This is a genomic window from Duncaniella muris, assembly GCF_003024805.1.
In the GTDB taxonomy this organism is placed as follows: Bacteria; Bacteroidota; Bacteroidia; order Bacteroidales; family Muribaculaceae; genus Duncaniella; species Duncaniella muris.
This window is the reverse complement of record NZ_PUEC01000014.1, coordinates 1-91,682: the sequence shown is the minus strand read 5'-3', so window position 1 is coordinate 91,682 and position 91,682 is coordinate 1. Positions and strand designations below refer to the sequence as shown.

Sequence of the window (91,682 nt, the reverse complement as noted above, 5' to 3'; positions counted from 1 at the left end):
TGTCAGATACATAATTCTTTGGTTTTGTTTCTGGTTATTCATTTATTTAAACAATCACCAAAGCATAAATGCCTGAAATATTGACTGATGCTTATTTATTATTCACATTTGTTTTTAAACAAGCTCTAAATAGAATATTCCATTTGTGAAAAATTTTAAGTTCCCTGAGCCTTGGTGTCTCTTTTGCTAAATTGTTGAAGCTCGTCAGTCGCATAGCTCGCTATGCTTCTTCCTCCCCTGCAACAATTTATCTAAAAGATACACCACTCAGATTTTAACTCTTGTTATGAAACACCCTCTTAATATCCATTGCAAGTTCTATTTGAGCACAAAGATACACAAGATTCAGTGATTTTTTCGAAAAATATCATTCCGCGTATGCAAGATTCAGCAGAAAGCGGATTTATAGATATAGACAATACCAACAAACCAATCAATATAAATTATGAAGAAAGCAAAACATCTGCTGCCCCTCGCCCTGCTTCTGGCCTCAGCGCCTATGATGCAGTCGTGTCTTGATGATGATGACAACAACAGCTACGTTATCTGCCCGTCGAGCCCCAAAGCCCTCGTGACAGTCTGCCCGACTGTAAACGGAGGATTTACAATGGTGCTTGACGACAAGACCACCCTCGTTCCATCGAACATGGATAAGTCGCCTTTCGGCAATAAGGAAGTCCGCGCACTTGTCTGCTACACCCCCGACAAATCATTTCATGGCGGAACCGGCGTCACAGTCAACCGCATCGACAGCATCCGTACCAAGCTGCCCGCCATAGACCTCGGCGACAAGAACGATGAGACTTATGGGAATGACCCTATCGAGATAGTTAAGGACTGGGTGACTGTGGCTGAAGACGGCTATCTGACCCTGCGTGTCCGCACAATCTGGGGCCCCGGACACACTCCACACCATCTCAACCTGCTCACCGGTTCAAATCCCGACGATCCGTTTGAAGTCGAGCTCCGGCATGATGCCAAAGGCGACACCAAAGGCTATTTCGGCGATGCTCTTATCGCGTTCAACCTCAACAGCCTGTCGGCCACAAGCGATAAGCCTGTCAAGATCAAACTCCGCTGGAATTCGTTTTCAGGAATGAAGACCGCCGAATTCGATCTCGCCCTACGCCCGAAAATATTCGATGACGATCTGTCAGACCTTGTTTCCGCCTCTGTTCTCAGATAAGAGAACCGAAAGCAAGAATCTGCCCATTCCTCACGTTATATTTTTACACAGAGCTAATTCGGCAGTCAATTAGCGCACATTTTTTCATATAGCGGTTTTGAACACAGCTGACAACGAACACGACCTGTTGCAGCTCATCGGCAACAACGAGCCTGCGGCTTTGAGACTGATGTATTCAAGATATATCAGACATCTCACAGCCGTATGCTCCCGCTATATCCGGAATGATGAGGACGCGAAAGATGTGTTGCAGGAAAGTTTTCTTAAAATATTCGGGTCGATTGACAGATTTGTCTACAAAGGTGAAGGCTCGCTGAAAGCGTGGGTGACAAAGATTCTTGTCAATGAGGCGCTGAAATTCATCAGCCGGTCCGGGCGCCTTGATTTCAGCCCCATTTCAGAGGAGAATACCGACATCGGTGATGATCAGCCGGAAACCGCCGACATCCCTGCGGCAATAATCCATGACTTCATACGCCAGCTGCCCGACGGCTACCGGATAGTGTTCAACCTCTATGCCATCGAGGGGAAAAGCCATCGGGAAATCGCTTCGATGCTTGGCATCAGGGAAAGCACTTCGGCCTCGCAACTCCACAGAGCCAAAGCACTGCTCGCATCAAAAATCAGAGAATACATCAACAGACGGTCTTCATGAACAACGACAACTGGTTAGACGACATACGCAACAAGATGACGGATTTCGAACTGGACGAGCCGTCAGGACTCTGGGAACGGATCGAAACGCATCTTTCCGACCGCCAGCAGATCACCCCGATAAACCGCAGCGGTCGCCGACGCGCCATAGTGCTGCCTTGGCTTGCAGCTGCCTCCCTGCTCACTGCCGTAATGCTCTCAGGCCTGTATTTCTTTAAGCCGGAAAGCAAGGTGGACATGAGCGCGGTCCGACTCGCAAAAGATGTTTCCGACAACACCCTCATCAGTCCCGTCAATTCAGAGCAGAATCTTGCACAGACCTTGCCCCAAAGCATCGGCAACCGAATCAGCCGGGCCAATGCCCTGACAGCAGCCGTCTGTCAAGCATCACAGTCTTCATCCGCCGCACAGCTGACTGATGACGAACCGGCCAATCAGAATCCGGCCGGGAAAGACAATGAAAACGCTGAGAATTCAGAGACATCGCCGTCAGCAGACAATGCATGCAACCGGATAAATACGGAATATGCGGAATCAACAGTCTCTGCCTCAGACAGCCATAATGTTCGGGAAAGGGTCTCCGTAGGCATATTCACCTCAGGCTCGATCGGTAACGGAATGTCAGGACCGTCAAACAACAGCGGCAATAAATCACTTAGCGGTCTTATGTCAGACCCTACCAAGAATCCTGATGACGGGCCCGTAGTGCAATCACAAGCACCCGAATCCGGCAGTTCGAATACACGCAATTCCAAAATGCAGCACCACCAGCCGATCCGTGTCGGGCTGACCGTAGCCTACCCTATTTCTCCACGCCTGAGTCTGGAAAGCGGCCTGACATACTCAAGGCTCCGCTCTGATGTGGACGCTACAGAGGCAAACATCAGTTTCTCCGGCGAACAGACTCTTCACTACATTGGCATTCCGTTGAATCTGAAATGCCGCCTCGCATCAGTGAATCGGCTTGAATTCTACGCCTCGGCTGGCATACTTGCCGAAAAATGCGTTGTCGGCAAACTCTCCGGCCATAAATTTATCAACGACCAGGCTGGAGCTGAAGAAAACACCGATATCCACGAAAAAAGGCTGCAATGGTCACTCAACGCGGCAGCCGGAGCACAGCTGTCAATAACTCCTGATCTCGGCATCTTCATAGAGCCCGGCATAAGCTATTATCCCGACAACGGCTCCGACATCTCTTCGATCTACAAAGACCGTCCTTTGAATTTCAATCTGAATCTCGGTCTAAGACTCACCCTTGGAAAATAGCAGCCTCTCCCGAAAGCAAATCCTCAAGAAGCCTACATACACCATCCCCTTTGCACCACATAGAGGGCAATCCGCTACCTCCGGCATCCTTCATGGAATCAACCTCAACAATCATTCAGCCCAATAAGGCGAGGCTTCCGCATACGTGGAGACTTCGCTTCTCTCAGTATGAAGTCAAGATTCACATAAAACACATTTAGCAAAACATAGCTAATAGCGCATATTATAGATTGTTAGCCAACAGTAATCAAGATATAAGCCTTGATTTTTATTCGGTAGTATAAAAATCTCAGGATTTTTATCTACATTTGTATCTATAATAGGTTCAAAATCTGACAATGACCTAAAGAAACAAAGACATATGGCGAGAGCCGAGAACTTTTAAGTTCTCCTATGTAGTCGTTACAAGGCTTTGGTCAGCCGTCAGATACTACATAGGAGGACTTGCTTTTGGTATGAAATATATTTCGTACATGTATAATCAACTGATTGATTCGGACAATTTCCATTGCCCGGCTCCTTTGTTTATATACTTAATATGATTGAATTAAGCTTATTCCCCGAACTCGATTCCGAGTTGCAAGATAAAAAGTCTTCTACCTTTGAGGACAATATGAAATTACCTATTCATCGGTGGTATAGATACACCGCAGGCTTTTCAGCTACTTGGGTCGCTAAAATCATCGAAGAAGAGATTCTAAATGGTAGGACGCGTATTATCGACCCTTTTGTCGGCTCTGGGACGGTTGCCTTAGAAAGTACAATGCATGAAGTGGAAGCTTTTGGGTTAGAATCAAATCCTTATGTGTTTAAGATTGCGTCTGCCAAACTTCTTTGGAACCATATAAGTATAACTAAAATTCAGCAAGCAAGCAGACAACTGATTCAACGAGCTAAAGAGATTGATACCTCCGTTGAGAATTATCCTCTAATTATTCGGAAATGTTTCCCTGATGAAACTCTTCTTAGACTTGATGCACTAAAAAATGCTTGCTTAGAGATCGAAGAAGGAGATATCAAAAACTTCTTTTGGTTTGTTATCACCTCTATTCTGCGTAGCACTTCGCCTGTTGGCACTGCTCAGTGGCAATATATTCAACCAAACAAATCTAAAGCAAATGTTTTAGATCCCTTTGCTGCATTTGAAAAAAAAATTATAGAAATTTGTAGCGACATTCGTAAATGTAGTTTGCGGTCATCAAACCATAAAGCTTTAATTCTCCAACAAGATGCTCGTGGCGAAGTAGATATACCTGATAATTGGGGTGATTTAGTTATTACGTCTCCCCCATATGCCAACAATTATGATTACGCAGATGCCATGAGATTGGAAATGTCATTTTGGGGTGATATTGAAAACTACAAAGGACTCAAGAACGTAAGTCGCCATTTGGTAAGAGCGTGTACCCAGCACGTTTCGCGTCTTAAAAATGATGTTTTTGACATGATGGAATCTTCTTTACTGGAGCCTATTAAGGAGGAACTCAGGATTAAATTCGACCTATTGGATAACGAACGAAAAAATCATGGAGGGAAAAAGAATTATCATCTAATGATAGTTGCGTATTTCTACGACTTGGCACAAGTTTTTAATACACTTAGCAAGAAAACTTCTGAAAAATGCAAAATGTGCTTCGTTGTTGGAGATTCTGCACCTTATGGCATATATATACCTGTTGATGAATGGTTGGGCAAATTAGCTCTCAATTCTGGATTCAAAAGTTTTTCTTTCGAAAAGCTCAGAGATAGAAATATAAAATGGAAAAATAGAAAACATAGAGTTCCTCTGAAAGAAGGAAGACTTTGGATTAACAAATAATATTATGGCTAAATCAACTTCTCATATTCTTGGAGAATTAATTGGAAACTTTTTTGAAGATGTCATGAAAGCTCCGATAAGGGAACTTTGTAATAAATACAATGTTTACTTTGACACCATCGGATCACGTCCTGCAAGAAGTACAAAGAAAATATCTTGGACAGATATTAATGGCAGTAAGCACGACTTGGATTACGTTATCGAGAGAGATGGAACACCTGATAAAATAGGTGTACCTATTGCTTTTATAGAACTTGCATGGAGGCGATATACCAAACATTCAAAGAATAAGGCGCAAGAAATATCAGGTGCTATCATGCCTATCGCTGAGAAGTATAAAGAATATGCTCCTTTTAAGGGCGTGATATTGAGCGGTATTTTTACAGATCCTTCATTGAAACAATTAGAGAATCAAGGATTTAATATTTTGTACATCCCTTTTGAAAAGATTGTAAATGTTTTTCAGAAGTACGGTGTGGATATTTACTTTGACGAAAATACATCAGAACAAGAACTCTCTGTCATCGTAGACCGCTTCAAAAACTGTACAGTTTTAGATAAAATCGCGCAAGAATTGATCGATTCTAATAAGAAAGAAATCTGTTCTTTTGTTGGTGCATTAGAGTTGTCTATCAAGAAGCAAATCGATTACATCTTCGTTCTGCCACTTCATGGAAAGGAGATGCGTTTCAATTCTTTAAATTCTGCAATTAGTTACATTACAGAATACTCGAATATTCCGAAAGATGCTACGATAGACCGTTACGTTGTTGGCATATTCTTCAACGATGGTTCACAAATCAACTGTGTTTTCAAAGATAAGTTAATGGCAATAGATTTTCTTAAAAGAAACTCACAGTATGCAAATTGAGGATTGAAATCTGAGTATTAGACAATTATGGCATTACACCACCACCCAGCTTTCGTAAACAGAGCCCCTAATATCTCCGCCATTCTGCTTCAATTGCATTAAGCATTATGGATGAGTACAACGAATTAATCACTTCGTTCTGTTCAATTTAACATATGACCCAAAATTTCAGCTTGGGCACACTTCAACTCCCTTTCAAAACCATAACCTCTCCGAGGCTTCGCTGTCTGGCTCCAGCCTGAGCGATCTCGAAATCCTTTCTCTATTGAGAATCCAGTGTTATCATCTATAAGCAGAAGAGGCTGTCGTTCTCGACAGCCTCTCTGTAAAAAATGTGATAAATTCTTGGTTTTGTCTACTAAAAAACTATTTTGCAACCGTAAATTTTCGTGCTTCGGTATTGATTTTATATCTTTGAGGCTTCAAGCTTTAGTGAGAGAATGAAGCTCTGTTTGTTTCACGATACAAAGTTAAGATAGCCATATTACAATCCTGTTACAATCACAACACAATTTTGTTACATCATCTAATTTAACCTTTATTTTATAAATTTAATTCGGATTTTCACATACTCGCAATAAGATCTCGTCACCATCTGTCACGATTAGAACAGCCTGCAATGCAACAAGTGAGAGCATCAAACCAAAGTCACGCTCAAAATGTTTGGGTAGATGAGAGAAATTTGGTAATTTCGCAGTCTGATTGTGACGGCTTTTGCTGTCTGAAAAGACAGTCCGGATTTCCGTCAAGAAAACCATCTGACAATTTTTACTGAGATGAGCAAAAAACTACTTGAAGTCCGCAATCTCCACGCCAAGGTGGAGGACAAAGAGATATTACGTTGTCTTAACCTTACGGTAAACGAAGGTGAAGTACATGCCATAATGGGGCCTAACGGTTCCGGCAAAAGCACCATGTCAGGTGTGCTGGCAGGTAACCCTGCTTATACTGTCACCGAAGGCGAGGCTTATCTGCATGGAGTCAATCTGCTGGAGCTTTCGCCCGAAGACCGCAGCCATGAAGGCTTGTTTCTGTCTTTCCAGTATCCGGTAGAAATCCCCGGAGTCTCAATGGTCAACTTCATGCGCGCGGCAGTCAATGCCAAACGCAAATATCTCAATGACGCTCCCCTCTCGGCCAGTGACTTCCTGAAGATGATGCGCCAGAAACGCGCCATAGTTGAGCTTGACAACAAACTGGCTTCACGCTCTGTCAACGAAGGCTTCTCAGGCGGCGAGAAAAAGCGCAACGAGATCTTCCAGATGGCCGTGCTCGAACCGCGTCTGGCAATCCTTGACGAAACAGACTCAGGCCTTGACATCGACGCCCTGCGCATCGTGGCCGGAGGCGTGAACAAACTCAAGACCGACAAGAACGCGACCATCGTAATCACCCACTACCAGCGTCTGCTCGACTATATCAAGCCTGATTTCGTACACATTCTTTATAAAGGGCGCATCGTCAAGACCGGCGGTCCTGAACTGGCTCTCGAACTTGAAGAAAAGGGCTACGACTGGATTAAAGAGGAGAACGACATATGAGCAATTCCCTCACCCAATACATCAGTCTGTTTGAAGAAAACAGAGATCTGATCTGCGGAAACTCGGCGCTGGCGCTTAACGCTCCGCGCAGCGAGGCTCTTGCCATCGTAAAATCATCACGCCTGCCCGACAAGAGCACCGAAGGATTTGAAAAGACTTCGATCGAAGAGATGTTTGCTCCTGACTATGGTGTGAATATCTCGCGTGTTAACATTCCGGTTGATGTGGCTGCAAGTTTTCGCTGCGATGTCCCCTCGCTTTCCACTCTGCTGGCTTTCGTCATCAACGATTCGTTTCATCCTACATCGAAGCTCGAATCGAAACTACCGGAGGGAGTAATCTTCGGATCTCTCAAACGCATCGCTGAGGAAAAACCATCACTGATAGAGAAATATTACAACACTGTGGCTCCGGCAGAGAATCCGTCTGTTGCGCTCAACACCCTCCTCGCCCAGGACGGAGTGATGATCTACGTGCCCAAAGGGGTGCGCGTCGAACGGCCTCTGCAGCTGGTCAACGTGTTCTCTTCGCCGGTTCCCCTCGCCGCATTCCGCCGCATACTCATAGTATTGGAAGAAGGTGCCGAACTGCAGCTGCTTGTCTGCGACCACACCCAGAACCGCGACAAATCATATCTTGCAGCCCAGGTTTCGGAAGTGATTCTCGGCGAAGGTTCGCGTCTTGAAGTTTGTTCCATCGAGGAATCGTCAGAAAAGACATCACGCTACTCCCGCCTCTTCGTACGTCAGGAAAGCGGATCGCATTTCTCGTTCAACTCCACTACCCTCACCTGCGGCACCACCAGAAACGACTTTTCGGTCTCGCTGCTCGGCGAACACTGCGAGACTATGCTGGCCGGCATGGTGATCGGCTCAGGAAAGATGCACGTCGACAACGATTCCGACATCCGCCACATGGCCCCGCGCTGCCACAGCAACCAGCTGTTCAAATATGTCCTCGACGAAGAATCAAAAGGCGCATTCGAAGGCAGCATTTTCGTTGCCCCAGGAGCCCGATTCACCGAAGCTTATCAGAGCAACCGCAACATTCTGGCATCGACCACAGCCAAAATGCACTGCAAACCGCAGCTTGAGATCTACAATGATGATGTGAAGTGCTCTCACGGCGCTACTACAGGCCAGCTCGACACTGATGCGCTTTTCTACATGCGCTCACGCGGCATTCCCGAAAGCGAAGCCCGGACCATGCTCATGCAGGCATTCATGGTCGACGTAATCGACTCGGTCCATATCAGCGGACTGCGCGAACGTCTGCTCCATCTCGTAGACCGCCGTTTTTCCGGAACACTCGGCGACTGCGCCGGCTGCCGGTCGAAAGAATGCTGATCAGCAGCCGCTGACAACTCCGGTTCAATCACTTCATCTGCAATCCACCCCACACTCCAACCATAACTGCAACCTCTATGCTTGACATTGAAAAGATACGTGCCGACTATCCGATTCTCGACCGCAAGATCTACGGCCGTCCGCTTGTCTATTTAGACAATACCGCCACTTCACAGACTCCTGACGAAGTGGTGAAGTCTGTTCTGTCAGGCTATACGCAGACCAAGGCCAACGTTCACCGCGGAGTGCACACTCTCTCGATGGAAGCCACCGAGCTTCAGGAGGCAGCCCGCCGCAAAGTCATGGAGTTTATCAACGCACCTTCTGCCGAAGAGATCATCTTCACCCGCGGAACCACTGAAGCCATCAACCTCGTGGCGGCTTCTTACGGAGGCGCCTTTTTCAAAGACGGCGATGAGATAATACTCTCCGTGATGGAACACCACTCCAACATTGTGCCCTGGCAGTTGCTACAAAGAAGAACAGATCTGAAAATCCGTGTCATCCCCGCCAAGGCTGACGGATCGCTTGACATGGATATCTATCGGTCGCTCTTCAACGAGCGCACCCGTTTCGTCAGTGTCTGCCATGCGTCAAACGTGCTCGGCACTGTCAACCCGATAAAAGAAATTGTGGCCGAGGCCCACAACCACGGAGTTCCGGTGCTGATTGACGGCGCTCAGGCGGCACCCCACATGAAAATTGACGTTCAGGATCTTGATGCCGACTTCTACGCATTCTCGGCCCACAAGATGTATGGCCCGGCCGGAGTCGGAGTGCTTTTCGGCAGACGCGAGCTGCTTGAAAAAATGCCACCCTATCAGGGCGGCGGCGAGATGATCGAGAGCGTAAGCTTCGAAAAGACCACTTTTGCAGAACTGCCCTACAAGTTTGAAGCCGGGACTCCTGACTTCATCGGCATTGCCGCGCTTCACAAGGCTATCGACTACATGGAAAGCATAGGTATCGAAGCTATTGCCGCGCATGAGCACGAACTGCTCGAATATACCACCCTCCGCATGACGGAAGAGATCCCCGGCATACGGATCTTCGGCACCGCCCCCGGCAAGTGTGCTATCATTTCTTTTCTCGTAGGCAACGAGCACCACTACGACATGGGGATGCTTCTTGACAAACTCGGCATAGCAGTGCGCACCGGCCATCACTGCGCCCAGCCGCTGATGACGGCTCTCGGCATCGAAGGCACCGTACGTGCATCGTTTGCCGTCTACAATACAATAGAGGAGTGTGACCGCTTCCTTGCGGCCCTCAGCCGTGTCAGCGAAATGCTGCGGTAAAGAGCGAACCGAAAGAAAAAACTATAAGGCAAAAAGCACTCTGGCAAACAACCATGTCAGCCTATGGAAAAGGCGGTTGTGCCAATAGATCAATCTCAGCCGCCATGCTGACGGGTTTCCGTCAAGCACCTGCGCCTTTAGCATCTCAGCCAGGTCAGGCCTGCCTTCACAGAAATATTGCGCCGCAAGGATCATACGCCTGCAGTCGAGCCATTTAATCAGATCAGGCCGGCCGGAAGTAATGAAATACCGTTCCATGCAGTCAAGCGTTTTTTCCCATTGCCCGGCTTTTGAGCTGAAAGAAACTCCGGTGATCGAATCGGCTTGCTGATGGACTATTACCGAGGGTTTTCCCGGCAAATGAAAGATACGATCTGAGGCAAGCAGCAGGCGCGCGCCGAGTTCAAAATCATTCCACACGAAAAGATCTTCATTCCACCCGCCCACACGTCGGACAAGCGATGTGCGGACCACAACGCGCTGTGTCGACATACAGCCTCTGAAAAGATGATTGAAAACAGGGCTGCGGGATGTAAAATAAGCCTCATGCCTCTGTCCGGCGATATTGACAAGCGAAGCTGTACGCCCGAAGATATCAATGTCTGGATGCCGGGAGATCGCTTTGCTAAAATCAGCCACATGTGATGGTGACATTTCATCATCAGAGTCGAAAAACATCACGAATTCCGTCTCTACGTCCTCCAGCCCGCGGTTACGCGCCGCGCAGGCTCCACGCCGGGACTCCTCGCATATCACACACTCAAAGCCATGCTCCCGGCGACTCCATTCACGGACAATCTCAAGAGAATCGTCAGTCGAGCCATTGTCAACCACAATGACTCTTTCTGGCTTCACATTCTGGGCATCAATCGAGTGCAAGGTCCGCTTTATGGTATGGGCGCGGTTATAGATCGGAATGACTATTGTTATATGTGACATGACACACAGTCCTCTTTGGATATAAAAGTTTTCAGGAATCAAGAAACTGGCAATTTTCGCAATAACCGGGCGCTTTCCCTCTCGCCACTGCCGGCGGAAACAGCCATTCCATCTTATATACGGATGATCCGAAGGATAGGGACAGAACCGGAATCCGGGCTGATCCTCATAAGGCAAAAAGATTCATTTCACAAATTTACACAATTTCAACAATATTATCCGATGCTATTTCACGAATTTGCACTAAATTTGTCAGCACTGACACCAAGAGGCTGTTTAAAAACAACCTCTAATGATAATCCACACATACAAGAAAACAACATCCATATGGAAACAGGCGATAAAATTCCCGAAGTACTCGGTCTTGACCAGGCCGGCAATGAAGTCAGTAGCTCGGATTTCGAAGGAAAAGCTCTGATCATTTATTTTTACCCGAAAGACAATACCCCCGGCTGCACGGCTGAAGCATGTTCACTCAGAGATTTCAACAGCGAACTGGAGGCCAAAGGCTACACCACCATCGGCATCAGCAAGGATTCCGTAGCAAGCCACGCCAAGTTTGCCGACAAGTATTCACTGCCATTCATACTGCTTTCTGATCCGACCACTGAGGTAAACCAGTCATTCGGCGTATGGCAGAAAAAGAAAATGGCCGGACGCGAGTATATGGGCACCGTCCGCACAACTTTCGTGACCGACACAGACCACCGCATCACCCACATCATCACCAAGGTCGACACCAAAAAAGCCGGCGAACAGCTGTTGGAGCTCCTGGCAGATGCCGGACAGTGAGGCTATAACGACAGATGAAGTATCGGATAGGGCCTTCCGGCCTCATCGGTATCATCCCTGCTCTTGATTTTGAATCCGTTTGCTCTGTAGAAAGCGAGAGCAGACGGATTACACCGAGTCTGAAATTATTCAGGATTTCTTACAAATGGACGAAGAAGAATTCTATACTGTGGTTCAAATATGCGATGCCCTGAAGAAGACCGATGTAGATATTTCAGAATAAACAAATTTTGACAGCATAAAATCAAAAAAATGCCGGCCTGAACTGAATCAGACCGGCATTGATTTTATTTGCTTGCTGTCAAGCTACACCATTAAGCCTGGGGCATTTTGGTGCGCTTGCCGTAGCCATACTGAGCAGCGTCGCCGAGTTCTTCCTGAATACGGAGGAGCTGGTTGTACTTGGCCATACGGTCAGAACGGCTTGCAGAACCGGTCTTGATCTGTCCGGCGTTGGTAGCAACTGCGATGTCAGCGATAGTGGCATCTTCAGTTTCACCTGAACGGTGAGAGATAACTGCGGTGTAGCCGTTGCGCTGTGCGAGTTCTACGGCGCGGAGGGTTTCGGTGAGTGAACCGATCTGGTTAACCTTCACGAGGATAGAGTTAGCGCAGCCGAGTTCGATACCCTTTTCGAGATACTTGACGTTGGTAACGAAGAGGTCGTCGCCTACGAGCTGGCAACGGTCGCCGATAAGATCGGTGAGGATCTTCCAGCCTTCCCAGTCACCTTCTGCCATACCGTCTTCGATTGAGTCGATAGGATATTTCTCAACGAGGCCCTTGAGGTATTCAGCCTGCTGTGCTGAAGTATATTTGGGAGCGTCGGCACCCTGCTTCCAGGTGTAGTCGTAAATGCCGTCCTTGTAGAATTCAGAAGAAGCAACGTCGAGACCGATGGTCACGTCCTTGCCGGGAACATAGCCGGCAGCTTCGATAGCCTTGATGATAACGTTGAGAGCGTCTTCAGTTCCGTCGAGTGCGGGAGCGAAACCACCTTCGTCACCTACTGCGGTAGAGAGACCGCGGTCATGGAGAACTTTCTTGAGGCTATGGAACACTTCAGTGCCCATGCGGATACCTTCCTTGAAGCAGCATGCGCCGATGGGGCGGATCATGAATTCCTGGAAGCAGATGGGAGCGTCAGAGTGAGCGCCACCGTTGATGATGTTCATCATGGGAACGGGGAGCACGTAGCTGTTGCAGCCACCGATATATTTGTAGAGGGGAAGGTCGAGATAATCGGCAGCAGCCTTAGCAACTGCGAGAGACACGCCGAGGATAGCGTTTGCGCCGAGGTTTGACTTGGTGTCAGTGCCGTCGAGAGCGATCATAGCCTCGTCGATCTTGATCTGGTCAAGAGCGCTCATGCCGCGGAGTGCGTCAGCGATAGGACCGTTCACGTTGGCCACAGCCTTCTGAACGCCTTTGCCGAGGTAGCGGTTCTTGTCACCGTCACGGAGCTCAAGAGCTTCGTTTACGCCGGTAGATGCACCGGAGGGAACAGAAGCGCGGCCACGTGCGCCTGATTCGAGGATTACGTCTACTTCAACGGTAGGATTGCCACGTGAGTCAAGGACTTCACGACCGATAATTTTTTCAATTTTCATAGTCTATATAATAATTATAGTTGAGTTTTTTTACCTTATGCCTTTGGATGCGAACTGATGATAGTCTCCTGTAAAAATGCGCAGCAAATTTACAAAATATCAATGCGCTTTGCAATAAGTCAATGATTAAATTTTACTTTATTATCTTACTATTTATTCATTAAAACGCGCATCTGATCAGTATTCGTCCCAGCTCTTGATCTCGATTTCGTCGAGCGGATGGGTGGTGAACGCATCGATATAAGCCGAGGCAAGACGGGCGTTGGTCATCAGCGGAATGTTAAGGTCAATGGCCGCACGGCGGATCTTGTAGCCGTTGGTAAGCTCTGTGGTCGAGAAATTCTTCGGAATATTCACCACCATGTCAACCTTGTGGTCATGGAGCAGTTCGATGGCCTGGGGCTGCATATCGGGCTGTGACGGCCAGTAGACACGGATAGCGGGTATGCCGTTGTCATTAAGATAGGCATGGGTGCCTCCGGTGGCATAAATTGTATAGCCGCGGTTGGCAAGCTCATGGGCTGCGTCGAGAAGATCGGCCTTCTGCTTGGCTGTACCGGTAGACATGAGGACGGCCTTGGCTGGAATACGGTTGCCCACTGAGACCATAGCCTTGATCAGGGCTTCAGCAGAGTCGGTGCCGATACAGCCTACCTCGCCGGTAGAGGCCATGTCGACGCCAAGCACAGGGTCGGCTCCCTGCAGACGCGAGAAGCTGAACTGTGAGGCCTTGATACCCACATAGTCAAGATCAAATGCGTTTTTAGAGGGTTTCTCCACGGGCAGGCCGAGCATCACGCGGGTGGCAAGGTCAATGAAGTTGATCTTCAGAACCTTTGAAACGAACGGGAAGCTTCGCGAAGCACGGAGGTTACATTCGATTACCTTAATATCATTGTTCTTTGCAAGGAACTGAATGTTGAACGGGCCTGAGATCTCAAGAGCTTTGGCTATCTGGCGCGAGATCTTGCGGATGCGGCGCATGGTCTCTACATAGAGTTTCTGCGGCGGGAACTGGATTGTTGCGTCGCCGGAATGCACGCCGGCATATTCGATGTGTTCGGAGATCGCATAGGCCACGATCTCGCCGTTCTGGGCCACGGCGTCCATCTCGATCTCTTTGGCTGATGAGATGAACTGCGAGACCACAACGGGATGCTGCTTTGAGACGTTGGCTGCCAGGCGCAGGAAGCGTGTGAGCTGTTCCTGATTGTGACAGACGTTCATCGCCGCACCTGAAAGCACGTAGCTCGGACGGACGAGCACCGGGAAGCCTACTTCATCAATGAATTCGTTGATGTCATCCATGCTTGTAAGCTCGCGCCAGCGTGGCTGGTCGATTCCGAGGCGGTCAAGCATGGCCGAGAACTTGTTGCGGTCTTCGGCATTGTCGATGCTGCGGGCTGTGGTGCCGAGTATGTTGATGTTCTGTGCGTCAAGACGAGTTGCGAGGTTGTTGGGGATCTGGCCGCCTACGGAAAGAATTGTGCCGTGGGGCTGTTCAAGATCCAGAATGTCCATCACACGCTCGAAAGTCAGTTCGTCGAAATAGAGACGGTCGCAGATGTCATAGTCAGTGGAGACTGTCTCAGGATTGTAGTTGATCATCACCGAGCGCCAGCCTTCTTTCTTGACAGTCAGAAGGGCGTTGACAGAGCACCAGTCAAATTCCACTGACGAACCGATGCGGTAGGCTCCGGAACCGAGCACTACTATCGAGCGGTGGTCGTGGAGATACTGGACGTCGTTTTCACGGCCGTTGTAGGTCAGATAGAGATAGTTGGTCTGAGCGGGATATTCAGCGGCAAGGGTGTCGATCTGCTTGACAACCGGGAGAATTCCGAGTTGCTTACGGCGGTCGCGCACCTGAAGGAGCGCTTTCTCAGGCTCTGTGAGGTTTTCCTGATAGATCTCACGTGCGATCTGGAAGTCACTGAAGCCCTGTTCCTTGGCCTGACGCAGCAGTGCTTCGGGTATTGCTTCGAGGTCATTGAACTCACGCAGTTCGCTTGCTGTGTTGATGATGTTCTGAAGTTTATAAAGGAACCACTTGTCGATTTTGGTCAGTTCGTGAATGCGGTCCACGGTGTAGCCTTTAAACAGAGCCTGGGCTATGGCGAAGATGCGCTTGTCAGTCGGTTCCTTGAGGGCATGTTCGAGTTCCGGAAGATCACGCTGGTTGTTGCCGACAAAGCCGTGCATACCCTGCCCGATCATTCGAAGGCCTTTCTGAATGACTTCCTCGAAGGTGCGGCCGATGGCCATAACCTCGCCTACTGACTTCATCGAAGAGCCGATCTCGCGGCGGACACCGTGGAACTTGCCGAGGTCCCAGCGGGGGATCTTGCAGACAATATAGTCAAGAGCCGGTTCGAAAAATGCGGAGGTCTCCTTGGTGACAGAGTTCTTAAGGTCAAAGAGTCCGTAACCGAGACCGAGTTTTGCGGCGACAAATGCCAGCGGATAGCCGGTGGCTTTCGATGCGAGAGCCGACGAACGGCTCAGACGCGCGTTGACTTCAATGACACGGTAGTCCATTGAGGTCGGGTCAAACGCATACTGAACGTTACATTCGCCGACGATGCCTATATGGCGTATGATCTTGATGGCAAGCTTTCGCAGCCAGTGATAGTCTTCGTTTGAAAGTGTCTGCGAGGGTGCCACAACGATCGACTCTCCGGTGTGGATGCCCAGCGGGTCGAAGTTTTCCATGTTGCAGACAGTGATGCAGTTGTCAAAACGGTCGCGCACCACTTCATATTCCACTTCCTTCCAGCCTTTGAGCGACTTTTCCACAAGGACCTGCGGAGAGAATGCGAGGGCTTTCTCAACGAGAGCCACGAGTTCTTCCTCATTGTCACAGAAACCGCTGCCGAGGCCGCCGAGGGCATAGGCCGCACGGACAATCACAGGATAGCCGAGGGCCTCGGCAGCCACACGGGCATCGTGGATCGAGTTGACGGCCTCGCTCTTGATGGTCTTGACCTCAATCTCGTCAAGTTTCTTGACGAATAGCTCGCGGTCTTCCGTATCCATGATGGCCTGCACAGGGGTGCCGAGCACTTCCACACCATATTTTTCCAGAATGCCTGAGCGGTAAAGCTCCACACCGCAGTTGAGAGCGGTCTGACCGCCGAATGCGAGCAGAATGCCGTCAGGTTTTTCCTTACGGATCACCTTCTCTACAAAATAAGGGGTGACCGGAAGGAAGTAGATCTTGTCGGCAAAGCCGTCGGAAGTCTGGACGGTGGCGATATTCGGATTGATGAGGACAGTGGTGATCCCCTCTTCCTTCATGGCCTTGAGAGCCTGTGAACCCGAATAGTCAAATTCGCCGGCCTCGCCGATTTTCAACGCGCCGCTACCAAGCAGCAATACTTTCTTGATGTTTTCGTTACGCATGATGAAAAATAAATGAGGGGATGCTTAGAGCAGGTTGATGAATTCGTCAAACAGAAACTCTGTGTCTTTCGGTCCTGAACTTGCTTCCGGGTGGAACTGAGCCGAGAAGAATGGCTTGGTCTTGTGGCGGATGCCTTCATTGGTGCCATCGTTCATGTTGATGAAGAGCGGTTCCCAGTCGGCGGGCAGAGTTTCGTTGTCGACAGCGAAACCGTGGTTCTGAGATGTGATGAAACATTGGTTCGAGCCGACGCGGCGCACCGGCTGGTTGTGACTGCGGTGGCCGTATTTCAGTTTATATATTTTAGCGCCTGCGGCTTTTGAGAGCAGCTGGTTACCCATGCAGATGCCGCAGATCGGCTTGCCGATTTCCATAGCCTTGCGGATGAGGCCTACGGTTTCCTCTGCCATATCCGGATTGCCGGGACCGTTGGAGATGAAAAGGCCGTCATAAGGAATGGTTGTAAAATCGTAATTCCAGGGCACTCTGACCACTTTCACTCCTCGGCGTGTCAGACAGCGGATGATGTTGTGCTTGACACCGCAGTCAACCAGAACCACGGTCTTTTCACCAGCGCCGTGATATTCCACCTCACGGCAGCTGACCTTACCTACAAGATTTTCACGGTTAGGGTCATAAAAATCGACATCGTCACATCCGTCAATCACAATCTTGCCGAGCATTGAGCCGTGTTCACGGAGATGCTTGGTCAGCTGACGGGTGTCGATGCCGTATATACCGGGAATTTTTTCCTCCTTGAGCCATTGAGCCAACGAACGGTCGGCCTGCCAGTGGGAATGATCATAGGAATAATCCTGGGCCACAATGGCGCGGCAATGGATATGATCACTTTCGTAATATTCACTGACGTCGTCTCTCTCCCGACGCGGGGGAACGCCGTAGTTACCGAGAATCGGATAAGTGGTCACGAGGATCTGTCCTTCGTAGGAGGGGTCGGTCAGACTCTCCGGATAACCGGTCATAGCGGTGTTAAACACAACTTCACCGGAGGTCGAAGCCTCATAGCCGAAGGATTTCCCCTCAAAGGTTGTGCCGTCTTCAAGAATCAGGACGGCGCGCTTAAACTGTCGCATGGGGTGGATGAATTATGTAGTTACTTCGGGGTGCACTGTAACCCGTCTGCAAAGTTACGATTTTTTTAGCACATTATCAGTGGGAGCTGAAGATTTATTGCAAATTTCAGCTCTTTTTACAAACTCTTTTCACTGTCAGGATGGTGATTTCTCACCGGACGCGGTCGGCTTTGCGGACTCCCTGTATTTTCAACACTCTCTTGCAGAGTTCCTCGACAGCCAGCGTGTCACTGACGAGAACTCCGAGATCGCAGTTGAACACTTCTTTTTCCGCTTCGATGTTGAGACGCCTGATGTCGATATTGAGCGCGGTAGAGATCATGCCGGTCAGTTCCTGCAGAATTCCGTGGCGGTCAATGCCTTCTATCCTTATGTTTGCGAGGAAGTGTCCGGCCACTTTGTCCCAGCGGGTGGCTACGATACGCGGCCCGAAACTTGCTTTCAGCACCTGGGCGCGCGGGCAGGTCAGTGCGTGGACCTCGACTTCGCCGTCATCGTTGATAAAGCCCATCACCTCATCACCGGGTATCGGGCGACAGCAGTCGGCAAAGGAGAAGTTACGTTCTTTTTCATTGAATTTAAGCACATAGGTCTCCTTTGTGTTGATTTTGGCTTTTCCCGATTCTTTTTCTGGAACATCTGCAGCCGCAAGCAGCTTGCGCGCGCGGTCGGCTTTCTTGTCACCGCCGAAACCGAGCCTGAACAGACGGCTCACAAGCGATCTGGCACCACGCGAGGTGTTGACGTTCAGATAGTCGTCAATCGAAATCTCTCCGTTTCCGAGTTTTAGGAATAGTTCCTCGCGCGACTGCACATGATAGGTTCCAAGAATCTTGGTCATGACACTGTTGTTCAGAATGATGTCATTCTGGACAAGGAAGTCGTCAAATATCTCCTTGCCTTTTTCTATATATGGCTGCTGGACTTTCCTCAGCTCCTTGCGCAGACGAGTCTTGGCCTTCGCCGACATCAGAAAGTTCATCCACTCCTCTTTGGGCTTCTGTGACTGCGAGGTAAGCACCTCGACTTGGTCGCCGGAGTTGAGTTTCTGGGAAAGAGGCACAAGTTTGTGATTGACTTTTCCTGCTATGCAGTGCATTCCAAGCTCGGAGTGAAGCGAGAAGGCGACGTCAAGCACCGTTGCTCCGGCCGGAAGAGTCAGCAGTTCGCCCTTGGGCGTAAAGACCACTATCTCGGTAGCGAAAAGATTGAGTTTAAGAGTGTCAAGAAAGTCTATTGCACTCGGTGTCGGATCATCGAGAATGTCTTTGATTGTTTTGAGCCAGACATTAAGTTCGCTCTCCTCTTCATGCTCGCCGATCTTGTATTTCCAGTGAGCGGCAAAGCCCTTCTCGGCAATTTCGTCCATGCGCCGGCTGCGTATCTGCACTTCGATCCAGTTGCCGTCAGGCCCCATTAGGGTGACGTGAAGAGCCTGATAGCCGTTGGCTTTGGGATTGGCGATCCAGTCACGGGTGCGCTCCGGGTGCGGCCGATAGAGGTCTGTCAGTGCCACATAGATGCGATAGCACATCTCTTTCTCCGACACTCCCTCAGGCGTATCGAATATAATACGCATGGCGTAAAGGTCATAGACTTCCTCGAAGGGAATATGCTTGGTGTCCATCTTGCGCCAGATCGAGTAGACTGATTTCAGACGGGCCTTGGCCTCATAACTGAGCCCCATAGCATCAAGACGTTTCAGAATCGGGCTGGCAAAATCGTTATAGACCATCTCTCGTCCGGCCTCGCTCTGGCGTATCAGTCCGGAGATGCGATCGTATTCCGCCGGATGCTCATATTTGAAACTCAGATCCTCCAGTTCGGTCTTTATGGCGAAGAGGCCCAGACGGTGGGCAAGCGGCGCATATATATATAAGGTCTCCCCGGCAATCTTATATTGCTTGTTGGGTGCCATTGAGCCGAGGGTGCGCATGTTGTGCAGACGGTCAGCCATCTTTATGAGCACCACTCGGATGTCCTCGCTCATTGTGAGCAGAAGCTTGCGGAAATTTTCGGCCTGGGCCGAAGCTTTGTCGCCGAAAATTCCGCCTGAGATCTTGGTGAGCCCCTCTACGATGCGGGCAATCTTACGTCCAAAATGCTGCTCGATATCCTCGACCCGATACTCAGTGTCTTCCACCACATCATGCAGCAATGCCGCGCAGATCGAGGTAGAGCCCAGACCGATTTCCTGAGAGGCTATCTTGGCCACGGCTATCGGGTGGAGAATATAAGGCTCGCCTGATCGACGACGCACTCCTTTGTGGGCCTCTTTGGCAAAACGGAAGGCCCGCTCTATTATGTCGACTTTCTTGCGATGGTTACTTGCGAGATAACCGTCAAGAAGATCTCGGAACTGCGCTTCGACGTAGCGCTCTTCTTCTTCGGGAGTGAGATTATATTCCTGCATGGTTCAGACTGGAGAGTTTAAGCAAGTGTTTGTTGTGGATAAAATGATCGGCTGGATGAAGACCGCTATCAGAGATATTTGTCGAGATAGGCAATTTTCACATCGTTGACCATCTGTTTGATGCGCTGTTCTTCTGACTTCGGGCAGATCAGGAGCACATCTCCGGCATCGGCCACGATATAGTCTTTAAGACCGTGGGCCACTACAAGTTTTTCAGAATCACGGACTGCGAAAATATTGCCGGTGCTGTCATAGGCGAGCACTTTGCAGTTCTGGGCCACGTTGTTCTGCTCGTTCTTGGGCGAGTTGTCATGAAGGGCGCTCCATGTGCCGAGATCGTTCCATCCGAAGTTGACACATTCCACATATACATTGTCAGCCTTCTCCATAACCGCATAGTCAATCGAGTTGGCAGGGAATGATGCGAAATTCTCTCGTATGAAGGCTTCCTCACGGGGGGTGCCGAAGTCTGAGGCTCCGCGGTCGAAACGGACCGTCAGATCAGAATCATGCTTGCGCAGAGCGTCTATTATGGTTGACGCGCGCCAAAGGAAGATGCCGGAATTCCAGAAGAATTCACCTGTCTCAAGGAAGACTTTGGCCAGTTCGAGATTGGGTTTCTCTGTGAAAGTCTTCACTTTCAGAATGCCTGGTTCAGCCTCCTGCCCTACCTGGATGTAACCGTAGCCGGTCTCCGGGCGGACCGGTGTGATGCCGAGAGTCAGAAGAGCGTCATTTTTCTCTACAAACTCGAATCCGCGTCTGACGCAGTCTTCGAAGATATTTTCACGGGTGATCAGATGGTCACTCGGAGTCACGATCATAGAGGCTGCCGGGTCAATGGCCGCGATATGGAAAGCAGCCCAGGCGATGCACGGAGCAGTGTTGCGGCGCGCAGGTTCCAGCAATATATTTTCAGGCAGCAGATCCGGAAGCTGCTCGCGGATCAGCGGCGCATATTTTTCATTTGTTACAACGAGAATGTTTTCTTTCGGGACGATAGGCAGAATGCGGTCATATGACATCTGAAGGAGCGAACGTCCGGTGCCGAGAAAATCTATAAACTGTTTGGGGCAGTTCTCACGGGAATAAGGCCAGAATCGGCTTCCGATGCCGCCACACATTATTACACAATACCGATGTGAGTTCTGAGTTGCCATAGTGATGAAGAATGGGGTTCTATTTTATTTAAATGTATAATATATATTTTTTTCGCTAAGCCATCCGAAGAGTGCCGGACCTGACTCCGCGTGACGATATGAAACCCGAAAGAAGTCCCATGACCAGCACGACAGCCGAGGTGACAAGCACATCTCCGAGACGAAGATTGCAGGGATATGTTACTATTGACATCTGTGAATGGTCTCCGCCAAGCGTTATCAGCCCGAAATGCTGCTGCAGCAGGCAGAGGATCATGCCCGTCAGAATGCCTACCGCGCCGCCGGCCACTGCCACGAGTACACCCTGACAGAGAAAAATCCGGCGCAGCATCGACAGCGGAGCACCGAGCGAACTGAGAATCCGCAGACTCTCCTCTTTCTCTATGATGAGCATGGAGAGTGACGACAGTATGTTGAACGACGCCATGAGAAGCACGAACACAAGCATGAGAAAGGTGATCCACTTTTCAATCGAGATCATACGGAACGAATGAGACTGCTGGCGCAGGCGATCGGCCACCACGTAGTCAGGGCCGAGGGAGACTGCAACTCTGTCAACCACGTCTGCGGCATCGGCCGATGGATCAATCCCAACATCAAGCGAGGAAGCCTCTGCCGAATAGTCCAAAAGCCTGCGGGCTGACGCAAGAGGCACGAAAAGCATGTCATTGTCAAGCTCGGCCTGATTTGTCTGATACACTCCACTGACCAGAAGAGTGTCTGTGCAGAACGCCGCCATCGGAAAGGCCGGATTGATGCGCCCTATGCGCCGTGGAACGGTCAGACACATCAGATGTTCGGTCGATGGCCGTGCTCCGAGCTGCATGGCTGTGCCTACGCTGAGAAGCGCACAAGGCAAAAGCCTGTCATCTGACATATCCATCTCGCCGTCTATCACAAGCGAACCGATCTCTGACACTGCGCAATAGTCTCCGGGCACTCCGACTATATTGACCGGTGTCTGCACATCACCATAGACAGCCAGAGCCTGGGCTCGGAGCACAGGCATCACTGCGGTCACTCCGGCAGTCTGTCTGACAGCTCCGGCAAGCGAATCGGCATCAGAGATCATGCGTCCGTCAGCCCGCGAGATCCTTATGTCAGGATCCACGAGTGAAAGCCTTTCGGATGCAAGATCGGAAAACCCGTTGAATACGGAGAGCACGCATATCATCGCCATTGCAGCCACAGCAATCCCCGCCATCGAGATATAGGAGATGACGTTGACGGCAGTGTGGCTTTTGCGGGCCAGAAGATAGCGTATGGCAATCCTGAGAGCGGGCATCCGGGTTGGGTAAGAAGTTTGTCTACTTGGTCAGAAGTTTGTCGATGTTGTCGATATAATCCAGAGAATCGTCAAGATAGAACGAAAGTTCCGGACATTTTCGCAACTGGAAGCGGACACGCTGCGCGAGTTCATAACGGATTGTCTTGGCGCTTTCGCGTATGCTTTCAAGCAGCTCCTGCGATTTTTCCGATGGAAAAATCGACAGATAGGCTTTGGCGACACTGAGATCCGGCGAGACACGCACTATGCTCACCGACACGAGTGTGCCGTGAGTCTTGGCTGTCTGCTGACGGAAGATTTCACTCAGTTCCTTCTGAAGGAGACGTGATATTTTTGCTTGACGTGTTGATTCCATAACAAATTCATTTTATTTCTTTAAAACACCTGCCGGGCCTCAATGTTTGAATTGACCGCACCTCTCATCCTTCGGGAGATGCGGTCAATTCAGTGTATCTGACAGGATTGACTGCGCCTGACGGCGGCTTAGTCGATGATATCGAATCCGGTGTATTTGCGCAGACATTCGGGGATAACTATGCCCTGAGGTGTCTGGTTGTTTTCAAGGATGGCTGCCATGATGCGCGGAAGGGCGAGTGCCGAACCGTTGAGCGTATGGCAGAGATGGGTTTTCTTGTCTTCCCCACGGTAGCGGCACTTGAGACGGTTTGCCTGATATGTCTCGAAATTGGATACCGACGAAACCTCAAGCCAGCGGCCCTGGGCTGCCGAATAGACTTCAAAGTCAAATGTGATGGCAGAGGTGAAGCTCATGTCGCCGCCGCAGAGACGGAGTATGTGCCAGGGCAGACCGAGTGACTCAAGCAGTCCCTGCACATGGTCTTTCATCTCTTCAAGAGCCGCATAAGAGTTTTCTGGCTTCTCGATGCGGACAATCTCTACCTTGTCGAACTGATGCAGACGGTTGAGACCGCGGACATCCTTGCCGTAGGACCCTGCCTCGCGACGGAAACATGCCGAGTAGGCACAGTTTTTCTTCGGAAGCTCTTCGCCGGGGATGATGACATCGCGATAGATATTGGTCACCGGCACCTCGGCGGTCGGAATCATGTAGAGTTTGTCTTCGTTGATGAAATACATCTGGCCTTCCTTGTCGGGCAGCTGCCCTGTTCCGTAGCCGGAGGCCTCGTTCACCACGTAGGGCGGCTGGATTTCAAGATATCCGGCATCGCCGGCACGGTCAAGGAAGAACTGAATGAGAGCTCGCTGCAGACGCGCGCCCTTGCCGATATACACGGGGAAGCCGGGGCCTGTGATCTTGACTCCGAGATCGAAGTTGATGATATTGTACTTCTTGGCGAGTTCCCAGTGAGGGAGCGCATCGGCAGGAAGTTCGGGCATCGGGCCACCGGTCTTCTCCACCACATTGTCCTCTGCGGTCTTGCCTTCAGGCACTGCATCGCAAGGGATATTCGGCATACCGAGCAGAATGTCACGGATGGCATTCTCTGTCACGGCCAGACGGTCGGCCACTTCTTTCTGTGTGGCTTTGATTTCCGCTACCTTTTTCTTGGCCTCGTCAGCCTCGTCGCGACGGCCTTCTTTCATCAGACGGCCGATCGAATCGGCATACTTTTTCAGTTCGGCTGCCAGAGTGTCGTTCTGATATTGGAGAGAGCGGCGCTCGTCATCGAAATCAATAACATCGTTGACTCCCTGTTTTCCGTCAAATCCTTTGACGGCGAGGCGCGCGATAATGCGTTCGGGATCCTCTTTGATCTGCTGAAGGGTAAGCATCTTTGCTGTAATGTATGGTGAAATACTTTATTTTCAATTGTTGAGGAGTTCTCTGACTTTCGCGGAGATCACTTTTCCGTCGGCGCGTCCGGCCAGTGTTTTCGAGGCCACGCCCATGACTTTGCCCATTTCCTTTGCCGAGACAGCGCCGGTTTCGGCGATTATCTTTTTCAGTTCGGCTGTGAGTTCCTCATCAGTCAGCTGTTTGGGGAGATATTCCTCTATGACTGCGGCTTCGGCCAGTTCGTTGTCACGAAGGTCGATGCGGTTCTGTTCGTCATATATCTGGGCTGTCTCGCGGCGCTGCTTGGCCATCTTTGCCAGAATTTTGGTTGCCTGCTCGTCTGAGAGCGATCCGTCGCCTCCTTTGGCGGTCTTGGCTTCAAGAAATTCCTTTTTTATTCCTCGGAGAGTCTCCAGACGCACCTTTTCGCGGGCAAGCATCGCACTCTTTATGTCGGCTGAGATCTTGTCAAACAAATCCATATCTTTTTCTTATTACTTTTTTAGAGCTACAAAGTTACACAGAAATTTGATTAAACAACGCAACTTCCCTGCCATTTTTCAAAATCGGCAAGGAAGTCTCGCATTTAAACGACATCCAAATTCATATGATACGGATTTTTTAGATACATGGAATTATACCCCAATAAAGCAACTCCGCAGCAATATGTCTGCGATGCGAGACTTAGAGGTTATCATATCCGAATGGCCGGGACAGCAAAAAAAGGGAACCGATCATTTGTTTTACACGACCGTAACCGACGAGAGTCTCACGATCTCTGACGACCGATGTGTGCGAGTATGTCGATTAATTCAGGCTTAATGATATGTTAAGTGTAAAATTGGAATAATTGAAATAACATGCTAAATTAAGGATGCGCAATGAGCGGTTCCCTTTGAAAAAACATCAAAATTCTCATACTTATTCAAATGCCTGCCCGCCAAGGTAAAGTATTCTGTTTTCATTATTCTATTCAGTATTGCAGAACGCCTATGCCATCATGCGAATTTCTATGGCCGCATAACGGCTGAATAACGCCAACAACTGCGCAAATTTACGCCACCTGAAATATTTTTCCAACATATTTGTAAAATACAGAAAATATATCTAATTTAGCAAGCAATATAAGGTGAAAATACCTACAAGCACAACAATTTCACGTTTCAAACAGAATATTTTTCCACTTCCATTACTGCAACTATGAGCCAGACACTATCACTCGACAAGACAGATCTCCACATACTTGACTGTCTGCAGCATGACTGCCGCCTCACCAACAAGGAGCTTGCAGCTGCCATACATCTCTCACCCACCCCTACCTTCGAACGCGTCAAACGCCTCGAACGTGACGGATACATCAAACGCTACGTAGCAGTGCTCGACGCGGAGAAAATCGACTGCGGATTCGTGGCATTCTGCTACCTCAAGATGAAACAGCACACCCAGGAAAACGCACTGCGCATAATGAAAGCCGTCAAAAACATTCCTGAAATTGCCGAATGCTACAATATCTCAGGTGATTATGATTTCCTGCTGAAAATCTACACACGCAACATGCATGCCTATCAGGACTTTCTGCTGCGCATACTCGGTGACCTCGACTGCATAGGCTCGCTCAACAGCTGCTTTGTGCTTGATGAAGTGAAAAGCACCCGCGAACTCCCCCTCAACGGATTGATCAACGGATAATTCCGGAAAACACAGAATAAAACATAGTGTCCGGACACCGAATTTTGGGATATTATTCTATGGAATATTCTAACTAAATCACTACATTTGCACATCTCCTCCTTGCAACCTTAAAAACCACCAAAATACTTAACCATTTCCATGGAAACACGAATTATCGAATGTGTCCCCAATTTCAGCGAGGGACGTGACAAGACCGTCATCAAGTCAATTACCGATGCCATAGAAAGTGTCAAAGGCATAAGCCTTCTCGATGTAGATCCCGGAGAAGCCACCAACCGCACGGTAGTCACTTTCGTAGGAGAGCCTGAAGCCGTAGTCGAAGCCGCATTCAGAGGCGTCAGACGCGCTGCCGAGCTGATCGACATGCGCAACCACCACGGTGCACATCCGCGCATGGGTGCAACCGATGTCTGCCCCCTCATCCCCATTTCCGGCATAAGCCTCGAAGAATGCGCCGAGCTTTCACGCAAACTCGCCAAGCGCATAGCTGATGAACTCGAAATACCGACCTACTGCTATGAGGCCGCAGCCTTCACTCCCGAACGCCGCAATCTGGCAGTGTGTCGCGCAGGCGAATATGAAGCACTCCCTGAAAAGATGAACCATCCCGGCAAAGGCCCGGATTTCGGCGATCGTCCGTTTGACGAAAAAGCGGCCCGCACAGGTGCCACAACCGTCGGCGCCCGTGACTTCCTCATAGCCGTGAACTTCAACCTCAACACGACCTCCACCCGCCGCGCCAACGCCATCGCATTCGATGTCCGTGAAAAAGGCCGTCCGGTTCGCGAAGGCGGCAAGCCAAACGGCAAACCGCTGAAAGACGAAAACGGCAATACCATAATGCAGCCCGGAACGCTGAAAGCCACCAAAGCCATCGGATGGTTCATTGACGAATACGGCATAGCCCAGGTGTCAATGAACATCACCGACATCTCGACCACACCTCTCCACGTGGCCTTTGACGAAGTCTGCCGCGCAGCCGGCGAACGCGGTCTGCGAGTGACAGGCACTGAAATCGTGGGCCTCGTCCCGAAACGCACTCTCATTGAAGCCGGACGCTACTTCCTCCACAAGCAGCAGCGCTCCACAGGCATTGCCGAAAGCGAGATCATACGCATGGCCGTCAAGTCAATGGGCCTTGACGAACTCAGCCCCTTCCGTCCTGAAGAAAAGGTGATCGAATATCTCATCGCGCCCAAAGGCGAAGGAAAGAAGCTGACTGATCTGACATGCACCGGATTTGCCGAAGAAACCGCATCAGAGTCTCCCGCTCCCGGCGGAGGCTCCATTTCAGCCTACATGGGCGCGCTCGCCGCTGCTCTCGGCACTATGGTGGCAAACCTTTCAAGCCACAAAGCCGGATGGGACGACCGCTGGAAAGAATTCTCCGATCAGGCTGACAAAGGCCAGGAACTGATGCAGCGGCTTCTGCATCTTGTCAATGAAGACACAGAGGCTTTCAACCGCATAATGGATGCCTTCAAGATGCCCAAGTCTACCGATGAGGAAAAAGCAGCCCGCGCAGCCGCAATCGAGGATGCCACACTCTATGCCACCCGCATTCCGCTGTCGACTATGGAAGCCGCAGCCGAGACATTCCCGCTTCTTGAATCAATGGCCCGCACAGGCAATCCCGCATCTGTCAGCGATGCCGGTGTAGGCGCACTGGCCGCACGTTCGGCTGTCCTCGGCGCACAGCTCAATGTCCGCATCAATGCCGCTTCGCTCAAAAACCGCGAGGAAGCTGCCCGTCTAACCACCCGCGCCGCCGAAATAGCGGCAAAATCAATGGAAGCTGAAGCTAGAGTGCTTGAGCTTGTCAATGATGTGCTCTCGGCCGACTGATGCCTCTCCGCAAAGAAAATACCACGAACAATACACCCCCCATACAGCAACATGACTAAAGAAGAATTTCGTGCTGCCGTAGGCGCCGGCATCCCCGACAGCCTCCCTGCCGCACAGCCCTATGATACGAGCGTCAACCACGCTCCCAGACGCAAAGACATACTCACGCCGGCTGAAAAACGGCTGGCCGTGAAAAACGCCCTCCGCTACTTCCCCGAACATCTGCATGCCGAACTGGCCCGCGAATTCGCCGGAGAACTTGAGACCTACGGACGCATCTACATGTACCGCTTCCGTCCTTCATATGAAATGTATGCACGCCCCATCGAAGATTATCCGGCCCGTTCACGTCAGGCCGCCGCGATCATGATGATGATCCAGAACAATCTCGATCCGCGGGTGGCCCAGCATCCCCACGAACTGATCACCTACGGCGGCAACGGTGCCGTTTTCCAGAACTGGGCACAGTATCTGCTCACTATGAAATATCTCTCGGAGATGACCGACTCGCAGACACTGGTGATGTATTCCGGCCATCCGCTCGGTCTTTTCCCCTCCCACCCCGACGCTCCGCGCGTCATCGTCACAAACGGCATGGTGATCCCCAACTATTCCAAACCCGATGACTGGGAACGCTTCAACGCTATGGGCGTATCGCAATACGGCCAGATGACGGCCGGCTCCTACATGTACATCGGTCCTCAGGGCATTGTCCACGGCACCACCATCACAGTGCTCAACGCCGGGCGCAAACGTCTCAAAGAAGGCGAGCAAGACCTCGGCGGTATGCTTTTCGTATCTGCCGGACTCGGCGGCATGTCAGGCGCACAGCCAAAAGCCGGCAACATTGCCGGAGTTGTCAGTATCATAGCAGAAGTCAACCCCAAGGCCGTAGAGACCCGCCACAGCCAGGGCTGGGTGGACGAAGTCTACACCTCGCTTGACGATCTCATGACTCGCACCGCCGAAGCCCGCAAAAACCGCGAGGCCGTATCGCTCGCCTATCAGGGCAATGTGGTAGACCTCTGGGAACGCCTCGCCGCTGACGGAGTCAGCGTTGACCTCGGTTCCGACCAGACCTCTCTCCACAATCCCTGGGCCGGCGGATACTACCCGGCAGGTCTGAGTTTCGAGGAAGCCAAGACCATGATGGCTGAAAATCCTGAAGAATTCAAATCCAAAGTCCGCGAATCATTGCGCAGGCAGGTTGCAGCCATCAACCGTCTGACGGAAAACGGCATGTATTTCTTCGACTACGGCAATGCCTTCCTGCTTGAATCATCACGCGCCGGCGCTGACATCATGAAAGCCGACGGCACCTTCCGCTACCCCTCATATGTCCAGGACATCATGGGACCGAGCTTCTTCGACTATGGCTTCGGACCATTCCGCTGGGTCTGCACATCAGGCAAAGCCGAAGACCTCGCCAAGAGCGATGCCATTGCAGCCGAAGTACTCGAAGAGATACTCAAAGATGTCCCTGAAGAGATCAAAGGCCAGCTCCGCGACAACATCCACTGGATCCGCGAAGCCGGACCAAACAGACTCGTGGTCGGTTCACAGGCCCGCATTCTCTACGCCGACTCTGAAGGCCGCACCAAGATAGCCCAGGCGTTCAATGACGCGATAGCCCGCGGAGAAATCTCGGCCCCCATAGTGCTTGGCCGCGACCATCATGACGTGTCAGGCACCGACTCTCCTTATCGCGAGACATCCAATATCTACGACGGATCACAGTTCACAGCCGACATGGCAGTCCACAACGTCATCGGCGATTCATTCCGCGGAGCCACCTGGGTTTCGATCCACAACGGCGGCGGTGTAGGCTGGGGCGAAGTGATCAACGGAGGATTCGGCATGGTGATCGATGGCTCGGAAGACTCCCGCCGCCACATTGACGAAATGCTCCTATGGGACGTCAACAACGGCATAGCCCGTCGCAGCTGGGCCCGAAACAAAGGTGCTATCTCGGCAATCAAGCGCGAAATGGAACGCACCCCCTTGCTGAAAGTAACCCTCCCCAACATCGCAGATGACAGCCTCATAGCCCAGGCATTCAGTGAACTCTAAAAATCTCCACCCACCCAAATCTACTACTCATCCATGATCCATTATATCAGCCCCGAACGCCTCACCATCCAGCGCGTAGGCGAAATAATCGAAAACAAACTGAAAATAGCGCTCAGCGACGAAGCCGTAAGCCGCATAACCCGCTGCCGTCAATATCTCGATGACAAAATCAGCGAATGTGACCATCCAATCTACGGCATCACCACCGGTTTCGGCTCGCTCTGCAACATATCCATTGACAGCCAGGACCTTTCAAAGCTACAGGAAAACCTGGTAAAGTCACATGCCTGCGGCTGCGGCGAAAAAGTCGACCCGCAGATTGTCAAGATCATGCTTCTCACCAAGATCATGTCTCTGTCATTCGGCAATTCAGGCGTACAACTGTCAACAGTGCAGCGCCTTGTCGACTTCTTCAATGACGATATCCTCCCGGTCATCTATCAGCTCGGCTCCTTAGGAGCCTCAGGCGACCTCGCGCCACTTGCCAACATGTGCCTTCCTCTGCTCGGACTCGGCGAAGTATTATATAAAGGTGAGATCCGTCCGGCGGCCGAAGTACTTGCCGAAAAAGGATGGCAGCCGGTAAGACTCGTGTCCAAAGAGGGGCTCGCACTTCTGAACGGCACCCAGTTCATGTCGTCACACGCTGTCCATGCCATCCTCCGCGCTCGCCGCCTGAGCGCGCTCGCTGACAAAATCGGCGCAATGTCACTCGATGCATTTGACGGCCGCATCGAACCGTTCGGCGATTCGGTCAACGCCGTGCGTCCTCATCCGGGCCAGCTTGCCACCGCCCGTGCCGTACGCAGCCATCTCGAAGGCAGCGAACTCATCAGCCAGCCCAAAAAGCATGTGCAGGACCCCTATTCATTCCGCTGCATGCCTCAGGTCCACGGAGCAGTCAAAGACGCTCTCGCTTATGCAGGCAACGTGATCGAGACAGAAATCAACTCTCCGACTGACAATCCCACTATCTTCCCTGAAGAAGACATCATAGTCTCTGCCGGAAATTTCCACGGCGAACCCATAGCCCTGCCGATGGACTATCTCGCCCTTGCCATAGCCGAGCTCGGCAGCATTTCCGAACGCCGCATCTACCGTCTGATCTCCGGAGCCCGCAACCTGCCGCCATTCCTTGTGGCCAACCCCGGCCTCAACAGCGGATTCATGATTCCGCAGTATGCGGCAGCCTCGATTGTCAACCAGTCAAAAGGCTACTGCTGGCCCACGAGCTGCGACTCGATCCCCTCCTCGCAGGGGCAGGAAGACCACGTCTCGATGGGCGGCAACTCGGCCACAAAACTTTGCCGCGTGGTCGACAACACCGAACGCGTGCTTGCCATCGAACTTTTCAACGCAGCCCAGGCACTTGACCTGCGGCGTCCGCTCAAGTCATCGCCGGAACTCGAAGCCTGGCACAAGGCATACCGCAAAGTCGTGCCGTTCATTGACAATGACACCGTCATGTCGCCCTACATCGCTGCCTCCGTTGAATTCCTACGCACCAATCCCTGATTCTCACAATGCTGATCACCAATATCGGAGTCCTCGTCGGCAGTGACGGCGGGGACACCCTTTTCCTCCGCGGAAAAGAGATGAGCACTATCGGTCTGATCGAAAACGCCTGGCTCCGCACCGAAAAAGACCGCTTCAGCGCTTTCGGCTCAATGGATTCATGTCCTGAGGCAGAACCGGGAGAACTGTGTATCGACGCCAAGGGCGGATATATATTCCCGGCGTTCTGCGACTCCCACACCCATATAGTCTATGCCGGCAGCCGTGAACGCGAGTTTATTGACAAGATCAACGGTCTGAGCTACGAGGAGATCGCAAAACGCGGAGGCGGCATACTCAACTCCGCTGATCTGCTTCATGAAACTCCGGAAAAGGAACTCTACCGCCAGGCTATGACGCGAGTGCACGAGATCATGGCAATGGGCACCGGATGCGTAGAAATCAAAAGCGGCTACGGCCTGACCACCGCCGACGAGATGAAAATGCTCCGCGTCATAAAGCGCATAGCCGAAAGCACACCGCTGAAGGTAAAGGCGACGTTTCTGGGCGCACATGCCGTAGGACGTGCCTATTCGGGACGCCAGGGCGAGTATGTGGATCTTGTCTGCAAGGAGATGATTCCCGCCGTGGCAGCCGAAGGTCTGGCAGACTTCGTAGATGTTTTCTGCGACACCGGATTCTTCACTATCGAAGAGACTGACCGCATTCTTGAAGCAGGAGCCCGCTACGGCCTGCGCCCGAAGATCCATGCCAATGAGCTCGCTGTCTCAGGCGGAGTGCAGGTCGGAGTGGCCCACAAGGCTCTGTCTGTCGACCACCTCGAACGCATCGGAGAAGAGGAAATCGAAATTCTGGCCGCCGGTCAGACCGTAGCCACTATGCTCCCCGGAGCCTCTTTCTTCCTCGGAATGCCTTATGGTCCGGCCCGCAAAGCCATTGACAGCGGAGCCATCGTTGCCCTCGCCTCAGACTACAATCCCGGCTCATCGCCATCAGGCAACATGCGCATGGTCATGTCGCTCGGATGCATCAAAATGAAAATGACTCCGGCCGAGGCTATAAACGCCACTACCATCAACGGAGCCTACGCCATGAACGAAAGCCGCGACTACGGCTCGATTGCCCCCGGCAAGATTGCCAGCTTCTATCTCACAAAGCCGATGTCATCGCTCGACTTCTTCCCCTATGCCTACGCCACTCCGCTCATAAGCCGCGTGTGGCTCAAAGGCCGCGAGGTCGAAGCCTGACAAAGCGGACCGCACAGATATTGAATCCATACAATCTACTGAATTTTCAAACGGTATCGGACTCAGGGACCGCAGATTGCGCCCGAACCCGATGCCGTTGTCTTTTTACTGTGTCTGATGCCGTGAAATAGTGCTTTTAAAACCGTTGTCGCCATAAAAATTTTTTTGAGAGTGTGTCTGGATACTTGCTATGAAAAAACCTGACACAAAAATAGTGCCTCTGCAAACCGGTTTAGTGCGATAATGCGGAGACACACAAAAAAGTTTCAAAAAGCCTGTTCAACGGTTGTTGAGCGAGGGAAGAAAGGCGTCTGGTATATGCTCGATTGTATATGATTCCGGCGATCCGATGATGATGACTATGTCAAAACGCGGTTCGAGAGGAATCTCATACTGACGCATATAGGAATCGGCGGCTTTGACAAGGCGGCTGCGCTTACGCCGGTCAATGGCTTCGACCGGGTCCACAAAGTCAGTCGACCGGGTCTTCACCTCGACAAAGCAGATCACATCGTCTTTCGTGGCGATGAAGTCAATCTCCACGCCGCTGATACGAATGTTCTCGCCACATATGGCATAGCCTTGGGTGAGAAGCAGCTCACGCGCTATCACCTCACCCCATCTGCCTAATTCATTATGCCCGGCCACCGGTTTCAGTCAACGTTTTACAGATCAGACATCATAGTCATCTTCGTCGAGCATCTCATAGCCGTAGTCCTCACCCTCGAAATCCTCATCGTCAATGAATTCCTCTTCGTCATCAGCCGGAGCAGGTACGTTTTCGAAGATGAATTCATCTTCCTCACGCACACGGTGATGCCCGTCAAGCGGCCTATGAGTGATCGGTGCCGTGTCTATGCGGTTGCGTTCGTCAGTGATCTCGCGCCAAAGTATATCTTTCAACTCCGTGAGGCCCATGCCTGTCACTGCGGAAATGAAGATGTGGGGCACTCCTTCAGGCAGGGTTGCCTCGATCTCAGCCATGAGTTCCTCATCAAGCATATCGCTCTTTGACACGGCAAGCACACGTGGCTTGTCTGACAGCTGGGGGTTGAACCGTTCGAGTTCGCCGACAAGGATATCGTATTGCGCCTTTATGTCGTCAGCGTCAGCGGGCACCATGAATAGAAGCACGGCGTTGCGCTCTATATGGCGCAGGAAACGCAGTCCAAGGCCCTTGCCCTCGCTCGCACCTTCGATGATACCGGGAATATCGGCCATCACAAAAGAACTGTCGCCACGATAGGATACTATGCCCAACTGTGGCTCCATAGTGGTGAAAGGATAGTCGGCAATCTTGGGACGGGCGGCGGAGATGGATGACAGCAGGGTCGATTTTCCGGCATTAGGGAAACCGACAAGACCCACATCGGCAAGAAGTTTCAGTTCAAGTATAATGCTCTTCTCTATAGCCGGTTCTCCGGGCTGGGCATAGCGGGGAGTGCGGTTTGTGGCGCTTTTGAAGTGCCAGTTGCCAAGACCGCCTCGGCCGCCGCGAAGCAGCTTCACCTCTTCGCCGTCAGATGTCACCTCGCAGAGGAATTCGCCGGTTTCGGCATCGAAAACAACAGTTCCGCAGGGCACGTCGACAATCACGTCCTCTCCGTCCTTGCCAAACGAGCGGCCACCGGAACCGCTCTGGCCGTTGCCGGCAAAAATGTGGCGGCGGTATCGGAGCGGCAGAAGGGTCCACATGTGACTGTTGCCACGGAGTATTATATGACCGCCACGGCCGCCGTCACCCCCGTCAGGACCTCCTTTGGGAACATATTTTGCTCGGTAGAAATGACGCGAACCGGCGCCACCCTTGCCTGATCGGCAGAGGACTTTTACATAGTCTATGAAGTTTGAATCAGCCATGACGATGGAATATTTTATTTATTTACTTAACAATCTTTCTGATATATCGTTTAACGTGTCTGACGGACATGAGCCATCAGTTCGCGGGCATGGGCGAAATCGGCCGGAGAGCCGATGTCGATCCAGGTGCCGTTGATAGGATAATAGGTCACTTTCAGACCTTCGGCAATGGCCTGCCCGATTAGATCGGGGGCATCCATGCGGCTTTCACGGTCAAGACGCCTGAGCAGGCGGTTGGAGAATAGATATATGCCGGCGTTGGCGTAATAGCTGTATGAAGGTTTCTCTTCCAGACTCAACACCCGCTCGCCTTCGGTGGCAAGAATAGCATAAGGGACAGTGACGTTGTATGACACGACTGCAATCGTGACATCGGCCTGTTCGGATGTGTGCCGGAGATACAGGTCTTCGAATGACACTGTGGTCAGCAGATCTGAGTTCATCACTATAGTCTCACCCTCTTCCGGCAGATCGACAAGCGCCACGGAGCCGATGGTACCAAGCGCTTTTGTCTCTCTGACGCATTTCACACAGACTCCGGCAACCGGAGTGGCGAAATGCTCTTCAAGCTGTTCGGCGAGATAGTTGACCGTCACGCTGATGTCATTCACACCGACTGCGGCCAGAGCTTCTATATTGTAGTCAATGATTGCCTTGCCTCCGATTTCGAGAAGCGGTTTCGGAGTTGTCAGTGTCATAGGGCGCAGGCGTTCACCCTTGCCTCCGGCCATCAGCACAGCGCGCACCGGAAGCACAGTCCGGGTCAGACATGTGTCAATCATTCTGACCACCCGGCCCTCATTGTCAAGCACCGGAATCAGTCTTATGCCCCGACGGCGGATCGCGCGGACCTCTGCCGGATCTATACAGTCCTCCTTCAGAGCATGAAACCTGCGGAACATGGCAGATGCCACCGGAGCATCAAGTCCGATGCCTGAAAGCAAAGCCCGGCGCACGTCTCCGTCGGTCAGCGTGCCGGTCATCCGGTTTCCGTCATTTACCGCTATCAGAGTCATTACTCCGCCTGAAAGGTCGTTGAGCATACGGAGTGCCTCTGACAGAGTGGCATTTTCAGATATTATATGTCTGTCGATCTGCATGGCTCTCAATGGGTGTTTCGGATTATTGTTTCTGCTATTGTCCAGTCAAGAGGCGTGTCAAGATCCACTGATCTCGAACGGGGCATCTCATATGGGATGCGTCGCGGAAATTCGCCGAGAGCCATCCGTCTGACTGACTCAGGATTGATCACATAGACCGCGCCGTTGAACTGCCATGCTTTCGGAGCATCCTGGCGCCGGGTGATCCGTCCGTCACCCTTCGAGACCCGGAGTGTGCCGTCAGGCTGTGTCTCAAAACAGTCATAATACGGATTGCAGGCTGCCTCGGCCACACTGACCACCATATCGCAGTCAGGAGTATAGAGTTTCAGACACTCTTCCACGTCACCGACAGTCCGCAGCGGAGAGGTGGGCTGAAGCAGCACCACCTTATTATATATAAGCCCCTCGCTGTCGGCCCAGTCCATCGCATCGAGTATCACCTCACGCGATCCAACTTTGTCACCGCCGAGCTCCGCGGGGCGGCGGTAGCTGACCGGCAGACCGGCAAGAGTGGCGCAGTGACGAATCTCGTCATCGTCAGTCGAAAGGATGATATGGGAATCAGGCGCAACGGCCTTGGCCACCTCAATGGAATAGTGGATCAGAGGACGTCCGCAGAATTCCTTTATGTTCTTACGCGGAATTCCCTTGCTGCCGCCACGGGCCGGAATGATGACGAGCGCTTGGTTATCGGTCATAAAATTTCTTTGTCTGAAGGGTTTGCAGTGGAGTCTCGGCGATTGCCTTTACAATGACATCAAGAGTGTCGGGACGGTAATACGGATTTTCAGCCTCACGCGCAAGACGCCGGCCGTCGTCACTGAGAGCATATGAAAGAGCGTCGGCGATCTCCTGCGTGCTGTCGCCGCAATGGATCACGCTCTTACCGCACAACCGGCCGCGCTGACGCATACCTATATCCACAGTCGGAATGTGCATTGACGGAACTTCAACTATTCCGCTCGATGAGTTGCCGGCAACAGCGCTTACGCAGCGCAATGCGGAAAGATAGCGCAGCTTGCCGAGCGAGGGCACTACTCTGACCCTGCCGGGCCTCGCGGCGGCATAGGCTTCAATGAGATCAATGATTAAGCGGCCTCTCGGATCGTTGTTCGGATAGGTCATCAGCACCTTGTGGTCCTCAAAACGGTCAAGAGCATCAAGAAGAGCCTTGCAGCGCACTGCCGGATCTTCATCGTCAAGAGTAGCCGGATGATATGTGACCAGAACAGACTTGTCTGTCAGATCGAAGTCTATCGACTCTTCAAGTTCCCGGCGTGTCAGCAGGGGCTCATGAAGAATGTTATAGACGCCGATGGCTCCTGTATTGATGACACGGTCCGGAGCCTCGCCCATCGCTATTACGCGCCGGCGGTAAGGCTCTGTGGCCGTCAGGTGGAGAGATGCCATTTTGGTGATCGAATGGCGGATGCTGTCGTCAATGGCGCCTTCTGAAATTTCGCCGCCGGCAATATGCACTATCGGCACTCTCAGCATCAGAGCAGCCGTGGCGGTGGCGAGCATTTCAAAACGGTCGCCGAGAATGACTATGAGGTCAGGGCGCAGACGCGAGAGTTCACGGGCCATGCCTGACATACACACGGCCATAGCTTCGACTGTCGAGCAGTCTGTATCAGCCGACAACGGCATCTCTACTCTGACCGGATCGGCAAAGCCGTCGGCCACGATCTCGGAAATCGTATTGCCGTAGCGCGGGGAAAGGTGCATGTTGGTGGCAAGGATTGTGACCTCACAGTCGGCACGTGCGGCCAGAGCCCGCGCAATCCCGCTGAGAAGCCCCCAGTCGGCACGAGTGCCTGTCGCAATAGCTATTTTCCTGATTTCTGCCATAGTGTCACTGCTCTGCTTATGTCTCCTCTCCCTCTCTGTTATTGAATTCAATATTCTCTTTCGCCGAAAATCGAAGTCCCGACGCGCACCATCGTGCTCCCCTCCTGCACTGCCACCGGCCAGTCATGGCTCATGCCCATGCTGACGGTGTCAAATCGCGGTGAAGAAGCAAATACCGTAGATTTCAGTCTGTCGAAAACCCTGCGGATCTCACGGAAGTCAGCGCGGATGCGCTCTTCGTCATCCACATTGGAGGCCATGCCCATCACTCCCCTGAATTCAACTCCTTCAAGCGAAGCAACAAGCTGGGGAGTGACAAATTCAAGGAGTTCGGCAGGTGTAAAACCGAATTTTGTTTCCTCACGGGCCACATGGAGCTGCAGCAGGACTCCGGGACAGCGCCCGGCTTTGCGCGCTTCGGTATCGATGGTCCGGAGCAGACGGTCTGAATCCACGCTGTGGATCATCGATGCAGCGGCCACCACCTTCTTCACCTTGTTGGTCTGAAGATGGCCTATGAAATGCCACTCTATATCCCCAGGCAATTCAGCCGCCTTTGCTTCAAGCTCAAGCGCACGGCTCTCGCCGAACACCCTCTGGCCGGCCTCGTAAGCCTCGGCCAAAGCTTCGGACGGATGAAATTTTGAGACGGCCACAAGGACCACTCCGTCGGGAAGAGTGGCGCGCAGTCTTTGAAGATTTTCCGTGACGTGTCCTGCCATAAGCGAAGTTTCAAAGGTTGAATTCAAAGATGATTGTGCTTGGATTATGCATCGGCAGGCTTGCTGTCGCCTGAGAGGTCAGCGTCATATACATCCATGATCAGAGTCTCCTGGATGGTATTGATTTCGAAATCGGCCATTGTGCCTTTCATGCCCTCCATGAAGTTGTCATAGGCCTCCTTGAAGCTGTCGGCTGCGACAAGAATCTGCGAAATAGATTTCTTCTCTACAGCGGTCTTTTCGTCAAGCGTGATGAACGCCACTTTGACAAGATACCATTTGTCACCGGTTCTTTCACGGAAAATCTCGGCGATCTTGGTGCGCTTTACAGCCGACACCGAAAAATCAGAAGTGAAGTGAGCGATTTCTTCGGAGATACGGGCTTCTGCCTCTGTGAACGAGAGAGCATCAACCATATAGGCTTCAGTCACTTTTTTGATCGAGCCATTTTCCATTGTCTTATCGTAGCGGACTTTCGTCTCAAACCAGTTTGCCATTTTTGTCAGATATTTATATTTTGTTCTTTATACATTATTCATGCAAAATTAGTCAAAATCCGTGAGCTTTCCCACTCCGGCCTAAAAAGAATTCACGCCACGAATATTTTTATTCACCATATTTGACTCATTTGTGAATTTTTGTTACCTTTGCATTATACCGTCAAGGTTATATCATTACATAAACTTAACATTAATACCTTCTTACAATGTATCAGCTTCAACTTCCTTTCGGTGAGGCCGTAAAGCGCGCACTCACTGTGAACTACTGCAATTTCAAAGGTCGTGCGTCACGTTCTGAATACTGGTGGTTCATGCTTTTCATTTTCATCGCGATGATTGCTGTCTCCGTCATTTTCTGCTGGAGCGAAACACTCTCTTCCATCGCTCTCGGAATAGTCTATCTCGGCATACTGCTTCCCGCACTCGGCCTGTCGGTAAGACGCATGCACGACATCGGCCGTTCGGGCTGGTGGCTCCTCATTAACTTCATTCCTCTGGTGGGCGGTATCATCTACCTCGTGTTCACCGTCAAGGAAAGCGAACCCGTACCCAACAAGTGGGGCGATGTTCCCAACATCGTCAAGCAGTAATACACACCCCTTTCCACACTCTGCTTTATCAACTTGATGACAAACGGATCTTTTGACAGCCAACGGATTGAAAAGCCTGAAATATGCAACCTCCTGCTCCGCATAAGCAGGGATGAGATCCATGTGGCAATCTACTCTATAGTCGAGGACAATTCGCTGATCTACCGGCGGATTGTCCTCGATCCTAATGCGTCTTCGAGGCTCCAGGCAATCGAAAGCGTCATCTATGACAACCCTATACTTCTGAGCGACTTCAGGCAGGTGACATGCGTCATAGAGACTGAAGAGCTGACCGTGGTTCCGTCGGAATGCAGTTCCGAATCAGACCGGCAGCTGCTTTTCAACGCCGCCTTCCCTAATTCATCCCTCGTAATGGAGGCCGATGAAACCGGAACCCGAAACGCGACCATACTCATGGGGCTGGAGACTGACCTGCGCGGATTTCTCAACCGCACATTCCACCGCATCAGAATCATGAGCCACCTCGGAGCCCTCAGCCGCTATTTCGCCTCGAAGGGGGCGCAGGGCAACAATCTGAAGATGGTGGTGAATGCCCGTCAGAAGTCACTCGATGTCATTGTGCTCGATGGCCACCGGCTGCTGATGGCCAACACTTTCCGGGCCGATACGCCCGACAACGCAGCTTATTATATTCTTGCCTGCCGTCAGCGGCTCGGTCTCGACCCGCACTCCGACGAGCTGCTGCTTGCCGGTGACCAGACTGTCCGCGAAGCAATCACCCCGATACTGCGCACCTACATTTCCCGCGTCATGCCCGTGATATTCCCTCCGCAGATGTTCAAGGCGGGCCGAGACGCCATGATTGCACCTTTTGATCTTATTGTAACTCCCATATGCGAATAATACGAGGAAAATACGGACGCCGCCGCTTCAACGTCCCGACCAATATCACCGCGCGGCCTACCACTGACTTTGCCCGCGAGAACATTTTCAACGTGATCGAAAACATGGTCGACATCGAAGGCCTGCGCTGCCTCGACCTCTTTGCCGGAACCGGTGCTGTCAGCTTCGAACTGCTATCACGCGGGGCTGCCTCTGTCACATCGGTCGAGAAATCAGCCACCCAGGCCCGCTTCATCGAAAAAGTAAAGCAGGAGCTCGGCGACCGCAATCTGCATCTTCTGCGCACCGATGCGCTGCGCTTCATCCGCGACTCGTCGACGGCCTTTGACTTTGTGTTTGCCGATCCCCCCTACGATCTTGACGACTTTGGCGATATTCCTTCAATGGTGCTTGGCTCACACCTGCTCCACCCCGGCAGTATCTTCATCATAGAGCACTCCAAAAAGTACGATTTTTCCTCACTTCCTCACTTTACCGAACACCGCGCCTACGGATCTGTCAACTTCTCTATTTTCGAAATCCCGGAAGAGTCCGAGGCCGCAACCTTCGATGACACTCCTGCCGAATAGCCTCCTGACAGCACAATCCGGAGCTACTATCCAAAGCAGACATCCAAAACGTAAAAAAGCGACACAGTTTTCAGCCTTGATCCGGCAAATGAAAACTGTGTCGCTTCTATTTCTACTACCTGTGTGCCGCCTTTACAGCACATTGGCAAATATCGTCACTTGAAATTATAGGTGATGGTGCCGGTCTGTGATACCGGAGCATCATTATCGACCGAGAACTGCGACATTTTCGCAGCATTTATGCAGCTCTGACGAGTCGACTGGCTTGCTGCCGCTGCTCCTGTACCTGACGAATATGACGCCGAGGTCACCTTGCCCTGACGGTTGACAGTCACACGGACAGTTATAGTGCCGAGCGGTCCGGCCGGAGGTGTGTGCCAGTCGGCCAGCGAACGACCTTTCAGATTGAAACCGGGGCTTCCGCTCACGGCTCCTACCGTTGCATTACCGTCAGCACTTCCTGCCTTTCCTGATCCATTGCCGCCGGTGCTCTTCTGGCCGAACTGCACCTTGCTGGCTATAGCCTGACGGGCTTCCTGCTCACGCTTGGCCCGTTCGGCAGCCTCGATCTCGGCCTTAGTCGGACCGGTCTTCTCCGGAGCCGGCTTCTTCTCGACCTTGGCCGGCGACGGACGCTCGCTGCTCACCACCGGGGCCGGCTGGGCCGGTTCGCCAGAATTGACAAGCGCCTCTGCCTCCGGGGCAGGAGCTTCCTGAGCCTCTGCCTCAGCCGGGGCGGGTTCATTTGTGCTGGCAGCTATCTCCTGACGGTCGCCTACCATCACATACTCTCCGCCAAACAGCACCTCGGAAGAATCAACCGGAGGCCACACGCGCTCGTTTGACTCGGATCCGGAATAGCGGAGACAGAGTGTGAGCAACACAACCGCCACCGCGGCATGAAACAGCACCGTGGCAAGGAGAGCTATCAGCTGATTTCGGCGTGAACGCCCTGAATCGTCAGTGGACATCTGTGTTTATTGATTGTAGGGATTGAGTGTGGAGACTATTTGGAATATTGATCACCTGGCCTGCTGCGCCGACGGGCGGGCCGATGCAGGGGCGGGCTTGGTGGCAAGCACCATTTTCAGATTGTTCTGCGCACCGAGATCAAGCACCCTGACAAGCGCGCCATAGGTGACCTCCTCATCGGCATAGACCGCTATGTAGTTGTCACCACCGTCAGCGGCATTGGCTGACATGGACTGGAGAAAGCCGAGAAGCGTGTTCTCATCCATCGCCACCGGCTCAGACTGGTCGGCCGTGGCATAGATGACTCCCTCCTTGTCTATATAGACGCGAGTGGAGGGTTTCAGTGCCGTCTGCTTGGAACTTTCAGGTAGATTGACCTCAAGAGCGGTCGGGAACACGAATGTGGAAGTCACCATAAAGAAGATGAGCAGCAGGAAGATAACGTCGGTCATCGACGCCATCGAGAAAGCCGCCATCATGGTGTTTTGACGTTTAAGAGCCATAAGCTTAAAGTTTTTTATGCGGGCTCGTTGAGAAGGTCCATGAACTCCATAGTGCGGGCCTCAAGGGCATTCATCACCTTGTTGATACGCGCCACCAGATAGTTGTAGGCAAACAGCGCTATAATACCCACTATCAGACCGGCCACCGTGGTCACGAGAGCGGCGTAGATACCGTCGGCGAGCACAGCGATGTTGGCGCTGCTCCCGGCCGAAGCGAGATTATAGAATGCGTTGACCATGCCGATCACCGTCCCGAGGAAGCCGATCATCGGACCTCCGGCAGCCGTTGTGGCAAGCCAGGCCAGACCTTTTTCCAAGGCTGCGATCTCGATATTGCCCGTGTTCTCTATGGTAACGAGCACGTCGTTCATCGGGCGGCCTATGCGGCTGATACCTTTGCCGATCAGACGTGCATAAGGAGTATCGGTCTTCTGGCAGAGACGGCGGGCGCTCTCAATCTCTCCCTCATGGATGTATTCACGGATGCGCTCCATGAACGAGCGGTCTTCTTTCTGCGCACGTCTGATCACGAGACAACGCTCGATGAAGATATAGACACACACAATCGAAAGCACGGCAAGCGGAATCATGATCCAGCCGCCACGCATGGTCAGATCCCACACGGAGAGTTCCTGTACCATATCTGCAGCCTGGGCCTGTGCCGCTTCATTATAACTCATGGCAGCAGTGGCTACCGTATCTACGAATTCTTGTTGAAACATATTGGGAGATGATTGTTTGAGGATTTTAACTTTTAAAATGTGGGGACAGGCCAAAACTGTGACAGTCCGCGTCAGCCTTTCAGGCAGTCCTTGTAGCGGCGTATTGTCTCTTCAAGTCCAAGATAGAGAGCGTCGCAGATCAGGGCATGGCCTATCGAGACCTCGCTCAGCCGCGGGATGTGACGATGGAAAAACTCAAGATTCACAAGGCTCAGGTCATGGCCGGCATTGACACCGAGTCCGGCTGAAAACGCAGCCTGGGCGGCCTCGACAAAAGGAGCCACCGCAGCCTCCGGATCTTTCGGATAGAGATCGGCATAAGGCTTGGTGTAGAGCTCCACACGGTCAGCGCCTGTGCGGGCTGCAAGCTGGATGTTGTCAGTTTCGGTACCCACGAAAATCGACGAGCGGATTCCGGCCTCGCGCAGACGGTCGACCACCGATGTCAGAAAGTCCATATTGGCGCCTACGTTCCATCCGGCGCTTGACGTGAGAGCGTCAGGAGCGTCAGGCACCAGTGTCACCTGCTCCGGCTTCACTTTCAGCACCAGATCAATGAATTCCGGCGAAGGATAGCCCTCGATGTTGAACTCAGTCTTCACCAGCGGGCGCAGACGGTAGACATCTTCACGACGTATGTGGCGCTCGTCAGGGCGCGGATGCACAGTAATACCGTCGGCGCCGAAAGCTTCACAGTCGGCGGCCACTTTCAGCAGATCGGGCACATTCTCTCCGCGCGCATTGCGCAAAGTGGCGATCTTGTTGATATTTACACTGAGATTTGTCATTTTTTAATAGCTCTGTAATCTTTTTGTCGGTCCGGGCAGTTCATTATATAGATGATTATTTGTAATTTTGTGGCTCATTCCGACCGATTTTGCCCGCAAAATTAGTCAGAAAAACTAAAAAATAGAAATATTTTGCTCCGAAAAGACAGCACATCCGTCCAAAACCTCGCCTTTGCAGCAGGCGCAGAGGCCACTCTTGAGCGGCTTTTCCCGAAAATGGAAGAGAGCAGCACTTTGGTGCTCACCTGCCGCCGCGGTGACTACAGCGCATCGAGAATAGCCCGTGCGGTCGAGGATGCCGACGCACATCTGCTTAATCTCAACGTCACTGCCGACAGCGAGCGCAGCGACAGCCGCATAGTGGCCGAGCTCCGCATCAGCCACCGCGATCCTGAGGCCGCCGCACGGTCGCTCGAACGCTATGGTTTTGAAATCATAGGCCTTGAAGGCTCGGCCTATGCCGACGACGACTCGCTTATGCGCAGCCGCTATGACGAGCTGATGCGCTATCTCCAGATCTGACATTCAACCATCATTCCCCATCCACACTTCAAGCCTATGAAAGTCGCCGTTTTCGGCAAACGCCGCCAAAGTTCCGAAGATATCCCCCACATCCTCGCTCTGCTGAAAGCTCTCGAAGATGAAAACGCCTTCATCTGCATCGACCGCCATTTCTTCGAAGCCATGTCGCGGGCAACCGGCAACCCGCTTCCGGCCGACGATGTCTTTGAAAATGACGATTTCTCTGCCGACTTCTGTCTGAGCATCGGAGGCGACGGCACTTTTCTGCGCACCGCCCGTCGTGTGGCCACCAAAGAAATACCGATACTCGGTTTCAACACCGGCCATCTCGGTTTCCTTGCCGAGCACTCTATTTCCGAAGGTCCCGAAATGGTCCGCAGACTCGCCGCCGGCGAGTACACCGTCGAATCACGCTCTCTGCTTGAAGGCAAAGGCATAGGCGAAGGCATGAAAGCCGGAGTCTCAGGCTGGGGGTTCGCACTCAACGAGATAGCCATCCTGCGCCAGGACACAGCCTCGATGATCACCGTCAACACCCGCCTCGACGGCATGCCTGTAGCATCTTATCAGGGTGACGGACTCATAGTTTCAACCCCTACCGGATCCACGGCCTACAACCTGTCAGTCGGAGGGCCTATCGTACAGCCCACCGCCCCCTGCTGGGTGCTCTCACCCATCGCCCCTCACTCGCTGACCATGCGCCCGCTTGTGGTGGCCGACAGCCACATTATAGATATAGAGGTGGAGTCAAGGACCGACACCTACCGCGTCACCCTCGACGGTCGGTCGCTCATCCTGCCGATCGACGTGAAACTCCGTCTGCGCCGAGCGCCATTCGTGACGAAGATCATCCACACTCCTGACCACAATTTCATTGACACCCTGCGCACCAAACTCCTCTGGGGCATTTCAAAGCGCGATTGAAATGCAGTGAAAGACCGAAAGCCAATTTTGTCCATCAAGCCCAGTAACCATGCCCGACTTGGCAACTTTCAGAATATCACACCCCACCCTCGGTGAAATCAAAGTGATCAGGCGCACCGGATCAGGCAAGCTCTCAGCACGCTGGATCAACGGCAGACTACGTGTCAACATACCGGCCTATGCCACCGAAAATGAGATAGTCAGAGCCATCGAGCAGCACAAGGCAGACTTTGAAGCGATCCGTCCCAAGCCCCGCTATGCGGTAGGACAGACAATCGACTGCCACAACTTTACCGCCACCATAGCCCGCGGGAATCCCGGACAGACAACCCCCGCCATAAACCTTGCAGCAGGTGCATCGGCATCAGATCTGCGCTTCATCATAACCCTGCCTGACGGCAGAAATCCCGAAGAGCCGGAGCTGCAGCAGGCCATCTCACGCTGCCTGCACACAGCCGCACGGCATCTCGCGCCCCACATTCTTCTGCCTGAAGCCCGTCGGCTGGCCGAGCGCTTCGGACTGAGAGTAGACAAATGGGAAATAGCCCACGGCAAATCCACGCTCGGCACCTGTTTCCCTACACAAAGGCGCATCCGCCTGTCATACCTCTGCGTCTTTCTTGATCCGGAACTCCGCAACTACATCATCTGCCACGAACTCGCCCATCTGACCGAACCGGGCCACACTCCAGCCTTCCACCGCCTCTGCGACAGTTACTGCAACGGCCGTGAAACCGTATTGCTCAGACGTTTGCGCTCGTTCAGCTGGCCTGTTGACCGCTGAAATTAAGGAAGGCCAACACAAAATCTGTTAATTTTAGTTAATAAATTGGGGGGGGTAATTTTTTTACTTATATTTGCCTCCGAATTCCGACAGTCGGTTTTCACCTCCCTTTCCGGGACATTGCATAAAGGAAATACCACCGATGCAATGATTTAAATGTAGAGAGATATTGAAATAAGGATTTTGATTTTAATTTTTTAGAAAGCACCCCGTTTTTCTGCGCCGGGGCACTGAAATCTTACGTGCACACACATTGAAAGAAACCTACAATCCTAAAAAGTGTGCCTTAAATCATCACCATCCCCCCTTATTTTATCGCTCCCCGCATCAGCCCGCGAACGAGACGGCGTCTTTCCTGACTTCCGGAACTCACCCCGTAGAACAAATTTTAGAGATTTATCATATTACTTAATTTTCAAAACAATTCGTGCATGAAGAACATTTGTTTTCAAATGACTCGGAAAGCGTGGTTAGTAGCCTTTATGGTACTCTGCGCCGCTTTCCCCGCTTTAGCGCAGACAATTACGGTCAAAGGTTCCGTAGTTGACAAAGAGGGAGAGCCTCTGATCGGCGCAAGTGTAGTGGTCAAGGGCGAAACCCTCGGAACAGCCACTGACTTTGACGGACTTTTCACCATCAGCGCCCCCTCAGACGGCACCCTCGTGGTATCTTACGTGGGCTACGAAACCCAGGAAGTCCCCGTCAACGGACGCACTGAAATCAACATCACATTAGCTGACAACTCAGTTCTCCTCGGCGAAGTCGTAGCTATCGGCTACGGTGTTGTCAAGAAAAGTGACGCCACCGGATCGGTTGCCACAATCAAACCCTCGGAAATCGAAGCCGGCCTCGCCACTTCAGCCCAAGACCTTCTGGTAGGCGCATCTCCCGGTGTGGTTGTCACCACTTCAGGCAACCCCTCCGAAGGCGGCAACATCCAGATCCGCGGCGGAGCCTCGCTCGCAGCATCAAATGCACCTCTCATTGTAATCGACGGTGTGCCTATGGACACCAAAGGCATCACCGGTTCATCCAACCCCCTCGCACTCGTATCGCCTGAAAACGTGGAGTCGATGACCATCCTCAAAGACGCATCGGCAACAGCCATCTACGGTAGCCGCGCCTCAAACGGTGTCATCATCATCACCACCAAGACCGGCTCAAAAGGCAAGCCGCAGATCAACTTCACCATGAACGGCTATGTCAACACCACACGCAAATATCTCGACATGATGAGCGCAAGCCAGTTCAGCAACTTCATAGCCGATGAGTACGGAGTAGAATCAGCTCAGTACGGACAGATCCGCGACTATGACACCGACTGGCAGAAAGCCCTCACTCGCACCACATTCTCTTCTGACTACAGCCTCAGCGTAGGCGGCACTGCCAAATGGCTCCCTTACCGTGTGGCCGTTTCCTACACCGACAACAACGGTATAGTCAAGAACACCGACATGGACCGCGTGTCAGCGTCAATCAACCTCACTCCCAAGTTCTTCAACGACCTTCTCTCTGTCAACGCCAACCTCAAAGGCGCATACATCACCAACACCTACGGCGCCAACACCCTCCGTGCGGCAGCAGCCATGAACCCCACACTGCCCATCAAGGACCCTGACGGATCTCCCCTCTTCGGCTACTGGACCTCATTTGTCAACGGCGGTGTGCTCGCAGGCCCCGATGACGCAGGCGAGACAATCAACTCCACCGATGCTCCGCTCAACCCGATAGCCGACAACCAGGGCGCCATCTCAAAAGGCAAGGCCTATCAGTCTGTCGGCAACCTCCAGCTCGACTTCAGGATGCCCTTCCTCACCGACCTCCGCGCCAACCTCAACCTCGGCTACGACTATCAGCACGGTGAAAACTACAACAACCCCTTTGTGAACACCCCTAAAGCCTGGAACGACGGCTACTCAGTGCGTGAAGACGGCTCAACACGCATAATCAAGGACGGCGGCGTTTCACGCACCTATGAATTCCAGACCCGCACCAACCTGCTTCTTGACTTCTACCTCAACTACAACCACAACTTCAAGGACATCAGCTCGACCCTCGACGTGACCGCAGGTTACTCATGGCAGAAGTTCCACAACAAATACCGCAAATACAGCCGCGTATATGAGGTTGTAGACCCTGAAAACGAAAAATACCTCGGCAACCAGGCCAACCCGACCGAAATCAGCATACACCCGCATCAGCTCGTTTCGTTCTTCGGTCGTGTCAACTTCACATTCCTCGACAAATATCTCGTGACAGCCACCGTGCGTCAGGACGGAACCTCACGCTTCTCCAAAGACCACCGCTGGGGCACCTTCCCCTCCGTGGCCCTCGGCTGGAAGATTCTTGAAGAAAGCTTCATGGAACCGGCCCGCGGCTACATGAACGAACTCAAGCTCCGCGCAGGCTACGGCGTGACCGGCCAGCAGGATCTCGGTGACGACTACTTCCCCTATCTCCCCGTCTACAACCAGTGGACCGGCAGCGGCTCAGTCTATCCCTCAATCACAGGCAACCCCGAAACAGGCTCCTATCCTCTCTATCCCTCGGCCTACAACACTGAGATCAAATGGGAAGAGACCCACACTTGGAACGCAGGCGTTGACTTCGCATTCCTCAACAACCGCATCCTCGGTAGCCTCGACTACTACAAGCGCAAGACCAAAGACCTTCTCACCAAGTCGCCCTATCCCGCCGGATCAAACATCTCCAACGCCGGCAACATGAACCTCGGCGACCTTGAGAACACCGGTATCGAATTCAACATCACAGCCCGCCCCGTGGTGACCAAGGATTTCCGCTGGACATCATCATTCAACGTGGCATGGAACAAAAACAAGATCACCCGTCTCGCCGACGGTGCCGACACCGTGGTCGATGATTCAGGCATCTCGCTCGGCAAAGGCAACAAGATCCAGAAACACCAGGTAGGCCACCCCGCGTTCAGCTTCTACGTCTACGAACAGGTCTATGACGCCGACGGCAATCCCCTTGAAGGAGTCTACGTTGACCAGAACGGCGACGGCGAAATCAACGCCTCTGACAAGATCCTCTACCACAGCAGAGACCCGAAAGTAACAATGAACTGGTCAAACACCTTCAACTACAAGAACTGGGACTTCGGCATCACTCTCCGCTCAAGCCTCGGCAACTGGGTCTACAACGACGCCCAGGCAACCACTTCCGTGAAAGAGATCAACAACACCCTGCCTCTCGCCAATCTCAACAACACCTCTTATCTGTTCGAAAAGACAACCAACGAACTCGCCTGCAGCAGCTACTTTGTGCAGAACGCATCATTCCTCCGCTGTGACAACATCACTCTCGGCTACACCTGGGACAATCTCCTCAACAACAATCTCCGCCTCCGTCTCTACGGTGCATGCCAGAACCCGTTCGTGATCACCAAATACAAAGGCCTTGACCCGGAAATCTTCTCCGGTATCGACAACAATGTCTACCCCCACCCCGTGACCTTCTCTTTTGGTATCGTGGCTTCATTCTAAACAGTTCATCACCCATATAAAGAAGAATCATCATGACATTTTCAAAATATATACTTTTCGGTGCCATCGCCCTCTCTGCGCCTGCTTTCACAGCCTGCGTCGGCGACCTTGATGTAGAACCGGAAAACCCCACAACAAAAACCGAGATCACAAGCGCCGACGATCTCTACAACGAACTTGCCGGCGTCTACGGAGGTCTGGTTTTCGAAGGCGGCATCACCGTTGACGACGGCGGCGCCGGCGTCTACACCCGCCAGCTCTGGAACCTCCAGGAACTCTGCACCGACGAAACACTCATCGGCTCGAACTGGGGCGATGCAGGTCTCAGCGAGCTCATTTACTCTACATGGTCGACTGACAACCACTGGCTCTATGAATGCTTCTCGCGTTTCAACTACCAGATCTCCATCTCCAACCAGTTCCTGCGCGACCTCAAAAAACACGCAGGCCTGCTCCCCGAATCAGGCAACCTCTCTGCCGAAGTGCTCGGAGCGGAAGCCCGCACAATCCGCGCCCTTTCATATTACCACATGATCGACATCTTCGGAAGAGGCCCCTGGTCTACTGAAAACTCACAGGTAGGCATCACTCCTCCCACCTATGACAGCAAGGAGCTTTTTGAAGCCGTGGTGGAAGATCTCAAAGATGCCATCCCAAGCCTCGTACCCGCCTCTCAGCAGATCTACGGACGCCTCTCGCGCGAAGCCGGCTATATGCTGCTCGCCAAGCTCTACCTCAACGCTGAAGTCTACACCGGCGAAGCCCGCTGGCAGGACTGCGCCAACGCCTGCAACGAGATCCGCAAGACAATCGACAATCTCGCTCCTACTTACAAATATCTCTTCTGTGCCACTAATGACAAATATGTAGGCAACGGCGAGATCATATGGGGCATTCCTCAGGATGCAACCAGCCTCACAACCTACGGCGGCACCACCTACCTCTCAGGAGGCAGCTACCGTGGCGACTCCGATCTGCTCAAGACTCTCGGCGTGTCGGTGTCAGGATGGGCCGGACCGCGTGTGCGCGAAGAACTCGCCAAGGCATTTGCCGACGGTGACGACCGCTGTCTGATGTACGAGGGCGACTACACTGCCGAAATCAAAGACCTCGGCGACCAGAATCAGGGCTACATGTGCGTCAAGTATGTCTACACCCCTGAAACCGACTACAAGAACGAAGCCCAGGATGAGCCCTACTGCAACACCGTGTTCAACCCCACCGACTATCCCCTCTTCCGTCTGGCCGACGTATATCTCATGCTTGCCGAATGCGAACTCCACAACGCCACCGGCTGCAACGGTCTTGAAATGATGAACCGCGTTCGCCGTCGCGCCAATCTGGGTGATGTCAGCTCACTCACTGCCGAAAACATCCTTAAGGAACGTATGTGTGAGCTCTACTGGGAAGGCCATCGCCGTTCCGACCTCATCCGCTTCGGCAAATTCGCCGGCTCTGACTACGTATGGTCATGGAAAGGCGGCACTCCCGACGGCTCCAACACCCAGGCCTACCGCAACCGCTATTGCATCCCCACACAGTTCATCTCAACCCTCGGACAGAACCCCGGCTACTAATCTCATAATACGATTCTATCAATGAAAAAGTTATATATTTTAGCATCACTTGCAGTAGCCGCTGCCTCCCTCACTTCTTGTGAGGCTGACAAGGAGCCGGTCTACGTAGCACCCGCCGAAAAGGTATTCAGCATATCAGCTCCGGCAGAAGACGACAACATTGTCCTCGCCCCCGGTCAGGTTGTAGAACTTACAGCCGTGGCTCCTGACTACGGAATCCCAGTTGTTACCACCTACTCTGTAGACCTCACCCTCGCCGACGAATTCATCGAAGCCAACGAGGAAACCGGCACAGAGGCCAACTACATCACACTCACCCCCAAGCAGCCCACCAAGACTGCAATCGAACTTGATGACAAGGACGTGACAACCGCCATCTGCCAGCTTCTCGGCATCAATACTTTCAATGAATTTGAAGATGCTGACGTTCAGCCGCAGAAAGTGACTGTACGCGCGAATGCCCGCATTCCATCGATCGCATCGAGCAACTGCGTGTCAAACAATGTGGTTCTCCCCTCCGTGACTCCCTACAATCCCTTCCCGCAGGTTCCCGGCTATTGCTATCTTGTAGGTACCAACACCGATTGGGCTACACCGGACAATGCCAATGCTACAACCTATGAAAAATGGAGCATCGAAGAAACCGGCGTAGGCACAAATATCTATATCGGCTCGCTCAATGTCCCTGCCGGCGAACAGTACTTCCGTTTCTACACCGAACTCACAGGCTGGGATGGTGTCTGCCTCGGCACTCCATCCGGTGGCAACGAACTGATTGAGTTTACCGATGAGGAAACCTCTCTTGAAGTTGCCTATACCCAGGGATGCTTCATGACTGACGCCGCTTGGGAAGGTGGCTATGTAACCTTTACCATCGACATTACAGACAAAGAGAACCCTAAGGTTTATGCAAAGAAAGGCGAGTATCTCAAAGAGACATATGTCTATCTGATCGGAACCCCCAGCAACTGGGCCGAACCGTCAGCCACGAATGAAAAAGCCCTTGAAGCATGGCGTCTTGTCGACAGAGGTGGCACAGGCATCTACAAAGCTACTTTCGATATCCCTGAAAGTGAGGTCTACTTCCGCATCTATCCGGGACTCACCGGCTGGGGTGCCACCCCTTATGCAGCAGCTGCCGGAAACGCCAATGTCAGCATGACTCTCGGCTCTGCCATCCAGTATGTGGAAGGCGAAGGCTGCTGGACATTCAACTGGAAAGGCGGCAAACTGACCTTTGTCCTTGACACGGTTGAGGGCACAATGACAGTCTCCGTTCCGGAAGAATAACAGAACGTTAAAAAACGGCCCCTAAGTGGCCACCGGCCACACCCACTGACAACGCACCCTTATTTCAATCTCAGCGCCACCCGGCCTGATTCCCGATTCAGGGAACAGGCCGGGTGGCCATATTTTTGAATTTTTCGGATCTTTGCCTGAAACTAACCCACAAAACATCATTCCCCAGCACCATGAAACTCAGATTCAGGACCACCGTATGCTCAATGCTCACCGCCATCGTATCCGGTCTGCCAATACAAGCCGAAGAATTCATCATCCGCACCGACCGTCCGGGAGCCGAAATACAACCGACAATGTACGGACTCTTCTTCGAAGACATCAACTATGCCGCTGACGGCGGCCTCTACGCCGAAATGGTCAAAAACCGCTCTTTCGAATTTCCTCAGAACCTTATGGGCTGGGAAAGTTTCGGAGCAGTCGCCCTGCTTGACGACGGACCCTTTGACCGCAATCCACACTACGTCAGACTTTCCGCCGCTCCTCACAAAGACAAGGCTACAGGGCTGACGCTACATTGTAAAGATTGCCAACACCTCTGACAGCCCGAAGGATATCACCCTGAATTTTCAGAAACTGAAAAAAGGCCGCTCTCTGGCCGACGGACGTATCATCACCCTCTCCGCCCCCCTCCGCTCCGACGGCACTCCGGACCTTGACTGCGACAACACTCTGGAGAATCCAGACCGCATTATCCCAGTGGAATCCATTCTTCCGGCAAGCGGAAACACCGCCACTTTAACTCTTCCGGCCAAGACATTCGCCGTCTGCCGCATCCCCATAGCCGGATAAACCCCGGCACTCAGAAATGACACCGGACCGGATTTCCATCATTGGAAATCCGGTCCGGAATTTTTAGAGGCTGTTTTATATTTTGAGGCTGTTAAAAAAGCAACCTCTTATTGATGCGTCAACAGTTTACTTCAGAGGCTTGAGCACTCCACTGTTGATTTTGAGGTTTGAGAAACGCACATTGGCAGTCTGGCCGTTGAGCATGAAAGCTCCGTCGGTCACACCTTCGAACACAGAGTTCTTGACCTCTACATTGTAGACATTGCAGATATCATCGAAACCGTCGATGCGCACACCGTATTTGCTCTTGCGGCAGTTCACGTTGTCAAGGAAGACATTGCGCACGGTCGGGTTGAAGTCACGCTGACAGATTTCGCGCTGTTCGTAGACAAGGTTGATCTTCAGCACAGCTTCCTTACACTGGCCCACTTCCACGTTGCGCACATAGATGTTCTCGATCACACCGCCGCGGCAGTTATTGGTCTTGATGCGGATCACGCGGTCAAGTTCAGGGCTATCCATCTCGCAGTCTTCCACAAAAAGGTTGCGGAAACCGCCTGAGATCTCGCTGCCAACAACCACACCGCCGTGGCCGTTTTTCATCTTGCAGTTGCGCACAATGATATTTTCTGACGGAATGTTTGCAGTACGGCCGTCGCGGTTACGCCCGCTCTTGATAGCGATGCAGTCATCGCCGGTGTCGAAATAGCAGCGTTCGATCAGCACGTTCTTGCATGACTCAGGGTCACAGCCGTCACCGTTGGGGCCATCATTCTGAATATGCACGCCACGCACCGTAAGGTTCTCACACAGCAGCGGATGGATCACCCAGAACGGAGAGCGAAGCAGAGTGACATCCTCGATCAGCACATTCTTGCACTTGACCGGATTGACGAGCTGCACACGCATGCCGTAACCGTCACCCATGCGGCGTTCCTCCACAGGCACACCCTTTTCGTTCCACTCCATGAGAAGCGGACGTCCGATGCGCTGCGAGATGATGCCTTTGCCGTCTTCCCAGCCGTAGCTCTTCGCGCCACACATGCGCCACCAGTTCTCGATCTCGGCACCGCCGTCGATTGTGCCCTTGCCTGTGATAGCAATGTTTTCCTGCTCGTAGGCATAGATCATAGGCTGATAATTGTAGCAGTCCATGCCCTCCCAGCGAGTGCGCACCAGAGGATACTCCTTCAGATCGGGAGTGAACAGCAGAGTGGCACCCTCTTCAAGATGGAGGTTGACATTGCTCTTGAGAGTGATAGGGCCTGTAAGCCAGGTTCCGGCAGGAATCACCACTCGGCCACCGCCTTCACGCGAACAGCGGTCTATCACCTTGTTAATAAGCTGAGTGTAGAGATAGCCCTGGGTCTTTGACTTCTTGCCATATTTGAAAAGAGGATAATCTTTCTCACGGAAAGTAGGAGCCTTGATCGATTTCTCTATTTCGGGATACAGTTCGGCCCATGCCTTGGCCGCTTCGTCAGGGGTCTTGCCCTTTTTCTGCGCTTCTGCAGGCATGCCGACAAATGCCAGCGCCAATGCCAGCGCCATCAAAGTTTTCTTCATGGTTATATACATTATTTGTAAATTAAAAAATTTAGCAGACTGAAATGTGATTTTCCCCGCAAAGGTACTCAGAAATGCCCACAATACAAAATCTGTGTCTTTTTTAGTCTATCTTGCAGATATTTAGAAAAAAATCCAGCTGTCAAACTCCCGGTCAAACTTGGGATATTGGTAATATTGATGTTCTGGGCATTGATTGCTGTCAATGACGAAAATGCAATTATCAGAGATGTGATATATCTGTTCATAATCTGACCGTTATTGTTATTGAGTTGTTTTCACTATGCAAATCTTGTCATCTTTGTCAGAATGGCTGATTATTGTTATCTTTGCCGAAAACAGATCTCAGTCATAAAAATTCACGAAGCATCTCCTGCTTCAAAAACACTTCCGCGGTACTTCTAAAGAATATCGCCTGCAACTGAATAAAAACATCTGACAATGAAGATGAAGCACATTATATTAATCATAACCACAGTCTTATGTTGTCTCGGCCTGTCGGCACAGACCGATTCCGTTTTCTACATTCAGGGCTCTGTAGGGCGTCTCGCCACACATCTGCAACTGCCACAGATAGAGACAGCCCAAAAATTGCCGATAGTCATACTTTGTCATGGTTTTATGGGCTGCATGGACGGAGAATTGTTTGATGACATCTCATCCGACCTTGTGGCAAAAGGCATCGGGGTAGTCAGATTTGATTTCAACGGCCACGGCAAAAGCGACGGCGAATTCCGGAATATGACCGTGCCAAATGAAATCGAAGACGCAAAAACGGTGATAAAATGGGTCCGGACTCAGAATTTTGCAAAAAACATCTCATTGCTCGGACACTCTCAAGGCGGAGTAGTGGCGGCAATGACCGCCGGAGAACTTGGCGACATAGAAATCAGGTCACTTGTGCTGATGGCCCCTGCTGCCGTATTGCGCGATGACGCACTGCGCGGAAACACTATGGGAGCCATATATGATCCGTGGAATGTTCCGGAATACATAACAATGCCAAATGGACTGAAACTTGGCCGCGACTACATTGTAGCCGCCCGCGAACTACCCATTTATGAGATTGCAAGCCGCTACACCGGCCCTACGTTCATCATACACGGTAAAGCCGACCGGATAGTGCCATACACATATGGAGAGCGATTCCGTCACGACCTTGAAAACGCCTCTATCCGGCTCATTGACGGCGAAGACCACAGCTTTACAGGCAACACAGCCCAAGCAGCCTCACTTGCATCTGATTGGCTTTACTCCGAGATATGTCTTGACCCGAACCGGCAGTGATCTACTCGTGAGTATTAGAGGTTGTTTAATAACAAATGTGAAGCCGGAGTGGATGTATTTTTGAGCTAACCTATTCATAATCTGATGGAACCATACTGTAGCATGGTGACTGAAGATTAGGAACAGGGGAGCCAATAGGACCAGTCTACAAAAACAGCTTGCTGAACGTACAGCTGAATGTGCTTGAACATGCTTTCAAACGTGCTTTCAATGCCCACAATACAAAATCTATGCCATTTTTAGTCTATCTTGCAGATATTTAGAAAAAAATGCTTACCTTTGCAGCCTGAAACGAAAAACAACATAGTAATTTTTAAGAATGGACAAAACACCTGCCATACCACAGGTCGATCTCCTCTTCGAAGTTAGCTGGGAGGTATGCAACAAGATTGGCGGCATCTACACCGTCTTGTCCACGAAGGCCAAGACTCTTCAGAAACAATTCAAAGACAAAACCATCTTCATCGGTCCTGACGTATGGACCACGGACACACCTTCTCCCTGGTTTTCAGAATGCAAAATCACCGGACTTTCCGACTGGGCACTCAACGCCAAACTTCCTGAAGGAGTGAGCGTAAGAGTAGGCCGTTGGGAAATTCCCGGACGACCGATCGCTGTACTTGTAAAATTCGATGGCATGTATGCCGTAAAAGACGAATTTTACGGCGAAATGTGGAAGCGCTTCGGCGTCGATTCGCTTCATGCCTATGGCGATTATGACGAAGGCTGCGCTTTCGCCCATGCATCCGGAGTAGTCATCGAATCTATAATAAAATCAGGCTTCGGCCAGCCGGTACAGCCCGCCGGAAAGCGCGGACGCAAGAAACAGACCCGCATAGTGGCCCATTTCGACGAATGGACCACCGGCATGGGGCTTCTGTATGTGCGCTGGAAACTTCCGAAGGTCGGCACCGTTTTCACAACCCACGCCACAAGCATCGGTCGCAGCATCTGCGGCAACAACAAGCCTCTCTACGACTATCTTGACGGCTATAACGGCGACCAGATGGCCCGCGAGCTGAACATGGAGGCCAAACATTCGCTCGAAAAGGCAGCGGCCCATGCCGCAGACTCGTTCACTACCGTAAGCGAGATCACTGCCAGAGAATGCGAGCAGTTGCTTGAACGCCGTCCTGACGTGGTCACTCCCAACGGTTTTGAAAAGAACTTCGTGCCGGCTGCCGCTAAACTGCCGGCTGCCAGCAAAGCTGCCCGCGACAAAATGCTGTCTGTAGCTTCGGCCCTTACCGGCAAAAAGATTGACCCGAACTCATTTATAGTCATCACCAGCGGCCGTTGCGAATACCGCAACAAAGGTCTCGACCTCTTCCTTGACGTCTGCGACGAACTGAAGCGCTGCAAGCCTGCCCGCAATATCATAGCATTCGTAATGGTGCCCGCATGGCCCAAAGAAGCCCGCGCGGACCTCGCCGAAAGACTCGGAACTCTTGAAAAAGCTCCGCTGGTCAACGATGAAGCCCCGCTCAATGACCCGGTGATCACCCACTGGCTCAACAATCCGGAATCAGACGCAGTCAACTGCCGCATGCACCAGCTGGGATTCACAGAGATCGATCCGCGTGTCGAAGTCATCTACGTCCCCTGCTATCTCAACGGCACCGACGGCATATTCAACATGAGCTATTACGACCTCCTGCCCGGCGCTGATGCCACTGTATTCCCCTCATATTATGAACCCTGGGGCTACACCCCGCTTGAAAGTGTGGCTTTCGGAGTACCGACTGTGACAACCTCTCTTTCAGGCTTCGGCCAGTGGGTTCTTGAAAGTTTCGAAAACTATTTCGACGAATGCGGCGTCAATGTCATAGGCCGCGGCGACTCGAACTATCGCTCCGTAGTCGAAAACATAGCCCACTCTCTTGAATATCTGACAGAAGCCGGCGAAAAAGAAACTAAGAAAATCCACAAGGCCGCAATGAACACTGCATCTGAAGCGGCCTGGTCGAAATTTATACGCTATTACGACACAGCCTATCAGCAGGCCATCGAAAAAGCTTCACGTCGTAAGCTTTCAGATGCCGACTGACAGACCTGGCAAAAACAAAAAACCAATTTTCTAAAAATATGAAACTGCCTGTAAGCAAAACTAATGCCCCCGTATGGCGAGACATCACTGTGAAGTCCGTACTTCCTGAGGCATTGAAACCCCTTGAAACACTCTCCCGCAACCTCTGGTGGGTCTGGAACAGCGCGGCCAAGAATCTCTTCCGCGATCTTGATCCCGACCTGTGGCGCGCAACCGGTGAAAATCCCGTCATGCTCCTTCAGCAGCTCTCTTCCGAGCGTCTGGAAGAAGTCATGAACGATGCTGACATGATGGACCGCATCAAGAACGTGTTCGCCATGTTCAACAGCTATATGGCCAAACCGATGCGCAAGGACATTCCCTCCGTTTCCTACTTCTCTATGGAATACGGCCTCTGCAACTGCCTCAAAATCTACTCCGGCGGTCTTGGCGTACTTGCCGGCGACTATATCAAGGAAGCTTCTGACAGCTGCGTAGACATGACCGCAATCGGTTTCCTCTACCGCTACGGCTATTTCACCCAGTCACTGAGCGTAGACGGCCAGCAGATAGCCAACTATGAGCCCCAGAACTTCAACCAGCTCCCAATCGAACAGGTGACCGATGAAAACGGCCATCCGCTCATCCTCGAGGTCCCCTATCCCGGCCGCATCATCTACAGCCACATCTGGCGCGTGAACGTGGGCCGCATGAAGCTCTATCTGCTTGACACCGACTTCGACATGAACAGCGAATATGATCGCTCAATCACCCACCAGCTCTATGGCGGTGACTGGGAAAACCGCATCAAGCAGGAATATCTCCTCGGTATCGGCGGTGTGCTCGCGCTCAAGAAACTCGGCATCAGCAACACTATCTACCACGCAAACGAAGGCCACGCAGCTCTGCTCAACCTCCAGCGTCTCGTTGACTACGTGGAAAGCGGTCTTGACTTCAACACCTCTCTTGAGCTTGTCCGCTCGTCAAGCCTCTATACCGTACACACTCCGGTGCCCGCCGGCCACGACTATTTCGACGAAGGCCTCGCCCACAAATATCTCAACGAATTCCCCGCACGTCTGGGCATCAGCTGGCAGGACCTCATGAACATGGGCCGCGAGAACCCCGACAGCCAGGACCGCTTCTCAATGAGCGTCTTCGCTCTCAACACCTGCCAGGAAGCCAACGGCGTAAGCTGGCTCCACGGCGAGGTGTCAAAGAAAATGTTTGCCGGCGTATGGAAAGGCTATTCATGGGAAGAAAGCCATGTTGGCTACGTCACCAACGGTGTGCACATGCCCACCTGGGCCGCAAGCGAATGGAAGGCTTTCTACACCGAAAAGCTCGGCGAGCAGGTATTCGATCACCAGAGCGATCCCAAAGCATGGGAAGGCATCTTCAAGGCCAAAGACGAAGAGATCTGGGAAATGCGCACCACGATGAAAAACAAGTTCATCAACTTCGTGAAGCGTGACTTCAAGGCCAAATGGCTCGCCAACCAGGGAGATCCCTCGGCTGTCATCAAGATCCTTGAAAAGATCAACCCCAACGCGCTCATCATCGGCTTCGCCCGCCGCTTTGCCACCTACAAGCGCGCTCACCTTCTCTTCACTGACCTCGACCGTCTGGCCCGCATCGTCAACAACGAGCAGTTCCCCGTGCAGTTCATCTTCTCAGGCAAGGCTCACCCCGCCGACGGAGCAGGCCAGGGCCTGATCAAGCGCATCATCGAGATCTCACGCATGCCGCAGTTCCAGGGCAAGATCATCTTCCTTGAAGACTACAACATGGTAGTTGCGAAGCGTCTTGTCACCGGTGTCGACATCTGGCTCAACACTCCGACCCGTCCGCTCGAAGCATCGGGCACATCAGGCGAAAAGGCCGAAATGAACGGTGTGCTCAACTTCTCAGTGCTCGACGGCTGGTGGTATGAAGGCTACCGTCTTGACGAAAAGGCCGGCTGGGCTCTCACTGACAAGCGCACCTACACTGACCAGGGACAGCAGGACAAGCTTGATGCCGCAACCATCTACTCGATGCTCGAAAACGAGATCATACCTCTCTATTTCGCCAAGAACTCCAAGGGCTACTCTCCCGAATGGATTCAGTATATCAAGCGTTCGATCGGTCACATCGCTCCGCAGTACACCATGCAGCGCATGATCGAAGACTACATCGACCGCTTCTATCTCCCTGAATCGAAGCGCTTCGAAAAACTTTCAGCCGACGGCGACAAACTTGCCAAAGAGCTTGCCGCATGGAAGGAAAAAGTAGCTGCCGCATGGGATGGAATCCAGGTTCTTGAAGTCAGCACAAACGAAGATCTCAACCACAACAACCACAGCGGTCAGAAGTTTGTCACCACTGTCAAGATCGAAGCCAACGGTCTCGCCGACGATCTCGGCCTTGAACTTGTAGTGGACAAGGTGCATGACAATCAGGAACACCGCGTTGACACTATCCCCTTCAAGGTCGTGGCCAAGGAAGGAAACACCGTTACTTTCCAGCTTGAAGACAAGCTCCGCGATCCGGGCGTGTTCCGCTACTCATACCGTCTGTATCCCTCGAACGCCCTCCTGCCCCACCGTCAGGACTTCGCATTCGTGCGCTGGATCTGATCAGACGATTCCGCATCTCATATCTGAAAGACATCCGGCTTCCGTCATGGAGGCCGGATGTCTTGCTTTATGTCTATAACGCAGCGCCGGGCGCTGACTTGCCGCAAAGGCGCTGATTTTGCCGTAAAAAGGTGTCCCTGCCTCAACACCACGCTGAAGCAGGGACCATTTAGATAAGTATGAGAATAGATATAGCGTCTTACTTAGAAGTCATGATCTGCAACACCAGACGGTCGGTCTCTGTCATGGCCTCGCGTCCGATTGATGTCAGATTATGAATCGTGGCATCAACATCGTCGCTGATAATGCCTTCGGTGGATGTCACACACTTGCCGTTCATGGCAAGCATAGCCGACATCATGGCGGTAGAGACTCCCGATGAGATTTTCAGTGCGCATGATGGTTTGGCGCCGTCGCAGATCATGCCTGTGAGGTTGGCCACCATGTTCTTGACTGCGGCACAGACTTCGGCAAAGCCTCCGCCCATCAGATAGACTATAGCAGCCGAGGCTCCGGTCGAAGCCACGACACAACCGCAGAGGGCCGAGAGGCGGCCAAGGCTCTGCTTGATGTAGATGCTGGTGAGATGGCTGAGCACGAGTGCGCGGATGGTCTGCTCCTCGCTTGCTTCCATGTCAGCGGCGAAGCTCACCACGGGCATTGTAGCCGTGATGCCCTGATTGCCGCTTCCGGAGTTCGACATAACAGCCACGGGGGCACCTCCCATGCGGGCATCGCAAGCCGCAGAGGTGTAGGATATCATGTGTGCGACGGGGGTGTCGCCGTAATATTTCAGTCCTGATTTTTTTATTGTGGCACCCAGCGAATGACCGTAGTCACCCGAAAGTGCGGTCTGCGCGGCTGCCAGGTTCAGTTTTTTGGCTTCAAGAATGAAGGAGATTTCGTCAAGCGGAGTCTCTGTGGCAAATTCATAGACTGTGGCAAGGTCAAGCGCGATATCCTCTGCAGTTTCAGCGGCAGTGCCGGCAGCGCTTTCTTCAAAGCTTGTCTCGCCGTTTCGCTGAAGCAGAATAAAGTGAGTGTGCTCGCATGAGATCACTGCACGTGCGCTGTCACCGTTTTCAGCCCGCACCACCACATCTATGTGAAGATTCGATGGCGCGTCTGCAGCATGGCTGATGGAAATGCGGCCTTCGTCAATGAACTTGCAGCCACGCTTCACGGCCTCGTCATTGACATCACGGAGCACTTCAAGCCCATAGGATGATTTGCCGACCAAGGCACCAAGTGCCATAGCTATCGGCAGACCTATCATTCCTGTTCCGGGGATGCCGACTCCCATTGCATTTTTAAGCATGTTGCCACTCAGGGCCACTTCGATCTTCGCGGGGACTGCGCCGAGGATCTCAGTGGCCTTGGCCACACACAAAGCCACTGCTACCGGCTCGGTACACCCGATGGCCGGCACGACTTCGCGATTGATGAGAGCTATGATTTTCTCTCTTTCAGACTTGTTTACCATACACTGTTTTTCTTGAATTAGGTAGCAGAATTTAATGGGTTAATGCGGCCTGGAATAAAACAGGATTCCAATCAGCCTCGAAATGTTGCGTTCAACAGGAGCAAAGTTACTGTATTTGGGCTGCATCTACAAGCAATCAGGCGCATAATATTTTCCTTATCTGTAAATTTACATCCAATTTTACGCCCTGCGGGGCCTTATACGCCAATGGCGCGAAGCCTAAATCAGACTTCGCGCCATTGGAATCAATGCTGAAGCAGCCACTGAAAGGATGTACGGCAGATGCCATAGACTCTCCCAACGTGGAGCTGCGGATTATTCCATATAGCCGAACGAACGGAGCTTGTTCTCGCGGTTACGCCAGTTGGGTTCGACTTTCACAAAGAGTTCAAGGAACACGCTCTTGTCAAAGAACTTTTCTATGTCCTTGCGGGCTTCCATCCCAACTTTTTTGATCTTGCTCCCCTGATGGCCGATGATGATGCCCTTCTGGCTGTCACGTTCTACGTAGATCACAGCCATGATGTGGATTGAGTTTTCCTTTTCCTCGAATTTCTCCACGATGACTTCCACCGAGTAAGGGATCTCCTTGTCATAAAGTGTGAGGATTTTCTCGCGGATGATCTCGGTGACAAAGAATCGGGCCGGTTTGTCAGTGAGCGCGTCTTTTCCGAAGTAAGGAGCGGAGACGGGGAGCAGTTCTACGATGCGCTTCAGAAGATTGTCGACGTTGAAGTGTTCCTTCGCCGAGACGGGGAAGATTTCAGCCTGCGGAAGAATCTGCTGCCAGCGCTGGGTGAGTTCCTCAAGTTCGGTCTGGGCTTTCACAAGGTCGATCTTGTTGATGACCAGAAGCACAGGTATCTTTTCTTTGGCCACCTTGGCGAGGAAGTCGGCATTTTTAGACGGGTCCTCGACCACGTCGGTCACGTAGACAAGCACGTCAGCGTCAACCAGAGCGCCTTCGCTGAAGTTGAGCATGCTTTCCTGCAGTTTGTATTTCGGCTGAAGCACTCCGGGGGTGTCGGAAAATACTATCTGGTAGTCAGGTGTGTTGACGATACCCATGATGCGGTGACGGGTGGTCTGTGCCTTTGAGGTTATGATACTGATGCGCTCGCCGACGAGGTCGTTCATCAGGGTTGACTTTCCTACATTCGGGTTGCCGACTATATTGACAAATCCGGCTTTATGTTCCATATATTTCTCTGTTGTTTAGTTTGTATAAGGCAATATCACCTGCTGCAAATATAAACAAAAATAGCACCTTAAAAGATGCTATTTTATTAAAAAGTTTCATCTGTCGGGCTGATGCCTGATCAGAGATCCCAGATGATATACATTGCGCCCCAAGTGAAGCCTGCGCCGAAGGCGGTGAGAATCAGGCGGTCGCCTTTCTTGAGCTTGGCCTTGTGCTCGTCAAGGCAGAGGGGGATTGAAGCAGCCGATGTGTTGCCGTATTTCTCGATGTTGACAAGCACCTTGTCATTGTCGATGCCGAGACGCGAGCCTACGGCCTCGATGATGCGGAGGTTGGCCTGGTGAGAGACAAACCAGTCGATGTTGTCGACAGTCAGATCGTTGCGGCCCATCACTTCAAGAGAAGAGTCGAGCATATCGGTGACAGCGTTCTTGTAGACGTTGCGGCCATCCTGGATGACGAAGTGCTGCTGTGCGTCGACTGTTTCGTGAGAAGCGGGGAGCACAGAGCCTCCGGCGGGCATCCAGAGGTGTTCGAGGCCTTCACCGTCGACGTGGAACACGCCGTCGATAATGCCTACGTTTTCTTCAGTGGGTTCGAGGAGCATGGCGCCTGCACCGTCGCCGAAGAGGGGGCAGGTGGCGCGGTCCTGATAGTTTGTCATTGACGACATTTTTTCAGCGGCTACTACAACCACTTTTTTGCGCAGACCGGAACGGATGTAGGCAGAGCCGTCTTCCAATGCCACGAGGAAGCCTGCGCAGGCTGCCTGGAGGTCATAGGAATATGCGTTTTTCATTCCGAGCTGATGAGCTATGATAGAACCTGTGGAGGGGAAACGATAGTCAGGGTTTGAGGTGGCACAGATGAGAAGGTCTACTTCTTCAGGCTTTGTACCGGTTGATTCGAGGAGTTTCTCAACAGCTTTGATGCCGAGATATGAGGAGCCTTTTCCGGGCTCACGGAGGATTCGACGTTCCTTTATGCCGACACGGGTAGTGATCCACTCATCGTTGGTGTCGACCATCTTCGACAACATTTCGTTGTCGAGGATATCTTCAGGGGCATAGGACGCGAGTCCGGCGATGCGAGCGTTAAGCATAACAAAATTTCTTTTTAATAGGAATTGAGGATGAGGAGCGAGGCTGGGGAGTCTGAATCTGTAGGGATACAAAAGTCTGCGCACGGGCCGCGTCAGCGATCCCGTGCGAGATTTCTGTTACCTTTCCGTTTAGACAGCGGCGGTCTTTTCGATGGCGATGCGTCCGCGGTAGTAGCCACACTCACCGCATACGGTATGATAGAGGTGCCATGAGCCGCAGTTGGGGCAGAGGGCCAGGGTGGGAACTACAGCCTTGTCGTGAGTACGGCGTTTAGCTGTGCGGGTCTTTGATTGCTTGCGTTTAGGATGTGCCATGATTTATTTATTATTTTTTGTTTTGCTGATGAAATGTGAAAATATCTCGTTTTTCTGTTTATGTTGCTGTTTTAGTCTTCCGCGCTGTCGGTGCTCAGTTTTTTGAGGGCGTCCCAGCGTGAGTCGGTTTGCTGCGGCTCGTCGGCAGGCGAATCGGGAGCTGAATCCATCGAGTCCATCTCGTCCATGAGCTGGTCTGTGAGTTCGGCGTCTTCATCGTCGATCTTCGTTGCCCGGTGTTTGCGCAGCAGCGCGCTCATGGCGCGGTTGCATTTGCCGAGCGGGTGCACGTGCTTGACCGGGATGGCGAGCGAGGCTGTGTCGAAGATCATATACGACACGTTGAGCCAGTTGTCGCTTTCGGGGATGATGAGGAGTTCATCGGTCTCCGAATAGTCGTCGCCATACTTGACGGCTATCTCATAGTCGGCCTCGATGGGCTGGATCAGGTCGTCAAGACAGCGGTCGCAGATCAGGGTGACGGTGCCTGTCACTTTGAAAGCAAGATCATAGATGTCATGCTTGTGGGTGACTGTCAGCTTTACCTGCAGGTCGGCATCGTGTATGTCAGCGCTTTCCATGTTGACAAAAAACTGCTTGCCCAAGTGATATTCAAACTCTTGAACTCCCTCAGGTATGGTTTTCAACGGAAGGCGGAATTCTGAAAATTTTCCCACGACTGTATTGATTGAAAAAACTGTGCAAAGGTAGGCAAAAAGTTTCAGAAATCAAAACAATGACTTCCAAAACCTTGCATTTCCCTGCAACAGGCGGTTGTTTTACGCCATACAAGGTTGCTGCTCTGCAGGGCGGCAACCTTGTATGAAGCAATTTTGTCGGGGTGAGAAGACTCGAACTTCCGACCTCCACGTCCCGAACGTGGCGCGCTGCCAACTGTGCTACACCCCGAACAATTAAAAATGCGTGTAACGTGGCATCTTTTTGCGACCACAAAGGTAAGCATTTTCCAAATATCCACCAAAAAAATTTTCAACGGACTGCATATTTTTGTGCCCCTTCGGATTTTTTTCGCTAATTTTGCATACCGTCAAAGGCTAATAACAGCCTGCAAACCACTGCACGAGTCTCTCAGACATGACCTCAGCCAACACCATCACAGATTCAGGTTTCATCGGCGCAGACGATATGATCTTTGACAATGTCATACGTCTGGGCGCCGAGATCCACAGCTCTGCCGCAGGATGGCGTCGGGTGATACGCGCCTGGCGCCACGGAAAGCCATGAGAATCCTGGGACGGTCAAACACTCGGAGGGGTAAGTGTGTTGTAAGAAAACAAACATGTCTGAAACCTTTAAAACACACCTCCGACTATGGCTCCGATCGACGACCGCTCACTCATTTTATGGATTGGGATAATGATACTCGTGGTACTCGTTTCAACCACCGGGATGCTCCTCAACCGCTACCTCACCCACCGTACCCACCGCAAGGCCCTTGAAGAGTGGAGACTCAAAGCAGTGAGCGCAGAATATCGAGTGAATGCAGACGGCGCATCGACACATAGTGTATTGAAAAATATTCAAGAATACCGTCAAGAATAGCGTTTCGCTCCATGCGGTTGAAACGGAAGCGGTGCATATTGGCGAAGGTCATCCGCGAAAGACGCCAGGCCAGGAGCGAAGCTTCCTCTCCGAGATAGCGGCGATGGAGCGGGGCCGTCATGCGCCATGTGCCGTCTTCCATGTCAAACAGACTGCCCTGCGTGTAGGTCGAGACATCAGGTTCAATGCCGAGCCGCCTACCGAGATTATAAAGAAAACAGATATGGAAGTTGGCGGTCTGGCGCGAGTCGGCGCCATCGAGAATCCTGACCGCAGCCTCAAGGAATTCATACATCCCTTCATCCGCTCCGCCGCTCTGGAGAACAGCGGCAAGCACCTCGGCCACAAACATGGCTATCATCTGCTTGAAAGGATCGGAATGCAGTTCGACCAAGGGAATCGACTGTACCACCTGCCGCATCGGAAGAATCTCTCGCCCCGGTCGCGGATCACTCGCACATTCCACCAGCGAGAGCGGCATTGTCAGCGCCCGCATGCGCGCCGCACTCTTGCCCGTCCCGGCCGGCAACGCAAAGGCCACACGCCCAAGCTCGCGGCTGTAAGCCGTGAGAATTATCTGGGAGTCGCTGTGTTTTGTCGCTTTCAGAGCTATGAAATGTAGATTCACTTCCTCGGTTCTATATTATATATTAATAAGGTGGTAAAAGCCAGCCGGCTCACTCCGGATGGCCTCAAAAAGTCCGTTCCGGGCCATTTTCAATGCAAAATTAAGGAAAAACGCGAATAAATACTAAAAATTTCTTAAAATATTTGCAAGTTCCGAAAATGCTTCTTAACTTTGCAATCGCTTTTGGGAAGGCCCATTCGTCTATCGGCTAGGACGCAAGATTTTCATTCTTGAAAGAGGAGTTCGATTCTCCTATGGGCTACTAAACTTAATCAGGAAAATAAAATTAACCGATGGCAAATCATAAATCGTCAATCAAGAGAATTCGTCAGACCGAATCACGTAGACTTCGCAACCGTTACTATGCCAAGACTGCCCGCAACGCCGTCCGCAGCCTTCGCAAACTGACCGACAAAGCAGAAGCAGAATCAGCATTCCGCAAAGTAGGCGCCATGCTCGACCGCCTTGCTTCAAAGCAGTCTATCTCTAAGAACAAAGCTGCCAACCTCAAGAGCAAGCTCGCTCACCACATCGCCAAGCTCGGCTAAGAGGTGACAGCAGGCTTGACCATTCTGACAAGCTATCTTGGTTAAGAAAGGGCCCATTCGTCTATCGGTTAGGACGCAAGATTTTCATTCTTGAAAGAGGAGTTCGATTCTCCTATGGGCTACTTGATCTCAGTAAGATCATCGACATAGACGTTGATGATCTTACTTTTTTATACCCTTTAGAGCCGTTTTAATGGCATTTTGTCGGGAAATAGCCACATTAAACAGAAAATAAGCACTCATTTTTTGTGTTTTACAACATATTATCGTATTTTTGTGGCTAAGTTCAATAAATTATCAACAAGGTTCGATGAGTTTCCCATTAAATAGCGCGACAAGCACAGAAGGACGCCGAATGGCTGGAGCCCGCGCACTCTGGCGCGCCAACGGCATGAAGGAAGAGCAGTTCGGCAAACCGATCATAGCCATAGTCAATTCGTTCACACAGTTCGTGCCCGGCCACACACATCTCCACGATATCGGCCAGACAGTCAAAGCGGAAATCGAAAAGCTCGGATGCTTCGCGGCAGAGTTCAACACCATCGCCATTGACGACGGAATCGCTATGGGCCACGACGGGATGCTCTATTCCCTCCCCTCGCGCGACATGATCGCCGACTCCATCGAATACATGGTCAACGCCCACAAGGCCGATGCAATGGTCTGCATATCGAACTGCGACAAGGTGACCCCCGGAATGCTCATGGCAGCCATGCGCCTCAACATCCCCGCCATCTTCGTGTCAGGCGGTCCGATGGAAGCAGGCGATGTCAACGGTCGTGCAGTGGACCTCATCGACATCATGATCGATGCCGCCGACTCTACCGTAGGCGACGAGGCCGTGACCGAACTTGAGCGCAAAGGCTGTCCAACATGCGGATCATGCTCCGGAATGTTCACCGCCAACTCCATGAACTCTCTCAACGAAGCAATCGGCCTCGCCCTCCCCGGCAACGGAACCGTAGTGGCCACTCACATCAACCGCCTGCAACTGTTCAAGAAAGCGGCCGAGATGATAGTGCGCAACACATATGCCTACTACCGCGACGGCGACACCGGTGTGCTCCCACGCAATATAGCCATACGCCAGGCCATGCTCAACGCCATGACCCTCGACATAGCGATGGGCGGCTCGACAAACACAGTGCTCCATCTGCTCGCCGTGGCCCATGAAGCAGGCGCCGACTTCACGATGGATGACATCGACGCGCTCTCGCGCAAGACCCCGGTGCTCTGCAAAGTGGCACCCAACTCCCACTACCACATCCAGGACGTGAACCGCGCCGGAGGCATCCTCTCGATCATGAAGATTCTCGCCGATGCCGGACTCGTAGACCCCGAAGTGAAACGTGTCGACGGCATGACCCTTGCTGAAGCAATGGACCGCTACGCTATCGGAGGCAAAAACTTCGATGCTCAGGCCGATGAACTCTGGAAAAGCGCCCCCGGCATGAAGCGCACCACCGAACTCGGCAAACAGATGAGCTACTACAGCGAACTCGACACAGACCGGACCAACGGCTGCATCCGCGACATGGATCATGCCTATGTAAAAGACGGAGGCCTCGCAGTGCTCAAAGGCAACATCGCCCAGGACGGCTGCGTGGTAAAGACCGCCGGCGTAGACCCAAGCATCTTCCGTTTCAGCGGCCCCGCCAAAGTGTTTACCTCGCAGGAAGCCGCAGTCGACGGCATACTCCGCGACCAGGTCAAGAGCGGCGATGTGGTAGTCATCACCTTCGAAGGCCCCAAAGGAGGACCCGGAATGCAGGAAATGCTCTATCCCACCTCGTATATCAAGAGCAAGCATCTCGGAAAAGAGTGCGCGCTCATCACTGACGGACGATTCTCAGGCGGCACATCCGGCCTCTCGATCGGCCACATCTCGCCGGAAGCTGCCAACGGCGGCAACATCGGACTCGTCCGTGACGGAGACATAATCGAGATCGACATCCCGGCCCGCAGCATCAATGTACGCCTCTCCGACAGCGAGCTCGCTGACCGCCGCAAGGAAGAGGAAGCCCACGGCAACAAAGCATTCACCGCCCGTGACCGCGACCGAAAAATCTCGCTTGCGCTCCGCGCCTATGCCTCTATGGTGACATCAGCCGACAAAGGCGGTGTGCGCCACATCGAAGACTGATCCGCACAGCCCCCTCATAACACTCTTCTCTGCCACATACACAACACACGCTATCAATTTCAGACCCATATAAGTATGAGTGAACGCATCACAGGAGCCGAGGCAATATGCCGCGCATTGCTTGCCGAAGGAGTAGACACTATCTTCGGCTATCCGGGCGGCCAGATTATGCCCTTCTACGACAAACTTTATGATTTCACAGACTCGCTCCGCCACATCCTGACACGCCACGAACAGGGCGCTGTCCATGCCGCCCAGGGCTATGCCCGCGCATCAGGCCGTGTGGGAGTCGTCACAGTAACCTCCGGCCCGGCAGCCACAAACGTCATCACCGGACTCGGCGACGCCAACATTGACTGCACCCCCATAGTGGTCATTACCGGCCAGGTAGGAGTAGCCTCGCTCGGCACCGATGCCTTTCAGGAAACCGACGTCATCGGCATCACTCAGCCTATAACCAAATGGGCCTACCAGATCCGCCGCCCCGAAGAAATTCCCTGGGCGATGGCCCGCGCATTCTACATAGCCACCACCGGCCGCCCTGGAGCCGTGGTGCTTGACATCACACGCGACGCCCAGGTAGGAACTCTCGACTGGAGCTACAAGAAGACAAACTATATCCGCAGCTACAATCCGGCACCTGAACTGCAGCCCGGCGAAATAATCTCGGCCGCAGCACTCATCAACCGCTCGGAAAGACCGCTGATACTCTCCGGTCACGGCGTAATGCTCTCTGAAGCCGAAGCCGATCTGCTTGCTCTCGCCGAGAAAGCCGACATCCCCGTGGCCACCACGCTGCTCGGACTCTCGACCATACCTTCAGAACATCCGCTCAACAAAGGCATGGTCGGAATGCACGGCAACATCGGGCCCAACATCGCTACCAACAATGCCGATGTGATCCTTGCCGTCGGAATGCGCTTCGACGACCGCGTCACCGGAGTGATCAAATCATATGCACCACAGGCCAAGATCATACACATCGACATCGACAGCGCCGAATTCAATAAAAACGTCAAAGCCCACATAGCCATCCACGCCGATGCCAAGACCGCCCTGCGCGCACTCCTCCCCCAGATCAATAAAGCCGACCGCAAGGAATGGCTCACAACCTTCGAACGCCCGGAGAATGTGGAACAGGCCGAAGTGATCGAACGCGAGACCGATCCGAAAGACCTTGGCCCGGAATCTCCGATGCGCATGGGCGAAGTGGTCAGAAAACTGTCTGAGGCCACCGGCAACAAAGCCATCGTGGTCACTGACGTGGGCCAGAACCAGATGATGAGCGCCCGCTATTCGTCCTACACCATGCCCAAGAGCATGATCACCTCCGGCGGCCTCGGCACGATGGGCTTCTGCCTTCCCGCTGCAATCGGCGCCAAACTCGCCGAACCCTCCCGCGAAGTGCTCGCCTTCATGGGCGACGGCGGCTTCCAGATGACCATGCAGGAACTCGGAACCATCCTTGAATACCGCATAGGGGTAAAAATGGTACTTCTCAATAACAACTATCTCGGCAACGTGCGCCAGTGGCAGGCCATGTTCTACAACAACCGCTTCTCAGCCACCCCGATGGTCAACCCCGACTTCGTGGCGATCGCCGCCGCCTACGGCATTCCGGCTGAAAATGTCAGCTGCCGTGCCGAGCTTGACAGCGCCATAGCCCGCATGGCCGCCCACGACGGAGCCTATCTGCTCAACGTCAATATCGACCCGACTGACATGGTCTTCCCGATGGTCACCCCCGGCTCGGCCATTGACAACATTCTTATCAACGCCACAGACAAATACGAGGCCTGACCACCCGCGTCGGCCCAACTTTCAACCGCAAGCCACTATAACAGGATGGAAAAGAAACAACTGTTCACCATATCCGTATTCACCGAAAACCAGGTGGGTCTGCTCAACCGCATCTCCATCATCTTCACCCGCCGCGGCCTCAACCTCGAAAGTGTTTCGTCAAGCGCAAGCTCGGTCCACGGCATACACAAAATGAACTTCACCTGCAACAGCGACCGTGAGACAATGGAGAAAGTCATCAGCCAGATTGAACGCTGCATTGACGTGCTCCGCGCATTCCTCTATACCGATGACGAGATCGTCTATCAGGAAGTGGCCCTCTACAAGGTGCCCACCCAGAAACTTCTCGATGAGAAAGATTTCGAGCGCATCATCCGCGTGCACAACGCCCGCATTCTCGAACTCACCCGCGAGTACACCATACTCGAAAAAACCGGCCACGAGAGCGAGACCCAGGCCCTCTACGAGCTGCTTGCCAAATACGGCATCCTACAGTTCATCCGTTCGGGCCGCATCTGCATCACCAAGTCGCCCACCGAACACTTTACCCGCTATCTCGAAGAGCAGGAAGCGCGAGGCAAGGCCCTGTGTGACACCTCCGAGGAATAAGAGATTGTTTTTAGACAACCTCTAAACCTCTAAAGCCGCACTCTCCGTCACCCCTCCCTACCACACACCCAAAGTTCTCTCCATAAACAGTCATATGGCAGACAAAAGATATACCACAGAATTTTTCTTAACGGCAGCGGAAGTCAACTCTCAGCGCGAGATGCCGCTGTCACGTCTGGTCACCACGATCATCGACACCGCCACGGCCCATGCCAACAAGCTCGGCATAGGTTTCGACCGTATGATCAGCGAAGGGATATCCTGGGTGCTGAGCCGGCTGACTATCGACATTGCCGAAAGCCCGTCGGTCAACCGCACATACCGCATGACCACATGGATTGAAAACGTCAACCGACTCTTCTCCGACAGAAATTTCGAAATGACCGATGCCGAGACCGGACGCATCGTGATCCGCGCCCACTCCACATGGATGGCCGTCAACATGTCAACCCGCCGCCCAGGAGACCTCACACCCATCTGGAAAGGCTTCGACATGGTGGACGGCGCACCGTCAGGCATTGACAACGGCGGAAAACTCCTGCCGCTCTCTGGCTCAGACTTTGAGATGAGCTATCGTTTTGCCGTCTCCGACATCGATGTAAACCGCCACGTCACCACCCGGCGCTACATCGACCTTATCACCGATCTGTGGCCGCTTGAGACCTATGACTCCATGCGCATAAGCCGCTTCGAAGTGGCGTTCAAACATGAAGCCCGCTATGGAGAGACAGCCACAGCCAGCCGCATGGCCCATGCGGAGTCACCGGAGACAGCCACAGCTCAGATCGCCGTGGCCGATACTCCCTGCTGCATAGCGCGCCTGCATTTCAGCGAGCGCTGACAGCCCCTTCATCTCTCCCCTCACAGATTCATTCAGGAACAAATTCATAAAAATATACTAATTCACCTATTCAATTATGGCAAAATTAAATTTCGGCGGCGTTGAAGAAACAGTCATCACCCGCGAAGAATTCCCCCTCGAAAAAGCACGCGAAGTACTCAAGGACGAAACAATCGCCGTGATCGGCTACGGAGTCCAGGGCCCCGGCCAGGGTCTCGACCTCCGCGACAACGGCTTCAACGTGATAGTAGGCCAGCGCGAAGGCAAGACCTATGACAAGGCAGTGGCCGACGGCTGGGTTCCCGGCGAAACACTCTTCTCGATCGAAGAAGCCTGCAAGCGCGGCACCATCATCATGTGCCTTCTCAGCGACGCAGCCGTAATCTCACAGTGGCCTGTCATAAAGGAGCACCTCACACCCGGCAAAGCCCTCTATTTCAGCCACGGCTTCGCCATCAACTGGAGCGACCGCACCGGCGTGGTTCCTCCCGCTGACGTCGACGTCATCATGGTAGCCCCCAAGGGATCAGGCACAATGCTCCGCATCCTCTTCAAGGAAGGCAAAGGCACCAACTCAAGCTTCGCCGTCTACCAGGACGCCACTGGCCGTGCGCTTGACCGCACACTCGCCCTCGGCATCGGCATCGGTTCAGGCTACCTCTTCGAAACCACATTCCAGCGCGAAGCTGTCAGCGACCTCACCGGCGAACGCGGCTCGCTCATGGGCGCCATCCAGGGCCTCCTCCTCGCCCAGTATGAAGTGCTCCGTGAAAACGGCCACACTCCCTCTGAAGCCTTCAACGAAACCGTCGAAGAACTCACCCAGTCACTCATGCCCCTCTTCGCAGCAAAGGGTATGGACTGGATGTATGCCAACTGCTCTACCACCGCACAGCGCGGCGCTCTTGACTGGATGGGTCCGTTCCACGATGCCATCAAGCCCGTGGTCTACGATCTCTACGAGAGCGTGAAGACCGGACGCGAGGCACAGCGCTCCATCGACTCCAACACCCAGGCCGACTACCGCGAGAAACTTGAAGAAGAACTCAAGGCTCTCCGCGAAAGCGAAATGTGGCGTGCCGGTGCTACCGTGCGCACACTCCGTCCCGAAAACGTCTGATCATCCGCATCAGTCACCATATCGTATCGCCCCGGTCTGCGCGCCTTCCGCCAGACCGGGGCTTTTCTGTCGGCCGCGATCAGCCTCAGACCGCAGTCGCCGCCACGGATCATTGAGACAGGCTGTCTCCTGTAACCGTATCTGTCATATCCCCTTCTTAAGCCACGCGCCTGAAAGCAGACGCCAGAGAAAGATCGCCCCGCGGAAACACAGTTCGATGCACATGGCCGTCCATACCCCCGCAAGCCCCATTGTCGGAGCCAAAAGCGCAGCCAATGGCAGACGCACAAGCCAGATGCTGCCGAAGTTCATGCAGGCCGGCACTATAGAGTCACCAACCCCGACCATAACACCATAGCTCACTATCGCCGCCGCAAACATAGGCTCGGCAAATGCCTCTATGCGCAACGACTCTACGCCAAGCGTCTGGATCGCTCCGACGGGCGTCATCAGCTCCATGACCCACGGCGCGCAGACATACATGATAACCCCCATCACCGTCATCATCACCATACCCAGCCCAACGGTGATATAGCCGAAACGGCGCGCTACGTCCATGCGCTGCGCGCCATAGCTCTGCCCCACCAGCGTTGTGGCGGCATCGCCTATCCCGTAGCCGGGCATATAGCATATACTCTCTGCCGTAACGGCAAACGCATTGGCCGCTATAGCCATTATGCCAAGCGGAGCCACTATGACAGTCACCGCTATCTGCGCTCCGCAGATAACGGCATGTTCAAGCGTCATCGGAGCCGATATGCGCAGTGCCTTGCCGATGACCTGGCGCGTAAGCCTGAAACTTCCCGGATGCCCCTTGAGCCTGATGGTCTTCTCGCGTGTGCAGAGAAACCACATCATCAGCCCCGCTGTGACAATCTCCGCCGACACAGTGCCAAGTGCCGCGCCAAGCACTCCGAGACCGGCTCCGGGCACAGTCAGACTGACAGAGCCAAGACCGATTTCACGTGTAGGGAAAATCAGGAAAAAGTTGAAGATGATGTCAAGCACACACATCATCACGTTAAGCCCGCCGGGCACCTTCATATTCCCGACACACCTGAGCATAGCCCCTCCGAGATAATTCATGGTGAGAAGCGGAAGAGCAAGTACAAAAACAAGAAAATAGAGCGAAGCCTTGCCGCATACGGCCTCTGTCCCTCCAAGCCAGACGGGCAGAGGCCACGCTATGGCCGCTCCGACAGCCACAACAGCAAGGCTGAACAGCAGACAGGCCACTATAGACTGACGCAGTATCCGCCGCGCCCCATCATGGTCTGACGCGCCTATACGGTGGGCCACCTGCACGGAAAAACCAACAGTCACCGCCGAACAGATGCCCCAGAAGAGCCACAGACTCGTGGAGACAAGCCCCACGGCCGCTGAATCGTCAGCCCCAAGGCGCCCCACCATCGCCGCGTCGATATACTGCATCATTATGCTCGACAGCTGAGCCATCATTGCCGGCCACGACAACTGGAGTGTCAGCCTGAGCTGACTGCCGAAACTCAGCGGCGCTCCTGATCTGATCAATGAAATGTCTGCCACGCCGCCGGTCAGTTTATATTGTTCATGCAGGCCCCCTCAAGATACCCGCATATCCGTTCGAGCCCTTCTTCAAGAATCTGGCGAGGACAGGCAATATTGATGCGCAGATAAGCTCCGTCGCCATACATCGACCCGGAATTCACCCACACACCGGCCTTGTCAAGCAAGCCGCCGGCAAGTTCATCGGCATCAGATCCGAACTTCGAGATATCGACCCACGGCAGATAAGTGCCCTCCAGCCGAGCCACCGCACACTGCGGAAGCCGACGTCCGAGATATTCGCGCAACAGACAGTAATTTTCATAAATATATGCCCTCAGAGCATCGAGCCATTCACTCCCTTCAGGCGAATAGGCAGCCTTCAGCGCTTCGACTCCGAAGGGATTGACATCGCAGACCTCGTTGATATTTACCGCACGGTCAATCAGCTTACGCTCTCCTGGATCAGCCACGATGATGTTGGCAATCTGAAGCCCGGCAGTATTGAAAGCTTTTGACGGTGACAGACACACGACGGCCGACGGATCAACCGTCCCATAAGGCACATAACGGTAACCCGGCATGGTCAGCTCACAGTGAATCTCATCGCTGACCACTCTCACACCGTTTCTCCGGCAGATCTCCGCCACTCGCTCAAGCTCCTCCCTACGCCAGACACGCCCGGCGGGATTGTGGGGATTGCACAGCAGCATAAGCACGTTTGAGGGATCAGCCGCCAGCCTCTCCAGCCCCTCGAAATCCATCTCATAAGTAAACTCCCCGCCCGGCAGATCGACCCGACGCAGAGGACTCTCCACAATCCGGCAGCCATTGTTGCGGATCGAAGAAAAAAAACAATTGTAGACCGGAGTCTGGACTATCACACCCGACCCCGCAGGCGCAAGAGCCTTGATGATAGCCGATATGGCAGGAACCACACCCGGCACATAGATCACATCCTCACGCCTGAACGGATAAAGATGACGCGAACTGAACCAATCGATAAGAGCACCATAGTAATCATCATCGACCAGAGTGTAGCCGAACACCCCGTGGTCCACACGCCTGCGAAGCGCCTCAACCACACACGGAGCCGTCCGGAAATCCATGTCAGCAACCCAGAGCGGCAACACATCGTCACGCTCATCCCATTTCATGCACCCGCTGCCACGGCGATGTACCACCTTATCAAAATCGAAATCCATACTCATATCGGCAAATCATATACATATTATAATCTGAATAACAAAACACCACCGCCTAAGTTCCATTTACATACCGATCAGCAACCGGCCTCAGTAACAATCCGGCAGTCGGCAGGAGCAAGCACATTACCGTCAATAATGGTCTCTCCTATCCCCGCAGCCCTTATCGAACCGGTGCGCGGATTCTTCACACTCGTGATGCACGAATTCACCGTCGCCTCAAGCGATGAATCCTCAAACGCCAGATCAGCATCATCCGCCATCTCGCAGTCTTCCATCACAAGCCCCTCGCAATAACACAAAGGCTGAGTGCCGGAAATCCGGCAACGCACCAGACGCAGATTGCGCGAATGCCAGCCAAGATACTCACCGGAAAGCTCCGAATCATAGACCGTCACATTATCAGTATTCCAGAACGCATCCTTCGACTCAATCCTCGCATTGCGGATCACCACATTCCGGCAATACTGAAACGAATAATTCCCCCTCTGCAGATAACCGTCAATATCAATATCCTCGGAATGCATGAACAGATAATCGGCATTCCCCACCTCCACATCACGCAGCTTCACCCCGCGGCAATGCCACAGAGTCTCCTGCGCATCCGGAATCTTCACACGTGTCAGCGAAAGATTCTCCATCTCGCGAAACATCTTCGGAGCCTCGACCAGCGTATCGGTCATCACAAGATTCCTCGAATACCACAACGCCGCACGCGCCCCCGGAGTGAACAGACACAAACTGATCTCAAAACCGTCCACATGCCAGAAAGGATACTTCCCCTCAAAACGGCAGCCCTCGGCCACGACATCAGAACAACACTTCAAAGCCGACTCCCCGGCATGGACAGTCACACCCTCCAGCCGCAGACCCTTCGAAGCAAAAAGCGGACGTTCACCGCCGAATTCCTCATCACGGATAACATTCATAATCTCTTTATTCATCTTATTTACATTGCAAAATTACTAAAAAGTCAGAAAACACAGACCGGTCACCACTCGTCAACACACATCGCCGCCGGCCACACTGCAAAATTACAACCGCCCCGCCACACTCCCCATACCCTAAAAACGGAATTCACAACCCATATTCCCGATAAAATCCACCGCCCACAGCCCACCTTCCCTTCCCCACGTTCACACCCATCAGCCACAACATCCCACCCCACCTACCACATCAGCCCAACCCCGACCTCCGCGCCCATCTCCACACACCATCTCACACCCTTTCATATCCCCCTTAATACATATACATCCATTATCTATGCCCCTATCTATACTTGTACCTACCATCTATACCCGGTCTATCTATTCTATACCCGGTCCATATCCATCCCCGATACAACTATTATCTATACCAGCCAATATCCATCCACCTCGAGGCCAATCACCATACCTTCCATACCTAAAATTCATAATCCGACACCCTCTCAGCTCAAATTTTCAGCCATTTTTACCCATTTCAAGCCCATTTTATCCCATTTGAATGCCCATTTCGCCCCATTTGCCTAAAAAAATGCAAAAAAGCTCATTAAAAATTTGCAGGAATAAAAAAAACTCCCTACCTTTGCAACGCAAAACAAAAACGGTGCCATAGCTCAGTTGGTAGAGCAAAGGACTGAAAATCCTTGTGTCCCCGGTTCGATTCCTGGTGGCACCACCCAAGCAAAGATTAAATCGCTAATTCTCACAGAGTTGGCGATTTTTCTTTTAGTCACTACAGGGCGTAGTCACTATAATAGTCACTATCTAAATCGCTATAAACCACGATAAATCGGCTTGATTAAACTGTATTAAAAAGTAGCGTTTAATTCTAAACCCAATTAAATTCTACATTAAATTCTCTGCAAAATAATAGTGACTATCGGCGTGGTGCGCTGAGATAGTCACTACTTCATTCTTACATTGTAAGTCGGGTGCCGGACTGACGGTCGTCGATGTCATCGTAGCGGGAACGGTTGCCGACTTCGTGCTCGCGCTTGTAGCCGGATGAGCCGGAACTGACATTGAGGGAAGATAGTGCGTTGGCAAGATTGAATGTGAACACTTGCGAGATTTCCGGGGAGTAGTCCTGTGGACGGGAAGGGAAAATACGGACTCCGGCTTTGGATTGGGTATTCTGTTTTATCCTGTCTTTAACCGCCTCGGCATCCCTTCGAGTAAGATGCAGCATGGCTATTGACATCAGGAAGTCTTGTCTTGCTTGTTCATCGGCATGTAGAGAGCGGAACTTGGCTTCCTCCTCCGAAGTTAATTCGATCAAAGGTATATAGCCGTCAGTCAAGGCAGCGCGGAGGCAATAGTTGCCGTTTCTATGTTTGACAACTGCCATGCCCTTTATCCTCTCTTGATGGTTGTGTATAGGATAGCGTATGAGATATTCGGTCAGTATCTCCTCGGAGAACATCGTGGCCGCTATTGTCAGGCCTACATCTTCGCGCTCGTCGTCTTTCACGCCGTTATACCATGCGTACTGCCTCGGTGAGATTGGTTTGCGGTACGTCGAGCCGTCTTTGACATTGATGAGCATATAGTTCCCTCTGCTGTCTTTGCCCACCTCGACAGTGAACAGGTCGCGGTACACGTCAAGCGGCGATGGTTTCCTTTGTGGTTTGATGGCGAAATCAATAAGCTCCGACAGTTTCATCACCTTGCTGCCGTCGAAGGCAATCTTTTCGGCATGGTCGATTATACTGTAGCCTCTCACCCTGCCGTCCTTGTCCTTCTGAAAACTGATGTCTATACCAAACTTTGTCTTGAGAACATCGATAAGAGTCTGTATGCGCTGGCAGTTCTCCTCGCTCAACGGTTTGCCGTGGTTGTCAAGTATTTTGCGGATGTCGGTATTCAGTTTTGCTTTTACTGGCTTTCGCTTCTTACCTTTTGACACTTTGACATTATCGACATTTTGACATTTTCCCTCGGCTATCTCGCCCTTGTATTTCCGGATTATAGCGCGAAGCTGCGTAGCGCGGTCTTTGCGCTTCGGGCTGTTTTTGGTGATTCGATTGAGAATGTCGCCGATGGCGATATTTCCGGCATTGCCGCCACACTTGAACAGTCGGTAGCCATCGAGCGATTTCTCTATCTTGTAACCATGAGTCTTGACGATATTGGCAAACTGCCCCTCCGTTTCGTAGTCGTAGCCGAGAATTCGGTCGATATCTTTCTTGATGTCAGGAGAGAGTATGCGATTTGCGCACTCGTTAAGCCTGCGCCTGTCCTGATGGTCAGAAATGGCATAACCGTTAGGCTTTATTCTCGTCGAGAGAATATGCACATGGTTGTTGCCGGTATCATGGTGGGCGTAAACAAAATACGGCTGACGGGCATAGCCCATACCCTCCATAAGTTCACGCGCAAAGTCGGTAAGTTCTTCCGGCGACATGGCGCGTCCTTTCACGGAGGCCGACACGTGGAACTGGAAACGTGTTGTCTTTGTATTGCCGTAGGTCTTAGAGTTTTCTTTCATATACCTCTCGACTTCAGCCGAGGCATCAAGGCCGAAGCGGTGCAGCGTCTCGACATTGTGGCGCAACGCCTCGCTGACATTCTCCATCGCCATAAGGGTTGCCACACCATCAGCAATCTTCTTCTCGTTATATCGAGCGCCGGGGAAACCGCCGCCGGACACATCGTTGAGTTTCTTGACTATCATTTTCCTGATATTATCATGTTATAGAGGTATGTCAGCATCTGTTGGATTTTATCTGTACCCTCGCAAAACAGACCGAAGGGAAGAAGATCTGCCGCCCGCAACGAGTAAGGATTCATTTTCTGCTGCTCGTTGATGTGCTTTGCAACCTGATTGGTGTTGGTGCCGGTCCTTTCGATGAGCTTGATAGCGGACTTGATCAAAGCAATCATACGGGGATTGTCTCGGTCAGCCATCGGCTGCTCTTCATATTTGAGTGTGGCACAACGTACAAACGCACTCAGATTACCGTCGGTGTATCGGTCGGCTCTTGACTGCATTTCTGCGTGGGTCTGCGAATCGACACGTATTTTTATAGTGATGGATTTTTTATCCGGCATAGAGATTAACTTTTTAAGATATTATGGTTTGATAGATTGGTTGATTGAATATCTGATACAATGAAGACTATATGACTTGGTATAATGATTGCTTGATGATTTGATGAACTGATACCTTGATGATATAATATCTGGTTGTCTCGATTGTCTGATTATCCAATGCTCCATTACCCGATGACTTATTGTCCAATGGCTCATTATCATATTATCCAATGTATCGATTATCCAATGTGACGATGACCGATTAACCGAAGTATCACGGTTCATGATAAATGTGTTGCTTGATAATATATCAACCGCAGATTTTCAGTTTTTCATCATTCATTTTTCAGTCTATCATCGTTCACGGACAATGTATCATTAGATAAAAGACTGCGAGTTTCGAGCGGGATTGACCCTCACCTCGGGGGAGGCGGGATAGCCGTTGTGGACACAAGCGGCATATCTTGCAGAGCAAGTTCGATACTCCAAATCTGGCGTGAGCAACCGGGGTATCTCAGTCAGTTCGACATCGGTCGAAAATGTCATAATGTCAAAAGTTCATAGTGTCAGCGCATGGGTCATATTTTGCGATAGCAACCGTGTGACTTTTTCTTCACGAATCCTCGGCCTCCGTCTCTTAGGAATCTCTTGACCGAAGATTCCGAGATTCCGAGTTGCAGGGCTTCCCTGACTGCCTCGGCTGTGGTGAACGAATCCCTGAGGTTTCCGAGTAACTCGGTGAACCGGTTGTCAAGGATACCGGTTTCAATCTCCGGTGCAATCCGGCTCTCCATGTTTCTGAAATATTCGGTGAGCCTGATGGCGAGTTCGGCAGTTCCCGGTTCAATTTTATCCATGCCCGATTCTCCACAGATACAGTGCATAATCTGTATGACCAGGCAGAAGCGGACGAGATAAGTTTCCAGTTTGCCGCACAACGCCCTGACAGCATCCGAATCCGTTTCAGCATAGACCTTGTTATTGACCTCGTCTTTCCACTGAATTATGCGGAGCTTCGACTCTTGGGAAAACAGTAGCTCTATTGAGGTTGCTTTTCCCTCTTGGTCTGTTGAAGGAGTAGCGGCTACCACCTTTCGGATAATTCGCTCCCATTCTTCAAGAACGCTGTCAGGCATGGCGGTGTCGTTCCACGACGGCATCTTGTCAATTTCGGGATAGACTTTCAGGAATCGAGATGAAAAGCCATTCATCATTCGCTTGCCGCCGAACTGTTCGCCCAGACGACCGGGCTGTGTAGTGCCAATAATAGAACAATAGGGATTGGCGAGGAAGATATGCTCGTTGTTTGACTTTCGGCTGTACTTGAAAGGCGTACCGCTGAACAGACTGAGAAAGTAGCCCTCGTCCGAACCGTTGTAGCGGTTGAAATTGGAAAGAAGGCTGTCTATCTCATCCTTGTAAATCAGCACTCCGCGCGGATTGTCGCGCAAAGCTCCGATAAGAGCCTCTACGGTGGAATCAACCACTACATGGCATTTTCGCTTAGGCATCTTCATTTCTTCAGGAAGAGAATGTCTCTCACGCTGCTTTGCCGACATGCGTTCCCATCGGCGGTAGGTTTCCATCTCCTTGCAGTAGATCATGTCATACTCTCCGTCGAGTTTGAGAAGAGGTGCGACCGCCTGTTGCAATGGCGGAGTCTTGCCGCAGCTCGGCGAGCCTACAAGCACCATGTAGATTATCGGTCGGCTTACCCATCCTGTCATGAAGCGGACTGACCAAGTGTTGCCCATAGCAGCCGCGAATACTGTAAGGAATGAAGCCGAAGTGAAATCGACATTATAGTTCTCATACTCCTCAAGAGCCTCTATTATGTCGCGGATTGCTTTCGGAAATATCTCCAAAGGGAAAGAAGGAGTTTCGGTAGTTTTACCGGAATCGCTGGTAAAGGCAATGCTATCCTCCTCGATCAATCCACATCCGGCTTCCATCGGAAAACGTGGATGGTTATAATAGCCATTCGCTTTCATGATGCTCAGATATTGATGTTACGTTGTCCGAGGGCTTTGCGTACCTCATATTCCGGGTACATAATCTTGTTGCCGGTCTTGACAGGTTTGAGGATACCTTTATTTGCCCAGTGCCAGAGTGTGGCATCGCATACGCCAAAGAGTTCCTTTACCTCGGCTTTGGTGAGCATACGTTCTTTCTTGGCTGCCTCAACCATCGAGCCGAGTTCATCCTTTGCGCGGCGGATCAAGTCCTCCGAAAATGCTTTGAGGTCTTCGGCGTTCATCTCTACCTTGACATGGGCCCGACCCTCATTGAGCATATCTAATAAATCTCGCATTTTTGTTTTGATTGCCGACATTGTTCGACGCTTCTACTGGCGGCATAAGACAGAAACGCCACCGCTCCGAAATGGAACGATGGCGCAAAAGTATAGCGTAATTTCTTGGATTAAAAAGAATTGATGGTTCGTTAAGTTCGCGAACTATAAAACGAATCAAACGAATCGAAAAGAGGCTATTTCAGTCTACTCCATCTGGGTCAATTCGTAAAACATCGGTCTTTATAGAGTCAATAGCGAAGCGATGTTCTGGCTCGTCTTTGATAAATCGCTTACGATTGGGAGATAAGTCTTGTAGCGTGTTTACGCTCTTCTGCACCTGACGCTCGCCGACGATTTTGCATTCAGGGAATGTGGCGGATAATATCTCGACAAATCGTTTGACAGGTGTTGACGGATCCAGCTCGCCAGACTCGACAAGTGCGACATATAAGTGCGCTATGTCAACGCCACGGATATGTGTTTCTATCCATTTGCCAATGCGCTTAACAATCTCACTGCCGTGAGATGCCAAAAGGGAAAGAAGGTCATGAGGAAATCCCGCGTTCTCTATAATTTTAGCAGTCGGTTTAGACTCGTCGATGCCCTCCAACGCCCAATCAGCCAAATTGCCGTTATCTACACTCATGCGATAATCAAGATGCTCCTTCAAATCCTTGCGCGAGCGTCGTTTATCCTCTACCTCCCTCGCAAGAAATGTCTTCATGAACTTTGCAAGCTGCCACTGGTACTGTTTGTTGTCAATCGACTCTGCCGCTTCCTCAATATTATCTATCATCATTTCAGAAGAGCGTCCATATTTGAGCCATGCGGCAAAGGGCAACCGGTATTTAGCCCATTCGCTCCCTTCTGCCTGTTCGCCAAATATCTTCTCAGCAAAATCCGACTCTTGAAGAATCTTCAAAAGCTCATCCAAGTCCAGATTGTCAAGGTTAATCATATTCTCCAATCGCTTCTGAAACTCCGGCGACGAAAGAAATGCTGCTGCACCCAACAAAAACACCTCCAGCGAGTCCGCTTCGCCCATCGCCGCAGCAAACTCGCCATATTCCTGCGGATGCTCCTCCATCCACGCCTTCAAATCAATCTTTCCATCCTGATTGCCTAAGTTATCTTGCTGATTTTTCATAGTGAAATTTCTAATTCATAAAGTAATAACGCGCAAAGGTCAAAAAAAGATAATAGTACTTTGAACGATAACAGCGACAACACATAAGTTCCGACAAGCAGTGCAGTATCTTCAATCCAACCCTCGGACAAGCAACACCCGACCATGAGAACGAGCAACGCTCCCCGCGCAATCCAAAATTGTTTGTTGTTTTCTTGCATATAATACTGAATCAAGACATATAATCCATTATTAACGACTTGTTCTCTGCAAAACACTTACGAGCTCCAATGTTCAACGCTCCGAGTGCGCGTGTTCCACTCTCACTTAGATAAAAGAATGGATATTCGATTGTTGCTCTGAACATCTTACCCTTATATTTCAACATTATCTTGTACTCCTTTCTTACACCATCAAAGTTGATGCTTTTCATGGCGCATCCTTCCGGTAATAGTTTCTTTACCTTGCCTATAATGATATATTGCCTCATCCAATTCTCATATAGGAACATTCCGTTTGAAATAATGAATACTATGAAAAGAAAGATTAAACCAACCGAAATTGTGTGCCAAGAGATGCTTTCCTCATTATGCAAACCAATAATCAGCAAGATTAAACATAATATCAGGCTAATGGCTAAAGTCCATGAGATAGAGAATAACACGCTGTCTGATAGTGCATACTTGAAAAACGAATAGTAATCCGTTTTATCTCCACTCCAAAATCGTTTATCGGTCAGTTTCATCGTTCAAAAAATATAATTGCGAATGAAAAGATATAGAGTGCAACTACTAAAATCCACATACCGATTTTCCATCTCAGTCTTGTTTTATCTGGTAATTTCCCAAAACGGATATAATATCGTTCACTCCATTTCCCAAAGTCCGTGAACCAGACGAATATGAAATAAACAGCAAGTATAATCCACACCAATGTGAAATTATGCCATAGGAATATTATTGAAAGGCATAATGCCGTCACAATCCCACCATCCAAAAGCCTGACATCATAACTGCCGGGCATGGTATCTTTCTTGTTATTTCTACCGAGAGCCATCAATGCGTATGCACGTATCTTGACAATGTTGTTGAAAATGGATACAAATACATTTCTTATCTGAATGATTGCCTGTTCACGTTTGCACCAACGACTGATAGAAGTATAGCTGTCACTGAATATTCCGCTTTGAAACATACAGCGGTTTTTATTCTTGCGCGCTTCTCTGATTATCGCCAGAGCATCATCTTTTTTATCATTATGGATCAGAGCCATAAGATAAAGAAGTCGGTCGGGGTCATGATCCATCTTTGATTCATCGGGATAAAAGAGGTCGGCATCAGGGTTATCCGCTATAAACATTGTTATTGCAGCAGTTGCATCATTAAATACCTGTTCAAATTGATTTTCAAGCTTGCTCTTGTCGGTCGTTCCTTTAATATCATAAGTAGCCAGCACTTGCCCTGAAAGAGAGTATACTCCTGTTCCGCGCAGGCTCATAGGCTCTTTCTTGTTTTCAGATGCGTCCCATATATCCCACCATAAGTCATCGGCATACAAGGGTTTGACAGTGAGACGGGCTTCATCTGTCAGAAAAGATAGGCAGAAGAAGTAGCCACTATCAACCTTAAAGTTGATATAGGAACTTTGTCGAAAGCCATATTTGCGGCTCACGCTGCGCCTCACATCAGCTGCAATTTTCTGAATCTGCTTGCTTTTCACTTAGTGTTTTAACTTAAAAACGAATAGTATTTCTATTCTCCTTGGCCGACAAAACATCTGACTTTTCCACAACGAGCATCCCTAATTGAAGCTTATCGGAAAAATGTATTAATCCATCAGTAGAGTTTATTTTAACAGTAGGCAACGAATCTCCATTCTTATACTCGTTATTAGTCTGTTCATTATATATGGGTGATTGGATGTATGCTTTGTTACAGATACTGTCATATACTCCGAGAAATGGCATACCAATCCTTAAATCATTTTTATAGATTTCAAAAGAATCAACATCTATTTCCAGAACATAAACATCACGATACATAGTGCCATAATCGTAAAGTAAGTCTATTGAAACGACCTGACCGGAAAGATAATATTCAGAATTTGCATGATAGATTTCAAAAATCCTCCGTATGTCATTATTATTTGAGATTTGCCTGTGACAGCCAGAGGCCCACAATAGCATACCCATTATAGAAAATGCTAACGTAACAATAATGTATGTGCTTGTTTTATATTTCATATGCAAGTATTATAATTAATTACCTCCGTTTCCATCTATCATATCTTGTTTTGACACAAGGTCTAAAAACTCTATCTTTGCTATGTCTGCGGCAATAGGGATTAAAGTCAGTTTCACGTTATAATCTTTTCGTAAATCCTCAACACCAGAGTATTCACTAAGATTGAAAGTCCGACTGAATGATTTGCCATTATATCTGAAATAAATTTCACCAATACGAGATATTGAGTAACCGTTTAAGGGTGTTTCAATAGCAAAGCTGTCTTTCTGTTTTGCAATAATATTAAGAGTAGCAAAACTGATAACTGCCAATGAAAGGCTCGATAATGTTCCACCCTTGACCCATCGGCTTGACTTTGATTGTTTTGGCACTACGAAACTGCCGATTGTCAATAAACAAACGGCCCAAGTAGTCCAATCATACATCTGACAAGTAATAAGGAAGCCTCTCGACAACCATATCGCTATCCCGAATAATCCTATTATTGCCCAAAGGGTATAATCTATCGTCCGAGTGCGAACAGCCTTATATATCTCCGTGCCGATGACATAGATGATAATGGCTATTAATATGTATCTTAAGACTTCTTCCATATAAATTTAGAATGGAGTATAGTTATTGCTAAGTGGCAATTTATATTTGTAAAGGGCTGCGGTTCTTAATACGGACACAGATGTGTAGTTAAATACGAATTGTCTGTCGCGAGAGTTTAACTCGATTCTTTCTAATGCGGACGAAAAATTCTCAGGTAAAGGAGCAATTATAAAAACTTTGGATGTATCTGTGGCATAAACGCCAACATAATCATCCGATGAACGAATTTCGTTCCTCAATATCTCAAATCTTGTTGGCACTATCTCTATAAGGCAATAAGGGCCTCCGACTTCCTGCAGGTTAATTACATTCCCTTCAATGTAATATTCAACTCTTGCAAAATAGTTATCCTGACTATTTTTATAATCTTGAGTGAAATACGAGAATATTCCAACGAGGCAAATTAAAGCAATCAAGATGCATGCCAATCCACCCAATATCCATAACGATATTTTAATACCTTTCTTCATCGCTTGCCTCCTTTCCTATAAATACATTGATTTGGTACTACGTCTGATTCGGTATTGTATCCGGTGAAGAATGGCATTACATAATCCGTAAGGTCGTGCTCTATATCATCCCATAGATTCATCACATCGGTATCTGAAGTGATACTATACCATCGGTCTTCGTTTGTCGGCAATAAATCCCCGATTCTCTCCCTGACGGCGCACTCATATTCTTTTGGGAAAGCGGGTCCGACTCCGGTGTGCTTGAAATCCTCATGTTCAAGCCAAAATCGCTCTGTGTATATGCCGAGGTTGAGTGTGAATCGTATTTGGCGGGCATTATTCCATTTGTCATTCTGAATGTTCATGCAATAGCCTATCGAGCCGTTGCTCTTGAAGAAATGGTTGCCGCGCTTCTTGAAATCATCCTCCTTTAGGAAATCTGCAATCTTATCAAATATAAATTTGCGCTTCTCTTGAATATCCATTTTAGGCAATGATGGTTTATCAAATCGAATCATGATGCCTAATGCCAGTAAAACAACAGCCCCGAAGAATGGAGTGTGCCATGTAATAGTCCACTCGGTAGGACTGCTGTATCGACCGGTCACGATGCTGGTTGAATCAACGCCGGTTACAAACATGAAGATTCCTATGCAAAGCATTATCGCCGAGCATACCATAAGGATGATGAATCCTTGACGTTGAATCCTATTACCGTTGCGATTCATGTGCTAAAAGTTATTGCCTTACCATTGCTGTATTATGTAAATAACCGATATATAATCCAATAAAGAAAAGTATTGCTGAAAGGACTGGATATAAAATCGCGAGCGTTTGATACATGGTCTTATCATAAATATCATGCTCTTGGGCTATTGTTTTATATTGTTTTCTTCTCAAAAACAGCCACCATGAGACCGCCAATCCGAGAATGAACATAGCGAAAATGGTCATTTTTATATCATACTTCTGCAAAATGACAAGCCCTATCACGTCAGCAAAAATTGCTATAAAACCTACTATACCAAATAGAGGAACCAAGAGACACAGCACAGCCAAAACAGGCACAAAGGATTCATCATTTTCTTTGCGCTTCTGCCACCAATAATATTGGTAAAATAAGGCTCTTAGCAGTTTCATTTGAGTCTATTATCTGTAATTAAGCAAAGTTACAACTAATAATCGACATTCGGTGTGACAAATGTCCCATCAGGGTATGAAAATCAGCGCGGAGATTAGCCGTTACATAATCATTCAGCACCGACAGGTCAATCCTCGGCATGAAGTCGTTAAGCCGTGCATATTTCGGGGGTTGTTTCGTCTTATCCTCAGTTGTTCTTGTTGATTAGGTTGACGATGACTTTTACCATTGTGTCCTTTTCCTCAGTGCGGCTTTCGGCTATCATCAGGGTGAGGGCAACGAGTGTGTTGTCGGCGATGCGTTTGGTGCCGTCTCCGTTGTAGAGAATGCCGTTGCCGTTGAGAAACCACAGGAATAGAGTTGCGGCAATGCGTTTGTTGCCGTCGCTGAATGAGTGGTTTTTGGTAACAAGGTACAGGAGCATGGCAGCTTTTTCCTCCACTGAGGGATATAGGTCAACGCCACCGAAGGTCTGGTAAATCTGACCGATGGAGCTTTTGAAGGAATCGTCCTTTTCGTTGCCGAACAATGTGCTGCCACCGAATTTCTCATGTAACTCGCGGATGACTTCCATGGCGTTTTCGTAAGTGGCATGAAACGACTCTTTACCGGTGGTGTCCTCGATCTTCAGTTCCTGATAGTCGTAGCGGTCAAGAGTGTCGAGGGCGTATGTGTAATCGACAACAACATCGAGCAATGAACGGCTGTCCTCCGTAAGCCTTTCCTGATTTTGGATTGTGCGGCCGAGCACTTTTATCAACTGACTAAGCTCGTCATATTTCTGTGCAGCTATCCGCTCGTTTATGGCATAGCCTTGAAGAAGATACTGCTTCAAGATCTTATTTGCCCAGATGCGGAATTGAGTACCACGTTTGGATTTAACGCGATAGCCAACAGAGATAATAACATCAAGGCTGTAAACCTGAGTCGGTTTGTACTTCGACAGAGTATTATGCAAAATTTGCATATTACTCTCTTTCTCCAGCTCGCCTTCCTTGAAAACATTAGAGATGTGGCGGGCAATAACTGACTGATCTTTGTCAAAGAGTTCGGCCATCTGCCCTTGGCTCAACCATACGGTATCATTCTGAACTGTCACATCAATCGACATATTTCCGTCCGGCGCCTGATAGATTACGAGCTGTGAATTATTTGTTTCCATATTCAAAATTACAATTTATATTTTGATTTGTAGCTGTTTCCGAGTAATAATAGTCAAAATACTTCGGATTTTGCTCCGTTGACGATTGCGTCTATCTCGTCGGCGATTTCGTCCGAGGAGAGCTTGATATAGTCCATAAATGTCTTTTGGGTCTTATGTCCGCTGACGTGCATCATCTGTACGATGGAGTATTTGTGGGTTAGGTACATGTTGGTGATTCCGCTACGGCGGGCTGTGTGGGTTGTCACGCACTTGTAGCGAGGCATTGTCACCTCTCCCTTTTCGTTGTGCTCGACAACGAGCTTGCCGTCCTCCACCAGTTTCTTCTGCTTTTGAGTAAGTTTGGTTACTACCATCTTGGCTAAGTCGGGCACTTTATCGGACAACTCCTTCAGAATCTCCTTTATGTAGCGGTTGAGTATCACGTCAACAACATAAGGGAGATTGTAGTTGTATTTTTCGCATATAGCCTTTAGGTTGGGATTCATTATAGGAATCTTTACCTCGTTGCGGGTTTTCTTCTGAATGAGGCGTATTACCGGTGTTCCTTTGGCAGTAGTGGTGAAACAATCCTTGTCAATGTCGTTGTAATCGCTCACGCGTTGACAGGTGTAGCACCCGACAAGAAATATATCGCGCACCTCTTCCTGCTTGCCTGATAGTGGCATTTCATACAATGCCTGAAGCTCTGCTTCGGTAAGGTATATTTCAATAGCCTTGTCTTTCTCTTCAATTTTCTTTTTTGCGAAATATTGCAGGGCGCGGTCATTGTTGTGTATTCCGTCGGCATAGGCATAGCTGATGATTGCTCGTAGATCGACCAGGTATTTATTCTGCGCAGTCACCATATAATCTTTCTTCTCCATAAAGTTTAGGAATTTGGTGACGAATGCACGGTCTACATCATGCCATGTGTAGCGATGCTTTCTGTCAAACAGGTCATATAGTTTCCGAAAGCTATTCCATGCCTTCACAGTGCCTGGCGCGTATCTGTCATGACCATTAAGCCTGGCACCGCTCTTGATTTCATTGCAAAATCGGTCTATGAAATTCCATATTTTGGCGCGTTCAGCATCGATGCCCTCCTTTATCAGGCGCTCCTGCTCTTCCTTTATGCGTTCTTCCTCGCGTTGCCGTTCCTCCTCTTCACGCTTAGCTTTCATTATGGCTTCTGCTTTCTTCGGATTGGCGATAGAGAGGATCTCGGCCTCAACATGTGACTTATCGAAAGACATGCCCTCGACTTCCGACTTTACTACCAGTTCAATCCTATTGAGCGAGTCGTGTAGATTGAAGTTCGCCCTTTGATGTCGCATCCATTTTTCAGGACACGACAAAGCCTCTTTCCACTCTGCAACATTCACACGTATCTGAGAGGAAAAGAGCGTATCGACTTTGTGTTTCTTGTTCTGCACCCTAAAGAAAAGAGTTGCGATTTCGTTCTTCTCGTCCTGCTTGCGGATGAAGAACCGGGAAAGAGATTTTGCCATAGAATCCAAGGTTCGATTCCCTTATGAATCGGACACTGCAAAGTTAGTGACTTTTCCCGAATAGTCACTACAATAGTCACTATAATTTCTAAAATAGCCGCTATCTACCTAAATTGAGAATTGTTTAATTCGGCTTAATATCAGTATATTAGTATATATTTGAATTTAATCCGATTGATAATAGTTTAACATTTATATTGCTGGTGGCACCACGAAAAAACTCGACTTCGGTCGGGTTTTTTGCTTATATAGCAGATTATCAGCGGATTACTTACGCCCCGTCGGTAGTCAATTTTCAAACAATGTCGGCACAAATGTAGGCTCAAA

Annotated in this window: 78 protein-coding genes, 4 tRNA genes and 1 pseudogene; 37 read left to right on the top strand and 46 right to left on the bottom strand. The window is 51.2% G+C overall.

Going from position 1 to position 91,682, the window contains the following annotated elements; all coding sequences use genetic code 11:
• The first annotated feature begins 445 nt into the window (after nucleotides 1–445).
• The 8 genes from C5O23_RS07445 to C5O23_RS07410 all read left to right on the top strand — a co-directional run bounded on the left by C5O23_RS07445 (nucleotide 446) and on the right by C5O23_RS07410 (nucleotide 9,984).
• Complete coding sequence (locus C5O23_RS07445) at nucleotides 446–1,186, top strand: NigD1/NigD2 family lipoprotein (protein WP_107032315.1); 741 nt, start codon at nucleotides 446–448, stop codon at nucleotides 1,184–1,186.
• A gap of 97 nt (nucleotides 1,187–1,283) precedes the next feature.
• Nucleotides 1,284–1,841 carry an RNA polymerase sigma factor gene (locus tag C5O23_RS07440; protein ID WP_240597730.1) on the top strand — a complete coding sequence of 186 codons (558 nt, stop codon included), beginning with the start codon at nucleotides 1,284–1,286 and terminating at the stop codon, nucleotides 1,839–1,841.
• Nucleotides 1,838–3,109: an outer membrane beta-barrel protein gene (locus C5O23_RS07435; protein ID WP_107032314.1), complete on the top strand. Its 1,272-nt coding sequence runs from the start codon at nucleotides 1,838–1,840 to the stop codon at nucleotides 3,107–3,109. The genes C5O23_RS07440 and C5O23_RS07435 overlap by 4 nt, the downstream gene beginning before the upstream one ends.
• Nucleotides 3,110–3,647: 538 nt before the next feature.
• Nucleotides 3,648–4,928: a DNA modification methylase gene (locus C5O23_RS07430; RefSeq protein ID WP_107032313.1), complete on the top strand. Its 1,281-nt coding sequence runs from the start codon at nucleotides 3,648–3,650 to the stop codon at nucleotides 4,926–4,928.
• Between the two features lie 4 nt (nucleotides 4,929–4,932).
• On the top strand, nucleotides 4,933–5,799 hold the full coding sequence (locus tag C5O23_RS07425) for a DNA methylase (RefSeq protein ID WP_107032312.1): 867 nt from the start codon (nucleotides 4,933–4,935) through the stop codon (nucleotides 5,797–5,799).
• Between the two features lie 776 nt (nucleotides 5,800–6,575).
• Complete coding sequence (gene sufC / locus C5O23_RS07420) at nucleotides 6,576–7,340, top strand: Fe-S cluster assembly ATPase SufC (RefSeq protein ID WP_107032311.1); 765 nt, start codon at nucleotides 6,576–6,578, stop codon at nucleotides 7,338–7,340.
• Entirely contained in the window at nucleotides 7,337–8,686 is a 1,350-nt protein-coding gene (gene sufD / locus C5O23_RS07415) for a Fe-S cluster assembly protein SufD (protein WP_107032310.1), read from the top strand. Before sufC ends, sufD begins: the two co-directional genes overlap by 4 nt.
• 77 nt (nucleotides 8,687–8,763) lie before the next feature.
• Nucleotides 8,764–9,984, top strand: coding sequence for an aminotransferase class V-fold PLP-dependent enzyme (locus C5O23_RS07410; protein ID WP_107032309.1), 1,221 nt, complete (start codon nucleotides 8,764–8,766; stop codon nucleotides 9,982–9,984).
• A 21-nt stretch (nucleotides 9,985–10,005) separates the two neighbouring features.
• Here C5O23_RS07410 and C5O23_RS07405 read toward each other — a convergent pair whose 3' ends face one another.
• Nucleotides 10,006–10,923 carry a glycosyltransferase family 2 protein gene (locus C5O23_RS07405; protein ID WP_107032308.1) on the bottom strand — a complete coding sequence of 306 codons (918 nt, stop codon included), beginning with the start codon at nucleotides 10,921–10,923 and terminating at the stop codon, nucleotides 10,006–10,008.
• A 321-nt stretch (nucleotides 10,924–11,244) separates the two neighbouring features.
• On the opposite strand from C5O23_RS07405, the gene bcp reads away from it, so the two are divergent.
• The gene (bcp, locus tag C5O23_RS07400; protein WP_107032318.1) at nucleotides 11,245–11,715 is read left to right on the top strand and encodes a thioredoxin-dependent thiol peroxidase; all 471 of its coding nucleotides are present in this window, start codon (nucleotides 11,245–11,247) and stop codon (nucleotides 11,713–11,715) included.
• Nucleotides 11,716–12,029: 314 nt separating this feature from the next.
• Here the strand turns inward: bcp and eno are convergent, their stop codons facing one another.
• The 9 genes from eno to C5O23_RS07355 form a co-directional block, all read right to left on the bottom strand.
• A complete protein-coding gene (gene eno / locus C5O23_RS07395) occupies nucleotides 12,030–13,325 on the bottom strand; it encodes a phosphopyruvate hydratase (RefSeq protein WP_107032307.1) in 1,296 nt (431 codons plus the stop codon).
• 177 nt (nucleotides 13,326–13,502) lie between these two features.
• On the bottom strand, nucleotides 13,503–16,727 hold the full coding sequence (gene carB / locus C5O23_RS07390; protein WP_107032306.1) for a carbamoyl-phosphate synthase (glutamine-hydrolyzing) large subunit: 3,225 nt from the start codon (nucleotides 16,725–16,727) through the stop codon (nucleotides 13,503–13,505).
• A gap of 24 nt (nucleotides 16,728–16,751) precedes the next feature.
• The gene (carA, locus tag C5O23_RS07385) at nucleotides 16,752–17,822 is read right to left on the bottom strand and encodes a glutamine-hydrolyzing carbamoyl-phosphate synthase small subunit (RefSeq protein WP_107032305.1); all 1,071 of its coding nucleotides are present in this window, start codon (nucleotides 17,820–17,822) and stop codon (nucleotides 16,752–16,754) included.
• 151 nt (nucleotides 17,823–17,973) lie between these two features.
• A complete protein-coding gene (locus C5O23_RS07380; protein WP_107032304.1) occupies nucleotides 17,974–20,235 on the bottom strand; it encodes a RelA/SpoT family protein in 2,262 nt (753 codons plus the stop codon).
• Between the two features lie 68 nt (nucleotides 20,236–20,303).
• A complete protein-coding gene (locus C5O23_RS07375) occupies nucleotides 20,304–21,395 on the bottom strand; it encodes a mannose-1-phosphate guanylyltransferase (protein ID WP_107032303.1) in 1,092 nt (363 codons plus the stop codon).
• Nucleotides 21,396–21,450: 55 nt separating this feature from the next.
• Nucleotides 21,451–22,680 (bottom strand): ABC transporter permease, encoded by a 1,230-nt coding sequence (locus tag C5O23_RS07370; protein ID WP_107032302.1) that lies wholly within the window; start codon nucleotides 22,678–22,680, stop codon nucleotides 21,451–21,453.
• A gap of 22 nt (nucleotides 22,681–22,702) precedes the next feature.
• The gene (gene rbfA, locus C5O23_RS07365) at nucleotides 22,703–23,038 is read right to left on the bottom strand and encodes a 30S ribosome-binding factor RbfA (protein WP_107032301.1); all 336 of its coding nucleotides are present in this window, start codon (nucleotides 23,036–23,038) and stop codon (nucleotides 22,703–22,705) included.
• 128 nt (nucleotides 23,039–23,166) lie between these two features.
• Nucleotides 23,167–24,438: a serine--tRNA ligase gene (gene serS, locus C5O23_RS07360; protein ID WP_107032300.1), complete on the bottom strand. Its 1,272-nt coding sequence runs from the start codon at nucleotides 24,436–24,438 to the stop codon at nucleotides 23,167–23,169.
• Nucleotides 24,439–24,471: 33 nt separating this feature from the next.
• Nucleotides 24,472–24,924, bottom strand: a complete 453-nt coding sequence (locus C5O23_RS07355; RefSeq protein WP_107032299.1) for a GatB/YqeY domain-containing protein — start codon at nucleotides 24,922–24,924, stop codon at nucleotides 24,472–24,474.
• A gap of 718 nt (nucleotides 24,925–25,642) precedes the next feature.
• Here C5O23_RS07355 and C5O23_RS07350 point away from each other — a divergent pair.
• From C5O23_RS07350 to hutI, 5 genes are all read left to right on the top strand, one after another.
• A complete protein-coding gene (locus C5O23_RS07350) occupies nucleotides 25,643–26,131 on the top strand; it encodes an Lrp/AsnC family transcriptional regulator (RefSeq protein ID WP_107032298.1) in 489 nt (162 codons plus the stop codon).
• Nucleotides 26,132–26,272: 141 nt separating this feature from the next.
• Nucleotides 26,273–27,979: a glutamate formimidoyltransferase gene (gene ftcD / locus C5O23_RS07345; RefSeq protein ID WP_107032297.1), complete on the top strand. Its 1,707-nt coding sequence runs from the start codon at nucleotides 26,273–26,275 to the stop codon at nucleotides 27,977–27,979.
• 51 nt (nucleotides 27,980–28,030) lie between these two features.
• A complete protein-coding gene (locus tag C5O23_RS07340) occupies nucleotides 28,031–30,049 on the top strand; it encodes a urocanate hydratase (RefSeq protein WP_107032296.1) in 2,019 nt (672 codons plus the stop codon).
• A 33-nt stretch (nucleotides 30,050–30,082) separates the two neighbouring features.
• Entirely contained in the window at nucleotides 30,083–31,564 is a 1,482-nt protein-coding gene (hutH, locus tag C5O23_RS07335) for a histidine ammonia-lyase (protein ID WP_107032295.1), read from the top strand.
• 8 nt (nucleotides 31,565–31,572) lie between these two features.
• Nucleotides 31,573–32,811: an imidazolonepropionase gene (gene hutI, locus C5O23_RS07330; RefSeq protein ID WP_107032294.1), complete on the top strand. Its 1,239-nt coding sequence runs from the start codon at nucleotides 31,573–31,575 to the stop codon at nucleotides 32,809–32,811.
• 279 nt (nucleotides 32,812–33,090) lie between these two features.
• Here the strand turns inward: hutI and C5O23_RS07325 are convergent, their stop codons facing one another.
• Genes C5O23_RS07325 through C5O23_RS07295 form a run of 7 tightly spaced genes read right to left on the bottom strand, consistent with a single transcriptional unit; the run spans nucleotide 33,091 to nucleotide 38,844 of the window.
• A complete protein-coding gene (locus C5O23_RS07325; RefSeq protein ID WP_160631580.1) occupies nucleotides 33,091–33,459 on the bottom strand; it encodes a YraN family protein in 369 nt (122 codons plus the stop codon).
• Nucleotides 33,460–33,483: 24 nt separating this feature from the next.
• Nucleotides 33,484–34,671 carry a GTPase ObgE gene (gene obgE, locus C5O23_RS07320; RefSeq protein WP_107032292.1) on the bottom strand — a complete coding sequence of 396 codons (1,188 nt, stop codon included), beginning with the start codon at nucleotides 34,669–34,671 and terminating at the stop codon, nucleotides 33,484–33,486.
• A gap of 50 nt (nucleotides 34,672–34,721) precedes the next feature.
• On the bottom strand, nucleotides 34,722–35,771 hold the full coding sequence (locus C5O23_RS07315) for a sugar phosphate nucleotidyltransferase (protein WP_107032291.1): 1,050 nt from the start codon (nucleotides 35,769–35,771) through the stop codon (nucleotides 34,722–34,724).
• Between the two features lie 5 nt (nucleotides 35,772–35,776).
• Nucleotides 35,777–36,472: an acylneuraminate cytidylyltransferase family protein gene (locus C5O23_RS07310; RefSeq protein WP_107032290.1), complete on the bottom strand. Its 696-nt coding sequence runs from the start codon at nucleotides 36,470–36,472 to the stop codon at nucleotides 35,777–35,779.
• The gene (gene neuC, locus C5O23_RS07305; protein WP_107032289.1) at nucleotides 36,462–37,625 is read right to left on the bottom strand and encodes a UDP-N-acetylglucosamine 2-epimerase; all 1,164 of its coding nucleotides are present in this window, start codon (nucleotides 37,623–37,625) and stop codon (nucleotides 36,462–36,464) included. Before neuC ends, C5O23_RS07310 begins: the two co-directional genes overlap by 11 nt.
• A 47-nt stretch (nucleotides 37,626–37,672) precedes the next feature.
• Nucleotides 37,673–38,347: a YggS family pyridoxal phosphate-dependent enzyme gene (locus tag C5O23_RS07300; RefSeq protein WP_107032288.1), complete on the bottom strand. Its 675-nt coding sequence runs from the start codon at nucleotides 38,345–38,347 to the stop codon at nucleotides 37,673–37,675.
• Between the two features lie 44 nt (nucleotides 38,348–38,391).
• Nucleotides 38,392–38,844, bottom strand: coding sequence for a DUF4494 domain-containing protein (locus C5O23_RS07295; RefSeq protein WP_107032287.1), 453 nt, complete (start codon nucleotides 38,842–38,844; stop codon nucleotides 38,392–38,394).
• Nucleotides 38,845–39,053: 209 nt separating this feature from the next.
• On the opposite strand from C5O23_RS07295, the gene C5O23_RS07290 reads away from it, so the two are divergent.
• The 3 genes from C5O23_RS07290 to C5O23_RS07280 are packed head-to-tail and all read left to right on the top strand — an operon-like array spanning nucleotide 39,054 to nucleotide 40,870.
• Entirely contained in the window at nucleotides 39,054–39,437 is a 384-nt protein-coding gene (locus tag C5O23_RS07290) for a DUF805 domain-containing protein (RefSeq protein WP_107032286.1), read from the top strand.
• A gap of 36 nt (nucleotides 39,438–39,473) precedes the next feature.
• Complete coding sequence (locus C5O23_RS07285; protein ID WP_107032285.1) at nucleotides 39,474–40,301, top strand: DUF3822 family protein; 828 nt, start codon at nucleotides 39,474–39,476, stop codon at nucleotides 40,299–40,301.
• The gene (locus C5O23_RS07280; RefSeq protein ID WP_107032284.1) at nucleotides 40,292–40,870 is read left to right on the top strand and encodes an RsmD family RNA methyltransferase; all 579 of its coding nucleotides are present in this window, start codon (nucleotides 40,292–40,294) and stop codon (nucleotides 40,868–40,870) included. The genes C5O23_RS07285 and C5O23_RS07280 overlap by 10 nt, the downstream gene beginning before the upstream one ends.
• 155 nt (nucleotides 40,871–41,025) lie before the next feature.
• Here C5O23_RS07280 and C5O23_RS07275 read toward each other — a convergent pair whose 3' ends face one another.
• From C5O23_RS07275 to C5O23_RS07260, 4 genes are all read right to left on the bottom strand, one after another.
• On the bottom strand, nucleotides 41,026–41,841 hold the full coding sequence (locus tag C5O23_RS07275; RefSeq protein ID WP_107032283.1) for a cell envelope integrity protein TolA: 816 nt from the start codon (nucleotides 41,839–41,841) through the stop codon (nucleotides 41,026–41,028).
• 51 nt (nucleotides 41,842–41,892) lie between these two features.
• The gene (locus tag C5O23_RS07270; protein WP_107032282.1) at nucleotides 41,893–42,345 is read right to left on the bottom strand and encodes an ExbD/TolR family protein; all 453 of its coding nucleotides are present in this window, start codon (nucleotides 42,343–42,345) and stop codon (nucleotides 41,893–41,895) included.
• Between the two features lie 14 nt (nucleotides 42,346–42,359).
• Nucleotides 42,360–43,025, bottom strand: a complete 666-nt coding sequence (locus C5O23_RS07265) for a MotA/TolQ/ExbB proton channel family protein (RefSeq protein WP_240597731.1) — start codon at nucleotides 43,023–43,025, stop codon at nucleotides 42,360–42,362.
• Between the two features lie 113 nt (nucleotides 43,026–43,138).
• Complete coding sequence (locus tag C5O23_RS07260; protein ID WP_107032280.1) at nucleotides 43,139–43,855, bottom strand: pyridoxine 5'-phosphate synthase; 717 nt, start codon at nucleotides 43,853–43,855, stop codon at nucleotides 43,139–43,141.
• 132 nt (nucleotides 43,856–43,987) lie between these two features.
• Between C5O23_RS07260 and C5O23_RS07255 the strand changes: the two genes are divergently transcribed.
• The 7 genes and pseudogenes from C5O23_RS07255 to C5O23_RS07225 all read left to right on the top strand — a co-directional run.
• On the top strand, nucleotides 43,988–44,377 hold the full coding sequence (locus tag C5O23_RS07255; RefSeq protein WP_107032279.1) for a hypothetical protein: 390 nt from the start codon (nucleotides 43,988–43,990) through the stop codon (nucleotides 44,375–44,377).
• 36 nt (nucleotides 44,378–44,413) lie between these two features.
• The gene (locus C5O23_RS07250) at nucleotides 44,414–45,301 is read left to right on the top strand and encodes an NAD kinase (RefSeq protein WP_107032278.1); all 888 of its coding nucleotides are present in this window, start codon (nucleotides 44,414–44,416) and stop codon (nucleotides 45,299–45,301) included.
• A gap of 58 nt (nucleotides 45,302–45,359) precedes the next feature.
• Nucleotides 45,360–46,085 (top strand): YgjP-like metallopeptidase domain-containing protein, encoded by a 726-nt coding sequence (locus C5O23_RS07245; protein ID WP_161553570.1) that lies wholly within the window; start codon nucleotides 45,360–45,362, stop codon nucleotides 46,083–46,085.
• Nucleotides 46,086–46,537: 452 nt separating this feature from the next.
• Nucleotides 46,538–49,591 carry a SusC/RagA family TonB-linked outer membrane protein gene (locus tag C5O23_RS07240; RefSeq protein WP_240597729.1) on the top strand — a complete coding sequence of 1,018 codons (3,054 nt, stop codon included), beginning with the start codon at nucleotides 46,538–46,540 and terminating at the stop codon, nucleotides 49,589–49,591.
• Nucleotides 49,592–49,623: 32 nt separating this feature from the next.
• The gene (locus C5O23_RS07235; protein ID WP_107032275.1) at nucleotides 49,624–51,168 is read left to right on the top strand and encodes a RagB/SusD family nutrient uptake outer membrane protein; all 1,545 of its coding nucleotides are present in this window, start codon (nucleotides 49,624–49,626) and stop codon (nucleotides 51,166–51,168) included.
• Nucleotides 51,169–51,189: 21 nt separating this feature from the next.
• Complete coding sequence (locus C5O23_RS07230; protein WP_107032274.1) at nucleotides 51,190–52,458, top strand: SusE domain-containing protein; 1,269 nt, start codon at nucleotides 51,190–51,192, stop codon at nucleotides 52,456–52,458.
• 215 nt (nucleotides 52,459–52,673) lie between these two features.
• Nucleotides 52,674–52,976, top strand: a pseudogene (locus C5O23_RS07225) (alpha-L-arabinofuranosidase C-terminal domain-containing protein); the annotation flags it as partial.
• A gap of 409 nt (nucleotides 52,977–53,385) precedes the next feature.
• Here C5O23_RS07225 and C5O23_RS07220 read toward each other — a convergent pair.
• Complete coding sequence (locus C5O23_RS07220; RefSeq protein WP_107032317.1) at nucleotides 53,386–54,825, bottom strand: glycoside hydrolase family 28 protein; 1,440 nt, start codon at nucleotides 54,823–54,825, stop codon at nucleotides 53,386–53,388.
• 441 nt (nucleotides 54,826–55,266) lie between these two features.
• Here C5O23_RS07220 and C5O23_RS07215 point away from each other — a divergent pair, with 441 nt between their 5' ends.
• From C5O23_RS07215 to glgP, 3 genes are all read left to right on the top strand, one after another.
• Nucleotides 55,267–56,112, top strand: coding sequence for an alpha/beta hydrolase (locus C5O23_RS07215; RefSeq protein ID WP_107032273.1), 846 nt, complete (start codon nucleotides 55,267–55,269; stop codon nucleotides 56,110–56,112).
• A gap of 319 nt (nucleotides 56,113–56,431) precedes the next feature.
• Entirely contained in the window at nucleotides 56,432–58,159 is a 1,728-nt protein-coding gene (locus C5O23_RS07210; protein ID WP_107032272.1) for a glycosyltransferase, read from the top strand.
• A 38-nt stretch (nucleotides 58,160–58,197) separates the two neighbouring features.
• Nucleotides 58,198–60,756, top strand: a complete 2,559-nt coding sequence (gene glgP, locus C5O23_RS07205; RefSeq protein ID WP_107032271.1) for an alpha-glucan family phosphorylase — start codon at nucleotides 58,198–58,200, stop codon at nucleotides 60,754–60,756.
• A gap of 199 nt (nucleotides 60,757–60,955) precedes the next feature.
• On the opposite strand, the gene C5O23_RS07200 is transcribed toward glgP, so the two are convergent.
• The 6 genes from C5O23_RS07200 to C5O23_RS07175 all read right to left on the bottom strand — a co-directional run bounded on the left by C5O23_RS07200 (nucleotide 60,956) and on the right by C5O23_RS07175 (nucleotide 65,766).
• On the bottom strand, nucleotides 60,956–62,239 hold the full coding sequence (locus C5O23_RS07200) for an L-cysteine desulfidase family protein (RefSeq protein ID WP_107032270.1): 1,284 nt from the start codon (nucleotides 62,237–62,239) through the stop codon (nucleotides 60,956–60,958).
• Nucleotides 62,240–62,554: 315 nt separating this feature from the next.
• A complete protein-coding gene (gene era, locus C5O23_RS07195; protein WP_107032269.1) occupies nucleotides 62,555–63,439 on the bottom strand; it encodes a GTPase Era in 885 nt (294 codons plus the stop codon).
• 119 nt (nucleotides 63,440–63,558) lie between these two features.
• Nucleotides 63,559–64,542, bottom strand: a complete 984-nt coding sequence (locus C5O23_RS07190; RefSeq protein WP_107032268.1) for a beta-ketoacyl-ACP synthase III — start codon at nucleotides 64,540–64,542, stop codon at nucleotides 63,559–63,561.
• 129 nt (nucleotides 64,543–64,671) lie between these two features.
• Nucleotides 64,672–64,857 (bottom strand): 50S ribosomal protein L32, encoded by a 186-nt coding sequence (gene rpmF, locus C5O23_RS07185; RefSeq protein ID WP_107032267.1) that lies wholly within the window; start codon nucleotides 64,855–64,857, stop codon nucleotides 64,672–64,674.
• Nucleotides 64,858–64,928: 71 nt separating this feature from the next.
• Nucleotides 64,929–65,534: a YceD family protein gene (locus C5O23_RS07180; RefSeq protein ID WP_123611126.1), complete on the bottom strand. Its 606-nt coding sequence runs from the start codon at nucleotides 65,532–65,534 to the stop codon at nucleotides 64,929–64,931.
• Nucleotides 65,535–65,693: 159 nt separating this feature from the next.
• Nucleotides 65,694–65,766, bottom strand: a tRNA-Pro gene (locus tag C5O23_RS07175).
• A 186-nt stretch (nucleotides 65,767–65,952) separates the two neighbouring features.
• On the opposite strand from C5O23_RS07175, the gene C5O23_RS14290 reads away from it, so the two are divergent.
• Nucleotides 65,953–66,102: a hypothetical protein gene (locus tag C5O23_RS14290; protein WP_160630560.1), complete on the top strand. Its 150-nt coding sequence runs from the start codon at nucleotides 65,953–65,955 to the stop codon at nucleotides 66,100–66,102.
• A 226-nt stretch (nucleotides 66,103–66,328) separates the two neighbouring features.
• On the opposite strand, the gene recO is transcribed toward C5O23_RS14290, so the two are convergent.
• Nucleotides 66,329–67,048 carry a DNA repair protein RecO gene (gene recO, locus C5O23_RS07170; RefSeq protein WP_107032265.1) on the bottom strand — a complete coding sequence of 240 codons (720 nt, stop codon included), beginning with the start codon at nucleotides 67,046–67,048 and terminating at the stop codon, nucleotides 66,329–66,331.
• 190 nt (nucleotides 67,049–67,238) lie between these two features.
• Between recO and C5O23_RS07165 the strand changes: the two genes are divergently transcribed.
• From C5O23_RS07165 to ilvC, 8 genes are all read left to right on the top strand, one after another.
• Nucleotides 67,239–67,310, top strand: a tRNA-Glu gene (locus C5O23_RS07165).
• Nucleotides 67,311–67,341: 31 nt separating this feature from the next.
• A complete protein-coding gene (rpsT, locus tag C5O23_RS07160; RefSeq protein WP_107032264.1) occupies nucleotides 67,342–67,596 on the top strand; it encodes a 30S ribosomal protein S20 in 255 nt (84 codons plus the stop codon).
• Nucleotides 67,597–67,646: 50 nt separating this feature from the next.
• Nucleotides 67,647–67,718 (top strand) — tRNA-Glu (locus tag C5O23_RS07155).
• 188 nt (nucleotides 67,719–67,906) lie between these two features.
• A complete protein-coding gene (gene ilvD, locus C5O23_RS07150) occupies nucleotides 67,907–69,739 on the top strand; it encodes a dihydroxy-acid dehydratase (protein ID WP_107032263.1) in 1,833 nt (610 codons plus the stop codon).
• Nucleotides 69,740–69,814: 75 nt separating this feature from the next.
• Nucleotides 69,815–71,539, top strand: coding sequence for a biosynthetic-type acetolactate synthase large subunit (ilvB, locus tag C5O23_RS07145; RefSeq protein ID WP_107032262.1), 1,725 nt, complete (start codon nucleotides 69,815–69,817; stop codon nucleotides 71,537–71,539).
• A 45-nt stretch (nucleotides 71,540–71,584) separates the two neighbouring features.
• The gene (gene ilvN / locus C5O23_RS07140) at nucleotides 71,585–72,148 is read left to right on the top strand and encodes an acetolactate synthase small subunit (protein WP_107032261.1); all 564 of its coding nucleotides are present in this window, start codon (nucleotides 71,585–71,587) and stop codon (nucleotides 72,146–72,148) included.
• Nucleotides 72,149–72,242: 94 nt separating this feature from the next.
• Nucleotides 72,243–72,989, top strand: a complete 747-nt coding sequence (locus C5O23_RS07135; protein WP_107032260.1) for an acyl-[acyl-carrier-protein] thioesterase — start codon at nucleotides 72,243–72,245, stop codon at nucleotides 72,987–72,989.
• A 76-nt stretch (nucleotides 72,990–73,065) separates the two neighbouring features.
• Nucleotides 73,066–74,109, top strand: coding sequence for a ketol-acid reductoisomerase (gene ilvC, locus C5O23_RS07130; protein WP_107032259.1), 1,044 nt, complete (start codon nucleotides 73,066–73,068; stop codon nucleotides 74,107–74,109).
• Between the two features lie 144 nt (nucleotides 74,110–74,253).
• On the opposite strand, the gene C5O23_RS07125 is transcribed toward ilvC, so the two are convergent.
• From C5O23_RS07125 to C5O23_RS07115, 3 genes are all read right to left on the bottom strand, one after another.
• Nucleotides 74,254–75,654 carry an MATE family efflux transporter gene (locus C5O23_RS07125; protein WP_240597728.1) on the bottom strand — a complete coding sequence of 467 codons (1,401 nt, stop codon included), beginning with the start codon at nucleotides 75,652–75,654 and terminating at the stop codon, nucleotides 74,254–74,256.
• An 8-nt stretch (nucleotides 75,655–75,662) separates the two neighbouring features.
• Entirely contained in the window at nucleotides 75,663–76,838 is a 1,176-nt protein-coding gene (locus C5O23_RS07120; protein ID WP_107032257.1) for a MalY/PatB family protein, read from the bottom strand.
• Between the two features lie 77 nt (nucleotides 76,839–76,915).
• Nucleotides 76,916–77,767 (bottom strand): DUF3737 family protein, encoded by an 852-nt coding sequence (locus tag C5O23_RS07115; RefSeq protein WP_107032316.1) that lies wholly within the window; start codon nucleotides 77,765–77,767, stop codon nucleotides 76,916–76,918.
• Nucleotides 77,768–78,424: 657 nt separating this feature from the next.
• Between C5O23_RS07115 and C5O23_RS07110 the strand changes: the two genes are divergently transcribed.
• Nucleotides 78,425–78,497: transfer RNA gene (locus tag C5O23_RS07110), tRNA-Phe, on the top strand.
• Between the two features lie 240 nt (nucleotides 78,498–78,737).
• Here C5O23_RS07110 and C5O23_RS07105 read toward each other — a convergent pair.
• From C5O23_RS07105 to C5O23_RS07035, 14 genes are all read right to left on the bottom strand, one after another.
• A complete protein-coding gene (locus C5O23_RS07105) occupies nucleotides 78,738–80,495 on the bottom strand; it encodes a relaxase/mobilization nuclease domain-containing protein (protein ID WP_107032256.1) in 1,758 nt (585 codons plus the stop codon).
• Nucleotides 80,492–80,872 carry a hypothetical protein gene (locus C5O23_RS07100; protein ID WP_107032255.1) on the bottom strand — a complete coding sequence of 127 codons (381 nt, stop codon included), beginning with the start codon at nucleotides 80,870–80,872 and terminating at the stop codon, nucleotides 80,492–80,494. Before C5O23_RS07100 ends, C5O23_RS07105 begins: the two co-directional genes overlap by 4 nt.
• A 560-nt stretch (nucleotides 80,873–81,432) precedes the next feature.
• A complete protein-coding gene (locus C5O23_RS07095) occupies nucleotides 81,433–82,845 on the bottom strand; it encodes a DUF3987 domain-containing protein (protein ID WP_107032254.1) in 1,413 nt (470 codons plus the stop codon).
• A gap of 5 nt (nucleotides 82,846–82,850) precedes the next feature.
• The gene (locus C5O23_RS07090) at nucleotides 82,851–83,165 is read right to left on the bottom strand and encodes a helix-turn-helix domain-containing protein (protein ID WP_025077230.1); all 315 of its coding nucleotides are present in this window, start codon (nucleotides 83,163–83,165) and stop codon (nucleotides 82,851–82,853) included.
• Nucleotides 83,166–83,346: 181 nt separating this feature from the next.
• Nucleotides 83,347–84,294, bottom strand: coding sequence for a DUF6043 family protein (locus C5O23_RS07085; RefSeq protein ID WP_107032253.1), 948 nt, complete (start codon nucleotides 84,292–84,294; stop codon nucleotides 83,347–83,349).
• Nucleotides 84,295–84,505: 211 nt separating this feature from the next.
• The gene (locus C5O23_RS07075; RefSeq protein ID WP_107032251.1) at nucleotides 84,506–85,018 is read right to left on the bottom strand and encodes a hypothetical protein; all 513 of its coding nucleotides are present in this window, start codon (nucleotides 85,016–85,018) and stop codon (nucleotides 84,506–84,508) included.
• Nucleotides 85,015–85,992 carry a hypothetical protein gene (locus tag C5O23_RS07070; protein ID WP_107032250.1) on the bottom strand — a complete coding sequence of 326 codons (978 nt, stop codon included), beginning with the start codon at nucleotides 85,990–85,992 and terminating at the stop codon, nucleotides 85,015–85,017. The genes C5O23_RS07075 and C5O23_RS07070 overlap by 4 nt, the downstream gene beginning before the upstream one ends.
• A gap of 13 nt (nucleotides 85,993–86,005) precedes the next feature.
• Nucleotides 86,006–86,515 carry a hypothetical protein gene (locus C5O23_RS07065; RefSeq protein ID WP_107032249.1) on the bottom strand — a complete coding sequence of 170 codons (510 nt, stop codon included), beginning with the start codon at nucleotides 86,513–86,515 and terminating at the stop codon, nucleotides 86,006–86,008.
• A gap of 15 nt (nucleotides 86,516–86,530) precedes the next feature.
• Nucleotides 86,531–87,109: a hypothetical protein gene (locus tag C5O23_RS07060; protein ID WP_107032248.1), complete on the bottom strand. Its 579-nt coding sequence runs from the start codon at nucleotides 87,107–87,109 to the stop codon at nucleotides 86,531–86,533.
• Between the two features lie 6 nt (nucleotides 87,110–87,115).
• Nucleotides 87,116–87,580: a hypothetical protein gene (locus C5O23_RS07055; RefSeq protein WP_107032247.1), complete on the bottom strand. Its 465-nt coding sequence runs from the start codon at nucleotides 87,578–87,580 to the stop codon at nucleotides 87,116–87,118.
• Entirely contained in the window at nucleotides 87,577–88,290 is a 714-nt protein-coding gene (locus C5O23_RS07050) for a DUF4304 domain-containing protein (protein ID WP_107032246.1), read from the bottom strand. Before C5O23_RS07050 ends, C5O23_RS07055 begins: the two co-directional genes overlap by 4 nt.
• 10 nt (nucleotides 88,291–88,300) lie before the next feature.
• The gene (locus tag C5O23_RS07045; RefSeq protein WP_107032245.1) at nucleotides 88,301–88,702 is read right to left on the bottom strand and encodes a hypothetical protein; all 402 of its coding nucleotides are present in this window, start codon (nucleotides 88,700–88,702) and stop codon (nucleotides 88,301–88,303) included.
• Between the two features lie 188 nt (nucleotides 88,703–88,890).
• Nucleotides 88,891–89,865 carry a virulence protein RhuM/Fic/DOC family protein gene (gene rhuM, locus C5O23_RS07040; RefSeq protein WP_107032244.1) on the bottom strand — a complete coding sequence of 325 codons (975 nt, stop codon included), beginning with the start codon at nucleotides 89,863–89,865 and terminating at the stop codon, nucleotides 88,891–88,893.
• A gap of 53 nt (nucleotides 89,866–89,918) precedes the next feature.
• A complete protein-coding gene (locus tag C5O23_RS07035) occupies nucleotides 89,919–91,355 on the bottom strand; it encodes a tyrosine-type recombinase/integrase (RefSeq protein WP_107032243.1) in 1,437 nt (478 codons plus the stop codon).
• Nucleotides 91,356–91,682 lie beyond the last annotated feature (327 nt).

What these genes read in the sequence shown, in the direction of transcription:
- C5O23_RS07355 (WP_107032299.1), bottom strand. Translation starts at nt 24,924, where the DNA reads ATGGATTTGTTTGACAAGATCTCAGCCGACATAAAGAGTGCGATGCTT.
- C5O23_RS07370 (WP_107032302.1), bottom strand. Translation starts at nt 22,680, where the DNA reads ATGCCCGCTCTCAGGATTGCCATACGCTATCTTCTGGCCCGCAAAAGC.
- C5O23_RS07210 (WP_107032272.1), top strand. Translation starts at nt 56,432, where the DNA reads ATGGACAAAACACCTGCCATACCACAGGTCGATCTCCTCTTCGAAGTT.
- C5O23_RS07120 (WP_107032257.1), bottom strand. Translation starts at nt 76,838, where the DNA reads ATGGATTTCGATTTTGATAAGGTGGTACATCGCCGTGGCAGCGGGTGC.
- C5O23_RS07300 (WP_107032288.1), bottom strand. Translation starts at nt 38,347, where the DNA reads ATGGCAGGACACGTCACGGAAAATCTTCAAAGACTGCGCGCCACTCTT.
- C5O23_RS07285 (WP_107032285.1), top strand. Translation starts at nt 39,474, where the DNA reads ATGACAAACGGATCTTTTGACAGCCAACGGATTGAAAAGCCTGAAATA.
- C5O23_RS07435 (WP_107032314.1), top strand. Translation starts at nt 1,838, where the DNA reads ATGAACAACGACAACTGGTTAGACGACATACGCAACAAGATGACGGAT.
- hutI (WP_107032294.1), top strand. Translation starts at nt 31,573, where the DNA reads ATGCTGATCACCAATATCGGAGTCCTCGTCGGCAGTGACGGCGGGGAC.
- C5O23_RS07235 (WP_107032275.1), top strand. Translation starts at nt 49,624, where the DNA reads ATGACATTTTCAAAATATATACTTTTCGGTGCCATCGCCCTCTCTGCG.
- rhuM (WP_107032244.1), bottom strand. Translation starts at nt 89,865, where the DNA reads ATGGAAACAAATAATTCACAGCTCGTAATCTATCAGGCGCCGGACGGA.
- rpsT (WP_107032264.1), top strand. Translation starts at nt 67,342, where the DNA reads ATGGCAAATCATAAATCGTCAATCAAGAGAATTCGTCAGACCGAATCA.
- C5O23_RS07265 (WP_240597731.1), bottom strand. Translation starts at nt 43,025, where the DNA reads ATGAGTTATAATGAAGCGGCACAGGCCCAGGCTGCAGATATGGTACAG.
- rpmF (WP_107032267.1), bottom strand. Translation starts at nt 64,857, where the DNA reads ATGGCACATCCTAAACGCAAGCAATCAAAGACCCGCACAGCTAAACGC.
- C5O23_RS07295 (WP_107032287.1), bottom strand. Translation starts at nt 38,844, where the DNA reads ATGGCAAACTGGTTTGAGACGAAAGTCCGCTACGATAAGACAATGGAA.
- ilvN (WP_107032261.1), top strand. Translation starts at nt 71,585, where the DNA reads ATGGAAAAGAAACAACTGTTCACCATATCCGTATTCACCGAAAACCAG.
- C5O23_RS07200 (WP_107032270.1), bottom strand. Translation starts at nt 62,239, where the DNA reads ATGGTAAACAAGTCTGAAAGAGAGAAAATCATAGCTCTCATCAATCGC.
- ilvB (WP_107032262.1), top strand. Translation starts at nt 69,815, where the DNA reads ATGAGTGAACGCATCACAGGAGCCGAGGCAATATGCCGCGCATTGCTT.
- C5O23_RS07290 (WP_107032286.1), top strand. Translation starts at nt 39,054, where the DNA reads ATGTATCAGCTTCAACTTCCTTTCGGTGAGGCCGTAAAGCGCGCACTC.
- C5O23_RS14290 (WP_160630560.1), top strand. Translation starts at nt 65,953, where the DNA reads ATGACCTCAGCCAACACCATCACAGATTCAGGTTTCATCGGCGCAGAC.
- carA (WP_107032305.1), bottom strand. Translation starts at nt 17,822, where the DNA reads ATGCGACAGTTTAAGCGCGCCGTCCTGATTCTTGAAGACGGCACAACC.
- era (WP_107032269.1), bottom strand. Translation starts at nt 63,439, where the DNA reads ATGGAACATAAAGCCGGATTTGTCAATATAGTCGGCAACCCGAATGTA.
- eno (WP_107032307.1), bottom strand. Translation starts at nt 13,325, where the DNA reads ATGAAAATTGAAAAAATTATCGGTCGTGAAGTCCTTGACTCACGTGGC.
- C5O23_RS07270 (WP_107032282.1), bottom strand. Translation starts at nt 42,345, where the DNA reads ATGGCTCTTAAACGTCAAAACACCATGATGGCGGCTTTCTCGATGGCG.
- C5O23_RS07240 (WP_240597729.1), top strand. Translation starts at nt 46,538, where the DNA reads ATGACTCGGAAAGCGTGGTTAGTAGCCTTTATGGTACTCTGCGCCGCT.
- C5O23_RS07085 (WP_107032253.1), bottom strand. Translation starts at nt 84,294, where the DNA reads ATGAAAAATCAGCAAGATAACTTAGGCAATCAGGATGGAAAGATTGAT.
- ilvD (WP_107032263.1), top strand. Translation starts at nt 67,907, where the DNA reads ATGAGTTTCCCATTAAATAGCGCGACAAGCACAGAAGGACGCCGAATG.
- C5O23_RS07445 (WP_107032315.1), top strand. Translation starts at nt 446, where the DNA reads ATGAAGAAAGCAAAACATCTGCTGCCCCTCGCCCTGCTTCTGGCCTCA.
- C5O23_RS07135 (WP_107032260.1), top strand. Translation starts at nt 72,243, where the DNA reads ATGGCAGACAAAAGATATACCACAGAATTTTTCTTAACGGCAGCGGAA.
- C5O23_RS07075 (WP_107032251.1), bottom strand. Translation starts at nt 85,018, where the DNA reads ATGAAACTGACCGATAAACGATTTTGGAGTGGAGATAAAACGGATTAC.
- rbfA (WP_107032301.1), bottom strand. Translation starts at nt 23,038, where the DNA reads ATGGAATCAACACGTCAAGCAAAAATATCACGTCTCCTTCAGAAGGAA.
- C5O23_RS07045 (WP_107032245.1), bottom strand. Translation starts at nt 88,702, where the DNA reads ATGAAACTGCTAAGAGCCTTATTTTACCAATATTATTGGTGGCAGAAG.
- C5O23_RS07340 (WP_107032296.1), top strand. Translation starts at nt 28,031, where the DNA reads ATGACTAAAGAAGAATTTCGTGCTGCCGTAGGCGCCGGCATCCCCGAC.
- C5O23_RS07430 (WP_107032313.1), top strand. Translation starts at nt 3,648, where the DNA reads ATGATTGAATTAAGCTTATTCCCCGAACTCGATTCCGAGTTGCAAGAT.
- C5O23_RS07055 (WP_107032247.1), bottom strand. Translation starts at nt 87,580, where the DNA reads ATGAAGAAAGGTATTAAAATATCGTTATGGATATTGGGTGGATTGGCA.
- obgE (WP_107032292.1), bottom strand. Translation starts at nt 34,671, where the DNA reads ATGGCTGATTCAAACTTCATAGACTATGTAAAAGTCCTCTGCCGATCA.
- C5O23_RS07100 (WP_107032255.1), bottom strand. Translation starts at nt 80,872, where the DNA reads ATGCCGGATAAAAAATCCATCACTATAAAAATACGTGTCGATTCGCAG.
- C5O23_RS07405 (WP_107032308.1), bottom strand. Translation starts at nt 10,923, where the DNA reads ATGTCACATATAACAATAGTCATTCCGATCTATAACCGCGCCCATACC.
- C5O23_RS07060 (WP_107032248.1), bottom strand. Translation starts at nt 87,109, where the DNA reads ATGGAAGAAGTCTTAAGATACATATTAATAGCCATTATCATCTATGTC.
- serS (WP_107032300.1), bottom strand. Translation starts at nt 24,438, where the DNA reads ATGCTTACCCTTCAGCAGATCAAAGAGGATCCCGAACGCATTATCGCG.
- C5O23_RS07250 (WP_107032278.1), top strand. Translation starts at nt 44,414, where the DNA reads ATGAAAGTCGCCGTTTTCGGCAAACGCCGCCAAAGTTCCGAAGATATC.
- C5O23_RS07230 (WP_107032274.1), top strand. Translation starts at nt 51,190, where the DNA reads ATGAAAAAGTTATATATTTTAGCATCACTTGCAGTAGCCGCTGCCTCC.
- C5O23_RS07190 (WP_107032268.1), bottom strand. Translation starts at nt 64,542, where the DNA reads ATGCTTAACGCTCGCATCGCCGGACTCGCGTCCTATGCCCCTGAAGAT.
- C5O23_RS07220 (WP_107032317.1), bottom strand. Translation starts at nt 54,825, where the DNA reads ATGAAGAAAACTTTGATGGCGCTGGCATTGGCGCTGGCATTTGTCGGC.
- carB (WP_107032306.1), bottom strand. Translation starts at nt 16,727, where the DNA reads ATGCGTAACGAAAACATCAAGAAAGTATTGCTGCTTGGTAGCGGCGCG.
- C5O23_RS07050 (WP_107032246.1), bottom strand. Translation starts at nt 88,290, where the DNA reads ATGAATCGCAACGGTAATAGGATTCAACGTCAAGGATTCATCATCCTT.
- ilvC (WP_107032259.1), top strand. Translation starts at nt 73,066, where the DNA reads ATGGCAAAATTAAATTTCGGCGGCGTTGAAGAAACAGTCATCACCCGC.
- C5O23_RS07275 (WP_107032283.1), bottom strand. Translation starts at nt 41,841, where the DNA reads ATGTCCACTGACGATTCAGGGCGTTCACGCCGAAATCAGCTGATAGCT.
- C5O23_RS07095 (WP_107032254.1), bottom strand. Translation starts at nt 82,845, where the DNA reads ATGAAAGCGAATGGCTATTATAACCATCCACGTTTTCCGATGGAAGCC.
- C5O23_RS07090 (WP_025077230.1), bottom strand. Translation starts at nt 83,165, where the DNA reads ATGCGAGATTTATTAGATATGCTCAATGAGGGTCGGGCCCATGTCAAG.
- C5O23_RS07425 (WP_107032312.1), top strand. Translation starts at nt 4,933, where the DNA reads ATGGCTAAATCAACTTCTCATATTCTTGGAGAATTAATTGGAAACTTT.
- C5O23_RS07375 (WP_107032303.1), bottom strand. Translation starts at nt 21,395, where the DNA reads ATGGCAACTCAGAACTCACATCGGTATTGTGTAATAATGTGTGGCGGC.
- C5O23_RS07380 (WP_107032304.1), bottom strand. Translation starts at nt 20,235, where the DNA reads ATGCAGGAATATAATCTCACTCCCGAAGAAGAAGAGCGCTACGTCGAA.
- glgP (WP_107032271.1), top strand. Translation starts at nt 58,198, where the DNA reads ATGAAACTGCCTGTAAGCAAAACTAATGCCCCCGTATGGCGAGACATC.
- C5O23_RS07410 (WP_107032309.1), top strand. Translation starts at nt 8,764, where the DNA reads ATGCTTGACATTGAAAAGATACGTGCCGACTATCCGATTCTCGACCGC.
- C5O23_RS07105 (WP_107032256.1), bottom strand. Translation starts at nt 80,495, where the DNA reads ATGATAGTCAAGAAACTCAACGATGTGTCCGGCGGCGGTTTCCCCGGC.
- C5O23_RS07280 (WP_107032284.1), top strand. Translation starts at nt 40,292, where the DNA reads ATGCGAATAATACGAGGAAAATACGGACGCCGCCGCTTCAACGTCCCG.
- C5O23_RS07315 (WP_107032291.1), bottom strand. Translation starts at nt 35,771, where the DNA reads ATGCAGATCGACAGACATATAATATCTGAAAATGCCACTCTGTCAGAG.
- ftcD (WP_107032297.1), top strand. Translation starts at nt 26,273, where the DNA reads ATGGAAACACGAATTATCGAATGTGTCCCCAATTTCAGCGAGGGACGT.
- C5O23_RS07260 (WP_107032280.1), bottom strand. Translation starts at nt 43,855, where the DNA reads ATGACAAATCTCAGTGTAAATATCAACAAGATCGCCACTTTGCGCAAT.
- C5O23_RS07115 (WP_107032316.1), bottom strand. Translation starts at nt 77,767, where the DNA reads ATGAATGTTATCCGTGATGAGGAATTCGGCGGTGAACGTCCGCTTTTT.
- C5O23_RS07035 (WP_107032243.1), bottom strand. Translation starts at nt 91,355, where the DNA reads ATGGCAAAATCTCTTTCCCGGTTCTTCATCCGCAAGCAGGACGAGAAG.
- sufC (WP_107032311.1), top strand. Translation starts at nt 6,576, where the DNA reads ATGAGCAAAAAACTACTTGAAGTCCGCAATCTCCACGCCAAGGTGGAG.
- sufD (WP_107032310.1), top strand. Translation starts at nt 7,337, where the DNA reads ATGAGCAATTCCCTCACCCAATACATCAGTCTGTTTGAAGAAAACAGA.
- hutH (WP_107032295.1), top strand. Translation starts at nt 30,083, where the DNA reads ATGATCCATTATATCAGCCCCGAACGCCTCACCATCCAGCGCGTAGGC.
- neuC (WP_107032289.1), bottom strand. Translation starts at nt 37,625, where the DNA reads ATGGCAGAAATCAGGAAAATAGCTATTGCGACAGGCACTCGTGCCGAC.
- C5O23_RS07215 (WP_107032273.1), top strand. Translation starts at nt 55,267, where the DNA reads ATGAAGATGAAGCACATTATATTAATCATAACCACAGTCTTATGTTGT.
- C5O23_RS07310 (WP_107032290.1), bottom strand. Translation starts at nt 36,472, where the DNA reads ATGACCGATAACCAAGCGCTCGTCATCATTCCGGCCCGTGGCGGCAGC.
- C5O23_RS07065 (WP_107032249.1), bottom strand. Translation starts at nt 86,515, where the DNA reads ATGAAATATAAAACAAGCACATACATTATTGTTACGTTAGCATTTTCT.
- C5O23_RS07350 (WP_107032298.1), top strand. Translation starts at nt 25,643, where the DNA reads ATGAGCCAGACACTATCACTCGACAAGACAGATCTCCACATACTTGAC.